At 58.1% G+C, this 115,343-nt stretch carries 98 protein-coding genes and 3 pseudogenes (2 of these 101 running past the window's edge); 58 read left to right on the top strand and 43 right to left on the bottom strand.

What is annotated here, in order from left to right; all coding sequences use genetic code 11:
- The 3 genes from BRAD3257_RS34285 to BRAD3257_RS39540 form a co-directional block, all read left to right on the top strand.
- On the top strand, positions 1–1,537 hold the 3' portion of the coding sequence (locus tag BRAD3257_RS34285; RefSeq protein ID WP_122405489.1) for a cation-translocating P-type ATPase. 662 nt of this gene lie to the left of the window's left edge; 1,537 of the gene's 2,199 nt are visible here — the last part of the coding sequence; its start codon lies beyond the left edge, outside the window; it ends in the stop codon at positions 1,535–1,537.
- Positions 1,528–1,737 carry a cbb3-type cytochrome oxidase assembly protein CcoS gene (gene ccoS / locus BRAD3257_RS34280; protein ID WP_122405488.1) on the top strand — a complete coding sequence of 70 codons (210 nt, stop codon included), beginning with the start codon at positions 1,528–1,530 and terminating at the stop codon, positions 1,735–1,737. The genes BRAD3257_RS34285 and ccoS overlap by 10 nt, the downstream gene beginning before the upstream one ends.
- A 65-nt stretch (positions 1,738–1,802) precedes the next feature.
- Positions 1,803–2,255, top strand: coding sequence for a DUF6455 family protein (locus BRAD3257_RS39540; RefSeq protein ID WP_145987093.1), 453 nt, complete (start codon positions 1,803–1,805; stop codon positions 2,253–2,255).
- Between the two features lie 98 nt (positions 2,256–2,353).
- On the opposite strand, the gene hemN is transcribed toward BRAD3257_RS39540, so the two are convergent.
- Positions 2,354–3,706, bottom strand: a complete 1,353-nt coding sequence (gene hemN, locus BRAD3257_RS34275) for an oxygen-independent coproporphyrinogen III oxidase (RefSeq protein WP_122405487.1) — start codon at positions 3,704–3,706, stop codon at positions 2,354–2,356.
- Between the two features lie 233 nt (positions 3,707–3,939).
- Here hemN and BRAD3257_RS34270 point away from each other — a divergent pair, with 233 nt between their 5' ends.
- The gene (locus BRAD3257_RS34270; protein WP_122405486.1) at positions 3,940–4,212 is read left to right on the top strand and encodes a helix-turn-helix domain-containing protein; all 273 of its coding nucleotides are present in this window, start codon (positions 3,940–3,942) and stop codon (positions 4,210–4,212) included.
- Positions 4,213–4,360: 148 nt separating this feature from the next.
- Here the strand turns inward: BRAD3257_RS34270 and BRAD3257_RS34265 are convergent, their stop codons facing one another.
- On the bottom strand, positions 4,361–4,573 hold the full coding sequence (locus BRAD3257_RS34265) for a hypothetical protein (RefSeq protein WP_122405485.1): 213 nt from the start codon (positions 4,571–4,573) through the stop codon (positions 4,361–4,363).
- A 512-nt stretch (positions 4,574–5,085) separates the two neighbouring features.
- Here BRAD3257_RS34265 and BRAD3257_RS34260 point away from each other — a divergent pair.
- Entirely contained in the window at positions 5,086–5,820 is a 735-nt protein-coding gene (locus BRAD3257_RS34260; RefSeq protein ID WP_122405484.1) for a host specificity protein, read from the top strand.
- A 503-nt stretch (positions 5,821–6,323) separates the two neighbouring features.
- Positions 6,324–6,719 carry a Rieske (2Fe-2S) protein gene (locus BRAD3257_RS34255; protein ID WP_122405483.1) on the top strand — a complete coding sequence of 132 codons (396 nt, stop codon included), beginning with the start codon at positions 6,324–6,326 and terminating at the stop codon, positions 6,717–6,719.
- 9 nt (positions 6,720–6,728) lie between these two features.
- On the opposite strand, the gene BRAD3257_RS34250 is transcribed toward BRAD3257_RS34255, so the two are convergent.
- A complete protein-coding gene (locus tag BRAD3257_RS34250; RefSeq protein ID WP_122405482.1) occupies positions 6,729–7,319 on the bottom strand; it encodes a hypothetical protein in 591 nt (196 codons plus the stop codon).
- Between the two features lie 267 nt (positions 7,320–7,586).
- On the opposite strand from BRAD3257_RS34250, the gene BRAD3257_RS34245 reads away from it, so the two are divergent.
- From BRAD3257_RS34245 to BRAD3257_RS34165, 15 genes are all read left to right on the top strand, one after another.
- Positions 7,587–7,907, top strand: a complete 321-nt coding sequence (locus tag BRAD3257_RS34245; protein WP_122405481.1) for a HesB/IscA family protein — start codon at positions 7,587–7,589, stop codon at positions 7,905–7,907.
- Between the two features lie 79 nt (positions 7,908–7,986).
- Positions 7,987–8,133: a NifU family protein gene (locus tag BRAD3257_RS41600; protein ID WP_244607820.1), complete on the top strand. Its 147-nt coding sequence runs from the start codon at positions 7,987–7,989 to the stop codon at positions 8,131–8,133.
- Positions 8,134–8,245: 112 nt separating this feature from the next.
- Positions 8,246–9,403: a cysteine desulfurase NifS gene (gene nifS / locus BRAD3257_RS34235; protein ID WP_122405480.1), complete on the top strand. Its 1,158-nt coding sequence runs from the start codon at positions 8,246–8,248 to the stop codon at positions 9,401–9,403.
- A 5-nt stretch (positions 9,404–9,408) separates the two neighbouring features.
- Entirely contained in the window at positions 9,409–9,630 is a 222-nt protein-coding gene (nifT, locus tag BRAD3257_RS34230; RefSeq protein ID WP_122405479.1) for a putative nitrogen fixation protein NifT, read from the top strand.
- Positions 9,627–9,830 (top strand): hypothetical protein, encoded by a 204-nt coding sequence (locus BRAD3257_RS34225; protein WP_122405478.1) that lies wholly within the window; start codon positions 9,627–9,629, stop codon positions 9,828–9,830. Before nifT ends, BRAD3257_RS34225 begins: the two co-directional genes overlap by 4 nt.
- Before the next feature lie 604 nt (positions 9,831–10,434).
- The gene (gene nifB / locus BRAD3257_RS34215; protein WP_162500433.1) at positions 10,435–11,982 is read left to right on the top strand and encodes a nitrogenase cofactor biosynthesis protein NifB; all 1,548 of its coding nucleotides are present in this window, start codon (positions 10,435–10,437) and stop codon (positions 11,980–11,982) included.
- Positions 11,983–11,992: 10 nt separating this feature from the next.
- Positions 11,993–12,202, top strand: coding sequence for a 4Fe-4S binding protein (locus BRAD3257_RS34210; protein ID WP_122405477.1), 210 nt, complete (start codon positions 11,993–11,995; stop codon positions 12,200–12,202).
- A gap of 45 nt (positions 12,203–12,247) precedes the next feature.
- On the top strand, positions 12,248–12,484 hold the full coding sequence (locus BRAD3257_RS34205) for a hypothetical protein (protein ID WP_145987092.1): 237 nt from the start codon (positions 12,248–12,250) through the stop codon (positions 12,482–12,484).
- Positions 12,485–12,509: 25 nt separating this feature from the next.
- Positions 12,510–12,824, top strand: coding sequence for a nitrogen fixation protein NifZ (locus tag BRAD3257_RS34200; protein WP_122405475.1), 315 nt, complete (start codon positions 12,510–12,512; stop codon positions 12,822–12,824).
- The gene (locus BRAD3257_RS34195; protein ID WP_122405474.1) at positions 12,821–13,060 is read left to right on the top strand and encodes a nitrogen fixation protein NifZ; all 240 of its coding nucleotides are present in this window, start codon (positions 12,821–12,823) and stop codon (positions 13,058–13,060) included. The genes BRAD3257_RS34200 and BRAD3257_RS34195 overlap by 4 nt, the downstream gene beginning before the upstream one ends.
- A 15-nt stretch (positions 13,061–13,075) precedes the next feature.
- The gene (locus BRAD3257_RS34190) at positions 13,076–13,435 is read left to right on the top strand and encodes a DUF3024 domain-containing protein (RefSeq protein WP_122406911.1); all 360 of its coding nucleotides are present in this window, start codon (positions 13,076–13,078) and stop codon (positions 13,433–13,435) included.
- A gap of 593 nt (positions 13,436–14,028) precedes the next feature.
- On the top strand, positions 14,029–14,250 hold the full coding sequence (locus BRAD3257_RS34180) for a hypothetical protein (RefSeq protein WP_122405473.1): 222 nt from the start codon (positions 14,029–14,031) through the stop codon (positions 14,248–14,250).
- 103 nt (positions 14,251–14,353) lie between these two features.
- On the top strand, positions 14,354–14,560 hold the full coding sequence (locus BRAD3257_RS42450) for a Rieske (2Fe-2S) protein (RefSeq protein ID WP_376707281.1): 207 nt from the start codon (positions 14,354–14,356) through the stop codon (positions 14,558–14,560).
- Between the two features lie 1,035 nt (positions 14,561–15,595).
- On the top strand, positions 15,596–15,754 hold the full coding sequence (locus BRAD3257_RS39955; protein WP_160118922.1) for a hypothetical protein: 159 nt from the start codon (positions 15,596–15,598) through the stop codon (positions 15,752–15,754).
- A 230-nt stretch (positions 15,755–15,984) separates the two neighbouring features.
- Complete coding sequence (locus BRAD3257_RS34165) at positions 15,985–16,332, top strand: (2Fe-2S) ferredoxin domain-containing protein (RefSeq protein WP_122405471.1); 348 nt, start codon at positions 15,985–15,987, stop codon at positions 16,330–16,332.
- 443 nt (positions 16,333–16,775) lie between these two features.
- Here the strand turns inward: BRAD3257_RS34165 and BRAD3257_RS34160 are convergent, their stop codons facing one another.
- Both BRAD3257_RS34160 and BRAD3257_RS34155 read right to left on the bottom strand, forming a co-directional pair.
- Positions 16,776–17,507 (bottom strand): OmpW/AlkL family protein, encoded by a 732-nt coding sequence (locus tag BRAD3257_RS34160; protein WP_430648807.1) that lies wholly within the window; start codon positions 17,505–17,507, stop codon positions 16,776–16,778.
- A 467-nt stretch (positions 17,508–17,974) separates the two neighbouring features.
- Positions 17,975–18,382 carry a thioredoxin domain-containing protein gene (locus tag BRAD3257_RS34155; RefSeq protein WP_122405469.1) on the bottom strand — a complete coding sequence of 136 codons (408 nt, stop codon included), beginning with the start codon at positions 18,380–18,382 and terminating at the stop codon, positions 17,975–17,977.
- 546 nt (positions 18,383–18,928) lie between these two features.
- Here BRAD3257_RS34155 and nifH point away from each other — a divergent pair.
- The 7 genes from nifH to BRAD3257_RS34120 all read left to right on the top strand — a co-directional run bounded on the left by nifH (position 18,929) and on the right by BRAD3257_RS34120 (position 26,649).
- Positions 18,929–19,813 carry a nitrogenase iron protein gene (gene nifH, locus BRAD3257_RS34150; RefSeq protein ID WP_122406910.1) on the top strand — a complete coding sequence of 295 codons (885 nt, stop codon included), beginning with the start codon at positions 18,929–18,931 and terminating at the stop codon, positions 19,811–19,813.
- Positions 19,814–19,958: 145 nt separating this feature from the next.
- Positions 19,959–20,747, top strand: coding sequence for a nitrogen fixation protein NifQ (locus BRAD3257_RS34145; RefSeq protein ID WP_122405468.1), 789 nt, complete (start codon positions 19,959–19,961; stop codon positions 20,745–20,747).
- A gap of 296 nt (positions 20,748–21,043) precedes the next feature.
- Entirely contained in the window at positions 21,044–22,234 is a 1,191-nt protein-coding gene (gene nifV, locus BRAD3257_RS34140; RefSeq protein ID WP_430648806.1) for a homocitrate synthase, read from the top strand.
- Between the two features lie 319 nt (positions 22,235–22,553).
- Positions 22,554–22,895 (top strand): nitrogenase stabilizing/protective protein NifW, encoded by a 342-nt coding sequence (nifW, locus tag BRAD3257_RS34135; RefSeq protein WP_122405467.1) that lies wholly within the window; start codon positions 22,554–22,556, stop codon positions 22,893–22,895.
- Positions 22,896–23,885: 990 nt separating this feature from the next.
- Positions 23,886–24,995: an electron transfer flavoprotein subunit alpha/FixB family protein gene (locus BRAD3257_RS34130; protein WP_122405466.1), complete on the top strand. Its 1,110-nt coding sequence runs from the start codon at positions 23,886–23,888 to the stop codon at positions 24,993–24,995.
- An 11-nt stretch (positions 24,996–25,006) separates the two neighbouring features.
- Positions 25,007–26,314 (top strand): FAD-dependent oxidoreductase, encoded by a 1,308-nt coding sequence (locus BRAD3257_RS34125; protein WP_122406908.1) that lies wholly within the window; start codon positions 25,007–25,009, stop codon positions 26,312–26,314.
- A 38-nt stretch (positions 26,315–26,352) separates the two neighbouring features.
- Positions 26,353–26,649 (top strand): ferredoxin family protein, encoded by a 297-nt coding sequence (locus BRAD3257_RS34120; RefSeq protein WP_122405465.1) that lies wholly within the window; start codon positions 26,353–26,355, stop codon positions 26,647–26,649.
- Positions 26,650–26,845: 196 nt separating this feature from the next.
- Here BRAD3257_RS34120 and ahpD read toward each other — a convergent pair whose 3' ends face one another.
- Together ahpD and BRAD3257_RS34110 are read right to left on the bottom strand one after the other, a co-directional pair.
- Positions 26,846–27,394: an alkylhydroperoxidase, AhpD family gene (gene ahpD / locus BRAD3257_RS34115; protein WP_122405464.1), complete on the bottom strand. Its 549-nt coding sequence runs from the start codon at positions 27,392–27,394 to the stop codon at positions 26,846–26,848.
- A 6-nt stretch (positions 27,395–27,400) separates the two neighbouring features.
- The gene (locus BRAD3257_RS34110; RefSeq protein WP_122405463.1) at positions 27,401–27,955 is read right to left on the bottom strand and encodes a peroxiredoxin; all 555 of its coding nucleotides are present in this window, start codon (positions 27,953–27,955) and stop codon (positions 27,401–27,403) included.
- A 1,120-nt stretch (positions 27,956–29,075) separates the two neighbouring features.
- On the opposite strand from BRAD3257_RS34110, the gene BRAD3257_RS34105 reads away from it, so the two are divergent.
- Complete coding sequence (locus BRAD3257_RS34105) at positions 29,076–32,144, top strand: Ulp1 family isopeptidase (protein WP_244607819.1); 3,069 nt, start codon at positions 29,076–29,078, stop codon at positions 32,142–32,144.
- Positions 32,145–32,249: 105 nt separating this feature from the next.
- Here BRAD3257_RS34105 and BRAD3257_RS34100 read toward each other — a convergent pair whose 3' ends face one another.
- The 9 genes and pseudogenes from BRAD3257_RS34100 to BRAD3257_RS34055 form a co-directional block, all read right to left on the bottom strand.
- Positions 32,250–33,008, bottom strand: coding sequence for a DUF2478 domain-containing protein (locus BRAD3257_RS34100; protein ID WP_347338414.1), 759 nt, complete (start codon positions 33,006–33,008; stop codon positions 32,250–32,252).
- Entirely contained in the window at positions 32,981–34,126 is a 1,146-nt protein-coding gene (gene modC / locus BRAD3257_RS34095; RefSeq protein WP_122405460.1) for a molybdenum ABC transporter ATP-binding protein, read from the bottom strand. The genes BRAD3257_RS34100 and modC overlap by 28 nt, the downstream gene beginning before the upstream one ends.
- A 13-nt stretch (positions 34,127–34,139) precedes the next feature.
- Entirely contained in the window at positions 34,140–34,628 is a 489-nt protein-coding gene (locus BRAD3257_RS39535; protein ID WP_145987091.1) for a hypothetical protein, read from the bottom strand.
- A 564-nt stretch (positions 34,629–35,192) separates the two neighbouring features.
- Positions 35,193–36,247: pseudogene (locus BRAD3257_RS34090) on the bottom strand (cytochrome-c peroxidase).
- 2,142 nt (positions 36,248–38,389) lie between these two features.
- Positions 38,390–39,109 (bottom strand): hypothetical protein, encoded by a 720-nt coding sequence (locus BRAD3257_RS34075; protein WP_122405459.1) that lies wholly within the window; start codon positions 39,107–39,109, stop codon positions 38,390–38,392.
- A 60-nt stretch (positions 39,110–39,169) separates the two neighbouring features.
- Positions 39,170–39,919, bottom strand: coding sequence for a P-loop NTPase family protein (locus BRAD3257_RS34070; RefSeq protein ID WP_122405458.1), 750 nt, complete (start codon positions 39,917–39,919; stop codon positions 39,170–39,172).
- A 1,213-nt stretch (positions 39,920–41,132) separates the two neighbouring features.
- Entirely contained in the window at positions 41,133–42,506 is a 1,374-nt protein-coding gene (locus BRAD3257_RS34065) for a M16 family metallopeptidase (RefSeq protein ID WP_162500640.1), read from the bottom strand.
- Between the two features lie 59 nt (positions 42,507–42,565).
- Positions 42,566–43,918: a M16 family metallopeptidase gene (locus BRAD3257_RS34060; protein WP_122406906.1), complete on the bottom strand. Its 1,353-nt coding sequence runs from the start codon at positions 43,916–43,918 to the stop codon at positions 42,566–42,568.
- Between the two features lie 428 nt (positions 43,919–44,346).
- Entirely contained in the window at positions 44,347–45,057 is a 711-nt protein-coding gene (locus BRAD3257_RS34055; protein WP_244607817.1) for a hypothetical protein, read from the bottom strand.
- Positions 45,058–46,234: 1,177 nt separating this feature from the next.
- Between BRAD3257_RS34055 and BRAD3257_RS41595 the strand changes: the two genes are divergently transcribed.
- Positions 46,235–46,420 carry a hypothetical protein gene (locus BRAD3257_RS41595; protein ID WP_122405457.1) on the top strand — a complete coding sequence of 62 codons (186 nt, stop codon included), beginning with the start codon at positions 46,235–46,237 and terminating at the stop codon, positions 46,418–46,420.
- A 581-nt stretch (positions 46,421–47,001) separates the two neighbouring features.
- Here BRAD3257_RS41595 and BRAD3257_RS41590 read toward each other — a convergent pair.
- The 12 genes and pseudogenes from BRAD3257_RS41590 to BRAD3257_RS34000 form a co-directional block, all read right to left on the bottom strand.
- A complete protein-coding gene (locus BRAD3257_RS41590; protein ID WP_244607816.1) occupies positions 47,002–47,202 on the bottom strand; it encodes a hypothetical protein in 201 nt (66 codons plus the stop codon).
- A gap of 110 nt (positions 47,203–47,312) precedes the next feature.
- Positions 47,313–47,549: pseudogene (locus BRAD3257_RS42495) on the bottom strand (hypothetical protein).
- Complete coding sequence (locus BRAD3257_RS42490) at positions 47,434–47,682, bottom strand: hypothetical protein (protein ID WP_488225964.1); 249 nt, start codon at positions 47,680–47,682, stop codon at positions 47,434–47,436. The pseudogene BRAD3257_RS42495 and the gene BRAD3257_RS42490 overlap by 116 nt, the downstream one beginning before the upstream one ends.
- A 316-nt stretch (positions 47,683–47,998) precedes the next feature.
- A complete protein-coding gene (locus tag BRAD3257_RS34035) occupies positions 47,999–48,427 on the bottom strand; it encodes a tetratricopeptide repeat protein (protein ID WP_244607815.1) in 429 nt (142 codons plus the stop codon).
- Between the two features lie 217 nt (positions 48,428–48,644).
- A complete protein-coding gene (gene sctV, locus BRAD3257_RS34030; protein WP_122405456.1) occupies positions 48,645–50,762 on the bottom strand; it encodes a type III secretion system export apparatus subunit SctV in 2,118 nt (705 codons plus the stop codon).
- Positions 50,763–50,770: 8 nt separating this feature from the next.
- Positions 50,771–51,193: a type III secretion apparatus assembly chaperone SctY gene (gene sctY, locus BRAD3257_RS34025; protein WP_122405455.1), complete on the bottom strand. Its 423-nt coding sequence runs from the start codon at positions 51,191–51,193 to the stop codon at positions 50,771–50,773.
- A gap of 2 nt (positions 51,194–51,195) precedes the next feature.
- Positions 51,196–51,735 (bottom strand): hypothetical protein, encoded by a 540-nt coding sequence (locus BRAD3257_RS34020; RefSeq protein ID WP_122405454.1) that lies wholly within the window; start codon positions 51,733–51,735, stop codon positions 51,196–51,198.
- Positions 51,736–51,768: 33 nt separating this feature from the next.
- The gene (locus BRAD3257_RS34015) at positions 51,769–52,659 is read right to left on the bottom strand and encodes a SctD/MshK family protein (RefSeq protein ID WP_122405453.1); all 891 of its coding nucleotides are present in this window, start codon (positions 52,657–52,659) and stop codon (positions 51,769–51,771) included.
- Positions 52,660–52,774: 115 nt separating this feature from the next.
- The gene (locus BRAD3257_RS34010; protein ID WP_122405452.1) at positions 52,775–53,008 is read right to left on the bottom strand and encodes a nodulation protein NopA; all 234 of its coding nucleotides are present in this window, start codon (positions 53,006–53,008) and stop codon (positions 52,775–52,777) included.
- A 71-nt stretch (positions 53,009–53,079) separates the two neighbouring features.
- A complete protein-coding gene (locus BRAD3257_RS39950) occupies positions 53,080–53,376 on the bottom strand; it encodes a hypothetical protein (RefSeq protein ID WP_160118921.1) in 297 nt (98 codons plus the stop codon).
- Positions 53,377–54,242: 866 nt separating this feature from the next.
- On the bottom strand, positions 54,243–56,042 hold the full coding sequence (locus BRAD3257_RS34005; RefSeq protein WP_283809918.1) for an HrpF/NolX family T3SS translocon protein: 1,800 nt from the start codon (positions 56,040–56,042) through the stop codon (positions 54,243–54,245).
- A 1,525-nt stretch (positions 56,043–57,567) separates the two neighbouring features.
- The gene (locus BRAD3257_RS34000) at positions 57,568–58,269 is read right to left on the bottom strand and encodes a secretin N-terminal domain-containing protein (RefSeq protein ID WP_122405450.1); all 702 of its coding nucleotides are present in this window, start codon (positions 58,267–58,269) and stop codon (positions 57,568–57,570) included.
- A gap of 189 nt (positions 58,270–58,458) precedes the next feature.
- Between BRAD3257_RS34000 and BRAD3257_RS39945 the strand changes: the two genes are divergently transcribed.
- From BRAD3257_RS39945 to BRAD3257_RS33945, 11 genes are all read left to right on the top strand, one after another.
- Complete coding sequence (locus BRAD3257_RS39945) at positions 58,459–58,980, top strand: nodulation protein NolB (RefSeq protein WP_160118920.1); 522 nt, start codon at positions 58,459–58,461, stop codon at positions 58,978–58,980.
- 17 nt (positions 58,981–58,997) lie between these two features.
- On the top strand, positions 58,998–59,852 hold the full coding sequence (sctJ, locus tag BRAD3257_RS33990) for a type III secretion system inner membrane ring lipoprotein SctJ (protein WP_376707282.1): 855 nt from the start codon (positions 58,998–59,000) through the stop codon (positions 59,850–59,852).
- Positions 59,853–59,871: 19 nt separating this feature from the next.
- Complete coding sequence (locus BRAD3257_RS33985) at positions 59,872–60,495, top strand: nodulation protein NolU (protein ID WP_122405449.1); 624 nt, start codon at positions 59,872–59,874, stop codon at positions 60,493–60,495.
- On the top strand, positions 60,492–61,109 hold the full coding sequence (sctL, locus tag BRAD3257_RS33980) for a type III secretion system stator protein SctL (RefSeq protein WP_122405448.1): 618 nt from the start codon (positions 60,492–60,494) through the stop codon (positions 61,107–61,109). Before BRAD3257_RS33985 ends, sctL begins: the two co-directional genes overlap by 4 nt.
- A gap of 8 nt (positions 61,110–61,117) precedes the next feature.
- Positions 61,118–62,467 carry a type III secretion system ATPase SctN gene (gene sctN, locus BRAD3257_RS33975; protein WP_122406901.1) on the top strand — a complete coding sequence of 450 codons (1,350 nt, stop codon included), beginning with the start codon at positions 61,118–61,120 and terminating at the stop codon, positions 62,465–62,467.
- Positions 62,443–62,979: a hypothetical protein gene (locus BRAD3257_RS33970; protein ID WP_122405447.1), complete on the top strand. Its 537-nt coding sequence runs from the start codon at positions 62,443–62,445 to the stop codon at positions 62,977–62,979. Before sctN ends, BRAD3257_RS33970 begins: the two co-directional genes overlap by 25 nt.
- Before the next feature lie 57 nt (positions 62,980–63,036).
- Positions 63,037–64,092, top strand: a complete 1,056-nt coding sequence (gene sctQ, locus BRAD3257_RS33965; RefSeq protein WP_122405446.1) for a type III secretion system cytoplasmic ring protein SctQ — start codon at positions 63,037–63,039, stop codon at positions 64,090–64,092.
- Positions 64,085–64,750 (top strand): type III secretion system export apparatus subunit SctR, encoded by a 666-nt coding sequence (gene sctR / locus BRAD3257_RS33960; protein ID WP_122405445.1) that lies wholly within the window; start codon positions 64,085–64,087, stop codon positions 64,748–64,750. Before sctQ ends, sctR begins: the two co-directional genes overlap by 8 nt.
- 1 nt (position 64,751) lies before the next feature.
- A complete protein-coding gene (locus BRAD3257_RS33955) occupies positions 64,752–65,027 on the top strand; it encodes an EscS/YscS/HrcS family type III secretion system export apparatus protein (protein WP_025038819.1) in 276 nt (91 codons plus the stop codon).
- A gap of 685 nt (positions 65,028–65,712) precedes the next feature.
- The gene (gene sctT / locus BRAD3257_RS33950; protein ID WP_122405444.1) at positions 65,713–66,528 is read left to right on the top strand and encodes a type III secretion system export apparatus subunit SctT; all 816 of its coding nucleotides are present in this window, start codon (positions 65,713–65,715) and stop codon (positions 66,526–66,528) included.
- A complete protein-coding gene (locus BRAD3257_RS33945; protein ID WP_122405443.1) occupies positions 66,525–67,562 on the top strand; it encodes an EscU/YscU/HrcU family type III secretion system export apparatus switch protein in 1,038 nt (345 codons plus the stop codon). The genes sctT and BRAD3257_RS33945 overlap by 4 nt, the downstream gene beginning before the upstream one ends.
- 182 nt (positions 67,563–67,744) lie before the next feature.
- Here the strand turns inward: BRAD3257_RS33945 and BRAD3257_RS33940 are convergent, their stop codons facing one another.
- The 4 genes from BRAD3257_RS33940 to BRAD3257_RS33920 form a co-directional block, all read right to left on the bottom strand.
- A complete protein-coding gene (locus BRAD3257_RS33940) occupies positions 67,745–68,377 on the bottom strand; it encodes a CpaD family pilus assembly lipoprotein (protein ID WP_122405442.1) in 633 nt (210 codons plus the stop codon).
- A 10-nt stretch (positions 68,378–68,387) separates the two neighbouring features.
- The gene (locus BRAD3257_RS33935) at positions 68,388–69,842 is read right to left on the bottom strand and encodes a type II and III secretion system protein family protein (protein ID WP_122405441.1); all 1,455 of its coding nucleotides are present in this window, start codon (positions 69,840–69,842) and stop codon (positions 68,388–68,390) included.
- 26 nt (positions 69,843–69,868) lie between these two features.
- Positions 69,869–70,558, bottom strand: coding sequence for a response regulator (locus tag BRAD3257_RS33930; RefSeq protein ID WP_122405440.1), 690 nt, complete (start codon positions 70,556–70,558; stop codon positions 69,869–69,871).
- A 2,054-nt stretch (positions 70,559–72,612) separates the two neighbouring features.
- Positions 72,613–73,578, bottom strand: coding sequence for a hypothetical protein (locus tag BRAD3257_RS33920; protein WP_174221609.1), 966 nt, complete (start codon positions 73,576–73,578; stop codon positions 72,613–72,615).
- 591 nt (positions 73,579–74,169) lie between these two features.
- Between BRAD3257_RS33920 and BRAD3257_RS33915 the strand changes: the two genes are divergently transcribed.
- Positions 74,170–74,613, top strand: coding sequence for a VirK family protein (locus BRAD3257_RS33915; protein ID WP_122405438.1), 444 nt, complete (start codon positions 74,170–74,172; stop codon positions 74,611–74,613).
- Positions 74,614–75,241: 628 nt separating this feature from the next.
- Here the strand turns inward: BRAD3257_RS33915 and BRAD3257_RS33910 are convergent.
- Positions 75,242–77,497, bottom strand: a complete 2,256-nt coding sequence (locus BRAD3257_RS33910; protein WP_122405437.1) for a hypothetical protein — start codon at positions 77,495–77,497, stop codon at positions 75,242–75,244.
- Between the two features lie 300 nt (positions 77,498–77,797).
- On the bottom strand, positions 77,798–78,709 hold the full coding sequence (locus tag BRAD3257_RS33905; RefSeq protein WP_162500430.1) for a hypothetical protein: 912 nt from the start codon (positions 78,707–78,709) through the stop codon (positions 77,798–77,800).
- A 1,462-nt stretch (positions 78,710–80,171) separates the two neighbouring features.
- Here BRAD3257_RS33905 and BRAD3257_RS33900 point away from each other — a divergent pair.
- The 11 genes from BRAD3257_RS33900 (at position 80,172) to BRAD3257_RS33850 (ending at position 95,549) form a co-directional block, all read left to right on the top strand.
- Positions 80,172–80,489, top strand: a complete 318-nt coding sequence (locus tag BRAD3257_RS33900; protein ID WP_145987090.1) for a hypothetical protein — start codon at positions 80,172–80,174, stop codon at positions 80,487–80,489.
- A gap of 4 nt (positions 80,490–80,493) precedes the next feature.
- The gene (locus BRAD3257_RS33895) at positions 80,494–81,804 is read left to right on the top strand and encodes an NtaA/DmoA family FMN-dependent monooxygenase (RefSeq protein ID WP_244607814.1); all 1,311 of its coding nucleotides are present in this window, start codon (positions 80,494–80,496) and stop codon (positions 81,802–81,804) included.
- A 114-nt stretch (positions 81,805–81,918) separates the two neighbouring features.
- Entirely contained in the window at positions 81,919–83,538 is a 1,620-nt protein-coding gene (locus BRAD3257_RS33890; protein WP_244607813.1) for an ABC transporter substrate-binding protein, read from the top strand.
- On the top strand, positions 83,513–84,499 hold the full coding sequence (locus BRAD3257_RS33885; protein ID WP_122405434.1) for an ABC transporter permease: 987 nt from the start codon (positions 83,513–83,515) through the stop codon (positions 84,497–84,499). The genes BRAD3257_RS33890 and BRAD3257_RS33885 overlap by 26 nt, the downstream gene beginning before the upstream one ends.
- Complete coding sequence (locus tag BRAD3257_RS33880; protein WP_122405433.1) at positions 84,496–85,359, top strand: ABC transporter permease; 864 nt, start codon at positions 84,496–84,498, stop codon at positions 85,357–85,359. Before BRAD3257_RS33885 ends, BRAD3257_RS33880 begins: the two co-directional genes overlap by 4 nt.
- Positions 85,360–87,084 carry a dipeptide ABC transporter ATP-binding protein gene (locus BRAD3257_RS33875; RefSeq protein WP_122405432.1) on the top strand — a complete coding sequence of 575 codons (1,725 nt, stop codon included), beginning with the start codon at positions 85,360–85,362 and terminating at the stop codon, positions 87,082–87,084. It begins immediately after the preceding gene.
- 870 nt (positions 87,085–87,954) lie between these two features.
- Positions 87,955–89,436 (top strand): pentapeptide repeat-containing protein, encoded by a 1,482-nt coding sequence (locus BRAD3257_RS33870; RefSeq protein ID WP_122405431.1) that lies wholly within the window; start codon positions 87,955–87,957, stop codon positions 89,434–89,436.
- Between the two features lie 205 nt (positions 89,437–89,641).
- Positions 89,642–90,544, top strand: coding sequence for a pantoate--beta-alanine ligase (locus BRAD3257_RS33865; protein ID WP_122405430.1), 903 nt, complete (start codon positions 89,642–89,644; stop codon positions 90,542–90,544).
- Positions 90,545–90,851: 307 nt separating this feature from the next.
- The gene (locus BRAD3257_RS33860) at positions 90,852–92,093 is read left to right on the top strand and encodes a cytochrome P450 (protein WP_122406899.1); all 1,242 of its coding nucleotides are present in this window, start codon (positions 90,852–90,854) and stop codon (positions 92,091–92,093) included.
- A gap of 283 nt (positions 92,094–92,376) precedes the next feature.
- Positions 92,377–92,730 (top strand): hypothetical protein, encoded by a 354-nt coding sequence (locus tag BRAD3257_RS33855; protein ID WP_122405429.1) that lies wholly within the window; start codon positions 92,377–92,379, stop codon positions 92,728–92,730.
- A 569-nt stretch (positions 92,731–93,299) separates the two neighbouring features.
- Positions 93,300–95,549, top strand: a complete 2,250-nt coding sequence (locus BRAD3257_RS33850) for a hypothetical protein (RefSeq protein ID WP_122406898.1) — start codon at positions 93,300–93,302, stop codon at positions 95,547–95,549.
- A 726-nt stretch (positions 95,550–96,275) separates the two neighbouring features.
- Here the strand turns inward: BRAD3257_RS33850 and BRAD3257_RS33845 are convergent.
- Positions 96,276–96,476 carry a hypothetical protein gene (locus tag BRAD3257_RS33845; RefSeq protein WP_122405428.1) on the bottom strand — a complete coding sequence of 67 codons (201 nt, stop codon included), beginning with the start codon at positions 96,474–96,476 and terminating at the stop codon, positions 96,276–96,278.
- A gap of 958 nt (positions 96,477–97,434) precedes the next feature.
- Entirely contained in the window at positions 97,435–98,751 is a 1,317-nt protein-coding gene (locus BRAD3257_RS33835; protein ID WP_162500638.1) for an MFS transporter, read from the bottom strand.
- Positions 98,752–100,312: 1,561 nt separating this feature from the next.
- Between BRAD3257_RS33835 and BRAD3257_RS33825 the strand changes: the two genes are divergently transcribed.
- The 3 genes from BRAD3257_RS33825 (at position 100,313) to BRAD3257_RS33810 (ending at position 106,431) form a co-directional block, all read left to right on the top strand.
- Positions 100,313–100,972: a hypothetical protein gene (locus BRAD3257_RS33825; RefSeq protein ID WP_244607811.1), complete on the top strand. Its 660-nt coding sequence runs from the start codon at positions 100,313–100,315 to the stop codon at positions 100,970–100,972.
- Between the two features lie 1,653 nt (positions 100,973–102,625).
- Entirely contained in the window at positions 102,626–104,749 is a 2,124-nt protein-coding gene (locus BRAD3257_RS33815; protein WP_122405425.1) for a prolyl oligopeptidase family serine peptidase, read from the top strand.
- Positions 104,750–105,084: 335 nt separating this feature from the next.
- Positions 105,085–106,431 carry an IS5 family transposase gene (locus tag BRAD3257_RS33810; protein WP_122406895.1) on the top strand — a complete coding sequence of 449 codons (1,347 nt, stop codon included), beginning with the start codon at positions 105,085–105,087 and terminating at the stop codon, positions 106,429–106,431.
- Between the two features lie 567 nt (positions 106,432–106,998).
- On the opposite strand, the gene BRAD3257_RS33805 is transcribed toward BRAD3257_RS33810, so the two are convergent.
- From BRAD3257_RS33805 to BRAD3257_RS33785, 4 genes are all read right to left on the bottom strand, one after another.
- Positions 106,999–107,490, bottom strand: coding sequence for a hypothetical protein (locus BRAD3257_RS33805; RefSeq protein WP_122405424.1), 492 nt, complete (start codon positions 107,488–107,490; stop codon positions 106,999–107,001).
- A 683-nt stretch (positions 107,491–108,173) separates the two neighbouring features.
- Positions 108,174–108,674 (bottom strand): MarR family transcriptional regulator, encoded by a 501-nt coding sequence (locus BRAD3257_RS33800; protein ID WP_244607810.1) that lies wholly within the window; start codon positions 108,672–108,674, stop codon positions 108,174–108,176.
- Positions 108,675–109,247: 573 nt separating this feature from the next.
- A complete protein-coding gene (locus BRAD3257_RS33795) occupies positions 109,248–109,667 on the bottom strand; it encodes an SET domain-containing protein (protein ID WP_122405422.1) in 420 nt (139 codons plus the stop codon).
- A gap of 713 nt (positions 109,668–110,380) precedes the next feature.
- A complete protein-coding gene (locus tag BRAD3257_RS33785) occupies positions 110,381–111,493 on the bottom strand; it encodes a hypothetical protein (protein ID WP_122405420.1) in 1,113 nt (370 codons plus the stop codon).
- Positions 111,494–112,125: 632 nt separating this feature from the next.
- On the opposite strand from BRAD3257_RS33785, the gene BRAD3257_RS41585 reads away from it, so the two are divergent.
- Complete coding sequence (locus BRAD3257_RS41585) at positions 112,126–112,347, top strand: hypothetical protein (RefSeq protein WP_244607809.1); 222 nt, start codon at positions 112,126–112,128, stop codon at positions 112,345–112,347.
- Between the two features lie 34 nt (positions 112,348–112,381).
- Here BRAD3257_RS41585 and BRAD3257_RS41580 read toward each other — a convergent pair whose 3' ends face one another.
- The 3 genes and pseudogenes from BRAD3257_RS41580 to BRAD3257_RS33760 all read right to left on the bottom strand — a co-directional run.
- Positions 112,382–112,552 (bottom strand): Fic family protein, encoded by a 171-nt coding sequence (locus BRAD3257_RS41580; protein ID WP_244608052.1) that lies wholly within the window; start codon positions 112,550–112,552, stop codon positions 112,382–112,384.
- 989 nt (positions 112,553–113,541) lie between these two features.
- Positions 113,542–114,582, bottom strand: a complete 1,041-nt coding sequence (locus BRAD3257_RS33765) for an IS110 family RNA-guided transposase (RefSeq protein WP_122405419.1) — start codon at positions 114,580–114,582, stop codon at positions 113,542–113,544.
- An 89-nt stretch (positions 114,583–114,671) separates the two neighbouring features.
- Positions 114,672–114,941 (bottom strand): annotated as a pseudogene (locus BRAD3257_RS33760) (integrase core domain-containing protein); the annotation flags it as partial.
- A gap of 80 nt (positions 114,942–115,021) precedes the next feature.
- On the opposite strand from BRAD3257_RS33760, the gene BRAD3257_RS33755 reads away from it, so the two are divergent.
- Positions 115,022–115,343, top strand: the beginning of a protein-coding gene (locus BRAD3257_RS33755; RefSeq protein WP_122405418.1) for an IS110 family RNA-guided transposase. Its footprint extends 701 nt past the window's final position; 322 of the gene's 1,023 nt are visible here — the first part of the coding sequence; it begins with the start codon at positions 115,022–115,024; the stop codon falls past the right edge of the window.

The raw sequence follows: 115,343 nt of genomic DNA, 5'->3' as shown, positions 1-115,343 counted from the left end.
CATGCGCCGACGGACCCGCGCGGTTGCGGGCAATCTCGCCGCGCTCAAGGCGGAGACTGCCGCCAAGTTCGTCGGCGCCGACGAGATCTCGCGGGTGCCGGTTGCTGCGATCCGACCCGGCGACATCGTGCTGCTGCGGCCCGGCGAGCGCTGCGCGGTGGATGGGACCGTGATCGAGGGCCGCTCCGAGATCGACCAGAGCCTGATCACCGGCGAGACGCTCTATGTCACGGCCGAGCACGGCACGCCTGTTTATGCTGGCTCCATGAACATCTCTGGCACGTTACGGGTGCAGGTTTCGGCGGCCTCGGAGGCGACGCTGCTCGCCGAGATTACGCGGCTGCTCGACAACGCAATCCAGGCCCGCTCTCGCTACATGCGGCTCGCCGACCGCGCCTCGCGGCTCTATGCGCCGGTGGTGCATGCGACCGCGCTCCTGACCATCCTCGGCTGGGTCGCTTTTGGTGCGAGCTGGCACGACGCCATCGTCACCGGCGTTGCCGTCCTGATCATCACCTGTCCCTGTGCGCTCGGCCTTGCCATTCCGACGGTGCAGACTATGGCCTCGGGTGCGATGTTCAAAGCGGGCGTGCTGCTCAATTCGGGCGATGCCATCGAGCGGCTGGCGGAGGCCGACCACGTCATCTTCGACAAAACAGGGACGCTGACGCTGCCCGATCTCGAAGTGATGAACGCGGCCGAGATTCCCGCAGAGATTTTCGCACTTGCCGGTCGGCTCGCGCTGTCGAGCCATCACCCCGTGGCGGCCGCGATCGCGCAGGCCGCCGGTGCCGTTTCGCCCATCGTCGGTGCCGTGGAAGAGGCGGGACAGGGCGTTAGTGTGACGCTCGACGGCCAGGACCTTCGTCTCGGCCGCCCGTCCTTCTGCGGCACGGATGCGCTCCTCGACAAGGGCACCGTTGATCCCGAAGCCTCCATCGTCGCCTTCGCCAAGGGCGGCGAGAAGTTCATCCTTTTGGTGCGCCAGGGCCTGCGCCCGGACGCGAAGCCCGTCATCGCGGCACTGAAGGCACGCAATATCGGGGTCGAGATCCTCTCCGGCGACCGCGAGCCGGCGGTGCAGGCGGCGGCCGATGCGCTTGGTATCCCGGAATGGCGCGCCGGCATAACGCCGGCCGACAAGATCGCGCGGATCGAGCAGCTGAAGCAACGCGGCGCAAAGGTGCTGATGGTCGGCGACGGCATGAATGATGCGCCCTCGCTCGCCGCGGCCCATGTCTCGATGTCGCCGATCTCGGCCGCACATCTGAGCCAGGCTACGGCCGATCTCGTCTTCCAGGGTCGTCCCTTGGTCCCGGTCGTTGCAGCTATTGATGCCTCGCACAAGGCCCTGCATTTGATGCGGCAAAATCTCTGGCTCGCGATCGGCTACAACGTCCTGGCCGTTCCGGTCGCGATCAGCGGGATTCTCACGCCGTTGATTGCGGCGGCAGCGATGAGCAGCTCATCGATCCTGGTCATGCTGAATTCGCTACGCGGACGCCGTCTGCGACGGGAGAATGAGCTATGGAAGTGATCGTGTTCCTCGTCCCGCTGGCATTGCTGCTTGGCGTGATCGGGCTACTGGCATTCCTATGGTCGTTGAAGAGTGGTCAGTTTGACGATCTCGACGGGGCCGCTTGGCGCGCGATTGCTGAGGACGCTATTGAGTCGCCATCGCTCCAGCCCAAGGTCCGTTCGACAGCAGCTGGCGGTGGTGAACTGCGCCCCATTTGACCTGGCGCAATGCAGGCGCCGCTCCGCGGTAGAATATTGCGTCTATTAAAGTTCGTGAGGTTGCCATGACATCGATCACTAAATCAGCGTCGATCGCGGGCTGGTTGTTGGGAAGGATTGCGGATTGGTTCGAACGATTTCGCGAATCCGCCGACATCCGTGCACTCAGTGCCTCCGAGATCGAGTCCATTGCGCGCGACCTTCGCGTCCAGCGAGCTGAGCTCGAAGCCCTCATTGCTCATGGCCGGCACGGTGCCAAGGAATTGTCACGGCTGCTCGATGTGTTCGGGATTGATGAAAGGTCGATTGCGCGCAAGCAGCCAGGCGTGCTGCATGACTTGACAATGGTGTGCGCACTTTGTGCATCAAAGCGGCGATGCAATCGTGAGACGAGGGCAGGAACGGCGGCTTTGCAATATCCAGAGTACTGCCCGAACGCTTATACGATCGATGCGCTCAGAAAGGAATCTCTAATACCCCAGGCGGTCGACTTTCTTCGCAGGCCTGCCTGCTGCTGATTGCTTTGACGATGGCCTTGGCGGGCGTGAGGGCAGCCGGGAAGAGCCCAGCCTCTTCCATTGTCTCATGGTAGCGAGCCTCGTGAGGAGCCCGGAGGTTAGACTGCACGGCTATGAGTGGCTGCGGGATGCGCAAGGTGGGCGTCGAAGGCCGAAGCCACGCTCCTCACCAAGAATTCTGCCCCGGCGTTCACTGATAGGCCGTCCGTGGTCATTGTCACGGCGCCATGAGCGATGAGACTATCAATCCGAGCGCGATCAACTACGGCGGACTCCTGGTCGCGGCCATGCAGACGCGATACTTGGCGGAGATCAACCGCAAGATCGCACATGATTCGCTCGATAATAGCGGCGCGGAATCGGTCTTCGTCGGTAAGCACGTAGCCTTTCGTCGTGGCGAGGCGTTCCTCGGCAATGCGGGCCAGATAATCGCGTATGGGAACGACGTTCTGCACGAAGCCCTGAGGCATGCGGCCGATGGCGCTGGTGCCAAGACCGATGAGCGTGTCTGCGGTGTCGTCGGTGTAACCCTGGAAATTCCGTCGCAATCTGCCTTTCCGGCCTGCGGCGACAAGGCTGTCGTTGGCAAGAGCGAAGTGATCGAGGCCGATGCGCACGTACCCCGCATCAAGTAAGGCTTGAGCAATGGTCTCTGACTGGAGGTGTCGCTCGAGACTGTCTGGGAGCGAGTCATCGGAGATCGTTCGCTGATGCTTCTTGAATGATGGAACATGGGCGTAGCCGAAGACCGAAAAGCGATCAGGGCGCAGCTCGAGACATTTGCGAACGGTATCCAGGCAGGATTCCACGGTCTGCAGGGGAAGGCCATAGAGAAGGTCAAAGTTGATCCGGCCGATGCTCTGCCGGCGTAACCGCTCGACGGAGGTCGCGGTCTGATCGAAAGTCTGATGCCGGTTGATGGCCTGCTGGACGGCTGGGTCGAAGCTCTGAACACCCAGGCTCGCGCGGTTGACACCGCAGGAGGCAAGGGCCTCCGTCATCGGCTTAGTCAGGGTGCGAGGATCTATCTCGATGGCGATTTCGGCATGGGGAAGGACGAGAAACGAAGACCGCAAGAGATCGACCAGTTCCGCGAACGTCTCCGGTCGCATGACGGTCGGCGTACCGCCGCCAAAGTGGATGTGAGAGACCGGCAGCCTCTGCCCGATCGCCTCAGCGGTAAGCTGCGCCTCGCGGCGCAGACCAGAGGCATAGAGGGCGATTGGCTCATCGTGCTTCGTTACGAAGGTATGGCATCCGCAGTACCAGCACATGGAGCGGCAAAATGGCACATGCAGGTAAAGCGAAGCCGGCTGCTGGAGCGGCACGGATTTGAGCCATTTTCGATAATCGACTTCGCAAATCTCGGGCGAGAAGTGCGGGGCGGTTGGATAGCTCGTATACCGAGGGAGGCTGTCGTTGCCATAGGATTGCACTAAGTCGGGTCGCATGTGCGGTCCTCCATCTCCGGACTAGCTAACGCAGCGGTGCCCAGACGACCTTGCTCTGGCTCAATTCAACTGCCGTATTGGAACTTTATGTTTTCCGGAGAAGATTCGCTTCATTCCGAAGGAGCACCGCAATCAGCTGCGAGAGCTCGATAGCGAGCCGGCTATTTGATCGATGTCAATGAGAGACCTGAAGACCAGCCATAGTCTTAGGTTCGGGAAGAGAGGACAAAAAAATGCTGGAAGAGGTCGTCGAGTTCGCGGGCGAAGCGTTGCCCGGTGGGAATGCTGAGCCGCCATGCTCCGAGACCGAATTCCTGCTCGAACTCGGCGACCGTGTGCGCCGCTCGCGCATGCATTGCCGCATGTCGCGTCGGGAGCTCGCCCGCAGGTCTGGCATTTCGGAGCGATACATCGCTCAGATCGAGAGCGGGAAGGGCAACGTCTCGATTGTCCTCCTTCTGAGGCTTGCTTTGGCTATCCACCGCAGCCAGCGACCTGCGGCCTGACTCCTGCTCGGGGCACTCACCAGCGCGTGGCAAGCTTTGGCCATGCAATTGTGCTGTTTAGGAGGCAAACTGCGCCGGCTCAGCCTGGGAGAGCAGTCGGACCTATCAGATAGCTGAAGAGTATGCCGGCACCTGGCGGGCCATCACCTCATGAGGGGAAAATCGGCAGGCCGACGTCGATCCGGTCCGCGAGCAGCGACCACTCTCGGATCTCCCGGAGCTCGCAGAACTGCCGTTTGGCAAGGGATGCTGCTTCGGTCGCGTTACACGCATTGATGTCAATAACGCGCCGGCAGGCCTCACGGGCTTGTCCCTGATCTCCGGTAAGGGTCTTGAAGAACCGGACGATGTAGTGGGCCATGATGTCTCTTTCGCGCTCTCGGCGCCATTGTTTGGGTTAGTAGATGAAGGCCGGAGATTCGAGGAGACGATCATTCACCATCGCTCGGTTGATTTGACTCTCTGACACATCGTGCAACTTGACGAAGTCCGCGGCACTTTCTGTCTCGCTGGTCAAGAGGCGCAGCCACAAGGTGTGTCGAGCGTTCGGGTCGGGCGATTTGATCCGAGTGGATGCTGTGCAGATCGCGGCTTGTCGCAGCGAGTATCTGTAACTTACGCGCAGAGTGCGTCGGGTAGTCATGCCGAAGCGCGCAGAGTGCTTTGGTCAGGTTGTGGTCAGCTAGGAATTTTATCCTAGTCGTGGCAGAGCTCGCACGGCACGAGCTCAATTGTGTGCAACTTTGCCGATAGGAGAGCGCTCTCATGTATGGCAGAAGCGTTGGCTCATCCAGCCAGTTCACTACCGGTAACCAAACTGACGATTCGTCAGAAGCGGGAGATAGTCCACGGTTTGCGGAAACAGTTGCAGCAATGGAGCGAGGTGGGTCGTCGTCCGAACCAGCGGCGTCATACTCTCTCGTTTCCGAACCGCCCATCAGAGAGATCGACCGAGAGTCCTTCTTGCGCGGAGTTGTGAGATTCTTGCGCAATGATATCAGGCACATCAGCGAGAACCCAGAAGAGTACTCGGACTTCGTCTCCCAGAAGGCTGAGCGCGCAGCGACGGTTGCTGGAAGTTACGCCAACACCTACGATGATCCAAATAAGCCAGCACGATTTTACAGCTACCGGTTGGGCGACGAAATTGTCGGGCTTCTAAGAGCAGGAGGCCCGGCTCGGATTAAAGGAGACCATTTTCAGCAGCAGTTTGGGCGCAACGATATCACATCCGTGGTAGATCTTAGGGTGACTCATCCGCTTGTCGAGAACGCTGGCGATATCTTGCTAGAACATCAACTGCGAGAGGACGGGGACCATCCGCTGATCTTGTCGCGGCCAGCCCTAGCTGGCATGGAACCTCGTCTAGCAGACATGGGTTTTGTTCCCGTGGGTCGTAACCACTGGGTGCTTGATCCTCACCAACGCCCCGATGTGTGGACGAAGAACGAGAACGACGAGTGGCAGCGGGTAGGCAAGCCTACGAAGTATCTTTCCAAAGATGGGGGCAGTGATGTCGGTCCTCAGAGAAGCTACGAAACGGATTCGTCGGACGATGACCCTTCATTTTACTTGGAGCGCGCTCTTAGAGGGATGCACATGGAGTAAATTGGCTGCAATAGCAGCATCGGGCCTGAAATGACGGACATTTGACCGTTCTATCCCGAGCTCAACGGCTTGCTTCAAAGGGGCGCGCGCTTGCTGCGTCGCCCTCGCCGGCTGAAACGTCCGTTCAACAACCTTCTCCGAAGGCGCTTACGAAGCTGCGGTCGGATGCGCGATCCGAGGTGGCGTAACGGGGGCTCCCTACGGAGTGGCCACAACGAGCAGCAACGAGCAGCAACGACCAGCCACCGCGGGCAGCTGTCCGACAAATAGTGCAGAGGGCTTGGACCCGAAAGCTGCAGCTGCACGGCCTGCATGGAAACGGCAGCAAGGCCTAAATTATCGAACTGATTAGTCTGAATGATGCGGCGAAAAATTGGGCGAGCCAGCAAGGGCTGGCTTGCGCGTTGGATTACAACAGACACTATCAGACCGGCACTTGTACGGTTCTTGCAGGTTGATTGCACAGCGACAATGAAAAGCGTCTTGCAATCAATGGGCGATAAGTGAAGCCAAATCCCATCTACGCGATCTGCAGCTTTAACGACATTTCGAGCCGCCAGGCCAAGGGATTCCACCTGATGGTCGTCGACGATCACGGCAATCACCGGCCGTGGTCCATCATTGTGGTGCGCTGGGGCAAAAAGGTGCTTGGCTACGTCAATAAATGCCCGCACAACGACGTCAATTTGGACTGGGAGCGGAACGTATTCCTTGATCCATACGGTATCCGGCTGATGTGCGGCAAGCATGGTTCGACCTTCGAACTCGGCACCGGCCTGTGCGTCGAAGGTCCATGTCAAGGTAGAACGCTCACGCCGATCGCGTTGGCAGTTCTGGACGGTGATATCTGCGTCGTTGGTGTGCATCTTGTCGAAGACGATGCATCGGCCAACAAGTGAAGACGGCGCTCAGACCGGCCGATTCTCGTTGCGGTTTTTCACGGGCTCCATCCTCTTTAGCCCTTCGTCGTACGAGATCTCCTCATAGGACAGGTCGAGATCCTTTGCGGCATCGAGGAGGTAATCAAGCTTGCCGCCCGGATCGAGCTTCTTGATGTCGTCCTTGTTGAGCCCGACCAGGTCCATCATCTCCTTCCAAACCGTGGATTCATCGCACGGTAGGACGTGGAAGCTAATATCACCGAACTTCACTCGGTACTTCGCCAGTAAATCAATGTTGTTGCAGAAGATGAAGTAGCTGCCGGTTGGGCTTAAGGCGCCGTCAAGGACGCTCGCGACGTCAGCAAGATAGGCGAAGGAATGCAGATAGCCGGCCAGCACCGGAATAGTGCGTTCGCCGTCCTGTGCGATCGTCAACACCTGCTCAATCGAATAGTCTGGCGGCCGTTTCTCGTCCGCAACCTGAGTCTGGAATTTTAGTGCCACGTCGCCGCGAAAGCCGAACCGGCCCGGCTTGGTAGTCCCGCCTTTGAGTACGGCATTGAGCAGGCGGCCCTCCTTCTCAAGTCTGCCGAGTGCGGTGTTCTCGATTGCAGTCATTAAATTCTTCCTCGATCTAAACTCTTCCGACGCCTTGGCCGGTGCCAGATGCGATGCAAATTGCTTGCCGTCGCATGCATAGCGGCCTTCGCCGCAGCTTAGAAGAAAACGCGTAAGTGGCTGCTAACACTCAGGGAGCCTGTCGGGAACCCGACACCGGTTTCAACGCCAACAGGCGCAATCCAAAAAAGTGAGCATCATCAAGCGTCTGCGCGCTGGCACGTGGCTTGCCCTTAGCAGCTGGATCGAAGCTGATGAGGGAAAGCCGTGATCAACCTGACGGATAGCGCAGTGAACGCAATCAAGAGCGCGATTTCATCGTCGACCCATCCGACCGGCGGTCTGCGCGTCATGATCGAAGCGGGCGGCTGCAATGGATTCAAATACAAGATGGGTCTGGTCGAAGAACCGAAGCCTGACGACACCGTGATCGACTGCGATGGGCTGAAGGTGTTCGTCGATAACAAGAGCCGTGAGCATCTGATCGGCACGACCATCGATTTCGTGATGGCACTGGAGAGTTCTGGCTTTACGTTTCACAACCCGAACGCCACTGCGAACTGCTCATGCGGAAAATCGTTCAGCTGATGAAACAAATCGTTCAGCTGATGAGGAGGACATAGAAGCATGCCGGCCGAACCGAAACAACTGAGGCAATCGTCGCCCATTGCGACAGACCGAGAGCGTCGCATTCGCGGCGCCATCGAACGAGATTCGACCCAATCTGCGACGCGATGGTGGCGACTGTCACCTGATCGGGATCGATGGCGGCAGGGTCATGGTCAGGCTGTCCACTGCCCGCACGTTGCTGTAAGTTTTCGAACATGAGGAAAGGCATTCAGGCGCGGCTTGTCGAAAACTTGGCGAATTGGTGCGCCTGATCCCCGTCGCGGCTGCAGGCGAGGCAGTGGATTGAGCGAAATCGAATGCTGATTTACCTCGATAATAATGCAACGACTCGAACTGATCCATCCGTCGTGCAAGCCATGTTGCCTTTCTTCACCGAGCAATTCGGCAATGCCTCGTCCACGCATGCCTTTGGCAGCGAGGTCGCAGTCGCTGTGAGGCAGGCCCGGCGTAGCTTGCGTATCCTGCTAGGGAACGCATACGATCATGAAATCGTTTTCACCTCGGGAGGGACCGAGGGCAATAATGCCGCCATCCTCTCTGCGCTTGCGACACAGGAAGATCGCGACGAGATCGTCACCACCTCGGTAGAGCACTCCGCCGTTCTTGCGCTAACCGAGCAATTGGCGAGAACAGGAGTCAAGACGCACATCGTACCCGTAGATTCCCGCGGCCGGCTCGACATCGAGGCGTTTCGCTGCGCACTCGGGCCACGCACAGCGATTGCCTCGGTTATGTGGGCCAACAACGAGACAGGAACGATCTTTCCTGTGGAGCTTCTAGCCGAGTTGACTCGGGAGGCGGGCGCGCTGTTTCACACTGATGCGGTGCAGGCCATCGGTAAGGTGTGCGTGAACCTGAAGGACAGTGCGATCGACATGCTGTCGCTATCCGGGCACAAACTGCACGGCCCCAAGGGGATCGGCGCGCTATATTTGCGCAAAGGGACAGAATTCCGGCCGCTGATCTGCGGCGGATCACAGGAACGAGGGCGCCGAGGCGGGACTGAGAATATTCCCGGCATTGTCGGCCTGGGAAAAGCCGCCGAGCTTGCGGCGGAGCGGCTTGAACCCGAGCGCGATCGCATTGCCGCGTTGCGCGACCGTCTTGAGCAGGGAATCTTGAAGAATGGCGAGTGCGTTGTGCTCGGTGACACCAGCAATCGGTTGGCGAACACGGCCAATATTGCCTTCGACCATCTCGAAGGCGAAGCCATCGCCCACCATCTCGATCGGACGGGCATCGCTGTGTCGCTAGGATCAGCCTGCAGCTCCGGCTCCATGCAGCCATCGCATGTTCTGCGTGCCATGCAGCTGCCGCGGTGGCGGATGCACGGCGCCATTCGCTTTTCTCTGTCGCGTGAAACCTCCTTTGCGGAGGTCGATGAGGTGGTGTGCGCGGTGTCAGACATCGTGGCTCGCATGCGCGCCATCTCCCGCGTCACAGTCAGGGAGTAGATGTCGTGAAAATCATGATCCGCCGGTCTCCGGAGGGCCTGTCGATCTACGTGCCAAAAAAGGATCTCGAAGAGCCAATCGTAGAATCCGAGTACGAGACACTGTGGGGCGGCTGGATCAAAGTGGCTAATGGCTGGGTTCTCGATTTGCCCGAGATGGCGAGCGACACCCCGTTACCGATCACAATCAACGCTAAAAAACGGGGAGAGAACGGGGACGGTTCGTGAAGGCGCCTCCGCAGATCGAGTTCGTCGATAGGGCCGATGCAAAGGCGCTCGTGGACGTCGCTGCCGGCCTGAGGGCTTCGAGCATTGCTTCCAATCTCCGTCCTGGCCGCGCCGAATTGTCCAAGCCCGATTTGCCGACCACACCAGAGGCGTTTGCCGGCTTCTTCGCCAATAAGGTTCGCGTTGCCGCGGCCGGCTAGAGCCAAATGCCTAGGCGTCGGCAGCAAACGTCAACCCGCCGGGACGGCATCGATGACACAGGCCTTTGCTCGGCAGTCGAGCCGACGCTGGGGCGAAGTACAGGGTATCACCCGCGTCGGCATTGGCGAGAATCGCTGGCATCGCTTTTACGATGCGGTTGGCCAAGAGTCGCCGGTGCCATGGCCGGGAGCTGGGCGACGGTGCTGCACAGTCTGACACCGCTTGCGAATGGGCTCCCTTGCGCGCTTGAGATACTGCTCACCATTGGTGGCATTGGAAACCCCCGGATTCCCAGCTCATATCGGCATATTGTGAGAGCCCAACGCGAGAAAACCCGTTCAGATGGAGTTCTGGCGAGCTGCGTGAGAATGAACGCGCAAGCCATGGAGCTCTGCGTGAGAATAATGACGTATCTGTCGCATCGCTAACAAGCGCATCATTGCTGTTCTTCTATGCGCCAGCGACGATCGCTTCCGCTAACTCGTTGGCGCATGGCTGCAATTTCATCGTCTCCGCCATGGCATGCAAGTTGCTACCCAGAGTCTTGAGGCTCGCTCACGGATGGTCCTGGGTGGTCGATGATGCCTGCAGGGAAAAACGAAAATGAACGCGGTCGTCGAACGCGGAAAACATGTCAAAGCTGGAGTGGATAGCGGCACGATTATGCGGTCCGCCGGCTGCCGCGCTTCTGCCAAGACCGGGCAGGCGAGCTGCGGCTCGCAGGCAGGTCAACGCGATCTGCCGTCCGAAATTTGGGAAAAGGTCAAGGACCATCCCTGCTACAGCGAAGAAGCGCATCATCATTACGCCCGCATGCATGTTGCGGTCGCGCCTGCCTGCAACATCCAGTGCAATTACTGCAACCGAAAATACGACTGCGCTAATGAATCGCGTCCGGGCGTGGTGAGCGAGAAGCTCACTCCTGAGCAGGCGGTAAGAAAAGTGCTCGCGGTCGCGACTAGAATTCCGCAGATGACAGTGCTTGGCATCGCTGGTCCCGGCGATCCCCTCGCCAATCCAGTAAAGACGTTCAAGACGTTCGAGCTGGTCGCCAAGGCCGCCCCCGACATCAAACTGTGCCTGTCAACCAACGGATTGGCTCTGCCAGACCATATTGATACCATCGCCAGGTCCAAAATTGACCACGTCACCGTCACCATCAACATGGTCGATCCCGAAATCGGCGCCAAGATCTATCCGTGGATCTTCTTCAACCACAAGCGCTACACCGGCATCGACGCGGCAAAGATACTGACCGATCGCCAGCTGCAGGGCCTCGAGATGCTTAGCGAACGGGGTATCCTGTGCAAGGTCAATTCGGTGATGATTCCAAACATCAACGACGACCACCTCGTCGAGGTCAACAAGGCGGTTAAGTCGCGCGGTGCCTTCCTTCACAATATCATGCCCCTGATCTCCGCGCCCGAGCACGGCACAGTATTTGGCCTCAACGGTCAGCGCGGACCGACGGCGCAGGAGTTGAAGGCGCTGCAAGATGCTTGCGAAGGAGAGATAAAAATGATGCGGCATTGCCGCCAGTGCCGCGCCGATGCGGTTGGGCTACTCGGGGAAGATCGCAGCGCAGAGTTCACCACGGATCAGGTCATGAGAATGGACGTCCAATATGATTTGGAGATGCGCGAGGCATATCAGGGCAGGGTAGAGGATGAGCGTGCCGCCAAAGTAGCGGCCGCTCAAAAGGAGCTTGCGGAATTTGCCGGAGAGATGAGCGCGATTACTCTTCTAGTGGCCGTCGCAACCAAGGGCTCGGGGTTGATCAACGAGCACTTTGGGCATGCAAAGGAATTCCAGGTTTACGAACTTTCCACATCCGGTGCCAAATTCGTCGGGCACCGCCGTGTGGACGTTTATTGCCAGGGCGGTTATGGCGAGGAGGACAGGCTTTCCGCCATCATGCGCGGCATCCATGACTGCCACGCGGTCTTCGTGTCTAAGATCGGCGGCTGCCCGAAAAGCAATCTGATCAAGGCGGGGATCGAGCCGGTCGATCAATACGCCCATGAGTTCATTGAGAAGTCGGCGATCGCCTGGTTCAAATCCTATCTGGACAAGGTGAAGCGCGGGGAGTTCCAGCACGTGCGGCGAGGAGGCGCCGCGCTCCCGCAAGGATCTCTGATCTCTGCAGCGTAAGGGGAAATATGTGCCATTTAAGATCATCGCCTCGCAGTGTACGAGCTGCTCAGCCTGCGAACCCCTATGCCCGAACGTTGCTATCTCGGAAAAGGGAGGAAGCTTTGTCATTGAAGCGGCGAAATGCACTGAATGTGTTGGCCATTTCGACGAGCCGCAATGTGTCGCCGCCTGTCCAGTCGACAATACCTGCGTGGTTGACACATCCGTGCCTCGCTAGCAGGCGCCAGCCTAAAGCGTGAACCCCATCGGCATGCGACCAGTAGTGCTGGAAAGCATTGTAAGCTTCGTGCTGCGCGTTGGCGCCGGCATAGACGACGTTCGGTCCTCCATCACGCACGAGGACCGTGCTGGATTGCCCTCCGGCGTGCTGTTGCTGGTCGGCAGCACGTTCCTGGTGGGCATTTCATTCCGCGCGGCGATCCGAAGGCGCTTCGCGATGACGCAGGAGGATAACGTGATCCAGGATCTCGCCTGGGCGAGGCGGCCCGCGCATCTCTGAAGGAGCGATCCATGAGGCGCGGCACATGAACAGCATCGTTCGCGACAGCGACGTCGTCGAGCTCAGCGATCCGCCTGTCTTCAGCTTTGGCCAAAAGGTGCGAGCCAATCGCACCATCCGCAATGATGGCACCTATCGAGGCAAGGAGATTGGCGACGTGTTAGTGAAGAAGGGAGAGGTGGGTTACGTCGTCTCGATCGGCACATTCCTGCAGCAATTCTACATCTACGGCGTCGAATATCTGGAAAGCGGTTATCGCGTTGGCATGAAACGCAAGGAACTAGAGCCGGCGGACGCCTGCGAGGAGGTCGATGATCTGCCATTGCCGGAGGAGTCATGACGCAGCGCGGCTCTCCGAAATATCGGCGGGGACAGCGGGTCAAGACCGCAGTCGACCTTATCAACGACGACTCATTTCCCGATACGAAGCCCGATGGAGTCTTGCTCGCCGCCGGAGCGATCGGTGAGATCATCAACGTCGCGATCCATACGGAAGCGAACGTGCCGATCTACATTGTCGATTTCGGTGATCAGCTGCTCATCGGCTGTCTTGAAGAAGAAATTACAGTGCTTTGAATGGAGGCTTTCGCCATGAATGCTGCGCTGATGAGAAAGGCAAAGGCCGGGCTGGTGCCTCACCCCAACGAGCTCGATCGCAAGCGGATCGAGCACGGCTTAAGCTCGCGCAAACGCTATCTCTACGTCTCGCCCTACGTGACGCCGGTGAGGGGCGGCTACCTCGTCGAGAGTCCCTGTTGCTCGCGCAACATCGCCAAGGATGGCGCTCTCATCGATGTCGCGCTGCTTCTTTATGATGGCGTGAGCGGGATCTGGAAGCTGTTTCGTAAGAATCATGCGCGAGGAATCTGGGAATTTTACAGCCTTTACCATCGGTTGACCTCTGCAATCGACGAGTTGAATGCGGATCCGGAGCGTCTGTTCTGGCAATGACGAACCGTCTTTGACGAGTCAGAGGAACCACGATCGCGCTTACCGCGGAGGAATTGATCGAAGTCGAGCGGCTGGCAGCTTGCTTGGGCGCGGCTTTATGCCTCGGATTTGGCGAATCCGCCGTTCCGGCAGTATGCGCGTTTTCGACCTTCATCTGGTCGAGTCGATGGATCGGATCGCTGCGTGCGGATTACGGCCAATCCGATACGGGCGATCGAGATCGTGTTGGCCGAAAGGAATTTTGGGCGGTGAGCACTCAGCCAGCAGAGTATCGGCTTGATGTGCGCACACTGTGGAGGAGAATACATTATTCATTCCACTGTCCGATCCCGATATCACCGCCGCCGAGCTCTCGGCGTGGAGACGCTGCTGTGTTCGCAGCAATTCTCCAGCGGGCGGATGCACTCGACTTAACCCCGCAAGAGAAAGCTCCAGGCGAGCGCGAAGAAGGACTGATCGATAGTAGAGGAGGCGCCGGGTCCAGGCCGCGGCTAGAGGCCCACGCGCCAAGGTGCAGGAAACCAAGCACATCACAGTTGAGATTCTCGGTGACCACTCAAGATCATTAGAGTTAGCAAAAATAGGGGATCGCTATGAACTCGCAACAAGTCATCATCCACGTCCGCTTCGCTCCCAACGGGAGGGTGATCCAAATCAGCGAGCGTCCGGCGAAGCTCACGCCGAACCAGTGGTTTGATGTCCTCAACGCCCATGCCAGCTCGGCGTTTCGGCCGCTCGCTCGTGGCCGTGGGATTTTTCAGCTGACCCGGGCTGCGATTGAAGCCTTCAAGCAGCAAACTGGGAGGCCGGGATGAGCGAACCTATACGTGATGAGCGGTCGCACCGAGGTTTTTGTCGTCTGCCAGGGCGATGCCATCGAGCGGAGTGGGGCAATGAGCTTTAGCCTGTCGCAGATTGATGATAGGGGCGAGCGCCGGCCGTTTTATTGTGGTGCGCACCTTCGGCAATGACTATTTTGGTTACGTCAATCGTTGTCCGCATGAGAGTGTCTGGCTGAACATCGGCTGCGGTGCGTGTTTCTCGGCGGACCGTTCCTTTCTCCGCTGCGGCTGGCACGGTGCAAGATTCGAGATCGAAACTGGGGTGTGCATCGACGGCCCCTGAGATGGACAATCGCTTGACCCGGTAGCGCTCGCCGTGATCGAAGGTGATGTTTGCCTGTGCGGCGTCAAGCTGCTCAAGGACGATCGGTTTGCCGACCCCTTCGGAGACAGCGACGAAACCATGGATATCACGATCCACCCGGACTAACGGGCCTAGCGCTTTATTGTGCTCGAGCTGCCTGAGGCGCTTTGCCCTCGAATGAGGCCATTGTGCTCGTGAGCGCTGTTAGATGCGTGTCACAGCCTTTAACCTCCGTAGCACCAAAGAGCTGCTCCTGCGCTGGCTCGCCAAATCGAGCCGGCAGGCGGGACATGCTTGCTACCGCCGCTGATATGTTTGAGCGGGAAATGCCCCCGGCGGCTGGAAGTTCGCCGAGGGCATCGTCTGGGCTTGGAGATGGCGGGACCCAGACTGACAGGATCGTCTGGGGATGAGGAACGACGATCCTGTGTCAGAAGGCCGGCCGGTACAGCTGGCTTTATTGCCTGCGTTGCAACTGGCGTGCCAAACGTCGGTTCGTGGGACGCTCTTAGCGAATGGCGTCACCATCGTCAGTTAGGGCTCGTTAGGAGCAAATGCATTAATGGGCCGTGCTCGTTGTTTCGCACTTTCCACTGCACGCTCGTCTTGACGCGTATCGTGTGAAGCGTGGTCCCAATCGCGGGCCGCTGTGTTGCGGGTCTAGCATTGATTGCGACCGGCTTGGTCTGCTGCCGCAAATGTGGCTCGGCGACTCTCGGGACAGACGGCATCTGTTGAGCAAACGACAGGTAGGCAGCGGCCGAACGCAGCGTCTAGCTTCAGGGCGAAAAAGATGCTGTGACCCGCGCCGGTCAATGCGGTCAGCAATGGCAGAACACGTGATCGATTCACCACACCATCTTCGAGCTTCTCGCTAGACTGCTCGACGGTCATGAAGATCACTGCTCGTTCCAAGATATGATAGCGCAAGAGCTAGATAGAGTAGCCGAGCTTCAAGGTTATTCTGCGCACGGAAGGTTGAAGCGGGAGGTCAAACGCTATGCGAGGTTTGTCGTGTCCGAAACAGAAGCGAACGACATTGTCGCAACCTTCGCAACAATTGTGAGTCGCGCAAAGCAAGGGATCGTTGCAGAAAACGAAAGTTACGCATCTGGTGCGCAACTTGCTTTGGAGAAGTTGGACAGTGATGCCGGAGCGGAAAGACCGGAATGAGGGCAGAAGAGGTTGGAACTGATCAAGGGGGTTCCTCTGGTCGCGAGAATATCTATCACTGATCTAGCGACGACAATCACGATGGCGCCCACCCATTTCGTCTGCTTTCTCAAGCGCGAGTGGAAATGTTAGCATCGATTGGTTGATGCGCTGTTAGAATTGTGGGGGCGATGTGCTCGCAATCCAGGCTCTTTTCAGATGAAGCCCATTGACTCAGGAGAGGCAGGCGCATGAACTCAGAAACCGAATTCGAGATTCCTCAGCTTTATAGGCATCATGTCTTTGCCTGCAACACGCAGCGTCCGCCAACTCATCCGCACGGCAGCTGTGGCGCCTCCGGCGCGCAAGCCCTATGGGATCGGATGGCTAAGGCGATCGAAGCGCAAGGTCTCAACGATATTGGCTTCACGATGGCAGGCTGCCTTGGCTTTTGTAACTCTGGTCCCTTGATGGTCGTCTATCCCGATGGAGTGTGGTACCGCGCGACCACGCCTGAGGATGTTGACGAAATCGTAAACTACCACCTCAAGCAGGGCAAACGTGTCGACCGCCTTGTGATGGTGCTGAAGCGAAGCTAGAGGCGTCGATTAGCTGCCACTTGCCCGGGCTAACAAGCATCGACGGCCTGTCCGACGATGAGCTGGCGGCTCGGAACTCAGATCGTCTGAGGGTTGAGCGTAGCCATCACGCTTCGGATGTGAGAACAGCAAGTCATTCAAGTTGCCGCCGCGTGCCGCCATTCTTCTCCCGCGTAATCTGCAAATGGCGCCTTTGCAACGCGCGACCAGTAAGAATATGAACATATGCTGGGTCGATCTGGTCGTGTACGGTCACTCCATACTGCACGATCCGTAGCTCAGAGAGCAGCGCTGCGAATAGCTCTCCGCATCTCGCGAGATGACGCATTCTTGACGCGTCATCTCGTTCTGCTTGCACTGCGGTAAGGCTAGGGGACGCGCTCGATGAGATCGCCGCGTCTCCCTTCATCAAACGGACTCCCCGTTTTGATCCTGTTCTAGCGCTAGAACTTGTATGTGACGCCGCCGCTGACGAGCCATGGGTCGATGTTGGCACGCCCGGTGACGGCAATCGCATTGTTTACGATCGCGGAGTACTCTGGCCGCAGCCACAGCTTCTTCACGTCAAAGTTGAGGCCCCAGTTACGATCAAGCATGTAATCGAAACCGAATTGGACCGCCGCGCCGAACTGGTTGCTGATGCGCAAATCCGTCACTGCAAGACCGGCGAGAGACGTATTGGCTGCCGATTGATTGAAGAATGCGGTGTAGTTGATGCCCGCGCCGATATAGGGCTTGAGCGCGCCGAAATCGGTGAAGTGATATTGCAGGGTCAGTGTTGGCGGCAACAGCCAGGCTTTGCCGATATCGAGGCCAGTGAGCGCGCCATTGCCGCTGATGTGATGGCTGGTCACGCCGAGAATGAGTTCGGCGGCAACGTTCTTTGTGAAGAAGTAGGTGATGTCGAGCTCGGGTATGGCTTGATCGCTGATTGATAGCCCAGAAGTTGGTGAGGACAGCGAGGGCGCCCCGGCGACGTTGACCGTGCCGCCTGCGGTATCCGGCAAAACGCCAAGCACGCGCAGGCGGATCATCCATGGATTAGAGGGTTCAATCGGAGGCGCTTTATAGTAGATCGGCGCCCGAGCCAGATCCGCAGCCTGTACCGGGATGCTGGCCAACGAGGTCGCTAAGGCGAGCAGCGATGCTATCGTCGTAACTGTCCTTGTTCTCATCGAATTCTCCATTCCAAAGTCCGCGCGAAGAGCCGCGCGAGATCTCTGTCACACAGGGCGGGTGAGGGAGGATTTGACGTCGATCAAAATGGGAGCGGCCATAAGGCAATTATGTCGCTAAGTTGCTTAAGGATCACGCCCGCGAAGGGTGGTGGTCTGTTCTCATTCTTATTCAGTTCAAGAGAGACAGATCTCTTCAAAAAACCACGTCTCTGATCGCTGCTCTGATCCAACCCAGGCCGCGGAGTTCATTCGTGATAAAGGGGCGTAACTGCTGCGGCCTCTCACCCACTGGAACGGTGAGAAGAACGGGATTCGAGCGTAGTATACGGATGCCCGTTACAGAGCAGTCACTCGCGCAGGCCCGTGTCAGCGAAGGCCTCGTCGCCTATTTCCCGCGTAGGTCGGTAGGTGGAAACGTCATCTTTGCCTCGCTTGATGTGCTGGAGGTACGGTCCGCTGTTTTCTCACGTCTGCGGGCAACGCGTGCGGTTTGCGTCGTGTAAGCATCCCTCCAGATCATCTTGCGACGTGCGGCCAAGCAGGGACAGCAAGGGCTCATGTCCAGCACATCGTGCCCCGCCTACATCGATCAGCGGTCGTCGTATCAGGAGCGGATCGCCCACCATCAATGTGAGTGCGCTTGCCGCGTCGATAGTATCTGGATTGACTTCGCCTGACTTAATACGGGGCGCAGCTCGGTTGAACCAGAAGTCGACGGGCATGTTGCCGAAGAAGCCGCGCAAATCCTCCGTATCCCATGGCTGTTTCAAGATGTCTCGGGCGATCACGTCGTGGCCGGCGGACTTCAGCGCTCGAATCTGACGCGCGTTGGTGGCGCAGCCGGGCTTCTGATAAAAGATGATTGTCGCCATGACATACCTATGTAGGTGTGTTGAGCTGAACGATTGGCATGGGGGTGCTACTCTCGAGAGTTGATCCGAGTTTATAGCCGATCATCTCAAATGCGGGCGGGCCAAGCGCCGTACCGTATATGCAACTCTTGCCGCTGGTGCGCCAGGTTTCCAGTCCGAGCGGCATATTCAGTGTCCTCAAGCCGGAGCAAGTTCCGTTCCGCACCTGAAGCCATCGGAACAGGTCACGCTAAATCTGCTTTTCGCGTTGATGGTTGTGGTCGTTGTTAGTTTTCTGACAGCCACGCAGATCGAAAACGCCCAGAGCCTCACTCACCGGCCGCCTGTTTTAGAAACGTAATCAGAAGCTTAGGAAGCACGGGCAAGCGTTGGCACGGCGGTTGCTGATAAGCGGCAGCAACACTGAGCGAGGGCTGAGTGCACGTCGACGCGTAAGACGAGCGATGCGCTCCTTCCCTTGAACCCGTGTGCCCCGTTTCTGAGAGAGAAACAAGTTTGCGTGCAAGAAGCGCGAAACGTTTGGTAAATCGGTTGATGGAGAGCAACATGTCTTCACTGAGACAAATCGCGTTCTACGGAAAGGGCGGCATCGGCAAGTCGACCACTTCGCAGAACACGCTGGCGGCGCTGGCCGAGATGGGTCAGAAAATTCTGATTGTAGGGTGCGACCCAAAAGCGGACTCGACCCGTCTGATTCTGCACGCTAAGGCGCAAGACACGATTTTGAGCCTTGCGGCGAACGCCGGCAGCGTGGAGGACCTCGAGCTCGAGGACGTAATGAAGATCGGCTACAAGGACATTCGCTGCGTGGAGTCCGGCGGTCCTGAGCCGGGTGTCGGCTGCGCCGGCCGCGGCGTCATCACCTCGATCAATTTCCTGGAGGAGAACGGCGCCTACGAAAACATTGACTATGTTTCATACGACGTGCTCGGTGACGTCGTCTGCGGTGGCTTTGCGATGCCAATCCGCGAGAACAAGGCACAGGAAATCTACATCGTGATGTCAGGTGAAATGATGGCGATGTATGCCGCGAACAACATTTCCAAGGGCATCCTGAAATACGCGAACTCTGGCGGCGTTCGGCTGGGCGGTCTGATCTGCAACGAGCGGCAGACCGACAAGGAGCTAGAACTGGCGGAAGCGTTGGCCAAGAAGCTAGGGACTCAGCTGATCTACTTCGTGCCGCGCGACAACGTGGTGCAGCATGCCGAGCTACGCCGCATGACGGTGCTCGAGTATGCACCCGATTCCAAGCAGGCCGATCACTATCGCAATCTTGCGACCAAGGTTCACAACAATGGCGGCAAAGGCATTATCCCGACCCCAATCTCTATGGACGAACTCGAGGACATGCTGATGGAGCATGGCATTATGAAGCCCGTGGACGAATCCATCATCGGCAAGACCGCCGCCGAGCTGGCGGTCTCGTAAAAGTCGCGAGTCGCGGCCTTGTGAAAGCGCGCGACGGATGCCGGTCTCCCCCCGTCGATCCCGGGAGGCCGGCATTCTACCGATCGACCCTGATCAAAAATATGCGGCAGCGCAAATCTGACTACTGTGGAAACCCAAAAAAATCATGTCCGAAGCGCACTTCCTCCCGTTGATGGCTGCTTGCGCCATTGATGCGAGCAGCCAGGTGCATAGGGGAATTGCAACCTACCGCCTGCTCACCGGTGTGCCTCCTGCAGACGCCGACATTGCCCTTGAGAGCAATCTCGATCGCCATGTCCTGGCGTCGATCCTGGCGGCTGCCACAATGGATGGTGGCTTCCTTCCCGAAAAGGCTGGCCTGTCCGGCCTTGAACTGGCGGCCTTGCTGGAGCAGTACTTTCCTGCGCTTGAGATTAAGCTCGCGGAGCAGCTCTCGGCTTTCAAGTGCGAAGAGGACGACGAGATCGCAATGCTGCGCGATCTCTTGCTCAATCAACGCTCGACGGAAGGAAATATCGGGCGCTGGCTGGCTGCGATGATCGCGCGCCGTGCCATTGAACCAGACCACCTGTGGGAAGCTCTCGGCTTGCGCAATCGTGGCGAACTATCTCGTCTGCTGAGCCGCCATTTCGCGCCGCTCGCCGCGCGCAATGTCAACAATATGCGCTGGAAGCGCTTCTTCTACCGCATGCTTTGCGAAAATGAAGGCCTTGTGATGTGCACGACACCCGTGTGCAATCAATGTCAGGACTTCAATCTCTGCTTCGGCGAAGAAAGCGGTGAGAGCCGGATGGCCGAGCGCCGGCGCGACTTTCTGTTGCAGGCCGCTCGGCCGTTCGTTGCCGGCGACTGGCCATCCGAACTGCCACAAGGCTCCGCTATCGCTCCGTCATCCGAGAGAGACTCGCCGGAGGTAAGCCGCGTGCGAGAGTGAGGACGCGGTTGATGCGGTTTCGATGCGAGCGAGTGACCATGTATGCAAGGCGGCGGCGGGCCCCAAGCACTCCGCGACAATTCTCACATCCTGGCGCGCGACAATTGCATTAACGTTTGAATTCGGCGCAGCAACAGGCAAGCCATCCGCTTCACGAGCCTGTCGCATTTGCAACAATCTGTATGCTGAAGAAAGTCGAGGACGGAAGCGGTAGATTTCCCAACGGGTTGCCTGGGACGGCGGGCTGGCATGCTGGTTGCTGAAGCGTCGTAGGTCAAACTATGAGGAGCTCTCGCGTGATTGCCGCCAGCACCGCCGCCAAAACGTCTTGGTCCGACCAAGTGCGCGCCAAGCCCACCGTGCTCAACGACACGACATTGCGCGACGGCGAGCAGGCACCTGGCGTTGCGTTCACCACAGAGGAAAAGCTGGCAATCGCGCAGGCGCTGGCGCGGGCCGGGGTCACGGAGATCGAGGCTGGAACGCCGGCAATGGGAAACGACGAGATCGAGGCCATTCGCGCCATTGTCGAAGCAGATCTTCCGCTGACCACCATAGGCTGGTGCCGAATGCGCGAGTCCGATGTCGACGCGGCGATTGAAGCAAAGGTATCCATGATCAATTTGTCGATCCCGACCTCCGATGTCCAGATCGCGGCCAAGCTAGGTTGTCCTCGCGACCAGGCGCTGGAGCGGGTGAAGCGAGTGGTAGGATGTGCCTGTGAGCGCGGCCTTGAGGTCGCCGTCGGTGGTGAGGATGCCTCCCGCGCCGACATCGATTTTCTGATCAGGCTGATGGCAATTGCAAAAGCCGCGGGCGCGCGTCGCTTTCGTATTGCGGATACGCTAAGCGTGCTCGATCCTGACGCAACCTACGCGCTGGTCAGGAATTTGCGTGCGTCCACCGATCTCGAACTCGAATTTCACGGTCACGATGATCTCGGGCTCGCAACCGCCAACACGCTCTCCGCCATCAAGGCTGGCGCGAGCCACGCCTCAGTGACCGTCATGGGGCTGGGCGAGCGGGCCGGAAATGCACCGCTCGAGGAAATCGCGGTCGCACTCAAGCAGCTCTACGGGGGGGAGACCGGCATCATACTGCCGGAGCTCGAACACGTTGCCGCGGTGGTAGCAGCCGCGGCCGCACGTGCTATTCCTACGAACAAAGCGATTGTCGGAGAGCATGTATTTACGCACGAATCAGGCATTCATGTCGCTGCCCTTTTGAAGGATCAACGCACCTATCAATCGCTCGATCCCGCTTTGCTTGGTCGCTGCAACCGTTTTGTGATCGGCAAGCATTCCGGAGTTGCGGCGATCAGCGCGTTACTCGATGAACTGCAGCTCGACGCCAGCGCGGATCAAGTCAGACAGATCCTGTTGCAAGTCCGCAAATATGCTATCGAGCACAAGCTGCCGGTCGAGCGTGAAACCATCGCGGCGATCTGGCACGACGTGTGCGGATGCCTGGCATCGCGCCCCGCGTGAAAAGCCGTGTCCAGCGTTTGCGTCGACCATTCGCAACCGGCTGCGCCGCAAGGATGGTGTCCGATGTCGCTGATGGGCGAACGGCGTCCAACTGGCGAGCGTCAGCTCCGATCGCGGTTTGGCCATTAATCTCGGAACTTCATCGGGACTGACTATGTCATCGACGGACCTGCCGATCTGGGCCGGGAAGTTGAGGGCATGGCTTTCCGCAGTCACGCTATGGCGATGCGCACCAGCTGTGCAAGGCACGACGGCAGCACTCAACAGGCGCCAGGCCATCTCATTGGCCGTCCAGAGCTAATCCGAAGGAGAATTTTTGATGATAAACTCATCCCCCGCAGCCGGTATCCTGGATCGGCTCAGCAAGGCCTCATCGGCAGAGGATTTCTTTTCGCTGCTTGGCGTCGATTACGACCCTAAAATCGTGAACGTCGCGCGCCTTCACATCTTAAAACGCATGGGACAGTATTTTGCCAAAGAACAATTTACTGGTGCCGCAGAGCCGGAAATCAGAGCTCGGTGCAAGGCGATGCTCGAGCAGGCCTATGCCGATTTCGTGGCATCGACACCGATCGACCAGCGAGTGTTCAAGGTTTTGAAGGATGCCGTCGCAGACCCTAACAAGCCCGCGGCCTTCGTCCCGTTGAGCGAGCTGAAGTGATCTCGCGCTCCACTGCAAGCAAGGTTTGTCCGTCGGGGCGCCGTGGCAGCCCGATGTGGGGCTTTCGTTTCATCTGGGTCAACTCTCTGCGGCCGTGACCCGAGCGGTGCCTGTCGTATTCCCGACCCATGTGTGGACCGGTCGTGTCTACGGTACAGCGGCCATTTCAAGTGTCTGCCAAACCGGTACGTTTGACCGACCTTCAGTGGTTTTTGCAACTGGTACGACACTTGCTGTTGTGCTGCCAATCCGATCATCGATGCCGACAGATGGTAGTCGTCCGAGATGAGATTGAAGAAAGACCAAATGATGCTGCTTTTAGTGCCTGCCGAGCGCTTCACCATCATCTCGTGGCCTACGATCGCTTGGTCGGTTCGAAACGGTGTTTGATGCGACCGAAGCTGTGTGTCGACGGTGAGATGGTGGTCAATGGATAAGTTGCCTCTTCGCGCTACACCTGCAGAGGGTGTGCACAGCATCGTGCGCATCAAATCGATCCCTGATTCCGCTCAGATTCGTATCCATTCTATGGCGGATAGCAACATGCGTCAGGGAGAGGGCCAGCGTCGGCCAATGGGGGTCTTCGATGCTGGAGGCTCGCCATGGATTGGGTGACAGGTGCGTGGCCGGGATTGCCCTCGTTGTCACCGTCAATGCGGAGCCGCTGGGCCGAAAGTGAGGCGCAGGTATTGCGCAGCGAACGGACTTACCAACTCAGGCATGGAAGCGACCGGTCAGAGCCCGCGGCGCCCTGGCCGCTGCGGTGGCGCTTGTCGAACCTGGCGCGCAAGCGCCCAGTTTGGAGGACCTCTCCAAATCCGGCCGGACCGGTACGTCTGTCGCGACGGCGCCTCTTGTTGTGCGGCCGATCGGACCAAGCAGACGGGGCAGAGCAGCCGGCCCCTTGCTGACCAAAAGTGATCCTCAGTCACGAAGCTTAAAAGTAAACCTGTGGCGCTGGCGCGCCTATCTTTGAGGGGAATTTAGAGTATGAGCAATGCCACCAGAACGGCCATGCCTGCGGGGACCGGCCGCGCAGCATCCAAAAAAGAACTGCCGGAGCACTTTAAGGCGTACAAGCACGTCTGGGTCTTTGTCGAGTTGGAGCGCGGCCAGGTGCATCCGGTTTCCTGGGAGCTCATGGGAGCGGGGCGCAAGCTTGCTGACAGGCTAAAGGTAAATCTTGCCGCTGTCGTTATCGGTCCAGAGGGGCAGCACACACGTAACGCCGCGCTTGACGCCTTTTGCTATGGCGCCGATCTGGCTTATATCGTGAGCGACAATGTTTTGTCGGATTACCGCAACGAATCCTATACCAAGGCGCTAACCGAACTCGTCAACACCTACAAGCCCGAGATCCTGCTGTTGGGGGCGACCACGCTCGGTCGTGATCTCGCAGGTTCCGTGGCGACGACTCTGTCGACGGGACTCACTGCCGACTGCACGGCGCTGGACGTCGACGCCGATGGTTCGCTCGCGGCCACGCGTCCGACCTTTGGCGGCTCGCTGCTCTGCACGATCTATACCTTGAACTATCGTCCCCAGATGGCAACCGTCCGCCCGCGAGTCATGCCGATGCCTGAGCGCGTCGTACGCGATGCCGCTCGTATCATCGTCCATCCGCTCGGACTTCTCGAAGATGATATTGTCACAAAAGTATTGTCGTTCCTACCCGACCGCGATGCAGAAACCTCCAATCTGGCCTATGCCGATGTCGTGGTTGCGGGCGGCCTGGGACTGGGATCGCCTGAGAACTTTCAGCTGGTGCGCGAGCTCGCAACTCTGCTTGGCGCTGAATATGGCTGCTCGCGTCCTCTGGTACAAAAAGGGTGGGTTACGTCTGACCGGCAAATCGGCCAGACGGGCAAAACCATCCGGCCAAAGCTCTATATCGCCGCCGGCATTTCCGGCGCGATCCAGCACCGGGTTGGCGTGGAGGGCGCTGATCTGATCGTCGCCGTCAACACTGATAAGAACGCTCCGATCTTCGACTTCGCCCATCTCGCGATCGTCAGTGACGCCATCCAATTGCTACCGGCGCTGACCTCCGCATTTCGCGCCCGGCTTTTGCCGAATTCGCGGGCCCGGATCGCGGTCTAGAGGAGATGAAGATGATTGAAGAGAGATTCGATGCGATCGTGGTCGGAGCGGGTATGGCCGGCAACGCGGCGGCATTGACTATGGCCAAACGCGGCATGAAGGTGCTGCAGCTCGAGCGGGGCGAATATCCAGGATCGAAGAATGTGCAGGGCGCCATCCTTTATGCCGACATGATGGAAAAGCTGATCCCCGAGTTTCGAGAGGAGGCGCCGCTCGAGCGTCATCTGATTGAGCAGCGGTTCTGGATCATGGACGATCGCTCCCATGTCGGCATGCATTACCGTTCAGACGACTTCAATGAGGAACGGCCGAATCGATACACGATTATACGCGCCCAGTTTGACAAATGGTTCTCTTCCAAGGTGCGGGAGGCCGGCGCGACCGTGCTGTGCGAGACGACCGTCACTGACCTCGTACGGGACGAGCGTGAAAGGATCGTCGGCGTTCGTACAGATCGCCGCGACGGCGAAATACATGCCGATGTCGTCGTGCTGGCCGAGGGGGTCAATGGCCTGCTCGGGACGCGCGCGGGCCTGCGCGCGCGGCCGACACCCGATAACGTTGCGCTCGCGGTGAAGGAGATGCACTTCTTGCCTCGCGAGACTATCGAAGCGCGCTTCAATCTCAAGGGCGATGAAGGCGTCGTGATCGAGGCGGCCGGTACCATTTCCCGCGGCATGACGGGTATGGGTTTCATCTATGCCAACAAAGAGTGCATTTCGCTCGGCATCGGTTGTCTCGTCGCCGACTTCCAGCGCACGGGCCAGACACCCTACGGCCTGCTCGATCAATTCAAGAGCCATCCCTCTGTGGCGCCCCTGATAGCAGGGTCCGAAGTCAAGGAGTATTCGGCTCATCTCATTCCTGAAGGCGGGTACAAGTCGATCCCGCAGCTTTATGGGGAAGGCTGGGTGGTGGTGGGCGATGCGGCCCAACTTAACAATGCCATTCATCGTGAGGGCTCCAATCTCGCGATGACTTCCGGGCGCATCGCCGCAGAAGCAATAGGTCTGGTGAAGTCGCGCGGCGAGCCGATGACTGCAACAAATCTGTCGATCTACAAGAAGATGCTAGACGACTCCTTCGTCATCAAAGATCTAAAGAAGTACAAGGATTTGCCGCCCCTAATGCATACACAGTCACAAAACTTTTTTCTCACCTATCCGCAGCTCATCTCCAAGGCGATGCAAAACTTTGTGCGCGTCGATGGTACGCCCAAGGCTGAGAAGGAGAAGGCGACCCTGAAATCCTTTGTCAAGGCGCGGTCATGGACAGGTCTGTTTGGCGATGCTTGTCGTTTTGCTCGGGCCTGGCGTTGACCGCGACAGTATGAAGCTCAACAATGGAAGATCAATGCATGAATGCCGAACCCCCAGTGCGCGTCGAGGACAAGCTGTATTACAACCGCTATCTTGTCGATATCGGTAACCCTCACGTCAAGGTCCGTGCGCACACCACGCCATCGCCGCAGCTACTTGCACTCCTGAAAGCCTGCCCCGCGCGATGCTATGAGCTCAACGACGACGGCCAGGTCGAGATAACAGTTGACGGCTGCATCGAGTGCGGCACCTGCCGCGTGATCGCCGAGCCCACCGGCGACATCCAATGGACCCATCCGCGCGGTGGATATGGAGTGCTGTTCAAGTTTGGATGATGGTGGAATTAAGGGCGGTGGTGCGGCCGGCGTTAGGCGATAGGGTCTCACCGCATCTGTGGCGCCTCCCTTGCACGGCTCCTGGAACTCGAGCAAGCCACTCTTTCGTGGGGACGCTGCGCAAGACATGAATTGCAGAGTGGTTGTGGCGTCACTGAATGGCGCCACAACCAGCGATTGGATGCTAGAGGAAGGATCAACCCCTCGCCTGAGAGGGGTTGGGCCCAGCGGCCTCGATTGCGATCGCCACTGACTGCATGATCGCGGCAAAGCGCACGGCAGTCTGGATCGCTTCGGAATTGACGCCCGCGGCTCTCAGTGTCTTCTCATGGGCATCGAGGCAGGCACCGCAGCCGTTTATGGCGGAGACGGCAAGCGACCACAGCTCAAAGTCGGACTTGTCCACGCCGGGATTGCCGATGACGTTCATACGCAGCCGTGGCGGCATCGTCTTGTATTCCGGGTTGGAAACGAGATGGGCGAAGCGGTAGTAGACGTTGTTCATTGCCATCAGGGAGGCTGCGGATTTCGCTGCGGCAATCGCCGCGGATGTCATCACAGCGGACGCAGCCGATTCCATCGTGGCAATCAGGGCTGCATTGCGGGTGGCAATCGCGCTCGCCAGCAGCAGCCCGTATTTTCGCTGCGGCGGAAGCGTCTCATCGGCCACCAAGGAGGTCAAATTAAGCCTGACATCCTTCGCGAACTCGGGAATCCTGTCGCTTAGTTGTTCGATCGAAGACATGCTGCCTCAAGCAACCTTCAAGGTTTCGCCGCCGATCTCGCGGTTGCAGGGACAGAGCTCATCGGTTTGCAGCGCGTCCAGAACGCGGAGCGTGTCCTTAGGACTGCGCCCGACACTGAGATTGGTCGCATAGACGTGCTGGATCGTATTTTGGGGGTCAACAATAAAGGTGTAACGATAGGCAACCCCTTCGGGTGAACGCACGCCAAGACCATCGACGAGCGTTCCCTTTGTGTCGGCAAACTGCCAGATTGGCAGTTTGTGCAGGTCGACATGTGAACGCCGCCAAGCGAGCTTGCAGAACTCATTGTCAGTCGAACCACCCAGTACAACCGCATCGCGGTCGGCGAATTCCTTGGAAAGCCGGGCAAACTCAGCGATCTCTGTCGGGCAGACGAAGGTAAAATCCTTGGGATAGAAGAAGATGATCTTCCATTTTCCTGGAAAGCTCGCTTCGGTCAACGTTTCGAATGCACTCTGTCCTCCTTCTTCCTGCGCTTGAAAACCGGGCTTCACGCCTGTGATTTCGAACGGCGGCAACTGACTTCCAACTCCGAGCATGCTGTCCTCACAAATTTGCTCTCTGTACATGGTGGCTTCACTGTTGAAGCAAGCTATGTGCCATCCGTTCTCAGGAGTGGAGTCCAGCGGCCTTTGATACAGGCGTGCCCGCGCGCTGGGAGCATCGATCAGAGAAAAATCTGTAGCCAAGCGCTTCCTTGCAAGGCTCATGAAAACAGCCTTGCTTCGCGCGACCGGCTGAGATGTTCCCTGCAAGGGTCTGGTCGAAGCCCATTCTGCGTCCCTCAGAGCAAACTGCCTCATCGCGCCATCAATGTGATGAATGACTTTCGACCTGCCGAGATTTAATGGAAATACTGAACCTGACGAAGCGCGAGGTTCGCAGCATCTGGAGCAAACAAGAGCGGCTGTAACGCCGCGACAACATTTGGCTTGTAAGTCCAGATGCTCGCCGTTGCTGAGCAAGGCGCGAGTAATCATAGGCTACGGCGCTTCGCTCATTGAGGCGCTGAAGCGGTCGGCAGGCTCGAGGATTTTCCGGATCCTGAAATGTTTGAGAGCCAACCAGGCTCCTCGTCGGTGCCGATTGGGGCTTGAACTCTACGTAGCGTCAGGTTGTACAGTCTGGATCATACATGCGGCGATCACTCTGAAGCCTCATCATCACGAGGAGAGAGCTCACTGTCTGAAGATCTTAGGTGTCGGGTAGGTAACTATGCAGGCATGGCCCGGTTTGTTGCGGATGTGAGGGCATTGGCGTGAAGAATTGAGTGAGAGCAAAAAGCTCAGTCGCAAGCATCAAATTCCGGCAGATCTTCCACCGCAATGGATCAGCTCAATTTCGACCCGCCGCAGGCGACCTCGCCCGGGAGTAGTACGCGAGGTCGTTGCTCTTCGTATGAGGCAAGTTGGCCTTCGTCTCTCTCGGACCGTTTTCAGTTATTAGCGAGGCCAATCAGGAGCGGGCGCTCTGCAGCAGCACGCAATGCTGGGCAGGTGTGAGTAATGCGCGAGTTCGGAGAGGCGTGCGCTGGGGGTCTCTTTTGTTCAGGCATCGGTCTCGTCGGCCGGCTTCTTTAAGCTGGAGTATCTGTGGTCGGTGCACCGGAGCGTGACTCCGGGGCGACTATGAAGAGTTATGTCATCTAAGGAGAGTGGTATGGAGCCGGGATATAACGATCCGAACTATTGGATGCGCTGGTACGCCGAGCAACAAGAGCTGCAGCGTGCGCGGCAAGAGGCCGATGCTGAGCCTCCAGATCAAGCTGGCTTCGAGCAGCAGTTGGGTGAGCTGCAACTCCGCTCCGCTGAGGAGAGTTCGTCCGAGCCGAGTTCGCCCGAGGCTCCAGCTCTCCGGTCGCACGAAAATATCGACCGTCCGGATATCGGTGGTTCGATGCGGATGCCGCCCAGGTCCAACCTGCGGGACAGTTCCTTCAGCAGCACGCGTTACAGCGTCGATGTTCCGCACGCTCATCTTGGCTCGGCCGCAAGCGATTACCAATCTGACTTGCGGGACAGGCCATTCAGCAGCATGCGCTACACAGCGTCGTCGGAACTACAACCGGAGGCGCGGACCAAGGAGAGCAAGTCCCGTGGACTGTTCTCGCGGGTCAAATCAGGGCTCGGCAAGGTGTTTGGAGGAAGTCGCCGGGAGAAGTCGTCCGGCGGCTCGTCCTCCGACGCCGTCTATTCAGAGCTCCGCATGGATTTCGCAAAGCGCAGTCGACCGTCCGAGGAGGACCTGGAGCTGATTGAAGAGTTCAAGACGGCATTGGGTAGCGCGAACCGGAAGACCAAGACCATCGAGAACTACGTGACCGCTCTTCGAATGTTCAGCGAGTTCCTCCGACCCAAAGGGATCACGCTGAAGGACTTGCTTGGCAGTGCTGATCGGCTAGCCGCCTATAAAGATGAGTTTATGAAGGTGGCGAGCGCCAATAGCAGGAACTATGTGGGTGGAGCATTGGAGACACTCCGAAATTTCCAGGCTGGAGATCCCATTCCGGCCCCAGCTTTTGTGACCACGCGAGAGCAACCGATGCATCCCCAGGACGAGCGGATGATCCGCCAGTTCGTGGAAAACGTCAAAGACTACAGAATTACTCCCGATGGTACCAGAGGCCGCGGGACTGGAAAGGTCCCGGCTGCTACGCTCAAGTCCAATGTGCAGGCGCTCAACACGTTCGCTCGTTGGCTCCGAGCCCAGAATAAGGGGCCATTGGCTCTTCGGGCGTTCAATGAACCAAGGTCGCTAGCCGCCGACATCGACGAATACGTCGAAGCTGGTGGTGATGATCGTGACCGCCTTAGCGCGGCACTGTCTCACCTGCGCAGGATCGGGGCTGACGGGCTCCAAGCTGTCGGTGCCGGGGCCCGCCTGATGGGGCGCGAAACATTGTCGGCTCATCCGGAGGACATCTCCACGATCGATGACTTCTTGACCGACGCTCTGTCCAAGCTTGGATCTGACGCGACCAAAAAAGAGAAAGCCGCCGTTTCGACGATGGTTTCCCGGCTACGCTCCTTTAGTGATTGGCTTCAAAGGGAGGGCAGGCCGAGCATCATGGACCGAATCGGCGGCAATCCTGCGCAGCAATCGTCATTGAACGCAGATTATGCGGCGTTCAGTAAGGCCACAAAGCGGACGGCCCCACTCGATCCATTTAGAGAGTACCTAGGTCTCGAGCCCCAACAAGGATTTCGCCCTTACGAGGACGACGCCCGCCTCATTGAGGGCCTCGCCAACGAAGAGCTGAGCAAGCTCGACCCGGGTTCCCAGCACAGGAGAAAAACCATTCAAGGTACGGCCTCGGCGCAACGCAAGTTCAGTGACTGGCTCCGCACAGAGGGTAGGGAGAGCATCGCGAGCCGAATCAACGGCAACAATGAGCAGCAACGCTCGCTGGATGCCGACTACCGGGCTTACGCCGATGCCAAAGGGAAATCTGGCGTGACTCTCAAGAAGCTCAGGCAGTATGTGCAAGTCGTCGAGGCAAACAGAGCGCTGGGTGTACCCTCTCCTCAGCAAAGAGCAGGCTCGGACTCAACCTCCATCCCGACCTGGATGCGAGATTTGCCGACGCCGCCGTCCGAAAGTGAGTGGCCGCCGATAGTAGCCCGGTTTGGGCAGGCCGGCTTGCAGGAGCCGGCTGGGTCGAGCTCCACTTGGTCTCCACAACTGCCGACCTATTTCGACTTTCCAACGCCGAACGGTGAGCCAGCTCGGTCCTCAGACATCTATCGGGGTCTCGGTTCTTTGGTTGACCTGCCGTCCACACCGCAGGACATGCGTGACGATGCCCAGTCAGGGCCGGTGCAGAGCCCTGCCGGCAGACCTCCGTTCTTCATCGGGCCATCAGGCGTACCTCAAGAGCTGGAGGATATCGGATATCTCGTCGGCGAGGATTGGCAGCATGGCTCACAGCCGGTGCCGGATTTCCTGCTCGATGTACTGGACAATAAAATGCTGTTACCAAGTTCGCGAATGGCTCCCCAGCCGGTCTCCATCAACGGGGAGACCTACTCCATCACGTTGGGTCCGCGAGGACGCCGCGACGCTCAGCTGATTCATCATGGTGGCCCATCCTCGGCTCCTAAGGCCAGGGTCGGCGGTTCGGCTGCGAGTGCCCCTGCCGGCGACCGCAGCGGGCGGGTGCTCGGAGCCAGGGACTGGCTGGGCGACGAGCATATCCAGCGGGACTACGAACTCCTGGCCCAGGAGTTGTGGGCGAGCAATCCAAATCTTGCCGCCCGGACCCGGTTTGCAGATCCTCTCACCGCCTTTCGGGTGGGCCAGGGTACCAACGCCGCCGCGCTATCCGCATTCCATCAGATTGTCGATGATCCCAATGGTAACGACACAGCCGACTTTCTGTTCTTACCGGTGAATGACGCCAGCACCATGGACCTCGATGACCGCGGGTCGCATTGGTCGTTGCTGCTGGTGGACCGCCGCGATCGCAACAATCCGGTCGCCTACCACTACGACTCCGCCCGGGGACGCAATGACAGACCCGCAGCAATGCTCGCAGCGCGAGTGGGAGCCGGAGACAACCTGCAAAACGCCCCCATACGCCAGCAGAGGAACGGCTACGATTGCGGGGTCTTTGTGCTCGACGGTACGCGGGCGCTGGCCAGGCGCTTAGCGGGAAGACGTCAGCCAGACCTGAACCTAAGCAATCTCGTCGTCGACCGGCAGGCACTGCAGAACCGACTGAGGGGTTGATATCGGCCGAACGGGCAGCTGGTTGAACTCTCGCCATAGAAGGTCCGCAATCGGCACGTTCGCAAGGCATCGCGGTGGCGCAGAGCGTGGGAGCGGACGCAAGAGCTAAGGCTGTTTTCGGAGGCGGCGAAAGAGCCTGATGGGCGATTTCGGAGACGGCGTGGACGACAGTGTCACTGTCGTCATCAAGCGATCCAGTATCATCGTCCCCAAGTGACCGCAGCCGGGGCTGAACGCCCCGCTGCGCGCCAGGCGCGTTGAGATCTCGCGCCACCACTGCTCCAAGGATTGACGATCACAAGGCAGCAGCGTGCCAACGCCCGCGGTGAAGGTTCGCCAGTCGGCAAGGCATTTTTTCGGAACGGCTGTCAGGACTGGTACGCCTCGGGTGATCGCGTCAACGAATTCGGTGCGCAGACCCCGGCCAGCGGCTTCCTGTTTCGCGAATTTGTTGATGACAAGAAGATCGATCTTGTTGCGAAGTGCCCGGGAAACGACAGCTGCGGCCTCGGCAAGCCCATTTGCATCGAGATTACAGGACATAGCTCCGCTGCCAAGTGGTTGGGAAATCGAGATCTCTTGTCCTGTGGTAACGTCGATTGCGAGCATGACATGCGTGCCATTTGCGCACCTCGCGTGTCGCTGCACGATGCCGCCGATGCGTACGCCTTGCTGCGCGATATCCTGAGCGAAATCGGCGAGTAGCCTATCCACATCGTCTTTTGGGCGGTAGAGAATGGCCGCCACACTTTTCGAATCTATATCATCCAGATTAACAATCACGACCGGGTTCCTGTTGATGTGTTTCTCGTGTCGGGCATAGCTGTCGAACGCTCTCATGCGGATCGTGGCAGTGCTTTGCAAGCACTGCTCGGCAGCCCGAGCGGAACGGCGCGCGCGACCTCCGCAAAGACGTCCGCTCCATTGCTGAGCCGCAGCGCATCAAAGGAGCGGCGCGTGATGCGCGCCAAAAGCGGCACGCCAGAACGGCCAGTTTCAAGAGCCAGCACCAAGGTGACCTCCGCCTCTCCGAACGGCAGAGAGGCTTTGATGCGTGCCGGAAATACATTGAGGATCGAGCTTGCACGTCGTGGCTCGCACGCAATGTTGACGTCGCCGGCTGCGATGCGCAGACGCAGCTTCGCGCCCGGTCTAAGCGGCAATCCAGGTACCAGAAGGCGTGCTCCGTCGAGGCGGAGCATGATCAGCCCGTAGCGTCCGTCATAGCCGCCGACCAATGTATCAAGGCAGACTGCCGCTTCGCCGCGCCTGGCAAGCACCGGACCGCTCTGAACAACATTGAGCGGCCCGGCCGCAGTCACGAGGCCATCTTTCATCATGACAAGATGATCGGCAAAACGCTCGATATCAGCGATATCATGGGTGATGTAGATCATCGGCAATGAGAGCTTTTCCCGCATGCGCTCGAGAAATGGCAGGATCTCGCATTTGGCGGAGCGGTCGAGCACAATGAGTGGATCGTCTAGCAAAAGTAGCTGAGGCTGGCCCAACAGCGCGCTGCCAAGGGCAAGTCGCTGTCGTTCGGCCGCGGAAAGATGTGACGGCGAACGCTCGAGCAGCGGCGACAACTCGAGCAAGTCGACCACTCCATCAAAATCGATGAGTGTTGGTGTCGATTTTGACGCCTTGTATAGTAGGGTGCGCCGTACAGACCAATGAGAAAGAGGAATTGGTGGTCGGAATACATATGCGACGGGACGCAGATGAGGCGGTCGAAACGTCGTCTCGTCCTGCCAAATCTCTCCATCGACGGCACAAAATCCAGTCGGCACGTGCTGCACGCCAGCGATGCAGCGCGCGAGTGTGGTCTTGCCGCACCCGGGCGGACCAAAAATTGCTGTGACGCCCTTGGCTGGCAGGCTGAATTGCGCATCTAACGGAATGTTTGCGAGAGAGCCGTTGAACGCAACCTCAATATAGCCCGTTTTTCCTTCTCTCATGAACCTGCGCCTGCGCTGCATGTTCCTATCCGAGTCACGAGCACAATCGCTGCAATAGAGATGATGGCCATGCCTCAGATAATCCAGCCTGTGCCGCTCCAGCACGGCGTCTCTGCTCGCGTGAGGGCATAAGGTGCGGCGGAGGACTGCAGATCTGTGTTACGATCAGCGGCTTCTTGAGCATCTCCGCGCTGCGAAGATCGTGACGGTCGGACGCTGCCCAGTACGCTTGCCAATGAGAGGCAAAGCGCCTGTCCATTAGCGCGAGGTCTTCAGCCTGTTCGGCCCGCGCGGGCGCTTCTGCTGAATGTCCAAATTGCGCGGCTTGAGAGGTTTGGCGCTCAAAATGCCCGCTCAGGCCAGAGCTGAATACTGGCTCGGAGCCGGAAATCGGCATCAAGGATCCCACGGCTTTGCCAGCCGATTTGAAGTGTGCGCCGTGAGCCAGGGTCATGGCTTCTGCATTCCCGGGTGCGAGCAGCATCATAGCCAGATCGATCAAGATGAATCGGATAAACTTCACTGGAACTCCGGCTACGCCGCGACGGCTTCCTTTGCGGCGACTGGCTGATCCACCCAGCAATCCGCGTGCCGTTTCAAGGAATATCTGCGCGTCTTGCAGCAAGGGAGACTTTGTATCGGTCTCCACTCCGCGTCTTCAATCGCCGTATCTTATTGTAGGACTTGGGACGCTCGCGTCACCAAGCGCACATTCAGGAGCTACCAGATGGAGGCTGAGGATGATCCCGCCCCGTGGATTTGGGATGGTGCTTTGGCGAACATGCCGCCGTAAAACTGGTAACTGACGCATAAGTCCATTGGAAAAAGGGGCTGATGTGAGGTGATATGCGATGCTCGCGAGCTAGGCAGAGCGTCTTCCTCGCAGCACCGGTTGCGGGCCATTTCAGGGCGCTGCCCTTCGTTGCATCGCGACGCGGCCCAGGATTGAGCTGCCCAAGATGGATGATTTGATCGAACCCTCACGAACCCTTTCGTCGGCGAGGAACGGGTTGGGGCTCGAGACTTGCAATCGGAGCCTGCTGAATGCTCCAGCGTGGACCGCCTAGCGTGCCACCATCATGAAGGCCTATTTGTCTAAGGAGGGCTTTGGCGTTGCAATGGTGCGCATGGGCAGTATCGAATACTCGATCACTGGCAGCTGCCCGGTGAGCGAATTCAGAAAGGCGACAATCTCGTCAGTTTCTTCATCGCTGAGCTTTGCGCCAAGCTGAACCTCACTCATCACGCCAACCGCTTGTTTAAGACTCCAAACCTGACCAGAATGAAAGTAGGGCGGGCGCAATGCGACGTTACGCAACGGGGCTGAGCGGAAACATACTCATCGCCAAGATCCCTGGTGACGGCAAAACGACCCTTGTCCTCCCTCGGAAGCAGGCTTTCAGCTGGCCTTTTAATCGCGCCGAACGGGAAGAAATCCTGTCCACCGATGTTGATTCCGTTGTGGCAACAGGAACAGCCCTTTTCGATGCATAGCTTTAGCCCGGCTTTCTGCTGATCGCTGAGAGCATATTCGTCGCCTTCGAGGTACTGATCGAAGGGGGCGGCGGGAGTAATCAAAGCCGCCTCGAAAGCCTCGATGGCCTTGGCGAACTTTTCAAGCGTAACTGGCACCGCATCGTTGGGAAAAGCCTTGCCGAACATAACGACATAATCGGTCATTGAATTCAATGTTCTGAGCACGCGATCGGGCGTCGCATTCATTTCGACACTGGCCTGGACAGGGCCTGCGGCTTGCGCCTTAAGATCCGCCGCGTCCATCCCAGAACTGCGCCACGTTGAAGACCGCGTTATAGACTGTTGGCGCACGACGTGACCCCAGCTGCCAGCGATGACCAATCGACGTCGGGCCGGCATCTACCCGCCCACCCCAAGGTTATGACACGTGTTGCAGCTAATAACCCCGCTCGCCGATAGCCTCGGATCGACAAACAAGGATTTGCCAAGTGTGACCTTTTCATGGGTGATAGGATTGTCCTTCACCGCTGGGGCGATTGAGGGAATCGGCTTGAAAATCTGCTTGGCGGCGCTCATCAGATCCTCACTGGCACCTGCTGCTGGGGAAGCCAGAATGGCTGAGGCCACAACACTTAACCTGCCGGCCCTGGTAAGCTCGCCGCTAATTTCCTCATGTGAAGTCTTGCTTTCCTCCTAGATCGGGGGATCGTGAACGCAGCGCTCGGTCCGCGCTCGTCCTCAGAAAGACTGTGCAGTCAACGACGAATAGTCTTTTCCGAATGATGGACTAGGCGGCACCCAGGCTGACGCTCCGGACGTGACAGTTGCGACAACCACCATCCAGCCACGGCATCCTGGCCTGTCGGTCCAAACTTCGTGCTTCTCGGAAATTCAATCGTACTGCACTCTTTGACTCTGCAGGTCGGCTGGTTGAGACCGCGAACAAAGCGAGCTGCGCCGACGCACTTGTCGCTGATCGTCTCGATGTCGGCCCCCAACACTAGGCTGAGCGTCATCCACCAAAATCGGTGGCGTTCCGACCCGCGGGCTGTCGGTCAAGCGTGCAGTGGTCGGGAGTTCGTCCTACTGCTCGCAATGTGGGTCTTAGGACGTATTTACGCATGCCAGACGCTCAAAGTGCTTGAATCGTCCGTAGCGTCAGGTTGTAGGCATTGCGAAGCATAACACCATATTGGGAGCCAGCATCGCCACACCAGCGCTAAACGCCGAATCTCTGTTGTATCTCGGTCTTCGCAATGAGCGTGTTGCGTGGGGCAGGACGACGATCGGAGACCGCCCAATCCGGTAAACAGAATGCGCTCGCGGGCCAAAGAATAACAATGAAGGATATGCGACTTAAGGCAGGTTTGGTGAATCAAGAGCGGCGAATGAGCTGGGTCAGCAAGGCGCCCCGGTGTGCAGCCGCTCTCGCTCCGATCGTGATCGCGATCACAGCCATGTGGTGCGCAGGACAAGCTTGTGCGCGAGATCGGCAGGCCGAGGAAGTCTTGACGTCGTGCCGACCAGACGTGATGCGCTTCTGTGACCGCTTTACAGGGCGTAGCGATGTGGTCGTAGCCATGTTTTGTCTTAGGGACAACTTCAAGAACTTGCGCCGCGAATGCCGCCGCATGATCCCGATTGCGGCGGAGAGAAACGAGGGACCGAGACGGCGTCTCAACAGGATTCCAGTCGTCCTCCCTCGAGAGTGAGGCGTCCGAGCCGTAGCTTTCAGAAATCGGGCGACAATGACGAGCCTTAGGCTGACGGGCGCCGCAGTCTGGTCAGCTGGGCGGCAGAAGCATCATCCTGCTGAGCTGCAGTTCATCTATCAGGGGGACTGAGCTCCGTGAATCGATTGGCCTCGATCAGCGATCGATGTGCGTCCACGCGTGTTACGAGGTCGTAACGCGCTCTGAAGGGCGATTTTGTACTGCAGCAGTTGCGCTCTATTCAGTGCTGCAGCCATTCGCCCACTTCGAGGCCGTCGAGAGATGGCCATCGGCTTGCTGTAATGGTCGGAAGGAGAACCTGCGTAAACTGTGGTGGTTACGGCCGGACATCTGCAGGAATCCGTGCGGCCCATCAAGCCATAGCGTTGTGCTCGGGAACTAGGTATTTTCCGTCAGGTCGCTAACTCGGCTATATCTGCCAAAGATCGCCAGGAATGTTGCTGTTGCAGGTTAGTTCGATCGCGGTCTTCCCCAGATCTCAGCTGGGATGAGCCTGCCCTCGACAGCCGGGCTCAAACTACCGATAGAGCTAGAAAACCTCTTTTGTTAGCCGTCCATCGCGTTCCCGAATGGATGCGCCGTTCTCATGGGCCTTTCAGGGGGCGCTTGGCCCGATTGTGGTGCTCTTGGTCGAATACACTTTGGGGCGCAAGGTCAGAGGAAACGCCGTGGACAAGAGCCGTTCAAAGGCAGAAAGCTGTTCAAGAAGACGCTTCTCAACGGCCATGCGCTCCGCGCCAGGCAGGTCCGTTTTAAGGAATCGCCGGCAGCGCCAGATTTCGTTCCGAAGCGATCTGATCTCAGTTAATGTATCGTCAATTGAGGTCATCAGAGAGGCTTCGTCCCTGGAGTATCAAGCATAGCGATGGTCATGGAGCGGCCATTCCTTGGCTCCGCATTCCTGCCGAATAATTGCATCCGAGGACTTGCGACTTTCCCGTCCGTTCTTTCGGCGAGCAAAGATGCGCGTCCACTGAAGAGTCGTATACCGCAAATCATGCGTTCGCGACCCTTGAGAGCGCCATCGAAGAGCTACTCATGGGCTGAACCAGTAGATGGCGAGCAGATCGAAGTCTCAAGTAGCCCTTGTGCAACGTAGGCTGTCGATATCCGTGCCCCGAGATCGATAGGCCTTTCGCAGCATCACACTCGAATCCAGATCGCGGAACATGCTGTAGTTCCGCCGGATCCATTGATGCAGCTCGGTGGACCAGTCATTCTCGCTACGCAGATATCCAGTGAAGGAAAAGCTAAGCCGGTCTATATATCTCTTGAGAAATAGCGGAAGCGCGGGAATCCGAAGCACCCGCTCGCCATCCATCGCTTCAGGTAGTCCGCCACGCAGCACGAATTCATTGTGGACGGTGATCAGCGACGCCGGCGGAATTCGCCGCCGCAGCATTTCATAACCGCGATAGGAGATGCGGTCAGCGCCGGCGACGAAGAGAATGATGGGAGCGACATAGCAGCGCGCCGTCTCCTTTATGAAGCCGATCTCTTCGCACATCCTGAAGAATTCGTCGAAGGCGTGAAAGCCGAGATCGATTACCTTGGCTACCTGGTCGTGGATAATGAGAGGGTCCATCAGCTGCATCTTGCCATAAGTATCGATTACATCCGCGGTCTCCGTGATGTTGGGGAGGTAGTCGAGTAACGACGGCTCTTTCAAATTGACATCAAACGACAGCACTGTGCCGTTTTTCAGCAGCAAAAACTCGCTCATCGCCCGAGCGATGAGAGTTTTACCGACCTGCGGGCTAGGAGAGCAAATGATGTAGATGGGGGTTGCTAACATAGCCAGCAGATCAATTTACGTTTCGTACGTGGGCCAGACCTGAGCTCGCCGAATATGCGACTACTTTTCGCCGGCCCGGGTGGCGGACTTGGCTCCGGCCAATTCCGTCAAGTTGATGCGATCAAATTCGCTCCAGACATTTGACAGCCAGTGCCGGACATAGCCGCGCAGCACGAAGGAGTTGTTCGCCGGTTCATCGTTCCGCCCCTTGTTTGCGACGAAGTCAATGAATGGCACGGATGCGACTTCCACCTGCTCATAGGCCATCTCGTTAAGCTTCGGTATGACCAATTCAGTCGCATGTTTGATGCGGTGAAAGTAGGAGTTGTAGGTCGCTTGATCCCACTGGAAGAATTGAGTGTCGTTGATGAAGTTCTTGACCAGGTAGTACTTTGCGCCGCTCATGAAGGTCGCGGTCTCCGCGATTTCGTCTAGCGAAGCGATGGATGATCCCAGGATATGGAACACGGCGAATGTTATCTGGCCAGACCGCGCCGACTCCAAAAATCCGATGTCGCGCAAGGAAGCCAGCGCAGAGGACAGTAAGCCTGCCCGGGCATCAATAACGGTGACTGACAGCCCGGAGTTCAGCGTATCGAAGATCTTCATCTGGTCCGCCGTCGCCGTCATGTCAACGATCTCAGTGATCTCGGGATAAAAGCGCTTCAGCGTTCCCCGCGGCGCCTCCGTGTCGAACGCGCGTGTTTGCACGTTGTTGACGCTGAAGTAGTCCAGCAGCGTTCGTGATACGGTCGTTTTGCCGACTCCTCCCTTGTCCGCACCTACCACAATTACAACTGGCTTCACCATGGAAATCTCCTGAGACACGCGCTATTGCCGCGCGCAAATTGCGCAACCGGCGCGTCCCTGCTTTGGGTGTGAACATGGCAGAAAGAAGGGGCAATGAGCCTTTGACGCGAGAGCTCTGCAACCGATGCACATTTTCAACATTATGGTGAGTGGCGTCCTTGGATCGGCAACGACGATGCAGGCAGAGATGGGGAGTAAATCACTTGTACCGGTGATCTACGTGAGGTTTGTAAGCGGCTAGAATGCGCGCCGCCAAGACCAACGATCTGAACTGTGGTGGTCGTTGCGATTGCCAGGTCTATTGCGCCGATATCTAGATTGGCATGAAGCGACCGAATCTTACGTAGCGTCAGATTCCGTGCTCGGGGAAGCGCAATCGAGTCGGGCTACGCTGTCCGCATGGTTTGGCAAATGATCAAAGGTCTGGTGGTTCAGACCGATTTTGTTCGGCAGACAAGTAGTGATATGACCGTGAACGGCCGATGTCTCATTCTGCTGAAGAATATTGAGACATGCCAGTGCTGAAACGGGTTGCTAACGCAAATGGCAAGCATGCATCTGTTCAAGCTGAGGCGAGATTATCGTGTCATTGAGTGGAGATCGAAGGGTGAGCGGGACGAGGCCCGATGGAGCAACATCGGTACAAAGCGACACCGAGGACGCTGCGTCAAAAGAAGCCGGCGTCCCGGGACCGGCATTCTTCTTCGCCGACGGCGCTGCGTGGTACGGCCCAGAGCAGGTAATGAAGGATGGCCTGGCTGCATGCGCTCTCGTCACGTTTTAAAGCGCCCACTGTGGTCAGCCTTTTAATTTGCTGGGCAAGACCGGTTGACATGGAATGCGAGGTGCGCGTCCAGTTCTCGTGTGTTCCGGTCGCTCGCGCTTTAGATAGTTGGTCTGCATATTCGGGCTAGGCGTAAAGCTACGCCATTCTTGTCCTCATGGGCAACCGCCGAAGTGTTGCCAGATCCCCAAAGTTTGCACTGGAGGCGCATCGATCTGCTGGCGCCACGGTACGCCAGCCTGTCGGCTTAACGCAGCTCGAGGACAACGGAACGCGACTACGGCGGCAACGCGATTGAGCAAAACTGCGCTTGAAAGACCGCACGGCAACAGTCCACGAGCGAATATCGCCGCGGGCCAAAGGCGCGTGGCTAGACTTACTTTGCGCGCAATAGCTAAACGCTTCTAAGCGCCTGAGCTGCTCGAAGAGTCAATTCGGTAGCGCCGTCGGGGCGGCGCCTAGCTGCCGGGCGCCTGACGAGGGTGTAGTCGCCGATGGCATGGTGGTCGGCTGCGCTGCGTCCTTTGGGGAGCGGCCGACGATAATTGTGAGCAGACCCGCGCCCCACAGCCGTTGTGCTGCTCTTTTGGCGTCGTCCAAGGTCACAGCATCGACCGCGCCGTTGTGCTTTTCGAAATAGTCCATGGTCAACTTGTCGAGCTGATGCTGCAACAGCGTTCGCGCAAGCTTTGACGATGTGTTGAGTGCCAGCATTTGCGAGCCCTTCAGGTAGGACTTTGCATCATTGAGTTCCTGCTGTGTCGGTCCGTCCTCGGCGATGTGGCGGACCTGCTTCTCGATTTCTTCGACCGTTTGGTGGGCGCGATCGGTGCAGGTGCCACTATTGCCGAGAAGCACCGCTGAATGATCCAACCAGACCAGGTTCTCACGAACCGAATAGGCCAGGCCGCGCTTTTCGCGGACTTCGCGGAACAGGCGCGACGTCAGGCCGGCGCCGCCGAGGATGTGGTTGACGACATAGGCGGCCATGAAATCGGGCTCGCTGCGACGGACGGCTGGACCGCCAAAAGTCACAACTGTCTGTGGCACGTCGAGCGGAATAAAGACTCGCCGCGGCGGCTTTGCTGCGACGACTTCGGGAACCGGCGTCGCTTCCGCCTTGGTCGGCAGACTGCCAAACGTCTTGTCGAGGAGTTTGCAGAGGATCCCTGGATCGATGTCGCCGACCACCGCGATTTTGAGCGTGTCTTTTGCGATCACGCGTCGGACATAGCTCTTGAGATCCGCGGCCGCGATCCTCGGCACGCTTTCCAGCGATCCGCCGGCTGGGCGAGCATAAGCATGATCGCCAAAGGCGACTTCGAGGAACTTGCGACGGGCCAGAGACGAAGGATCGGTTGACTCGCGCCGAAGGCGTGCAAGCACAGCGGCACGGATCCGTTCGACATCGGCCGCGTCGAAACGGGGCGAGGTTAGCGCCATCCGCAAAAGGTCAAAGGCTTCGTCTGCATTGTCCTCCAGGGTGCGCAAGGAGCCGCGGAAGTGATCATGAGTCGAGTGAAAATGCAGATCAATCGCACGATGGTCGAGCCGCTTATGAAAGGTCGTGAAGTCAAGTCCGGCAGATCCTTCCTTGAGCAGGCCAGCAACCAGGTGGCTTACGCCAGGTTTTTGAGCGGGATCCTGAGTCGCGCCGCCGGTGAGGGCAAATTCCATCGCGATCAACGGGACAGTGGAATCCTGCACGAACCAGGCTTCTATACCGCAAGACGAAACCAGGCGCTTGATCCTGGTGCGGGCAAGTGTCCTCGTGGTGGCGAGCGAATTTGCCGAAGCGAGCATCGCGACTGAGAGCGAGGCTCCTCCGAGAAGGATCTCACGTCGTGTGCAAGGATGGATCATTAGAGCGTCTTCCCGTGTTTCGGGGTGGACTCTTTGATGAGATAGCCGGTCACCGACCGTTTCTTGTCGAGCCATTTCCGCGCGGCCTCGTGCACCTGCTGTGCACCGACCGCGCGGATGCGGTCCGGCCAGCCCCGAATATCGTCGACGGATAGTCCCGTTGTCAGGCCGCGGCCATACCAGCGCGCGAGCATTTCATGATTGTCTTGGGTGTAGGTTACCTGCGCGATCAGGCGCGTCTTGACCCTCTCGAGATCTTCGGTGCAAGCGGGATTACCCGCAATGTCGGCTATTACGTCGTCGATGGCGCGCTCGATCTGGCTCAGTTGGACGCCGGGTTTTGGCACGGCGGAAATTGCGAATAGTGAGGGATCGAGCGCGGCAGAATGGTAGCTCGCGCTGGTGGTGACCGCGAGCTGCTGTTCGACCACCAGCGAACGATAGAGATATGAGTTGACGCCGCCGCCCATCAACTGCTCGAGTACGTCAAGTACTGGACCTTCGCCGCCGGCCGCGGCTCGAGCCGGTGCTACAAGATAATAGCGGTGCAGGGCCGGCTGCTCGACGAGGGCGTGGGCGAACGTTACTATGCGCCGCGCTGCCGGCGTCGGCTCCTGCGGCCGCAGGCGTTCAAGGGGAATCGATGTTTGCGTGGGGATGCCACCAAATGTCTCCATCACCATCGAGCGGATTTCTTTGGGGGCGACGTCGCCAGCGACAATCAGGATCGCGTTGTTCGGTGCATAGAAGCGCTTGTAAAAGTTAAGCGCGTCCTCCCGGGTAAGATTGTCGATTTCGTGGCGCCACCCGATAATCGGGCGACCGTAGGGGTGGTTGAGGTAAAGCGCCGCCATCATCTGCTCGGCGAGACGTTCACGTGGATTGTTGGCGACTCTCATGCTGAATTCCTCCAGCACGACGTCGCGCTCGCAAAGCACGTCCTCATTTTTGAGAATGAGACCGGTCATGCGGTCGGCTTCAAATTCCATCATCTTGCCGAGGTGCTCGCGCGGCACGTGCTGGAAGTAGCTGGTGTAGTCGAGCCCGGTGAAGGCGTTCTGATTGCCGCCGGCGCGCAAGACGGCCTTGGAGAATTCATTCGCGGGATGTTTGGAAGTGCCCTTGAACATCAGGTGTTCGAGGAAATGCGCAAGCCCCGATTTGCCAGGCGGCTCGTCGGCGGAACCGACCTTATACCAGATCATCTGAGTCACGACGGGTGTGCGATGATCTGGGATCACGAGCACCTGGAGGCCGTTCTGAAGCGTGAAGCTAGCTGGTCGATCCGATCTGACTCTGTCGTCAAAGACGCTCTCCTCTTCAGGTAGAGATAAGTCGGTGCTATCATCCATTCTGTGCTCGAGCGCCGGCGCGGTGGGCGTCCTCGAACCGGAGGTAATACCGGTGACATCTCCTGCCTCGGCGCCGGCCGAAATCCCGTTCTTCATGGCATCTTCCATACTGATCCACGTTCATGGTGGACAAATCTGACAAAGCGCTTAGCCGCGCGTCGTTCGCCAAACAGCAGAGCAAAGAGCGGACCAAATTGGCGGAGGGGCGTACTCACGGCCGCGCGCACGTCAACCGGACACAAAACAGAACTGGCGCGCACCATCCTGGCAGAAGGTGAGCCGTCGACCTGTCGTGAACACTACATTTACGTATGACGCGCCAGGATGCTTTGGCGCCAACTGGCAGAATGGCAACCTGCAGAAGGGGGGATCGAGGGCGGTATGATGCCGGTGCAACTTTCCGCAAGCGCGTAGTTACAGATCTCGCTCTACACGGTGAGTGGCTTGGCAATATTTCTCATGGTAGCGAGGCGGGAGTCGGCGAGCAGCTCCCTGGAGTACACTGCGCCGAAGTAGTCTAGGACGAAGGTGCCAGAATAGCGTAGAGTATCGGCCGCGCGGATTAGGTTATCAAGAATTGTGCCGACTTGGCCAATGCGATCGCGATAGCGCGAGCGGATAACATTAACGGCGTTCATCGAGTGGACCGCCTCGTCGGCAATTATCTCCCGCAGCCAATGATGGAACGTGTTGTTCCCAAGGGCGTCATAAAACGGCTTTTCTGCTGCATAGGCGCGGCAAGTGCACATTTCATCAAAAGCGATCATAACCATCACGGAAAATTCGTCCTTCAGGTGTTCAACGATCGGCCCAAAATCATGAGATCGAGCCTCCAATCTCTCCCGAAGAGTCCTTTCGGATCCATTGGCGACAAGTTCAATGATCCGGATAAATCCGTCGGTGTGCCGCTCTTCGTCAACCGCCCAGGCGTTAAAGAATGCAGCAGCTTCATCGGAAGCGATAAGATTTCTCGCCACTAATTCTTGTTTTAAGTACCGGGCGTCATATTCGGTGTACAGATCAGGCCACAATTTGTCCCAACGTGCGCGGACAGCCGACGGCTCGGCGGCGAACATCGCTGGCGTAAGAGTATTGAATAATTCTTTTGGACTCCAGTTCCGTCGAAACGGCGTAATCATCCGAGTGCCCCTAAACCCGTAGGATGCGAGCGCGCCGGCCCACAATTGTTGTCATCCGTACGCTCGCAGAGCATATGCTACAAACAAGAGCCCGTCGTCTCCTTGTTTTGGTAGGCTGATGGCCAGAGGCCTTTCGGCTGGCTGAAGCGTCCCCTTGAATGGCGCAGTAGCCTTTTGTGATCCATACGGCGGCAAGACCAGGGACACTTGTCATTGCTAGTTGCGGGTCTAAAACGACCTCCTTGACCTCGCGAGGGGCGCTCTGGCGGGCCGCCATGCTGACAGGCACGATAGTTTCAGCAGATCTACGACGCCGCATATTGAAGGGTAGGACTGCGGCACGTTTTGAAGCACAGTTAGCGGCACACGTGGCATCCGATGGGAAGCCCCGGCATCAATCGAGGTAGACCAATGGTGGTAGTCTGCGTCCCAGTGGATCCCGAACGTTAGCCTCGTTCCCATAGCCCTTTAATTTTCAGCAGTTGCGGCGATACGACTTCCCATGAGTATCGATGAGTATCTCTGGCCTTCTTCGATTCCGCTAAATTCTCGGTGAAACCCCGTGCACTCCGGTCGCGCAAGCGCACCGCTAAGTCAAGTAAACGGAGCTACGGAAGAGACTCGGAACGTTATGCGATAAGCTTACGCTAGATTGCATAGGGTTGCGCGATTGAGAGAATCCGTCGCTAAGCAGCATCTCGGTTGTCGACCAGCGAGGTAAACAACTGCTCAATCTCGCTAGCTTCGATGAGACGGAGGAAGTCACAGTTGCGTGCCGTTTGCTATCAAAGGATGGCGACAAAGCACCGGCTCTCTGTCTTTCAAATCACCAATAAACGGACTGCTCAAACGAGTTAGTGAGGATTCCAAAGACAGGCCAGTTCACAGTCATCCTGATTGAGATTGCAAGCCGAAACGTGCCTCTCTCGCGCTAGCTGTTGCTAACTCCGCTATCCAACTAATAAACTGAGCCAACGGGGTGCAGAAGCGCCCGGATGGAGCACTGCCGAGCCGGGCTTTATGTGGATGTGCTCCTTGTGGAAGACATTCATTATCGGCCTCCGTCATGCCGGCAAGGTTCTGCCAACCATTCACGGCCTCCACTCCGACCGCTAACGGATCGAAAACGGTTTTCGAGCAAGTTCGTGCCCGGGATAGCAGGGGAGGAGATCCACACATGACCGGACCGGCCGTCATGGAAAACGTGCGCCGCTATCGCGCGATAGCTTCGTTGTGCCGTCAGTCCGCCGCATTTCGGCCGATCCAACGGGACTCATTGCTAGCGCAAGCTGCAGAGTGGGAGGAACGCGCGATCGCGGAGATCGAGAGATACTTCAGTTGTTCTGCTGCACGTCCTGCTTGATTGCGCGCTCGACGATGAAAAGAACCCACCGTCTGGCCAATAGGTCGGCCAAACGATCCAGTCGCGCAAGCGGCCGCGCTGGGAATTGATCGGCGGGAGTTTCGAATAGAACGCCCAAACAGCTTCATCATCTCCGCCAGCACATCCCGGGCCCCCGTCCAGCCACCGGATAGCTTAGCTCTATTGCTTCCGCCCTCGCCGACGCTGTGCCAAGGGCGCCGTTCCGTTGCACGGAGAGATGATGCCTTCGCTTTCGGCAAGAAGGAGTCCTTGGTTCGGCACCGTGCGTCGCGGTGCCATGCAAACATTAAGCCCTAAAGCCGACGTAAGAGGGGCATGCCGAGTAAATCTGCTAGCGCCGGGAGCTCAGATGTGTGATCGCCTGATGAATGTCGGCGCGCGCTGGTCAGCCGCAAGATCCGATGTTGCGCCGCGCAAGGAAAACGGAAACTCCGGCTTATCAAAAGCGGGATTCCGCGATCCTTGCGGGTGCAGAAATCATTCAAGAGTTATATGGCGAAGTGCGTGAGATGCGAGGCTGACCTCGCCAAAGTCAATCTGGTCAATGAGGTGGGCTATCTTCATGTAGAGGCTGTACGCTCTACATAATCATTGTCATCATCATACGGATCGTTCGTGGGCTTTGCTGCACTTTCGGTACACTTGGCATCGCCGCTATTGTCTTCAGTTGCGGCAAGATACAAAGGCGGTTTACCCGCTCGTTGCAATTTGCATCCTTTGTTGTTCCATTTGTCCTCGTGCTTGGTCGGATCAAGCACCATGATCGAGTCACTTACCTCAACAAGCCAAACGCTGCTGCGCGGGCTTCCGCTTCCGGATTGAAAGACTGAGAGAGGACGAGCGGTTCGTTGCCATCGATCCGGGGCTGATGTTAAAGCAAGAGATCGCCCGTGTTATCGACAACCGGATGAGTAGCCCGGAAATCTATTATTGAGGTGAGTTCATCTCACCCAGGAAATTGTTCGCGTCAATCATTCTTGCGCTTGAACAGCTCACTGGGGCGACCTCCGGCTTTCGTTCTCAGGAGCCCGGCGCTCTTGTTCGCGAGCTGATAGCTGAAATATCGCGCTTTCTCTGAACCAGATTTCGTGCCGAAGCAAAACGCAATGTCCGCCGTGCGTTGAGCCTTTCGGGACAGCCGAGCTAGAGTATCGCTGCGGAGTCGCAGCAATATGCTCTATGTCTCCGCCATAAAACTCTGCCAGCTTGTTCTCGAATGAAGATCTTGAGATCTCAACCACCGGTCGGCTCGTCAACCAGCGCGTATGGCGGGACTTCAGTCGAAAATGATCAGAGGAGAAACTCGATGGCGCCGAGTTCAGGGAGGAGAGTATATCCGGCGAATCGTTGGCGATGCGCGTAGTACCGGTCGTTAGTCGCGCTCGTTCTCATTTCATTGGCCTCGGAAGCGCATTGTGTATCGGATAAATTGCTGGTGCGCTGAAACATGAAGCCTGCCAGTTGTACCGACGAGGTCGCGGGGGCCCGCCGCCGATTGAGTGTTCCGCGTTGATGGTAAGCCTAGCTGTCGGCATGCTGACAGCTAAGCATCAGACGTCACCATTCCGATCCGCTCCCGCATTGGCTCGTTCGAGATAGCGCCGCGAAGTGCCGGCCGTCCGCCTGCGGTGCAGGGTTGGCGCCGCCAATCTTACCTTCAAGGGCGAGGGACAGTTTGAAGTTATTGCGCAGCATCGGGTTTGCGGGTTCCACCGCGAGAGCTTGGCGATAGAGTTCTTGGGCCTCCCGATGTCGGCCCTCGTGATCGAGAACAACCGCTTTGGCATTCAATGCGCGCAGGTCGCCAGGGGCTGCCAATAAGATCCCATCGAGCACATCAAGCGCATCATTCGGGCATTTGCGTGCCAGCAAAGCCCGCGCAAGAGGAATCGCGGCATCAACATTGTCCGGTCGTTGCTTCAGCGCATCGCGCAAAGCCTTCTCGTCAGCATCCTGGCCGAGAGCGTGAGCGATGCGCTCGCGCATAGCTGGATCGACCTCCTTGGCCCCGACCAACTCTGCCGTAGACGCCGGCTGCTGTGAAAGACCCGACTTGTGCGAGTTAACGCAACCCGCGAGCAGCACAATAGCAAGCATGGGGAGAAAGGCCGAGCACGAATGGCGACGAAAGTTACACCAGCGCCGCAGAACGTTAATCTTACATGAATTCATAAGCGACCTCACGACCCTAAACCCGTGCTCGTCAGCCGGCCGCAGGGAGGAGGTCACGATGGCCGCCTGTAGGAGTGTTGTCCTTGCCGGGCGCAAGTTTGACGGAGCCAATCGGCTGGACGGTGAAATCCGAAGCGAGATCCTGATAGGAGAGAACAGGTAGGTCTATTCCATTCCGGGTGAGAAAGCCGCGGACGAAGCGCCGGATATCCATCGAGCCCAGGATAACTGGCTGGTTCTGACTGCGTGCGATGCTTGAATGGATCTGGCGAAATTGTGAAAGCAGCATCTCGCTTTGCCGATCCTCCAAAACGAGATAGGGACCGACAGCGGTGTCGCGCACCGCACTGCGCACGATATCCTCGGTCTCGCGCTCAACGATAAAAGCCGCCACAACACGATGGGCGTTGGCGTAGCGGTGACAGATCTGCCGCTTCAGAGCGGAGCGCACATATTCCGTGAGCAGTACGGCATTTTGTTCCCGTTCGCTCCATTCTGCAAGCGCTTCCAAAACCAAACGGGTGTTCCGGATCGGGATGCCCTCGTCCAGCAAGCGACGTAGGACATCCGCAATGCGAGGGATCGGTGTCGTGCGCAGCACCTCTTTCACCAGATCGGCATATTCCTGCTCCATCCGGCCAAGCAACTGACGCGTTTCCTGAATGCCCACCAGGCGCTGTGCATAGCGTGTCAACGTTGACTGGACGCGCAAGGCGATGACTTCGCTCGGACGGTGGTGCCCTATTCCGGCAGCTTTGAGAGCAGGCGCATGGGTCTGTTTGATCCAGATCCGATTCGTGTCTGGGTCGTGCCAAAAGGGGATCCCGCTCAAATCAATGTTCGCCACGTCGTCATTAAGTAAGAGTTGTGTAGGGTCAATGGCGCCCTCTTCCACGGGCACTCCTTCGACATCCACCCGGAATTGCGATTGGGCCAGGTGCTTTGCGCTTTGGGCGGGAATGCGTGGAATTGTGATGCCAAGATCAGCTGAAACCAGTGCCGAAACCCGAGCGACGCACTGCTCGAGTTCCCCTACGTCGATTGCTTGCATCAGGCTCGGCGCTAGCAACAGCGTAATTGGAAGTGCCTCCGCGGGCAAGGCTTGCTTCTGACCCTGTGCGGAAGCGGGAGCCGAACCGGTGGGACCGGCGCCGGCTTTGGGAGCGGTCTTGCCCTCTTGCACGCTAACCTTGAGAAAGCTGGCGGCGGAGAAGAGCGCGGCCAGTATGACAAAGGGGGGCAAAGGGAAGCCAGGAACGAGCCCCATCACAAGCAAGACACAGGACGCCAAGCGTAGCGCTTGCGTGCTGGCCGTAAGTTGGTTGACGATATCAGCGCCGAGATTGAGTTTGGAAGGACCGTTGACACGAGTAACAATGGTTGCTGCGGTAATTGACAGCAGCAGGGCCGGAATCTGCGAAATGAGCGCATCACCGATCGTCAGGATGGTGTATTGATGCATCGCCTCCTCGAGGGACATGCCCTTGGAGAGCGATCCGATCGTGATGCCACCCAGCATATTGATGCAGATGACTATGAGTCCGGCTATGGCATCGCCCTTCACGAATTTCATAGCGCCGTCCATCGCGCCGTGCAGTTGGCTCTCTCGCTCCAGCGCGCCGCGCCGGCTGCGGGCTTCGTGCTGATCGATATGGCCGTTGCGCAGCTCCGCATCAATCGCCATCTGCTTTCCCGGCAGCGCATCGAGCGTGAAGCGCGCCGATACCTCCGCCACCCGTTCGGCGCCCTTGGCGAGAACCATGAACTGCACCATGGTCACGATCAGGAATATGACAATGCCGACGGCGATGTTGCCGGATATGACGAAATCGCCGAACGTATGGATGATGCTGCCGGCATCGCCCTCGGCTAGGATCAGTCGCGTCGTTGCAACGGTAAGAGCGAGACGAAAGACGGTGGAGATCAGGATGACGCCCGGTAGGGACGAAAAGTCGAGCGGCGTGTTGAGATACAGGGCTACCATCAAGAGCAATATGGCAAACCCCAGATTGAAGCCGATCAGCATATCGATCACGATGATCGGGATCGGCATGATCATCATTCCGATCGCCAGAAGAAGCATCAACGCGACCATCAAATCCGGGTGAGCCGGCGCGCGCGTGATGAGAGTTCGTAGAAGGTTGGCCATGAGAAGCCTTATTGTTGTTCGATTGCAGCTGTGCTGCCCCGCAACAAAACATAGCGTTTGAAGACGGCTTGCGCTTCGGTCATGCGGCCGGCGTGACGCAGGGCGTGGCTGCGCATCAGCATCAAGGGCAGACACGAAGACGGCTCGTCATCCAGTTTGTCAAGCTTATCCAATACCGACAGTGCTTCGTCACCGCGACGCTCCGAGATGAGAGCGTAGGCCAGGATGCGGAGCAGGCCGATGTCTTGGGACTGTTCGTGAGCGACCAGCCGCAACAGAGCCAGGCTCTTGGCGCTCTGTCCGCACGCAAGGTAGACATAAGAAAGCACGCAGAGCAAATCTCGCTCCGGCCCGGAGATCAGTTCGACAGCGCCGGCTTCGGAAACGCGCTGTGTAGATGTGAAGTGTTGCACTTTGTCTGGCCCGGCCATCGCTAGCCTTTGATCAAGCCGTTGTGACTCTGGCGAAACAGGATTAATCGCTGCAGCTCCAGTTGCAGAAGTGCGGCCCCTTCACGTGACACCAAATCCTCTGGCGCGGCTGATAGCGTATCAGCCAAACGCTCCAGAAGAAGGCCGTGTTGCTCTGGACGCAGAACATGCGAATGGCGTAAGCGCGGCGTCACGAAGGAGAGTAGACCGTGCGCGAGATTGGGCTCATTAAGCCAAGCGAGTTCCGAGCCTGGCTCGACCTGACCGGGCGGGGCGCGCGCCTCGTCGAGATTGACGCGCGAGACTGCATCGATCGAACTGAGCTCGAGCGCGCTCTCGATCGTGGCGTCGACCAACGGATCCAGCACGTCGCTGTGGCGAGAAATTGAGGTGTGGCTCTTGGTATCATTGCCACGGGTCCGATCAATCCCGATGGACTTGGCTCGAGAACTAACCGGCGTGGTGGCAGATGCATGATGATCGACGTTTGGCTCCTGAAAAGAGGTGCCAGGCTTGACGGGATTCGGGGGCAGCCTAGTCATGGCACTTTGCTTCCTTACCTGCGGCCTAAAACGCTAATAGGGTAGGGTGGCAAGCCGACCATCCCGGCTCAGCAAAACACGCCGTTCCTCAATCCCGCAGACGGTCCATCCATTGCTCAAGAGCGCGCCGACGAAATACTTTTGACCAGCAACGACAATATAGGGTTCGCTCCCGCGCCAAACAGCTTGGACCTCAATTGCTGGGGGCGTCTTCTCAACCTTGATGGCGACCGCATTGACGAGCGTATAAGCGCCATTGCTATTTTGATCAAACCGCTGCTGGACGTCTCGCCATGTGGCGAGCGAGGCGGGCGTAACGGTGCCGTCGGCGGTGACAACGCCCGCCCCAGAGGCGACCTTGATGCCGACAAGGCCCGCTCTGTCAACTTCCTCTTGCAGCCGCTCGGCAGCTTCATTGGTGGCCAGAGCATCAGGAGCGCTGAGCGCCAGCGTGGGTGCAATGGGCGTAGCAGGGGACGACCGACTTGACGCCACGGTGGTGTCGGTCTGGACAAAACTGGATGAGACTGCGCCAACCGCGGCAGAGCTGATCAGGACAAAAGTGAGAACGGCGAGCGATATACGCCGGCGGTCGATGGAGCCAGCTTGTTTGTAGTCCTCGATCGTCCAGCGCATGGACATCGCCCCGGCATGCAAAACGACAGGAAGAGGGACAACAATGGGCTCATTCGCTAAAACAGTCTCGTGCCCCTCGATCCTGACGTCCCTCGCAAGGGCCTCGATCTCGATTGAATTGGAATGCGGGGTGATACGGAAATGGTGCGGTTCGAGGCCTTGTTCGACGAAGATTAAGTCTGCATCGAGGCTGCTGCCAATCAGACACGGTCCGATCCCCACTTTACTTGTCAGCCCGGAATAACACCCCGACAGCACTTCGAAATGCAGGCAATTTGGTTCATTCACGGTCGGTTTCCTGAATAGCGAATGGGACCGTACGGCAAAACCGTACGGCCCGTTGCGACTTCACAGACTAAGCAGCCGGGGAAAGTGGTGGGGCGACGTCGCCCCACCTCATCCCTTACTGCACCCGCTCATCGGCCGCTTTTTTGACGGTCGAGAGCTCGGTCGAGACGACGCGAAGTTCCACATCCCTCTCAGCAGCCTTTGTGCTGGTCAAAGTCAGAGCGGCGATTTGCCGTTGGAATGCCGCCTCTCCAGCAGCTTCAGCAGCCGTGGAAGCTGCTGCAGCAGTAGCGGTGCCGGCTGCTCCACCTGCAGCCGAGGTATGAGACGCACCAACATTCTTAGTCATCCTATTTCTCCTGTGTGTTCAATTTCGCCGCCACGTGCGGCTCCTATTTCCTAACGTCGCAACATGCGACGTCAGGAATCCTCCTCTGTCTCGGCCATGACATCGTCGAAATGGCTCATTGCACTATTCACAAATTGGAGAGCAACGGCTCCCAGAGCGACGTTGAACGCTTGCTGCATAGCGGCTTCATGCGAGTTACCGCCCGGAGTGGACGCGCCGCCGTTTACGGGAATGTTTGCATCAGGCGATCGGCCATGATCGTCGCGCTCGCCAGGCTTGTGAGATCCTTTTTTGCCGCCGCTTTTGCCGCCAGCCGCATGGAGGTCAGCATCAACGTGCCCAGCGGCGCTAGAGCTCGTAACGCGCATCGGGTTCTCCTATGTCAATTCGATGTGCCAATCGAGGCAGTTTCCACCCTCCACTCTGCAAGGATTAGCTTTCGACAAGCTGACGAGTCGTAGAAAATACAATGAGCCGATGGTGGATCGTCACTAAACGGTTCACCAGCAGACCGTATTTGAAAGGTAGCCGGCGAAAGCTGGAGATCAGATGGTTAAGACAAACAATCGTTTGTGGAGCTTGATCGGGTGAGCACGTTGCTCATCTTCGAAAGCGTTCAATTGGCGAAATATCAAAGCCACCACTAAGTTTTGGGCTGAACGTGCTGCGATCTCGGGCTCATGTCTCTTGCGATGCCTCCGAGCTCTTTCGACAATTTGCTTGCGGTCAGGCGATGCTGCACGGAGCTTGACGTCGTCGGGAGCGAGGCTGAAAGCCAGAGTGACGGCCGATTCAGCGGCCAGAGCGGTCCATCGGCCCCGGCGGGCCCATGGCAGATCCTTCAATCGCGACCCACTTTCACGGAGACCGAGCAGGAGCCCGCTACTCGAGAAAGAGCCCTTCGGCTCTACCGCTCTGGACCAATGTGCTCTCGATTCTTGCGCAACCGGCAGGCTCCGCGGCTGTGGCCGGTCTGTCGGGTATTGTTAATGCATCGCGATGTTGACAGGCGGCGTATGCAGTCACTGGAACATCACCGCGGCAGCCTGACGATCGTGTCGGCCAACATAGCTTGTGCGCAGCGAAGGGCCGAAATAAGTTCCTCGGATTCGGGGCGGTCTCAAGTATGCTGGTGGAGCTTGCGCGACCTACTGCTCGGCAGAGAGGCCCAACCGCGCGGAGGTCGCGCAAGCTCAGTTTCCAGCGTGATCCTGAGAGGATAGCGTCGCTCCGCCTAGGCGTAGGCGCCTGCAGCTTGCAAGCGCTCGGACTCGATGCGAGCCTTCAGGTTATTCAAATAATCCTCCGCGTAGGACTGGGCCACCGAAACCGGCAGGTTGATGCCGGCCGTCGCGGCTTCTTGAATTGCCTGCTTCACCAAGCCTTCTCGCATTGCTAATTTGACCTCAGGTCCGGCGATGCAGCCCACCGCCTGTGCCGCAAGGCTCAGCCCGGCTTCTTCCAGCGCTTGCTTTATGTTGCCGCCACTGATGGCAGTGTGAAGAAGATTTGCAGCTTGCGCCTCGGCTTCGAGCACCATTGACGCCAGATCGGCCAATTCACCCAAACCTGGAATGAAGCCAAGTACACCGACTGCTGTCGCGGCCCAGTCGAATACCTTAGAGCCAACTTTGAGCACGTCATTAAGTGCGTGCATAAAGGCGCCACCGTTCTTTTTGGGAGACTTGATGTCGGGCTGGTCTGCCACGCCCATCGTCATGTCCGCGACCGCGTCCTGCTCGGCAGGCGTTCGGACGGCATGCGTCTTCACTTGGTGGACGGTGCGGTTCGCACCCGACATGTTGTTGAAGAACTGGTTGAAGTCGCTGTTGCTGATGTTGCCGGAATCGACCGTATGCCCGCCGCCGAAGTCGAAGAACTTATGGTGGGTTTTGTAGCCCGTAATTGCGTTGTTCATCAACCCGAACAACACGGGATCGGAGAGCAGCTGGGAGGCCGCCTTTCGCACCTCGGGCGTGAGGCTCTTATCATCGACCATGCTCGCCAGCTTTTCCCGGGTCAGATCACCGTTCCCGAAGAAAGCGTTTTGGTTCTTGTTGATCGTATTGAGCGTATCGAGCTCGGCTTGCGTGAGATTCATCGATGATGAAGCAATCTGCAGGAAGTCCTCTTTGTGGACCTTGTCTATCGAGCCACCATACAGCTGCTTCCATTCATCCGGGTGATCGAGGAAGTATTGAGCGGCCGCGAGAACCTGCGGCGGGCATTTGCCGGTTTTGGCTTCGCCGTCGACGATCCGCTTGAAATCCGCAAGGCTCAGGTTCTTAGGCAGGTTGTCGGAATACCGATAGAGCTCGCGCAATGCATCGGTCTGGGTCATAACCGATGGCTCGCCATTCCGGGTGCCGTCGGAAGGGATGTAGTTTTGCGTATAGTTCTTTGCCCGCTGCTCCTGGAACGCACCAACCTGAGGGTGGTGATCGGAGAAGCTGGAGAGATCACCTGCTTTAATCTTCCCGCCGCAGCGGCCGTCACCTTGCGAGCCTATCGCATAGAAGAGCTCTGGGTCCTGTTGCAGAGCCTCGATCGCCGCTTTTAGATCCGGTGGTGTGGAGGGATCGTTGGCCAAATCTCCAAGAGATTTCCAATCCAGCGGGCACTTGTCTTTGTGTCGGTTCAGCACCGACACAATCTGCAGCTCGGCATGAGTCAACGTGCCGCTGTTCCACGTGATCCTGGAGCTTTGTACGGGTGCCTCTGCAATCTTTGGTGCGCTCTCAGCGGAGGAGGACTCCGTGGAGGATGGCTCTGGCGCCTGCTGACATGCGTCCAGTGCGGCCTTGATCTCCGGCGGGAGGATGTTCCGCACCTCCTGCGTGAGTTCCTCCGTCAGCTGCTTGGCTGAGTCTGCAGCCGCCGGATCCTGCGGTGCGGAATGGTCATCGACCTTGTCTTTCAACGAGAAACTAGCCAGCATCGCCTCGAAATTTGAAAGATCCCGCGCCGATGAGGGCCCGGGCGCCAGCCCGGACAAAGTGGAGCTGGCGGTTAGCGACAGGTTGTTGACTGACATTATAGGTCCTCTGATTTGAGATGGCACCACAGGCCGGGCATGTGGCGCAGCCCGAGAATCGCGACGAACAACGAGCAATAAATGTTGATAGGATCGATGGCTCCTACCAATTGCTTCCGATTGCTCAGTGCGCCCCAGCGCTCAGTTCCGCTACAATCTATAGGCACATCGCCGTCTAGATATTCACGCCGTATGGTAGGTTCGATTAGCTTTCCAAAAGCTGACGGCATTCAGAGGTTTCATAACGAGGCGCGAAATGACAGTGTGAAAGGCGGTGATGGTTCTTGATATCGGAATCGGCTTGCCTGTTTTGTTTCGATCGCTCGCCTCCACGCTAACTAGGTCGAATCAATGAACCCGAGTCTGCCGCTCTGCGGATGGTCACGTGCGCTGATTCCTGCAACAACGTCGCAGGTCTCCGCAGCATCTGATGGTGAAATCACCCACGCCTAGCGACCTCGCGCCTGCGCCCAACGAGAGTGTTGGCGCCCGCTCTGATGAGCCAGATACAGAATGATCGTATGAGATTGACTGGCGTAGATGCTCGAAAGAGTCCGGCGGTATTGTGCGGACCATGTTGCCCCGAGCGGATGGAGGCTCAGCTGCGCCTGGCATTCTTCATGTCATCATGCTTATCCGCTTGGCGAGTGTTCGCTCGAGCCTACGGGCCAAAGGGCAGAGTTTAGCGATGGTTTGATACGAATTGAACCTTCTTCTCGCCATTCCGCCCTGACAGGCACACCCAGGTTGGTGAACGTGATTGTCTGTGAGCCCTGGTCGGTATGAGATTGCGGCTTCTTAGCATTTCGATCTGAGCAAGCGTAGCGGTTTGGCCAGTGAAGACCCACTCGCCCCTGGCGCGACGGCCGTTCGCCATGGCGAAATCTCCAAGTTCCGGCGGAGCAACCCGTGCGGGCACGCGAGTCCGCTTGAGACGGTCCAGCGTTGAGGTGACCCGGATCTTGCCAAACAAGGTCGTTGCCGAACTCGGAGGCGTCCACGCGGTGCTGAGCGATCGGCTGTTGGGAATTGGTCCGCTCGCCGCCGCTCAATGATGGCTCGACACGCGATGATCCTGCCCCGAGTTCCTGCCAAATTAGGTCCTGGCTGTATTCGGGTATTTTATGCAATGCGACTCTCTCGGACCGGCGGGCGACGAGGACGAGTGGGATGCTGGGCTGTTGTCCGCCGGGCTTAGCGAGTTGAAGTTCATCCTGTTCCTCCCTTTGGACAACTGAGGGGCTTTCATTCTTGCGCGATGAAGCTCATTTGCATGGCAGAGTTCGTAGAGTTGTTCAAAAGCTCGCATGAGGCGCTAAAGCGGCAAAGCACGGTCACCGATGCTGTTGGCCAGGACTCTGGTTCGCGTCCGTGGCTCCGGCCTGGACGTTTATTTGCGCCGCCCTGCGGCATCGACCATCTACATATCCGCGCTTGGACACTGGCAGCAGTAGCTTTCGAAAAGCTGACAGAGGGCATAGACAGACGCATGGCACCTCTTCGTAGGCGATCTGTTGTCATCAGGTCATTTCTTACCTGCATCGGGTAGATGGACCATGCCGTCTTGATGTGGTGCCTCCGGCGAAGGAGCGTCATTCGGTCGTCCTTCGCGAATGACCACGCTGGAGGATCCCCGAAACAGCATCAAAACCGACTCGTGCGGTGGCTTTTCGCCACCGCTCGGGTTTCGCCGTGCCTGTGCCTCCGCCGCAAGTCCTTTGAGTGTTTGCTCCACAAGCGCGACAAAGCGGGGTGGACCAGAGGCGAAGACGAGGCCATCTCCCGGTACGGCTCTCACGATGTAACGCTCGTCGGAGATGTTGAGCGCATCGAGTGCCGCCTTGAGCGCATCAAAGCTGATTGGACTCAAGACCAAAAGGCGGCTTTGCGCCTCATGCGCGTCGGATACATAGAGCACCAGCCCATCGTAGTACCATTGAAGATTGTAGAGATTAATCAACCGTTCGAGGAACTCTCGCGGTGGGAGATCGGGCAGTCGCCCGCGAATCCGCCCCTTCACCCCGGTGCTGACATTGACTCTGATATTTAGGTTGTTGCCGAATTCCTGCAGTGCGGCCGCGAGGTCCTGATCCAGAACTGTGTAACTATAAGGCGTCGATGGCAGCGCCAGGGGAGCGCCGAGCGCCTCGACGACGCCCAAGCAAATGAAAACACCAGCATAGAGAAGTTTCTTCAAGATGTGCCGCCTTGTGGATGGAATGAGCATTCCTGCTTTTTACGCTTGAGAACAAGCACCGGAATTCGTCCCAAAATTTGGAAGCCGCTGCTTCGTCGAAAAATGGAAGCTGACCGTGATCATTGGATGACAGCTGCTCGTCAGTTTTTGGTCAGCTTACTTCTCTAGGGTGCCGGCCCGTTCGTGTGAACTGACGGCTCACCTCACTACGTGACAGAAATGATTTCCTCCATCTTGTTTGGCATTACGTCGACCCCTGTCAACTCCGTCGAGTGTGCCTCCAACGGCTGTTCGCCGGCACACGCCCAGTTTGATCAGAGTCTTGCGCAGGCGGCCTCGAACCAAGGTGTCACCTCTTCTGTGACCGAGCGCACGCCAGCTCCATTGCTGGCGGAAGTGCAGCGCGCAGTCATATCGGCGAGCCCGCTCGGCGATCGCGTCCTTCAGAGCATTTCTGCTATCCATCAGGGCAAACCATTTCCGTCGGGTGCAGTTTCGCCGACGCTCGTCGGTGAGCCTGATCCTACCAAGGGTCTCCAGCTTGGGCCGGCAGCGCAACCAGTCTTGCGTGTTCGGCAAGTCGAGGTACATCCAGCGGGCAAACCGGAAGGTGCGGATCATTTCGACTCGGCGCTGGCGAATCTGCGGGATGTTTACAACGGCGTCATCCAGGTTTCGCTCCTCTCCAAGGGGACAGGCGCTGTCAGTTCATCTCTGAACAAGCTTCTATCGGCGGGCTGAGCGGGCCGTTGGCTGTCTTGACGAAAGACAAGATCGGTAACGGCTGCCCCGCAAGAAAGCGGCTTCATGCTCTCGTCCTGTTGCCGGTTTTGCTGGCCCTCGCCGGTTGCAAAGCTGATCTGTATACCAAAGTTCAAGAGCGCGAAGCCAACGAGATGCTTGGGCTGCTCCTGAGCAAGGGCGTCGATGCCATCCGTGTTGTCGGTAAGGATGGGACCAGCACAATTCAGGTGGAAGAAAAGCAGCTCGCCTACTCGATCGAGCTTCTGAATGACCAGGGCTTGCCGCGCCAACCCTTCAAGAGCCTTGGTGAGGTGTTCAAGGGGGCGGGCCTCGTTGCATCTCCGGTTGAGGAGCGAGCCCGCTACATCTATGCTCTCAGTGAAGAATTGTCGCGTACGATCAACGATATCGATGGTGTTCTCTCCGCCCGTGTTCATGTCGTTCTGCCGAAGAATGATCTTTTGCGACAGGATGCAACCCCGTCTTCGGCGTCGGTGTTCATTCGATACGCCTCGAACGCGAAGCTCTCAGCCTTGCTGCCGCAGATCAAGATGCTCGTCGCCAACAGCATCGAAGGTCTATCATACGACAAGGTGGCGGTCGTGTTCGTGCCGGTTGAGCGGGCTCAGCATGAGGTCTCCGTTGTGCCAGCGGCAGCTTCCGCCGAACCAACCAAGTTCAATGCAACCCACATTGCGATCGGTGCAGGAGGTGGGCTCGCCGCGTTGGGCATTCTATCTTACGTGCTGCTGAGCACACGTGGGCGACAGCTTCGTCAATCCTGGCGCAAAGTGACGAGTCTCGGCAGAGATGCCAGCAACCCAGCGGTCCAGTCCGCCGGCAAAAAGCTCTCCTCCGATCCGAAATAGCGGCAGCAGGTCCGTATCGATGGCATCCACTAACACAAGTTTTTCACTCAACCCGCATTCCGATCGCCTGCGTGAGCTTGCCGCTTTGATCCATCCCAGCCGGTTTGCCGGCCATCTTGATGAGCGCCTGTCGACCGCCACAGTGCTGCAGTTGCAAAAGTCTCCCAGACTGCAGCAAAGACTGGCCGAATTGCTGCTAAGTAGTGAGGAGCTGGTTTCGAACGGAACCGATTGGGGTAGGGACGTTCTGCTCGGGCATGATCCGCGTCGAGCGGCGCTGCTCGCTGGCAGTATCTGGCATGCCCGTTCTGTGCTGAAGTTTGTGTCAAGACATGATGTAGCGATTCTGATCGAAAATATTGGTGCCGAAGCACATGCTTTCGCAATCCGACACTTATCCAACGCCGTCGCAACCACATCGATTGACGATCCGCAGAAGCTGGCGAGCCAGATTGAACATGACGGATGTGCCTGCCTTGGCGCTTGGCTCAAGGACGCATCAGAGCTTGACCGTGTGCGCGTTCTTTTCCGCTTACCTGTGGGGACCACCGCAGAATCCCCAGCAGCCGAACACCACAACTCAGCGGGTCAGTTACTGTCTTTGGTGGTGGCCCACTTGGCCACGGAGGAGCCAGCGGCATGACGGCCAATGAAACAGTCTTGCCAGATAGCCCGCGGATACGGCCGCTTGGTCGGCTCATACCAGCCGCGGAACTTGGCATCTGGTACGATGCGGTGCAGACGCGCGCGCTAGCCGAGCGATACCTGCGGCAGGTTCGCAGTTGGGCAAGGAAGGCCTATCAGCAGGAGCGGGAGCGCGGGCACTGCGAGGGTCTAAGGTCAGGCTCGGACGAAATAGCACGGCTGATTGCCGGAGCTGCTTCCGATGTGGCCCGGCGAAAAGCCGTTCTGCAACAGGAGTTACCACAGCTCGTCATTGAGATATTGACCGATTTGTTGGGCTCCTTTGATCCGGGTGAGATGTTGGTAAGGACCGTTCGTCACGCCGTCGAGAAAAGATATGGCAGCGGAGAAGTATGCCTTCACGTGTCTCCTGTGAACGCTGATGCACTAAGACATGAATTCCTGGCGTTCGATGGAACGAATGGTCGGCCGAAAGTCAGAATTGATCCGGACCCTGCCGTGGGGCCGGACCAGTGCGTTCTGTGGAGTGAGTTCGGCAGTGTCGATTTAGGACTTGCCGCGCAGCTCCGCACATTGCGTCTCGGCCTTAATCCATCTTCTCAGGAAAGCTAACCGTGACGATGCAACGATCAGGCCAAGATCAAGCCGGCGGAGAAGGAGATGTGCATGCGGCGATAGCATCGCTGAGATTCGCAGCAAAGGATGTCGATACGCGTGCCGTGCGGGGACGGATCACGCGTGCGATCGGCACCTTGCTCCATGCCGTGTTGCCAGGGGCCCGTGTTGGAGAACTTTGCCTGCTGCAGGATCACGCTTCCGGATGGTCGCTTGAGGCGGAAGTCATCGGTTTGCTGCCGGACGGGGTGTTGCTGACGCCCATTGGCGATATGGTAGGCTTGTCCCACCGCGCGGAAGTGCTCCCGACCGGGCGCATGCAGGAAGTGTCAGTCGGGCCCGACCTGCTCGGCCGCGTGATCGATAGCTTCGGCCGTCCACTCGATGGCAAGGGGCCGATAAAGACGGTCCACACTTGTCCGCTCCGCGGCAAGGCGCCCAACCCGATGAGGCGGCGTGGCATCGAGGAGCCGTTTCCGCTTGGCGTTCGCGTGCTGGACGGACTTCTGACGTGTGGCGAAGGTCAGCGGATCGGAATCTATGGAGATGCCGGTTGCGGTAAGTCGACGCTGATGTCGCAAATTGTAAAAGGCGCAGCCGCCGATGTCACCGTGGTTGCGCTCATAGGGGAGCGTGGACGCGAGGTGCGTGAATTCATCGAACGTCATATTGGAGATGCTCTCGCTCGCACGATCGTTGTCGTTGAGACATCCGATCGATCGGCAATGGAGCGGGCGCAATGCGCTCATATGGCGACCGCACTCGCCGAGTATTTTCGTGATCAAGGTCTGCGGGTCGTTCTGATGATGGATTCGCTGACGCGATTTAGCCGTGCGATGCGCGAAATCGGCCTTGCCGCCGGCGAACCTCCCACCCGGCGCGGCTTTCCTCCTTCCGTCTTTGCGCTGCTTCCTGGTCTGTTGGAGCGAGCCGGTATGGGCGAGCGGGGCTCGATCACGGCATTCTATACCGTGCTTGTCGAAGGTGACGGCACGGGCGATCCGATTGCCGAAGAGTCGCGCGGAATTCTCGATGGTCACATCATTCTTTCGCGCGCGCTGGCCTCGCGAGAGCATTTTCCCGCCATCGACGTGCTGTCGAGCCGAAGTCGTGTCATGGATGCGGTCGCCTCTGGTCCACATCGCAAGGCGGCATCCACCTTCCGCGATCTGCTCTCGCGCTACAATGAGGCTGAGTTTCTGATCAAGGTCGGTGAATACAAGCCAGGCAGCGATCCACTGACTGATCGGGCAATCGAGTCAATCGAGGAACTGCGCGCATTCTTGCGCCAGGGACAGGACGAGCCGTGTAGCTTTGAGGAGACCGTTTCATGGATGTCGCGTCTGACGGCCTGAATCTCGTACAAGCGTCAAAATTGCGGCTGGTGAAAGACATGAGAGAGCGAAGCGCGCTTCGTGAATTGTCGAACATGGAAGACAGGCGCCAAATTGCGGTCGCAGCGCTGCAGCGAGCGTCTGAGAATCTTAAAGGCGCTGAGAATCGTCGCGCCAAGGCCGAAGCTGAACTTTATCAGGAGCTGGTGTCCCTCGAGATGATGTCCGTGTCCGAGCTCGATCGTCGCTGTCAAGTCGTCCTTGGGCGGCTGGCAGCAGAGATCGAATCGGCACGCCAGGCGCGTGAGCAGGCGCGCATCGCGCATGAGCAGGCCGAGCGGGCAGTGAATGAGGCGCGCACCATATGGGCCAAGCGGTCGGCGGCGAGCCAGAAATGGCAGGAGATTGAGGGCGATGTCCAGCGCACTACCGCTGTCCGTTCGGAGTTTGCAGCCGAAGTCGATGCCGACGATGAGGTTTTGCTCCGATATCAGGGTGGTTCGCGCAGCCAGACGGTCGATGGCTCGAACTAATGGCTGGTTCTCTTACCGCGTCGCGAGCTGCACCCGCGGAACCTGTCGATAAATGCCATGGGTGAACCCGCACTATTTCAGCCAGCGGCAAAGCTGTCGCATGAAGTGGTCTCCTGGCTCAACGAGACCGCCGCACCGCGCACGGTTCTGCAGAGCCGCATTGGCGATAAGCCGCTATCGATCCGTATGAGCCGGCTTGTTTGGCAGGCCGAGCCATATGCCATGTCGGTGCTCGACTGCGTATTTTGCGCCGGAGGCGAGACCGCTGTGTTGTCCTTGCCCCGCCTTCTCGTCGAGGCACTGATTTCAACGGTCCAGTCTGGCCTTACTTTACCTTCCGACCCAACCCGCTCGCTCCTTCTCGAACTTGCACTGGAACCTTGGCTCGCTCCACTCGAGATCGCGCTCGCGCGGAATTTGCAGCTGATCCGCGTCGAAGACGCAACGGCCAAAGACCCCTATTTGGAGTTCGACGTTACTTTCGGGCCGCTGGCGGCCAAGGCTCGCCTGTTCTTGTTCGCGCCTCTTGACGGTCTGGTTCCGTCTGCGTTTCGTGTCTTAGGCGAGCTGATCGGCCAATCACCGCGAGATTTAGGTAAGAGTTCTTCGGAATTGCCGGTCGTAATTGCGAGAGAGATCGGCTCGCTGCGCGCGCCCATCAAGCTTCTTCGCCAAGCACAGCCCGGCGACGCACTGCTGCCCGAAGTCATTCCCTTTGCTCATGGCCAGCTCATCCTCGCTGCGGACAAGTTGTGGGCGCCGGCGCAGGTCGCGGGCGACAGACTTATCCTTCGGGGACCATTCCGCCTGCAGTCCCATCCTCTAAGGTATGCAAATATGACGATACGCCCACAAGCTGAACAAGCAATCCCGCTCTCGGAAGCCGACATCGACAGTATTGAGATCACGCTTGTGTTCGAATGCGGCCGCTGGCCCATCCCGCTGGGTACGTTGAGAAGCATCAACGAGGGGCACGTGTTCGAGCTTGGCCGGCCGGTGGACGGTCCGGTCGATATTGTTGCCAATGGTCAATTGATCGGCCGCGGCGACATCGTACGTGTCGGTGAAGCGTTGGGCATCCGGTTACTTAGCAAGTTGGCGGTCAATGGTTGACATTCAACCGAGCATCCTTGCGCTTGTTGCGGCGACCGCCGGTCTTGGCCTGCTGGCGTTCGCAGTTATCACAACAACGGCGTTCATCAAGGTTTCCGTCGTTCTCTTCCTGATCCGCAACGCGCTCGGCACTCAGTCCATACCACCGAATATCGTTCTGTATGGTGCTGCATTGATCCTTACCGTGTTCATAGGCGCCCCAGTATTCGAGCAAACCTACAACCGCGTGACCAATACGCAACTTCGTTACCAAACCGCCGATGACTGGTTGACCGCCGCCAAGGAGGGGAGCGAGCCGCTGCGCGCCCATCTCAAAAAGTTCACCACTGAGGAGCAGCGCACGTTCTTCCTGTCGTCGACGGAACATATCTGGTCGGAGGAGATGCGCGCCAACGCAACAGCCGACGATTTTGCGATCCTCGTGCCGTCTTTTTTGATCTCGGAGCTTAAGCGTGCGTTTGAAATCGGTTTCCTTCTCTATCTTCCGTTCATCACGATCGACCTTATTGTGACGACAATTCTGATGGCCATGGGCATGTCAATGGTATCACCGACAATGATATCCGTTCCTTTCAAGCTCTTTCTGTTCGTCACAATCGACGGCTGGTCGCGGCTCATGCACGGATTGGTCTTAAGCTACGCATCCCCGGGGGGGTGAGATGGACGAGGCGAGCATCCTCACCCATCTGAGCCGATCATTAGTCCTGTTCATGATCTGGGTTCTACCGCCGCTCCTGGCAGCCCTCGTGGCCGGATTGGGTATTGGCATCGTGCAGGCAGCAACCCAGCTCCAGGATCAAACCTTGCCGCTTACCGTGAAGCTCCTCGTCGTCGTCGCCGTGCTCGTTCTGTTTGCTCCGGTGCTGAGCGCGCCGCTGATCGAGCAAGCGCAGCATATCTTCACTGAGTTCCCCGCGCTCACAGCGAGGTATTAGTGCGCGCGGAACGCAGGCCTGTCTAAGTTTCAGCTATAGCGTCGCGTTTGTTGGCGTTCATTGCGAACCACAAAAGGGCGAGTTCGTCAGCTTATCGAAAGCTCGCCTCACTATTCTGAGACGGATAAACATCCGAACTGTCCTGTTCGGCTCTATGAGCCTGCCGTATTCGGAGGAAGAATGACCCCATTTGGAATTTCTATCCGTTCGATTCAGGTTTGCTTACGATGTGATGGAATTACCTGCTGAGACCTGGTCCTCGATGCACAGCCTGGCGAGTTGTCGACGCAAGTGAACGGGCAAACCGCTTTGATTGCAAGCGGCCCCACGAGTCTGGCATTCTGGTGAATGAGCCTACGAATGAAGGTGCCGCTCGAGACCGATCTCCATAGACTGCGAAATTGATGGAAGCTTTGAGGCCCTCAGATCTTCAAACCGCGCTCGGTGAGAGCGGAAGAAGCGTGGCTTGCAGGCCGCGCGAGATTTCGCCGGTGCTCTCATCGAATGGTCATACCTCTGCGCCGGATGGCTGTAGTCATATGGATAGTTGAAGCCGAAGTCATCTGCGAGGCCTGTCGCTCTGCAACCGCTGGGACACGAGATCTGCAGAGTTCTTGACGTCTCACACCATGACGACGTGAGTGCGACGGTTGCATTGGCTGAAGGAACGACGAGCTGAGCTCAAATGGATGCCTTGTCAGCCACCGAGACGCAAACTCTGATTCAGACTGCTGTCGAGTTCGTCGTTGCGGCCGGTCTTGGCGCGGCCCGGGCCCTCGGGATTATGCTGGTTCTTCCGGTATTCACGCGACCGCACATTGGCGGGATTATCCGCGCAAGCGCGACGGTTGTGATTGGATTGCCTTGTTTGATGCAGATCAGGAACGGCTTGCAGACACTAGATCCGGGCACCCGTATGGTTGCGGTCTCGCTCCTCGGTTTGAAGGAGATATTTATCGGCCTGCTGTTCGGGTTTCTGCTTAGTATACCACTTTGGAGCATCCAGGCCGTTGGTGACATCATTGATACCCAGCGCGGCATCTCCAGCCAGGTGGACGATCCTGCGACACGCAGTCAAACCGCCGCGATGGGGCTCTTTCTCGGGACTGCCGCGGTTACGATCTTCGTTGTATCAGGGGGTCTGCAGACCATGGTCAGATGCCTCTATGGAAGTTATCTGATCTGGCCCGTGTATCGGCTGCTACCGCCCCTGACCCAGCAAGGGGCAATGGAGTTTATCGGGCTCCTCGACCATATCATGCACACGACCCTCGTGGTCGCCGGGCCCGTGCTGGCTCTGCTGCTTCTGATTGACGTATCCCTCATGCTGCTGGGGCGCTTTGCGCCGCAAATCAAGCTGAACGATCTCTCTCCGACCATCAAGAATGCCGCCTTTGGCACCATCATGGTCAGCTACGCCGTCTTCCTGATCGAATATATGGGAGCAGAGATCATTCGGTTCAACGACGTGCTGGAGTGGCTCGAGAAGTTCTTGAAATGAACGACACGAGCGAAGAGAAAAACCTTCCACCAAGTCACAAGAAGCTGAGGGACGCGCGTAAGAAAGGGCAGAGCCCGCGCAGCGCCGACTTTGTGACCGCGGCAAGCCTTTGCGCTGGTTTCGGTTGCCTGTGCTTCAGGGCCAGCTCGATCGAAGACGGATGGCGCGAAGCCGTGCGGCTCATCGACAAGCTGCAGGAACAGCCCTTCAACAGTGCGGCCCGGAAGGCGTTGCTCGGATTGATAGACCTTTCTATAGCAGCCGCGGCCCCCATCCTAGGTGCGGCGGTGGTTGCGGCGATTCTGGCCGGTGTCTTGGCCGGCGGGGGGCTAACGATTTCGGTTGAGCCGCTTAAACCCAGCTTTGAGAAATTGGATCCCGTCAAAGGGCTGAAGCGGATTGTCTCCCAGCGGTCGGCTGTCGAGCTTGGAAAGTCTATCGTCAAAGTTTTGGTTCTTGGCGCTACGTTCGTTTTCACTGTGCTCGCAAGTTGGAGGGCACTGGTATACTTGCCCGTGTGCGATTTGAGCTGCTTTGGTTTTGTCTTTAAAGAGCTCAAAGTGCTGATCGCGATCGCTGCCGGCGCTCTTCTGATTGGCGGCTTGGCTGATCTGCTCATTCAGCGTTGGTTGTTCTTGCGCGACATGCGCATGACGCAGAGCGAAGCCAAGCGCGAGTCCAAGGAACAGGATGGTAATCCGCAGATCAAGGGTGAACACCGCAGGCTCCGCCGGGAGTCGGCGAACGAGTCTCCGCTCGGCGTCCATCGGGCGACATTGATACTGACGGGGCGAGCGACATTGATTGGGCTGCGCTACGTTCGGGGCGAGACCGGCGTTCCGGTACTGGTGTGCCGCGGCGAGGGCGAAACGGCTTCACAGTTGCTGGCGGAGGCGCGCGCCCAACGTCTGAGCATTGTCGAGGATCATGTGTTGGCGCGTCAGCTGATCCGAAAAGGTACGATGGGCAAGGCCGTTCCGATGGAGTGTTTCGAGAGGGTTGCAAAGGCAGTCTTTGCCGCCGGCCTCGTTTAGCGTCGCGCAAACATCGATGCGCTCAAACCACTGGGCAATGACCGAACTGTCCCAGAACCTGATCTGCGAGCTGCACGACCCCCAAAAAAAGACCGAGCAAAGGCTGGAGTCCAGGAGGCTCGTCGGCCGATTCCAAACAGAATGCCAACCGACGTTCATGCTGTTCGGGTTCTACGAGCAGCTTATTGGGTTTCTGGCGCAACCCTGGTATGGGTTTCATCCTCCAAATTGCTCCTGTTGCCCACCGTCGTTGCCCCACGTGCGGTGATGGGAAGCACTGCACGATCACCACTGGTCGGCATGACAGCGTGATTGCCTAACAGGTCGCCAGGATCATTGATCGTGACCGCGAGGTTATTCCGGACTGAGCAGCCAAGGGTCGGGTTGAACGAATTCTCGTTCACCGTAGGACCGACGATGGAGAGCGAGGGGCAGACCGGAGGATGAGCTTCGAAAGTGATCGCTTCGATCCTCACCCCGGAACGAGCCGGCAGATCCACACGAGAAGCGGACAGGAGGATGTTGTAATTGGCAACACCCATGGCGCGAGCCTCGTCGGCGACCTGTGCGATGAGTCTGGGTGAGCCGATGACCCTCACATGGAGGGCATCCCGCCGGCCGCGACTGGTCGCTGCAATAAAGCTTCGCAGCCGATGCCGTTCGGGGCCACGAAGGCTCTGCAGGAACAGCACGCTACTCTTCTGCTCGACCTGGATCTCTTGGTCAGCCGGCGCGGGCTGGATCGAGGCCGTATTTGCGCAGCCACCCATTATTGCCGCAATAAAGATCGGGTAGCACAGATGTCGCAATGTCATTTGACGATCCTCATTCGATAATAAAGCCGGCGTTGCCGGTCAGTCCTGGCGCGCTGGCGCGAGGCGCATCGCGCTCTCGTGGCGGCCGGGCCACCGTGTTCGTCAAAATCCGCCCCGCGTCTGAGGGCGGCGAGATGCGGTCGCTTGGCGCACTCATCTTGTTCGGATTCGATGCGGGCCGCACGATGTAGGGCGTGACAATAATGACCAGTTCGGTTTCACGTTTTTGAAACGATGAGGAGCGAAAAAGTGCGCCCAGGATGGGCACATCACCAAGCCAGGGAAACTCGCCGATGTCAGTGTTGAAGTTGCGCCTGATGAGGCCGCCGATTGCAAAGCTCTGACCGCTGGCGAGCTCGACCACGGTGCTCGCCCGCCGAGTCGAGAGGGCAGGGACCGCCATGCCATTGATTTTGACTTCGCCTTCGCTCGACAGTTCGCTGACTTCGGGCTTCACCCGGACGTTGATCTGATTATTGTTGAGAACCGTCGGAACGAACTCGAGGCTCACGCCGAACTGGCGAAATTGGACCGAAACCTGCCGGTTATCCTGCATCACCGGAATGGGGAATTCGCCGCCGGCGAGGAAGCTTGCCGCTTCGCCGGACATCGCCGTCAGATTCGGCTCAGCCAGGATTGAGGCTAGGTGCTCGCTTGCGAGAGCGTCCAGAACAGCGCTCAAGTTGGTGTTGCCGGCGCTAAACCCAATCCCGATCGTGCCGCCGCCGCCGGCTGCGCCGGACCCTCCCCCTTTGCCGGTGACAAGGAAAGCGCCGTTTGGGCTCGAGGCGGTGAAGTTGATGTTGAGATCCTTGACCGCGCTGCGGGAGACCTCTGCCACCCGGACGCTGAGATTCACCTGTAATGAGCCGGCGACCTGGATCTTGTTGACTACCAGCGCGCCAGCCCCAAGAAACTGCTCAGTGACCTTCCTAGCGGTCTCGACGACCTCGGCATTAGGCGCCGTACCGCTAAGGATCGCACCGCGCGGGGTATAGCTGACCTGAATCGGATAGTCGCCGACCTCGGCCTTCAGCGCGGCCCGCAGATCCTCGATCGGTTGGGTGACGACAACACGCAGCTCGGCGAGAGCCTCTCCATCGTCGTTTAGCGCGAACAGGCTAGTCCGTCCCGACTTTTTGCCAAAGACGAAAATCGTGGTGTTCGAAGGCGCCTGATAATCCGCAATGGCCGGGTCGGCAATAAAAATGCTCGCAGCCGGTCCGGTCAGATGAACTGTCTTTCCCTGTGAGGAGGTAAGGTTGAGCGTGCCGGTGGTGCTGCCAGGCGCAGCACGTGGCGGTTCTCCTTTGCCCTCTCGCTTTGCCTGAGCTGCGGCAGCAAGCGGAAGTAGCAGAGCGACTGCGCACAGGGCGTAGCAGAGGCGGGGAAAAGCGGCAGAGTGCGAGCTGCTGGCGACCACCGACGGCTCATCGGCGGCGGCGTCATTGTTAACGACGTTCAAGGGATTGTTGCCTTCAAGTGAGACTGCTAGGCAGCCGATGCTGCGCCGATGAGTTCAAGGGTGTAGCCGACTCCGCGCGCGGTCTTGATCCTGAGCGTTGCCCCGGCCTGGTTCAAATGCGCTCGTAAGCGGTAAATCCCGACCTCCAGCGCATTGGTCGAGACCTCGTCGTCAAATGCATACAAGCTTTCTTCGAGCGCTGTGCGGGGCACGGTACGGCCCGCGCGGTTGAGCAAATGTTCGAGAATGCACACTTCGCGGCGCGCAATTCTCAGTACTCGCCCACCGACGGAGACCTGTCTCGCGATCGGATCGAAATGCAGATTCCCGAATGTCACCACCGGCGCCGTCATCTGCGTTGATCGTCGCAAAATAGCTCGCATGCGAGCAATGAGTTCGTCGATAGACACTGGCTTTGGCAGAAAATCATCTGCGCCCGCATTGAAAATTGCAATCCGCCGGCTGAGATCATTGAGACTGCTCATCATCATAGCCGGCATTGATCGTCCCTCGCGCCGCAACTGCTTCAGCCAGTCCAATCCGTCTCCATCGGGCAAAACCGATTCGAGCAAGACCATGTGGTAGTTCGCGCAATCGAGCGCGGCCGACGCTTCATCCAGCGTGCGCGTCACGTCGACGACGAACCCATAATTTAAGAGCGTTTCCTTCACGGCGCGGCCAAAGTCCGCATGATCATCAACCAGGAGAATTCGCATTCATCGCCTCTCGTCCATCCTCGCCAGGACTTGAGCGTGTCACGCTTGACCATGAGAGTCGGCGGAACCCTGAGGCTGCCGCTTTGGCGTGAAATCGAAAAGCCGTAAACGACACGCAAGAGCTTGTTGGCAGGCGACCCATGTCTGCGCGTCCATCGTCATGGGATAGGTGGAGGCCTGCGGCGGATAGCTTGCGCGGGCGGCGCGGCTCACAATTTCCCTTACGCCGGCAAGAGCTCTGCAATCTCTGACGAGGCTGAGAGTCCTGGCCGCGCGCTGATGCATCTGTAGGCCGAGCATAGCGGTTCCTGCATGCGCTACGCGAGCGCCTGCAGTAGCGATAGCGCCAAACCGCCCGAGCGAAACGAAAGCGCAGGCGAGAGCGGCTGTATTTGGCGCCGAACAGACTTGCGAAACCGACATGGAAACTCCCTGATTCGTCTTGATCCGCGGTCAGTCCTGCAAGGCTGTTGAGCCCGTAGTGTCGTCACGTCACGACAACGCAAGTGTTCCGCGTTTGAGGACACTTCACCCGCTAAGCATCCGCCAATGGGCTGGAAAAGGCCGAGATGCGCGACGAGAGGATCAACACGCGCCCCATCGGCGGGATACACATCCTCTCGCTAGCCGATGATAGCCAAGCAAGATGTCAACTGCCCCGAAGTTCGGTCGCTCCGGAGACGTTATCCGCCGCAGTCGAGCAAATGCTGCCAACGGAGGACAAATTGAGTCCGGCGTTGCCATCATGCATTGTCTGAGGTGGTTACGCCGGCTCCGTTTCGTCAGACGGGGTGAACGGCGAAAGAATGATCTAATCTCGAGCTTGGAATCGGCCTGTGGTCGGCATAGGCGAAAGAGCGATTGTCCGCGTTGTTCTCGCGCGCTGGATCCTGGTCTGGCTGCGAGGAGGGTGCGGCATCCTGCGCTCACAGAGCAGATGAACGACGCAAGCTTTGAAGGGGAGCAGTCGAGCACTGTGACGAGGCGGATCGGCCGAGCATTGAGGTGTTGAGACGTTCGCAAGTGTTGCTACCTGTCAGGAAGAATTCACGCGAGCGGATTCTGTCGCGAGACTGTCGGAAATCCTACAATCTGACGCTGGGTAAGATTCAAGTGCCCTTAAAGGCTCCTTGTAGCGTGGCCCTCAAATTCGGAATCGTTGCGAGGCAAACGGCGACACAGTTCGGCCATGCCGTCGACCTGCGCGTGACGGTCGGTCTCGCTCTTTCCTACGTCGTGAGCATTTGTCCATCCAATTGAGAGTAGCGCCAGAAACCCCTTTGACCTGCGCGAAGAGCCAGTCGTTGTTATCAGGCTTTGCGCAAACCATGACGCCAGGATCGGGCGATCCGATCCGCCTCATACGTGGCAATTTAGCGGGAAGATCATGGCGAGGCGCGGGATGCGTCCACCCGACGACAGGAGCGTCGTGCGAGCAAAGTTGTGCGGCAAGGGACTGAGGAGAGAATCGATTGCCAGACGTCATCTTGAATGCGGCCTCCATACATTGCGATCGACTATGGGGCGTTTAGGTGTGCTCGGCAAAATCGATTGTTTTGATGGAACGCATCCAGGGGGCGGATCGGCCGTACTGCAACAGCGCCGCTTGCTGCGGACGAGTGAATAACTGATACGATCACGGCCGAAACACCTGTTGGTTGACCGCGCGGTTAATGTCAGGCCGATCTAGCTAAGGCGGGGAGCGTTCAGCGGCTTACCTCATCAAAGCCGCCCGTCAGCCGCGAGGGGCGGCTAACAAATTGATGCCGGGCGGTGTCACAACACATCCAAGATGCAAGGATGCTCCAACGAGAGGGCTGGGGAGAGAGGATGATCCGGCGTCCTCCCGACCGTCGGAGGCGCGTTCTTCGTCGCAGCCCTCAGCCGCTGTACCGGTCGATCGGCGAGTTGATCGTGCCATCGGTCAAGCCGCCATTATGCTCAAGCTGTTATGCGTGAGGCGGAGCTGGTGTGCCGTTTTCTAGTTCCTCCTTGGGCTGTGTTTTGGTGCTTGACGCCTACGAACCCGCCAAACGGCGCAGTCGACAGACCATCTACTCATTACCCTCGCGCTTGTAGGGATTTGCCTCGCTAGCGGTCCGGTAGCCTTCCAAATTGCCGCCCAGGAACAGGCGTTCGGTTTCTCGAGTTGGCGTTCTACCCAGTGAGCACATTAAATCGACGTCCCCATCGATGGTGTCCTGATCTTCGGCATTCATTCCAAGCGCAATGCTCCTCAGCACGTCGTCCGGCGTCCAGATAGTGGACTTCGGTACGGTGTAGGTGTGCAGCGCGTCCGCATTGTTGGCGATCGCTCTCGCCCAAGGATCACGAGAGACGACGAGTTTTGTCGGATCCTCGACCAACGATACGAAGGGTGATGCTGTTGTCTTGCCGCGCATATGCCAGCCAGCTTGGCGCGCTCGGTCCATAGGATACCGCTCCAGAGGATCTCCAACGGAAGAATGATCCCGAGCTGTGTTGCGGACATGCGATATTGCGCTCGTGTTTTCTTCCGTGCGCGGCTTGCAATGATTGTCCTGATTTTGAAAACGCCGCAGCGTGACATATGACGACCCCGCTACGTCGTCGAATACGCGGTCTCGATCAATGTCACCATCGATCGCCGATGACCAACGTGCTGCTTGCTGCTTGGCAAGTGCGATCTCGTGCCGAAGTGCTTCAAGAGTGGCACCTGTCAGTGTTGCGGCAAGCTGAGCGCGCGCACTGACGAATGATGCGGCTGGATAGCGACTGGGTTCCGAGGCCGCCTCGTGTGGCGCAGATGAGGGCGTGGCGCTCGCAGGATCTGCCGCTAAGGAGACCGACTCCGAGGTTGGATAGCGCGAATTCAAGTCGTCTGGAGCCAAGTCATTCAGCTGCCGCTCAAAGCTTGCTTGAGCGTCTGAACTTGTCGGTGCGCTGGTGTAGGCGCTAAGCCCGTCCTGCTGCCCACCGACGTGGTGCGGCTGGTGAACCTCAAAGGAATTGTCTGGGGCATTCCGTGGATCGACATTCATCTCACTCTCCTTCGAAGTGCCGCCTGTCGGCGCGGATTGTTGCAGCTCCAGCTTTCCGGAAGCTGACGGACCATAAACGCCATTTAGCTTAAGCGCTGCCTTGTGGCTTCTGGCACTGCTGATTCGATTAGGTTCAGATCGGGGGCATCGACCGCCGCGAAGCGTTCGCTCCACCACCTCATTGCGGACGCCTCGCCTCGAGTAGACGGTCCTTGAGACTAAGAAGGACAAGCAAGCGGATGCGCCTGATCGAGTTATTCTTTCGTAGGTCGTCTGCTTGTGCAGATGTGACGGCTGCATTTTCTCGCTTAAAGGGCCTGCAGTTGGCGAGCGCGACCGCTCGCCGTTTTGTGTTCCAAACGGCCGACCATCAAACGAATCGTTCTAGTCGACGCCCGCGAGCCGAGGCCCCTAGAAAACCTGACCTACGAGGTTGTGACGTCGGAATAGCCGTCACAACCACTTGCGCCTGATTGCGGCAGGCTGCTTTTGTACAGGTGCGGGCGCGCTTGCTGAATGAAAACCAAACAAGTCGCCAGCACGACATGTTGAAAAACGTAAGCTGTGGTACTTACCGAGGGAGAAGAGCATATGAAGATTACCGGCAAAGGACTGACGATCCTGTTGTCGTCCTTGCTTTCGGTCGCGAGCGCTGGCACTTTGGCGAGAGCCGATGAGCCCTCACCGAAATACACCGAGGTGCTCAATGCGCTGCAGACGGGAAAGAATGTGAAGCTCATACTGGACATGAGCCGCTGTAACCCCGCGGAGGGTGGCAAGCCTGCATCGGCGACGCAGGCCGGTCTGGTTATCAACGCATTCAGGGTGACGGCCCAGAACGGAATCAGCTTCGCCAATGCTCATCAAACCGTCGACAGCTCTGGGCATGCCGTGACCGAGTACATCCGCCATAGTCTTAGCCGCGAAGGCAAGCTGACGGTGCGAGCCTCGAAGCTTGTTGTCGGAACCACCGAACTTGTGAATCAAGGCGAATTCATCTGCGAAGTCCCGGATGGCGCAAAGTTCATCTGGTAACGAAGAGCACAGAGAAGAGGGGCGCTCCGAAGAGTTGCTTCTTTAATTCTGTAGAGACCGTCGCACTATGACTCGGATCCTTTCGATCTCAGGGACGCGGAGGTTTTCTGGCCGTCTTTTCGTCTGCGAAGGAGCGGGTTGCGGCAACTTGCTGCTGTTCGACCAAGGTAAGTCATGAGGGCCGTCGATCTCCCGTCGATCTCAGCGATTGGAGCATCGGCGGTCCGGCTTGTCATCATCTGGGTTGGAGCCAAGGCTTCTCAGTTGAACGCTCTAGATGAGCTGGGCGAGGTACGTCCCCACGCCCTCCGCGGCTGTTGAGGAGTGTATTTACAACCCGATCAAGCGGCGGACTCGCCATGATTTCGCGCGACACGCGGCTGCCCCTGGATGCGCTCGTATCTTTCACCCCGCGTCTTTTGGAAGGCTTTCACTTGAAACTTCCGTGCTGCCCAATGCAGCCGTAAAGTCATTGAACGATCCCGCCTAAGATCATCGCTGTGAACGGGCGGTACAGGTTTGCTCCCGCCCGAATCATTCGTTGAGGCGCTCCTGATTTACCAAAATAAGCGATCCAACGTGGATTCGCGAGCTTGAGCGGCTGCCCGCGGTGTCGACCGCATATTGTTCAGCCAAATTGCGGCCGATGGAAGAGAAGAACGCGGCCACCGGGTAGGCTTTCAGCCGTGTAGGGCTCGCCATGGATCAAAAAGCAGGTCATGGGGGCGTCCTGGCTCGGCAGAAGGCCAAGGTTTTGGAGCATGTCAATCACGCGAGGCGAAGCTTCTCGCGGGCCGTGCCTCCAATCGTTGCCGAAAAATTCTCCGAGTTCAGGCACTTGTGGGAACGAGTGATGGCCCGAGAGGGGCGCGGCGGATGGCATTTGAAGGTTCGCCGCCTGTAATTCTAACCAGGAGGGAAGATCAAACCCAGATGAGAGGCCGTAGGTATGCGGGGGAGCCGCCGGCGTCACGAGCGCAGCGTCACTCCTCGAAGCGAACCTTGGGTGATGGATGAGTTGAACGTCATTGGATCCTCTCGGCCCCAGCACGGCTGTATAGCGTTCGCCGCCAATCTCATAGTTCATGAGCGGATATTCCGCATTAGGCAAGAAGTCCCACTTGCCCAGCTCTGAAAGCATCATGTCTGGAGCCGGCTGGGTGCAATGGAGAAAATCGTTGGGCACTGCGAATGAAACGTCAAATGTATCGCCAACAGCGGGAGAGCGCAGATGGACGAGCTGAAGATCGCCATACCCACGCGGTCCTAACACACCCGAATAGCGTTCACCGTGGATGTCGTAGGTCTTTACCCGCTGTGCTGCATCCGGCATCTGACCCCACCGGCTGAGCTTGGAACGCATCATGTCGGGTGCGGGCTGGGTGCCGTGGGAAAAACCTTCGGTAACGGCCAAGGAGGCGTCAAAGCTCTTGCCGGCGGTCTCCCCATCTTGATTCATCATCCGTGAAAAGTCTTTCTCAGAGGCGGGACCCTGCGGTCGTGAGCTGGGCTGCCAAATCACGGCATCGAAAGGATCCGCTCCGCCGGCGCTATCGGTTGTCGCCTCCATTGCCGGCCATAACTTCGATACCTCCAGATCGAAAGCAGGCGCAAACTGGTCTCGATCCGCAGCATCGAAGAGCTCTTGCTGGACGACACTTTGCACGTGCGGAGGGGTGGCCGAGCCGGCGGTTGGCCAACGGACCGGTGCATCGTTGGATGCCGTCGGCAAGGCCTCGCGATTAGCAGCACCTAGGAGCTGATCGCGGGCGACATCTTGCACGGGCGAGTGGGCGACCGAACTCATGCTCGGCAAATGCACCGGTGCACTGACTGGCGGCAGGCCCTCGCGATCGGCGGCATCGAATAGCACTTCCTGTTCGCAACTCTGCAGGGGCAAGGGGGCGGCGGCACGCATTTGCTGCCAAAGTACCGGCGCATCGAAGCTGACAGGTGGAGGCACATCGTTTTGGCGCACAGCGTCGAAAAGCATATCCTGTGCGACAAGCTGCGCTGGAGAACGAGGAGTTAAACCCATTCCCTCCCAAAACTGCAGAGCATTGAAACCGCCCGCCGGCAATGAGCCCTCCGCGTTCGCTAACGGCTGTTCACGTTCGAAAAGCTGGACGGGTAAATCGGCGGCCGGCTGCATTGACTGGCGCGAGTCGCCCCCGTAACTTGGCGAGTTGTCCCGCCCCGCGATGCGGCGATAGTCATCCAGCCTGTTCAACGCATAGATCAGTTTCTTGTCCTTCGGAAACAAAGCATCGGCATAGCCGAGCAGCGCTTTGTGGCTGAGCTTGGTAATCGACAAGGGGCGCAATGCTGCCGCTAGCTTGCGAAGACCGCTAGCGTAATTTCCGGCGGTTTTTGCGTCCATTGCTCGACCAAAGCCCGCATCAGTCGCCTCTCTGATGAGGTTGGCGTCTTCCTTGGACGGACGATAATGAGTTGTGGGGGGCGGAGCGGTATCGCTGGGCTCCCGGTACCTACTCACCATTGACAGTGCAGGGACGATGACCTTGTCTTCTGGCAGGAGCTGCTTGGAGCGCTCAAGCAACGTATCGTCATCGAGCTCAGCAATTGAGTGACCAGACCGCTTCAGCAGCTCCGCCAATTTGCGAAGCCGACGGTCATAGATTTCAATGGTAATCGCCTTTGGCGGTGGGCCTCGTTCAAGGGCAGCACCAGATGCTGCTTGGATGAGGCGATCGTCTTGTTCGGTGATGTCATAAAGCCCGCTATGGGAATATACCGGGCCAAGCTGTCGCGTCTCTCGCAAGTGTTGCTCGAACACCGCTTGCGGTTCTTTGGGCTGTTCGGCCCTGGTATCTGACGCAGCGGAATCTTTATACGCTGGGTTGATCGCGTCGTATCGATCCATGCTGCAGTCCGCGGGCTTCGTTTCCTCGTTCTCTCGCTATTCACGTTAGCTTTCCAAAACCTGACCCGGCCGGCCGACAAGTTAGAGAATGTTGGTCGGCAAGTGCCTTTTCGAGCCCGACGACAAGTGCGGCGAACGTAAAGACGGTACAGGCTTCGGCTAAAACTCTGGTTTTCCAGGGTGGGGTACGCGGAGACTCCCCCGACGGCCAGCTCGGCCGGAGCATTATAGACGGAGAGAAGGCTGCTTTCGATTTCCGAGCATCGAAAACAGCCGAGTTATCTTGCTAAGCCTCCACCCTCAATCTTCTTTGCCTGACTTTCTGTATGGATTCGATGTGCTCGCGGTCCGATAGTCATCCAGATTCCCGCCCAGAAACAATACCTCGCGCTCCTCAGTTGGGGTATCGCTCACCCAGGCCAGGTCGGGTTCATCATCCTCAGTCCCGTCCTCAAGAATACTGACGATCTCATCGGCCGTCCAAGCGGTGATCCTCGGCACCGTGTACGTGTGCAACTCATTCGCATTTTCCGCGATCACTTTGGCGCCATACTCGTTGTCGTCGTCCGGCGAGAGGAGCAATTGTGAGGCCTCCTCGGACAATGAGACAAAGGGCGAAGAAGTGGTGTCGCCCCTCATGTGTTCTGCCGCTGCGCGACCCAGATCAAGTCGTTGGCCTCCCCAGATATTCCAGGGGGCGGCGTCGAAACGCGCAGCCGCCATAGAACGCAAATGGGCCATCGCGGTTTGATTGGCCAACCCGCGCGGCTTGCAATGGCTGGCGTGGTTTTGGAAGCGCTGCAGCTCCGCGTATGAGGATGCTACCACGTCGTCGTAAACCCGGCTACTATCCACGCCGCCGGCCGACGGTCCAGTCGCTCCTGACCATGGCGTTGATGTCTGCGCAGCGAGTTCGATTTCTCTTCTGAGTTCCGCAACGTTCGCGCAGGTCAGCGTTGCGACGAGTTGAGCGCGCGCTCTTACAAAGTTTGCGGCTGTGCATCGTTCGCTCTTCGGGATAAGGTCCGCTCTCCTATTGCCTTCCGTTGCAGTTCGGGACGATCCACCCCCGGCTGAAGCTGGTGCTGGGAGGACTGGCCGATGCTCTCCAAGCCGCAGCTCAAAGTCTGCTTGCGGCGCAGTCTCTTCCTGGTGCGGCTCGACGTAACTGATGTGAGCCGCGGACGCGTTGACGTTGTCAAATGGGTTCATTCCCTTCTCCCACTGGTTGCCTTGTCAATGTCATCGAGCAAAGTTGGTCCGATAAGGATCAGAGGCTGAGCCGGGCGCAACTCTCGATAAAATTGCGGCGGACGGTATGTTGAGGGCGTACGGAACGGGCTGAGCCAGGATCCAGGTCCTTCTCTTCCAGGTCTTGAGCCATCAAGTGGGCCTGCTAGTCCGAGAGAGATGTTGCTATGCTAAAGGGCTTAGCTGTCGAATAGCTGACCAGGCCCATAGGTTGAAGTAAAGTTCGGGCCCTTGCCGCTTTGCTGGCGGGCCTGTTGTTCATTGCAGAGTTGAGTTGGCGGACCCTTCGCCCCTGTCCAGCTCCACGGCAGCGCGGTGTGAATGGTCTGGGAGAAGCGGTGCGCGAAAGCGCTGCAATCGGTGAGCTTGCGCTGGGTGATAAGTTCATCTGGGCCAGCTTGCATTGTGCGCGAGTCGATGTCGTTGAAAGGTTCGTCCAGGGGCTAGCTCTGATCCGAGTAGTCGATGCCGCAGCCATCGGGCTCGTGATTGCGCCGGTCTGGCGCATTGTGCTTTGTTGGGACTGCTGTTTGGGGCGAGGAGTCGCGCGGGCGCGGCGAAGGCTGGTCGCAAAACACAACCCGCTCGATGCAATTTCAATCCAGGCATCCGCCGCGAGACGTTGAATTGCCAACCAGACGTGACAAGACCACGAACGATCCAGCCCAAGAGGCTACCACTCCCATGTGCCGGTAAGCGACGCGGTCCGATATCCTGCTGGGTGACTTCGTCGACGTTAATGCGCCGCGTTTCTTGATGCTCAAAGGCGCCTGTGTCCAAGCTAGCTGAGTCCCGATGCACATATCGGCGTGCTCGCGGGGCCGTGAAGACGGGCGTTTTTGGCAAATTGGCGGTGCGTCATCACACCCGTAGAGTACGCGAGGACATGCCGGGCGCGAGAGAATTAACGACGCTCCAGCATCCTCGAATCCAGCGCAGCTTCGAAGCGTTGCGCGTAACGCTGCATCTATAATCTAGAATGATTCATCGCATTATTAGATGGTGGGCTTGGCGATGCCTTATTGATCGGATGTCACTTTGCGGCGCAGCAGCAAGCGGTTGACCAATCATGTCGCGCGAAAACTGCCGTGTGCTCTCGAGCGCATCGGGTCTTCTCTTTCGCATCGCGCCGGCGCTCCCAATTGCAGTCGCCGCAATTACGCAGAGCGCGTTCGGTGAGTCTGGTCAGAGAACGCTTGGATTTGAGCGATCGAAAGTAAAACATCGCAATAGAAGAGGATGCCAAGAGACGATAGTAGATTGAAATACTCAACTATTGCGTTTGCACGGTCTGGACCTCTAAAGATCCTCTAGCTTGATCATTGCTAGCCCGGCCCGGAGTCCAAACATTTGGATCGCGAATGCCATCCAAAACCTCTTCCTAAAAAGGGAGCGAGCTTCTGATGAAGTCTGGAGAGGCGATGTGAGTGTACTCGTGTGGAAGCAACCAGTCGCTGGAAACAAGCTGCTACGTGCACGTCAATCGGCAACCCGCGTGGTCGAAGCTCTTCTCGTCCGCGCCTGCTCGGAGAAGATGGCAACACCTAGCAAAAGCTTCTTTGGTGACATTCTTCTCCCATCATCCGACTGTTTGTTGTCTATCGCTCAAATTGATTGCCCGGAGCGCATGAAAGGTGAGCTTGCGCGAAAGCGCAGGGCTGCTGACGAGATCAACTTGTCCACAAAGCCCGCCAAGCAGCTCAGAATCCGCCGCATGAGGGGCTGTGATGTCTTCGGGTAGCTCCATGCTTCATCTTGGCTTAAATCTTCATGGTGCGGGTGGTCATTCCGCCGCGTGGCGCTGGCCGGGCACAAATCCAAGCGCCTTTTTCGACATCGAGCACTACGTCCGCGCTGCGAAGATTGCGGAGCACGGTCTGCTGGATGCTGTGTTCCTCGCCGATACCCCCGCGATAAGTTCCGACATCACGCACCAGCCGCCGCTTAATGGGCTCGAACCGACGCTGGTTCTCGCTGTGATTGCACGTGAAACGGAGCGAATTGGCCTGATTGCGACGGCCTCGACTACCTACAACGAACCATACAATCTTGCTCGGCGCTTCCAATCGCTCGATGTCATCAGCCGCGGGCGCGTTGCGTGGAACGCGGTCACGACGTCGAGTCCGGCGACGGTTGCGAACTTTGGCGGTCGAGAGCTCGGGCGAGCGGATCGCTACAGACGTGCGGAGGACTTCGTTGAAACGGTCCGTGCTCTCTGGCTGAGCTGGAGCGGCGAGATGGTCATCGCCGATCAGGCTGCGGGTGTTTACGCAGATCAGAGCCAGTTCCGCCTGCTCGATCCCGCTAGCAATAGTTTCGGCATCCGAGGACCACTTACGCATCCCGCCTCGCCCCAAGGCCACCCAGTTATCGTTCAGGCGGGCGGTTCGGATCCCGGACTACGGCTTGGCGCCCGCAGTGCAGATGTCGTGTTTGCGGCAGCCGGGGACTTGTCAACGGCTCAGCAGGAGGCAGAGCGCCTGCGCGCGCTTTCTCGGCACTTCGGCCGCCCTGCGGCCCCGCTCATCCTGCCAGGCCTTGTCACCTGTATCGGGGGCACCGAGGAAGAAGCGGCGCGTCGCAAAGAAAGCCTTGATGGACTGCTCGATCTGGATCGCGCCGCCGCCGCTCTTGCACGAAGCATGGGCGTGGCGGTCGAGAAGCTCAGCCTCGAAAGGCCGATCCCGGAGGAGATTTTGCCCACTGCAGATGATGTTCCGTTTTCTGTCGGTCACCATCGCACGATTGAGACTCTGGCGCGCCAAGGTCGGACGGTCCGCGAAATCATCAGCAGCGTTCAAGCGTTTGGCCACCGCTTGCTCGTGGGGGCACCCGAGCAGATCGCGGATTCGATTGAGGCATGGTTCCGCGCTGGCGCAGTTGATGGTTTCAACATCATTCCGGACGTGCTGAAAGATGGCACTTCAGCGTTTGTCGACAATGTGGTGCCCATTCTGCAGAAGCGCGGGCTCTTTCGCAAAGAATATCGCGGGCAGACGCTGCGAGAGCATTTCGGACTTTCCATTCCATCCCAGCCGGGCCCGAGCCACAGCTAGGTCACCGTTATGACGCGTCCTCAACATCAGATGATTTGGAGACTGGATATGCATTTGTCGAATGCGCGGTCAACGAGGCGCTTCACTGGACAGTTGTACTATCCAGCAAGAACCGTGAAGGCGACCCTTCTCGTGCTCTTGGGCCTGTCCCAACTGCCGTCAAGCATTCATGCTCAAGAAGCCTCAGCCGGTAGCGTAAAGCGAGGAGGCGTTATTCGTTACGGGCATTTTCAAGAGCCTTCTTGCCTGTTCGGGGGCTGGGTGCAGCAATGGTATCTGCAACGTCAGTACAGCGATAATCTGGTTGCGCGCAGCGAGGGCGGCAACATTGTGCCATGGCTTGCCGAGTCTTGGACGATCTCCGACGACAAGAAGGTGTACACATTCGCGATAAAGCCAAATGTCAAGTTTACCGACGGGACTGCGCTCGATGCGCAGGCTATCGCAGACAATATCAACGGATGGCTTAGCAACGATCCAGATCTTCGCAATCCGACTGCCGCTCCCTATCTTGGCGATAGCTTCGAATCGGCAACTGCAATTGCTCCTCTGAGATTGCAGGTAAAGTTAAAGGTGCCGTTCCAACCCTTGCTGAAAGTGTTCGCGCAATCCTCGCAAGGCATTCTCTCGCCATCGGCACTCAAACGTGGACTTACGGTCAATTGCGAGAACCCTGTCGGTTCCGGCCCATTCATTGTTGAGAAGTGGCACCATGGGCGAGAAGTCATCTTCCGCCGCAATCCCGACTACAATTCGGCCCCGGCCACCGCAAAACATCAAGGGCCAGCTTACGTTGACGGGATCACCTGGAAGTTTTTGCCAGATCAGACGGTCCGCTACGGCTCGCTGATCACGGGGGAGACCGATGCCATATACGATATCCCGGCTGTTGCATGGAAGGACGCCAACTCCCGCTTTTTCGTATTGCGGCACCTTACTGGCGGCACCCCCCTGCGCTTGGCGTTGTATACGGCCCGGCCCCCATTTGACGACGTGCTCGTCCGCAAGGCCTTTGCCTATTCTACTGACCGAAGGGCCGCGGTTGACACATCGTTCCTTGGCTCTTTGCCGTTCGAGGGCAATGGGGCGCTAAGCCAGAGCTCGCCGGAATACCTGCCTGAGCTCGGCCATTCCTATGGATACGATGTCCGGAAGGCCAATCAGCTGCTTGATCAGGCCGGTTGGACCGAGCGCAATCGGAACGGAGTTCGTGTCAAGCACGGCAATCCGCTCATCGTGCGCGTTTCCTATTCGAACGCTTTTCTGAAGCCGGATGGCGAGCAAGCCTTGCAAGTTATCCAGCAGCAGGCAAGGGAGGCCGGTTTTGACGTTCGTCTTCAACCCACCAATCCGGCTGATTTCTTCGCCGGCAAAAACCTCGGACCTGATGATTATGAGGTCGTTCTCCTCTATTGGGTTGCCCCCGGGGCCGAGATATTCCGAATCTCGTGGAAGCCCGATCAAAATGGCGAGTCCAATCGCTTCAATCCCTCACGCTACCAGGATCTGACGCTTTGGGACCTCATTCAAAAGGCGGAGCAGGAGTCTAATGCGGTTGAACGTACCACCCTCTACCAGCAGGCGGAACGGAAGATCGTGGATGACGCTCCTGTGATTGGCCTCACGGTGCTGGACGTAACTTTGGCGACTAAGCCGAACCTGAAAGACGTTTGGCTGGACCGCGGGTCAGTTGGCGAACCTGTCTTCTATGACGCTCATTTTGACGACAAATGATGCCATGAAGATAGCAGCCCATCATTCTATAGTTTGGTTCGCGCGTCGGATACTGTCAGGCCTAGTCGTGGTGTGGGCTGCCGCAACATTTGCGTTCGTAATTCAGTGTGTTCTGCCTGGCGATCGCGCGCAGATCATCATCAATGTGACAAGCGGCAACGTCGGACTGGCGTCCTCTGCAGAACTTGCAGCGATCAATGCGAAATACGGATTTGATCAACCGCTCGCGATTCAATACGGAAAATATATATCGGGAATCCTACATGGAGACCTTGGCGAGTCGTACCAGCAGCATCGGCCTGTCGCAGGGATCATCGCGGAACAGATCGGCCCTACCATTGTTCTGGCGGTCACCGCGCTGCTGTTCGCATGGATTATCGCAATCCTGACGACCTTGTTCATCGCCGGCAGAGACAACATATGGGCGAAGTTGCTCAATGACACGCAGGTCTTTTTTGCAACCGCGCCGCCTTATTGGTTGGCCACAATTCTGCTGGTTGTTTTTGCGGTAAAGCTGCGCATTTTTCCGGTCATCGGTGGAAGCTCTCCGGTCGGGCTCATTCTGCCGACAGTTGCGTTGGCTCTTGAACTCTCGGGCTTTTTTGGACAAGTCGTTCAGAACGAGTTCACACGCGTGCTCGAACAGCCGTTCGTTACATCGGCGCGGGCGCGAGGTATGAGTGAGTTCGGCGTCAGGCTTCGCCATGTCCTCCGCCACGCCGCATTGCCCGGCATTACTTTATCAGGTTGGGCGCTCGGCAAACTTCTCTCGGGCGCGATTGTGATCGAGGTGGTGTTTGCCCGTCAAGGCCTAGGTGGTGTCCTTGTTGGTGCAACGTCCTCGCGAGACGTTCCGATTGTCTCGGGAGCTGTTTTGATTTCTGCCGGCCTGTTCGTTCTTGTCAGTTTGATTGTCGATCTGACTTACCGGGTCGTCGATCCGAGGATCAATTTGACATGAGCATGTTTGCCGAAGCCACCGTGTCCCGGCCGCTCAAAGAAGTCCTGGCAATCGTCCGCCATTTTCCGTTCCGAGTTGCCGCCTGTCTTATCATCATTGGCCTCTTTGCCCTCGCGGCTGTAGCGCCAAAGGTGCTGCAGACGCACGATCCGCTCGCTATTGATCTCAGATCGTCATTGCAGTCTCCGTCGTTCGACCATTGGTTTGGAACTGATCAATTGGGTCGAGATCTTTACTCTCGAGTAGTCGAGGGGGCAGGCCAATCCCTGGCTATTGGACTAGGCGCGACGGCGCTGAGCATGTCCATTGCGATCGTTTTCGGCGTCGCCGCCGCACTTTCTGGTGGCGTATGCGACAGCATCCTGAGCCGGATTGTCGACGTGCTCTTCGCAATTCCCACGCTCCTGCTCGCCCTAGTAGTCGTGTCTGTTTTTGGGCCGTCGGTATTGACTGAGGTCATAGCCGTCGGAATCGGCACAGCGCCAGGCTATGCGCGCATGATCAGGGGCCAGATGCTTGCCATTAAGGGGACAGGATATGTGGAGGCCGCTAAGGTGCTGGGACATCCATTTCCCCGTATTGTCCGGAGGCATATTCTTCCCAACGCCATGAACCCGCTGACGGCAATGATGACGATCGGCGTAGGTCAGGCGATTATATGGGCCTCTGGGCTTGCTTTCCTAGGACTTGGCGTCGCTCCCCCGGCGGCCGAATGGGGCGCGCTGCTCAATGCCGGGCGCAACTATGTAATCTACGCCTGGTGGCTGGAGATCATACCCGGTCTGGCAGTTACGGCATTTGCCCTGAGCCTCACCATCATCGGCCGCCACCTACAGGACCGTCTGCAAGGAAAAAAGTGAATGTCGCAGGGTCGCCCCCAGCCTGTCCCGCAGCAGCCAGACCTCCTCACGGTCGATTCGCTGCGTGTTTCCTTCGGTCGCGGCATCCACGAGAAAGCGGTTGTGCGGAATATATCGTTCTCCCTCCAACCGGGACGGTGTCTTGCGATTGTCGGTGAATCCGGCTCGGGCAAGAGCGTCACTGCGCGGGCTCTCATAGGCCTCGCTGGTCGCTACGCCAATGTTCATGCACGCCAGCTAAGCTTGGGCGGGACGGACCTGATGGGTCTTAGCGATCGTGCCTGGCGGCGCATCCGCGGTAACGAGATTGGCTTTGTATTACAGGATGCACTGGTTTCGCTTGATCCGCTTCGCCGGGTCGGCAAAGAGATCGGTGAAGGCTTGCTCCTCCACGGTGCGGTATCATCACGCGAGGAGCTCGCGCAGCGCGTCATTGCTCTCCTTAAGCTCGTCGGTGTCCCTGACCCCGAGACCAAGGCCGAGCAGCTGCCCCATCAATTATCCGGCGGCCAGCGTCAACGAGCTCTCATTGCTTCGGCACTTGCGCTCGATCCCCGCATCCTGATCGCGGACGAGCCGACGACTGCTCTCGATGTGACGGCGCAAGCTCATGTGCTGTCGCTCCTCGAGGAGACCAAAGCGAGAGGCAAGGCTCTGATTCTGATCAGTCACGATCTGGCAGTGGTCTCCCGCGCGGCGGATGAGGTCATCGTCATGCAAGGAGGCGAGGTCGTCGAACGCGGTGGCGCCGTCGAGATATTCAAAGATCCGAGGCACCCCTATACTAGGCAGCTGCTAGACGCCGTGCCATCGGGCCGGCCGCGCGGCTCGCGCCTCTCACCATCGACTATTCTGCGCTCGCCTGCCCGGCACACGCAGCCGGCTGCGCAATCGCCGCCGAAATCTCCTCCCATCCTGCTCGAAGCGACAAGTCTGGTGAAGCGCTTCAAGGGCCCGGATGGCGCTTTACGAGCGGCTGTGGATGGTGTCTCCTTCGAACTGCGATCCGGCGAGACTTTGGGCATCGTAGGTGAGTCCGGATCGGGAAAGTCAACGATGGCGCGCATGGTCCTGGCGCTCGAGGATCCCGACGAGGGAGCCGTTCAGTTTGCAGGCCGCCCTTGGACCGCGCTCGCCGAGCGCGAACGGCGACCTCGGCGGCGGTCGCTATCGATCATTTACCAGGATCCTCTTGGCTCGTTTGATCCACGTTGGACGGTCGGACGCATTATATCCGATAGCCTTCCGAGTGACGTTGAGACACCGCGCAAGCGGCAGGAGCGCGTTATCGAGCTGCTCGATCTGGTCGGGCTATCCGAGGCCCTGCTGGACCGACGACCGCTCGAGCTCTCGGGCGGTCAGCGCCAGCGCGTTGCGATCGCACGCGCGATCGCACCAAATCCTGCCGTCATCGTCTGCGATGAGCCGGTTTCGGCGCTCGACGTCTCGATCCAGGCTCAGGTCCTGGACCTGCTCGGCTATCTGAAGGACCACGTCGGCGTAAGCTATCTCTTCATCTCGCATGATCTCAGTGTTGTTCGTCACATCAGCGATCGCGTCATAGTTATGCGCCGGGGGAGAATCGTCGATAGTGGGGCCACTGAAGAGATATTTCGCAATCCACGGTCTGAATATACCAAGAGCCTTATCTCCGCCATGCCGCGTCTTGTGCGCGACCACCAGATAGGTCATCCAGGTACGATCCTCGAAGAAGGCATCGCATGAACGTCTTCGATGTCCTCGAATTCGATCCTTTATCATAATTGTCTATCTCCGATCGCGAGGCATTCGCCTTTGTGCAGCGAGTTGGTCACGATAGCGCGCTCGTTCATCGCTCGACCAAGACGGTCTGTGGCACGGGTTCCCGCTACATGGACTGGTCGGCGCGCGGATCAGGACTATCCGCGTTCGAACACTCGCTATCGGCGAGGTCGGCAACCCGCAAATGTCGGATTGCAACTCATCGATTGCGTGCCCGGAAAAGGACGGCGGCTCTTGTGCTCCCGCGAATGAACTCGCAATCTTCGCTTTCACGATAGCCTTTGCGCTCATGGTGCGGTCCCTGACAACGAGAGCGTGTTTGTCAGGTTCAAAACATTCGGCGGCAACATCGATTTGGTGACGTCTATTCAGCTCTTAGTGGCGACTGATGCGGCTGGCACGGTCATTGCTATCGGACATGGGCGCCGCGTAGGGCGGACGTCAACCCTGTGAAGGATCACTTTTCCGCCCGGACGCCGTGGGTTCATTCTGAAAAACGAGCAAGGCTAAAGCGATTTGGATTTGCCTATAAGGGCCGACGAGACAAACCGCAACTACTGGACATATCGGCCGCGTCGAACGACCCTTGCGTTGTCAGCGTTGGCGGGATGGGTGAACAATCTCAGCGAGCGGCAGTGGAGGACGTATGAGTAAAACTCGCCTGAAGTGCTCAAGCGTGCCGGCTGCGGAGGGCACCGACACAATAGGAGCTTCATCGAGGCATCGTGTCGCCATTTCGCCGACGAGTTGGCCACAGGTCGCATAGCGTACCGCCAAGGCGGAGCAAGAGAGGTCGAGAGCAGGCCCCCCTAATCCGGGTAATACGGAATCGTCATGTCGCAAACGATCGGCCCTGATAGCGAGTGCACCGCGAATGGAGGGGCAGAGCACTGGTCAGATCCGAAACACAATCTTTCATCAGATGGCGACTTTGTTCGGTACTGGAGCCGAGCTGCCGATCGGCTGCGCGCGGTGGCCGCCGTCGGGAGGCGGACCGAAGAGGCGATCAGAAGGACCGGAATTGGCCTGCAGCTATCCTCCGAGAACTTTAACCGTCATGACTTGTCAGATTTCCCGCTGCGACGCTGTACGCTCAATCGTGCGCAGCTCTACGGAGCAAAGTTGGACCGGGCAGATCTTTCTGGGGCGAATCTTATCTGTCCGGGGCTAGAGAGGGCAAGTTTCCGCGGGGCAAAGCTCGATTTTGCGTATATGCATGCGATTGCAGCGCAGGTCTGCAACTTCGATGATGCCAGTCTACGCAATGTAATTGATGCAACAGGCAGCCTGTTTCACGGTTGCAGCATGAAAAGGACACGATTTGACAACGCCATGCTCAGCGGACTTCTCGCCTACCAATGCGACGCGAGTGATGCTGTATTCGATGGCGCGGAGCTACAGGGTTCGACCATCAATGAATGTTTTCTTCCTTCCGCTTCCTTCCGCTTTGCCAAGCTGAGCCAGCTCACGATCACGAAAGCTCACCTGGCGTCTTGCTCGTTCTTCCAGTCAAAGGGGAACTGCTTATCGATTGTGCGTCCCACCTCGGTCGATGGTCTCGTCCTGGAAGGCGCTCATCTTCCCTATCTGAGACTCTCAAAGGTAAGCGGCCGCATTAGAGCGAGAGGCATGAGCGCCCCATTTGCTGACATTCACTTGTCAAATCTTCCAAATGCGGAGCTTGAGCACGCAGACTTGAGCCAGGCGCGGCTTTTGTCCGTAGGCTTGTCTAGCGCAAATCTTGTCGGTGCCGTGCTCAACGGTGCATCCATTCATTCCTGCCAGCTCGACGGCGCGGACCTGTCTCTGGCTTCAGGCGAATGCATTTCGATAACAGAGAGCACAATGCGAGCCGCCAAATTATCGGGCTTTCGGGGTCGCTGTGCCTTTGTGCGCGACTGCGATCTCGAACGCGCAGACCTATCCAATGCTTATCTCTACAGGTCGATGATCACCGGTGATCCCCCAGGATCAATGGCACTGGATGAGGCAAATCTCGAAGGATCGAATCTCGTTCAGGCATATCTCGCGGCAGGAATGACGAGAACCAATCTGGAGGCAACGCGGGCCGCGTATGTTCGCATGAACCAATCGTCCTTGCGCGAGGCGAACCTGAGTGGGATGTCGCCATTCCAAGCCAGCTTCGTAAAGGTAGACTTTTCGGGCGCTAAGATAACCACGTTCGAGCCACCATTCTTTGCAGACCGATGTCCGGGCCTACAGGCCGCTCTGAAGGGGAATGAGCCACGCGAGCCATCAAGCTATCTAACTGAATTCTCATCGTTGATCAGACGGGGTCGAGAAGGGTCCACCTGACGGCTTTGAACACTGCAAAATAGAAGGGAATGTAGTGTCAGTGAGCTTAGGACAGGTCTGGGCGGCCGTCCGAGCTGTGAGCGGGCGCTAAAACGCTATGTGGCTCGTGGCCATTGCCCGCCGATACGATAGGCAGGGCAGACTGTCTGCGCGATCCGACCGATCAGATCGCTCTTTTGGCGTTCAAAGAGACTGGAGTAGGAAAATGCATTGTGCATGTCTTTCCGCTGGTAAAGCGTTCCTCCGGGAGGTGGCGAGAACAGGGCAGACTATCGGGACAGTACATACTCTCGGCGCCCTGCATCTTGGGCATGCAGAACTGATCAGAAGGGCGGCATCGGAGAATGACGTCGCGATCGTCACAGTCTACCCGAACAAGATCCAGCTTAGGCCAGGCGGGAGCTACGATTTCAATTTGGACGAGGATATTGGACTTGCATTGCGTTCGGGAGCAACTGCCGTGATCTCCTCCAACGACACCGAAATGTTCCCGCCTGGGTATCGAACCCTTCTATCGCAAGGCGACTGTCATTTGCGTCTAGGGGGGCCTGAGGCCTATTTGAAGGAAGCCGTTACCGGGGCAGTCCGCTGGATCTGCTATGCGAGGCCAACTCGCAGCTACTTCGGCCTGAAAGATATCGGTCAGGCGATCCTGGTGAAGCGCGCCGTCGCAGACCTCCTTCTGGATTGCGAGATAAGGTTTGTGCCGACCGTGAGATACAAGAACGGAGTGCCCATTTCGTCGCGTTTAAGGCGATTTAGCCGTTCCGAGCTTGATGAGCTGTCGTGCCTTTTTAGGGCACTCGACCATTCGAGGAAAGAGATCGCCCAAGGGGTATCTAGGGTCGAGGATCTGGTCGCGTCGGCCACATCTCAGATCAAGTTCCGAAACTTTCAGCTCGATTTTGTTCGGATCGTCGGTGCTGACAATTTCGAAGACCTGGAGCAAGTCAAGCTCCCTTTCATAATTTTCGGAGCGGCAACGGCTCATGGTCTCAGGATCTTCGACAGTATCTACGTTCCAGATCAGGATACTCTCGTGAAGGGTCCTTCGGATATCTGGATCAATCTGCCTGAACGTCCTAGCCAGACGAGTTTTCATCCATGACCTTGAGAAAGCGATCCGCTCCGACGGTACCAGAGGGCCGCGGGCGACCTTATGAAGGTGCATTCGGCTTGATGTTGCCTCCAGCGCATAACCACATCTAATCGGCGCTGATAGCTCTCATTGATCGCTGAGTAGATCGACTCGGAAAGTCAATGCGATCCTGACTGCCCGACATGGTAGGGCGAGGCGAGCTGCACTGTGAGGTAGCCTGGTCGAGCGGCCCGTCGCAGCCAAGCGCAGCGGCAGCTCGAAACGATGAATGGCGCCACACCGTAAATTCTCGAGAGCAGAATCTGCAGGGATGATCATGACAAGGCGATCGGAAGGTTATGGGGCTGAGGATTCGTGTGTTATCCCGCTGAGCAAGCTGGATGTAAGCGAGGGCAAGCGCTTTCAAGACGACAGCATGTGGGCTTGCTTTGAGCGGCTGCGAAAGCAAGATCCCGTTCACTACTGTCGAGACAGCGCTTATGGTCCATATTGGTCCGTAACGAAATACCGCGATATCGTGGCCGTCGACACAAACCACAAAGCGTTCTCGTCAGAAGAAGGTGTCACTATTGTCGACGTGCCAGGCGAGCACTGGACCCCGAGTTTCATCAAGATGGGGCCTCCCAAGCACGCCGAGCAGCGCAATACCGTGAGCCCGATCGTCGGACCGGAAAGCTTGACGAAGCTCGAAAGCTTGATCCGGTCTCGGGTCAGGGCGATTCTCGCGGGCTTGCCGCGCAATGAGACCTTCAACTGGGTGGACATGGTGTCCATAGAGTTGACGACGCAAATGCTCGCCACGCTGTTTGACTTTCCATTTGAGGATCGGCGACTGCTGACCTATTGGTCAGACGTCGCTGTTACAGCTCCGAAAGCGGGCCATGCGATCGACAGCTGGGACAAGCGAAGCGCAATCTTATCCGAGTGCCTGGACTATTTCACCGGGCTTTGGAACGAGCGCATCAAAGCCGAGCCGCGCCTCGACTTGATTTCCCTGATGGCGCATTCTCCTTTCACACGCCAGATGGAGCCGAACGAGTTTCTCGGAAATCTGATTTTGCTGATCGTTGGGGGCAATGACACCACGCGCAACTCAATTACCGGCGGCCTCCTGTTCATGAATCAGTACCCCTCCGAATTGCGAAAGGTAATTGACAATCCCAAGCTGATGTCGAGCGCCGTGTCGGAGATTATTCGCTACCAGACGCCAATTGCACATATGCGCCGTACAGCCACGATCGACAGCATCGTAGGTGGAAAACAGATCAGGAAAGGCGACAAGGTCGTCATGTGGTATATCTCCGGTAACAGGGACGAGGAGATCATTGAGAACGCCAACAATTTCGTGATCGATCGGAAAAATGTGAGCCAGCATCTCTCTTTTGGGTTCGGCATCCATCGCTGTCTTGGTCGACATCTTGCGCAACTGCAGTTGAGAGTCCTGTGGGAAGAGATTTTGTCTGCGGAATTGTGGTTCGAGGTTGTCGGCGAACCCGAGCGGATTGCGTCTAACTTCGTGCACGGCTATTCCGCTCTTCCCGTGCGGATTGCATCCTAGCCCCTGATTTGCTGTGCTCACGCAGAGGGCAGGCGGCGGAGCGGGCTTGTCCTGAACCATCTTTGGTTTGTGCAAGCAAGGCAGATTGGGTGATCGACGCGAAACAACGCTGCATGTCGAAAGCCAATTACCGGCCCGGCAGACGCTTGGAAGGACCTGCGAGAAGCGATAGGTGAGGCCCGCCTCTCGACTCGCAAGCGTTTAGCATACCGAAAATTGAACTCAACTGCTACTCCGATGCAGGTCTCTCGGGCCACCTCGAGCAGCCGAACCACAGAGGCCGATGACCTTGATGTTGAAAATTGCGGCTATGGCGGCCATTTTCCTTGGAGAAGCGCTTTCGATTTGCGCCGAGTTGATTGCCTCAAGGCAATTCGGAAAGAGCGGTGGCGATCTGACGATACTTTGGCCGATGTTTCTCCTGGTATGCTTGGGTGGCATCCTCCTCGTTTTCGGATATGCGCTGGGCTACATGCATCTGCAGAATATCTGGATCATTGTCGCGATATCGGTCGGAGCTATCCTGATCGTGGAGCCAATGCTCACATTTCTGCTCTTCAGAGATGTGCCGACGGCCGGTTCGCTGATTGGGCTGGTTCTCGGCGGGTTTGGTGTGCTCGCTGCGATATTTCTATGAAGGTGATCTCACCGGGCCCGGATAGGCGCCGCACTTTTGCGAAATGCAGCCTGAGTATCTGCGGAAGGTCGAATCAGCCGGCTCGGACGAGGAGAAATGTCGATGCTGATCGTCCTTCTCGTCATCGTGTACGGCCGCTAGATTGTTAAGCTCTTATGTCAAACTCCCCTTACCGTTAGCAGGACGAGTGTGGCGAGCGTGGGCTGCCAATCCATAAGCTGCTTGACCATAATTCGCCGATTGGTCCCCGACTGTTCTCCCGGCTACCTACCAAATTGTGGGGGCGACTTGACTCAGTCGGCGTGGACGAAGCCACCGGCAGAGGGGCAAGACTCGTACCGGACCGCGTCCGAGGCGAGGGCACCTCAGCCGCGGTTACCTCGCGGCTGCTTACACCGACGGTGTTACCCGCATCGCTCTCTCAGCAACATTAGAGCTCCGAGGAAACGGAACTTCAGGTGATGTCGGCTTTCTTGTGCATCCGCAAGAACGCTTTTGGTCAGCTAGTCGTCAGTCAGGCGGTCTATCCAGACGGGCTGCACATTCGCGATTTTTATCGGAGACGAAGCATGACAGGCATTGGCCGCGCCGGCGCATCGGAAGCTGGGGCCGCAGGAGCCGGCAACGCCACAGACGTGAGCGGTTCGAGCGGAGGGCCCAGCCTCTTCCCGGGAGGACGCAGTCAATCTTTCGATGCCGTCTTGGAGCGGATGCGCTCTGGGCCTCAAGACAGGACCGCGGCGCTGGGCAACCCAACTTCGGATGTGGCAGCGCCAACCCGGGATGAGATCAAGGCAGCAAGGCGAAAATTGGGCGGCCTGCTCGAGGAGCTTGAAGCTAGCCGTCGAGCGGCCACGCACGCCCAGACCTTCCAACAAGCGCAAGAGCTGATCGATCAAGTCGTCAAAGCAGGCTCAACAGTTCTGGAGTATTACGCGGATTTGCCTGCCAATTTGGCGCGTCGCATTCTGCCCGACGATCGGGCTCGCCGGCTCCGCGATGACACGCTGAACGCGGCCGAAGAATGTAACGCAGTGGCGACCCGGATTATTTACGAGCTGGAGGACAAAAGAAAGGAAGCATTAGGCTGGCTCCCGAAGATCAGAGCCAGCGGTACGCCCGCCCAGGTGATCGGCGCGTTTAAAAGCGTGGCGAAGCACTATGCAGCCTGCATGGAATGGTGGGGAAAAAAGGTGTTGCGCTCGGAGCGGACGCAGTCTGTCTGTGCGGCTACTGCCAACTTGCCAAGCAGCACGCCCGAGATGCGCAAGGCCGAAGAGGCCGCACTAAGACTGCATACCGGATGGGCTCTGAATACAAAGTGCATGTATCTGCAAGCGCGGATCGCTCTCGCGGAGCTCTTGATTGACTCCCGAGCGAGCACGATCGACCCAGACGTGCGCGAGGCCCTCTTGGACGAGAGCGGGCGGGTGCGTCTGCTCGGGACCTTCATCGAGGACGTTTTTCCGGCATTCGTCTCGACGAGCCAGGCCGTTCTATACAGCGATGGAGCAGCGCTCGACGCGGAGCATCGCGTCGTTCTGGAAGGAGTCATGGAGCGGCTTTCGGAATTTGCATCCGGGCTGAGCGGCATCGTTGCCAGCCTGAGGCAGGTCGGAACGGGCGCTGAAGTTCCCCTGCAGTTGCTGGACGAGATCGTGGAAGGGGCGTGGGTGACCGCGAACGAGGTCATGCGGCTGCTGGCATTGCAGCCAACTACGCCAGCCACGATTGAAGCGCCGGCTTGGGCTGCGCTGCCGGAAAATACTGCCGGGGTGAGCCAAGGCAATTCAAGTCGCAGAAAAGGAAAAGGAAAAGCAAGAGATAGGCGCGCAGCGGCTGCAGGCGAGGGGAGTTCAACGGCCAGCTCATCCGAGCCGCAACTCGCCAGACCCGATACCGCTACGGCTCCGACGCGCAAGGTTATCGTGCGCTCAGATCTCGGTACCAAGAAGCTGGCGACCACGGAGGAAGCACGCGCCTCATCCGCTGCAACCGAGCATCTGCAGGTGTGGCAGGCGCCGCCGTCCAAAGCAGCCCTGGCGGGATTACTTGAGCGATTGGATAAGCTGCTGCAGTTCGACCTGCGGGCGCAGCAGAGAGCGGTCTCGCAGGCGCGCCAGATGAAGCCTGAGGACGCCGAACACGTCTTGGATCGGGTTATTACGCGCTTGCGGACGCAGGCCGACGAAATTGATGGCTGTGTAACCGCGCTGCAGGAGCCGCGCCGACGTGGCCTGCTCACACCTTCGCAAGTTCCCGAGGTGCACGACAAAATAGTCCGGCTCAACGGGATGTTGTCCGAGCTGCAGGGACAGGCAAGATCATGGAAAGAGCAGAAGGCAGCGATCACGAGCGATTGCATGAAGACCTACCCGTTTCCATCGCAAAACTACCTCGAACAGTTACGCGCGGCGGGGGAACTGGAGTTAGTGGATCCGCCGCGCGCCTTAAAGGGAGAGCCAGGGAAGCTATTCGAGATCAAGCTGCAGCCGAAGGCGCTGCGCAGCGGCGCGATGCCACGGCCGATGTGGGTGCACATCCATACCGAGCAGCCGGTTCGTGCCCGGCAATTGGCAACGCTGAGCGATCGCGAATTCGCTGCATGCCACGTGAAGTCCGACGAACAGCGCGGATACAATCAGCATTGGCAGAACGCTCGAGCCGCCGAGGGCCACGAGAACGTCGTGATCCACCGCGGCAAGCTGACGCCTGCGTTCTGTAGGTCCTTGTTGAGCGCCGCCGCTGGCCAGCCGTGGCAGCCCCTTCCCGACCCCGGGCACGTTTCAGCGCACATCGCTCGACTGGGGATCTCGTGAGTGAGTTGTCTTGGGGGCAGCCGTTCGGTGGCAGCCTTCATGCCTTCGGATCGGCTCGGTGGATTGCCTGAGCAGCGCCGAGCCATCTCGGGCCCATCTTACAAAAAGATGGAGCCTGGGAAAGAATGCAGCTCACGCGAGGGGTAGCGAGTGGGCCATCCCGGAGGATTGACGACGAGCAAGCTGCCATTCCGGGGTGTAGCAAACATCGGCGCTCGGGCGAGAAGCTAGGCCGCTGAGCATTGCAGACCGAAAACATGTACCTGATGCCGGCGGCGACCCGCTCGGATGTAACAGTGCTTTCGCCTGTTTGCCCGCGGCAAGCTGGCGCGCAAACCTTCTGCGGAGTTTCAACGGATCGCGAACGGTTCGGTGGCACGGGAGCTGAGCATCACGGCCGCTTTGACGAATCGGATCGGGCGGTGCACAATAACGTGGCCTGTTTGCTACTCTTGCATAAGGCTACGACGGCCCCAGCATCAAGCCTCCTTGGCCCCCAAGATGCTGGGGCTGTCGTTCTTGCACGAGCGTCTCAAGCCAAGTGGCGTCGGAGCTGCTTCACTTCAACGGCGATGTCGCGCCGAGCCGTCCGACAATCCCAACATGTGGGCGTATGGTCAGTCATGTCGCTGCGTGTTCAGTCGCCGTCACGAGCACACGACGGCGGCATTGCCCCAAGAGCAGCCTCCACCAGCCGATCAGCTTGGCGGAGGCTTAAGACCGAGCTCACGATAGCAACCCGTACATAGGTTTGACCGTCTTTTTTAGCTCGATGCCATGAGCCGTAAGCGCCCGGTGCATCGCCGCGCCTTTGATCTCGCGAGCGAGCTCGTCGACAATTTGAGCCCCGACCGTTCGCTCGGCATTGCCCGTCAGGACTGCTTGGGCGAGCCGTTGATTCAGCCGAGCGTGAAACTCGTCTTCCATCGCCTCGAGAGCCGCTCCTCAATTGCTGCATGATCTTCGGGAACACGTTCGCGGGTCAACGGCTCTCCCCTGCGGCGCCGCATGTGCGGGAGCATGCAAGCCGACTGTCGCCTTGCTCGGACGATCCGTCGGATTCAAGCTTAACTCGAGTGCTCCCAGACGTCATCGACTACTCCGAGGCTCCTCCAGCGTTCGATCAAGCAGATTGCAGGTTCCGCGCGCGCTAACATCGAGCCTTACGGTGATGTCCGGACTTATCCATTCCCTAGATAGATCTGATCAAGAAAATCAATTTTACCGCTTGCAGCGTCCTCATATAGACCCGAGGAGGGTTGGGGCCAACCTAGGGAAGCGATTTCTCGCATGAAAAAGTCTGTGTTAGTGACGGCGAGCGCCCTCGCGCTCGCAACGGCGGCGGTGCCTCCTTTTGCTGCAACAATTTCCGCGCAACCGGTGGCCGCCAGGGTGCATGTAGCCGATACTTCGTATCCTCAGTGCGCGGACGACCCGCTGGATGGTATCTGCGACCTGTTTTTTTGTTTGGCCGATCCCTCGTGCGTGCGACACTGAGAACGGAAAATAACTCAAGCAGAGAATGAGGATCGATCCTCGTGCGGCCGCTTGCTCCAACAGCGGCCGCGCCCTCATGCCGTACAGTTACACTGGCAGATGGTGCAGGCGGCGCCACCTTATTCAAAGCGATTGCTCACTTTCAGCTAGTCGGTAGCTAACGCGCAACCGCCGCATCAGCGAAGGTTGGGTAGACGGGAGAAGCCGTTGAGAGCGCCACGCTGTGTTCCGCTGCGAGCCCCTGCTCGATCCAAAACTGATCAATCATCAGTATCTATTGCTCTTTGCTGCACCGTTATTCCTTCGGTCCGATGATTCGAATTTCGGACGTCATGGATGTCCATTCTTCCCGCTATGCCTAGGGTAGCCGTCGTGGCGTCAGGAAGGATCATTTATGGTTTGGTGTAAAATTGAGTGGCGCCGTCTGCGGCATCATGAGCATGGCAAGGAGCCCGGTCGCGCTCGCGAAAAGCATGTACCATGCGGGCACGAGTGCGCTCCCGGTCAGGTGGATCAGCCAAGTGACGATTGGTTGAGCTGTGCCTCCGAAAATCGCTATCGCTAAAGCGTAAATCGTCGCGAGGGCGCCACCACGAAGGTTCCTGGGCAAACCTTCGGCCATGCTTACGTAGAAGGCGCTATACGGAATCGTTCCGATCAGGGTGAGGGCGCCGAGACCTCCTAGAAGTGCGAACGCACTGCGACTCTCTGCAATCCACAAGAATACCGGATAGGTCATCAGCAATGCAGTAACCTGCGGCCATATCATGGTGCGGCGACGGCCTGCGCGGTCGGCGAGCAGGCCGCCCAGCAGTGCTGCAGCAATTCCCACCGCATTGCTGATGAGCGTAGTACCAAAGGCGAGCGGCGCGGAAACGTGGAGAGTGTTGATCGCGTAGGTGGTCATATATCCCGTAACATAAGTAGTGATCGTGCAGCTGGCCAGGATCACAAATCCCAAGCTCATGATGCGGCGATCGGCACGTGGTTGGCCCCAAGGTTGGGTGACCAGAACGTGCGCCTCTGGCCGGTGCAACGTTTCAGGCAGGGCGCTCCGCAACCAAAGTCCAAACGGCAACGTAGCGGCGCCGAGCAACAACGCGATCCGCCATCCGTACGCATTGAGAGCTTCGCTCGTCATGGTGAGCGACAGTATTTCTCCAACCAAGGCTCCAGCCGTCGCAGCTATCTGTTGGCTCGCGGGCTGAAAGGAGACAGCAAGACCGCGGGCGTCAGCAGGGGCCGCTTCCATCAAGTAGGCGGTCGTCGGCCCCACTTCACCTCCGAGGGCAAAGCCCTGCAGCAAGCGTGCGAAGACGACCAGTGACGGAGCGGCAAGTCCTATTGCCTCGTACGATGGCATCATAGCTAACAATAGGACCGCGGCGCTCATCATGGTAAAGCTAGCGGTCATCGCGGGTCGTCGGCCGACCCGATCCGAATACGAGCCCAGTACGATCGCGCCGATCGGTCTGGTCACGAAACCTGCGCCGAAGGTTGCGAGTGACAGCATGAGGCTGGCGAACGGGTCGGTTGCCGGGAAGAACGCTTGGCCGATCTGTATCGCGAAAAAGCTGTAGGTCCCGAAGTCGTAGAATTCGAGAATATTGCCGATGGTTGCGCCCAACACAGCGCGGCTCGTCAAGCGTTCGTCTGCGGGATCGAGGACCGGCTCCAGCCTCTTTCGAGTAGATTGCCTCGACATCCTCGACCTATTCTGAAGCGCGATCCCTGACCCAAACATTTTGGCCAGGTAGGTCCGCACCGTTGCATTCCACTCGCCGAACTCGTTCCTGACGGCCATTGCGCCAGTCAACTTGTAGGCTGAAGCGGTCATGACGAAGCTCGCCGTAACATTTGCAATAAAAATGCCGGTTTCTGCGCCAACCATTTAGCCCTTGATCCGATCATTCGCCTGGTTGGCAAGGACAAATATGCGAACCTGCTGCTGTTGTCGGGCGCGTCAGACATTGCGCGGCGGTCGCGAGTTTGCGACAAATTGGCGGGCGCCGAACACGATTGACCACGACTTGAGCCATTTCAGCGTCACCTGGTTGCGTCCACACCTTAAGGAGAAGTGGGGCCACGGCCTTCAGCGCCAGGCGCTTGCCCCCACTCAGGGCGCCTGCGCCGGTTTCTCACGCGCCTGCAAGATCGCCATTTATAGATGCTCCACCTACGGCCGCCGCCGGGGCGCCAGCGGCCGATTCAGTCTGCTCAGGGGCCGCTCGCATTTGCCGACAATCAAGACCCGGACCATCTTCGTCCGTGCGTTCGGCGCCGCTCGACGTGTATCTCGGCTATCTCCGGCACGAGGACGTCACCGGGACGGGGGACAAGAGCGGCGTATTCGGCCCGGAGGCCGACGATGCGATCTCAAGTCGTTCGGTCAGCGCTGCCAAAGTGTCAGGGTCGTACATCTTGGTCAGCCGCTCGGGGAGCTGGTAACGCAAATCAGTGACGCGACGCGTAGGAGCTAGCGTTAGTGTGCCCGGACGGGCGAGCACGAATGCGGCCTACATTTTCTCGCCAGCGGAGCGTTGGAATGAGAATTCACTCGTGTCCTGAATAAGGAAAATCGTCGCAATTCGTACACGGGATGCCGAAGTCGCCACTAAAATGTCCGCTCCCTGTAAGCGCACCGTGACACGAGCGCCATCTGCATGACGCTGAGCGACAATAACGTCCGGGACAAAGTTGGCCGTTCGTATTGCCTCACCTGAGGATGTAACATTCCGCTGGACCGATCTAGCTCCGGCGTCAGTCCGAGATTGCATTTTGGCGCGCAGGATCGGAGACACTGGGGACGTCGCGGAGTGCCCATTACCGCAGTGGCATCCGCAGTCCCGGGATCCCAGTTCCCTCCGCGGTTGCCTCACTCTCACGTAGGTCGCGCTCTCGTCTGTTCTCGCTGGCGCGGCTACGGTTAGCGGCCAGAGTATAGGCTCGAAGTGTGAGCCAGGACGACTGGTCGAGAGCAGAGATCGAAATGTAGATGTTCGGTGCAAGACTGTGTCTGGCCGCGGTACACATGGCCTGGCCCTTCTAACCAGCTTTTTACGGCCAGGTGAATGCGATGCGATGGACGACGCAGACCTGCGCCGCCGACCGGCAGATCAGGCGGAATGAGATTTGGCTCGGAGATGATCGTATCCGACGTGGCAGATGCGGTCGCGGGTTTGCCTCCCTTTCTTCGATCTTTGTCAGCTTCTCGAAAGCCAACCTCCTTAACATTCGAACTTGGCCTCTCGATGACGAAGCCGCCCATGTCTGAATTCGTGACGACCTTCAGCTCACTCCCTGGGGAGATCTTCAAGAGGCCTTGTTCTCATAACAGAAAGGAGAGCTTTATGGATCCGAACCGGATCGACCATCCCCGTCCACCAGAATCACCAACGGCGCACGTCTGGACACAGGAAGATCATGATCTGTTCAGTCAGTTCATGAATGAAGCGGGACCATCATCATCTGCCGCACGTGAGGAAGCGGTAGATGTCTCATTCGCCGCTCCCCAGAGATTTTCACACGGTTCGCAAATCGCGCCTGACTTCATGGTCGAGAGGCTGTTCCACCAGGGTCTCTTGCCGGACGCGGACCAGCCGACGATGACCTATGAAATCCGAGGTCACCGCTACACGGCCGGTTTGGATGGGTCCAATCGAGTTCTTCTTGTTCATAACCCTGCGGAAGACCAAGTGGTTGGGGTCGGCCGGGAGGGGGTACCGGACTTCGGAGCATTCTTCACGGAGCACCGGCGCTTCGGAACGCCGCTAGCGCAACAATGGGCCACACCTGCCCTGATGGACAAGCTGCGCGAAGAAGGTTTCATGCCGACCGCTGATAACCCCACAACAATCCAGCTTAACGGACGGGCCTACAAAGCCGAATTAGCCGAAGGAGGGTTCGTCAGGCTTACGCGGGTATGAGACGCAAGGCGGGGAGAAACGGATCGCGCCGGACTGGCACCCTGCGGTCATTTCGGTTGTCCTTACCTGGATAGACAATTCACCGCTTAGCAGTGGGTTGCTCGCGACGCCAGTGGGTACGCATGATCGTACCCGCTGGCAACCCACCAGATGCAAGGTCATCCTGGCCATTTCGGTCTTGGTGGCGCCGGACCCGTCATGCGGGCTGCAATATTACCTCCGTATTGCCTCGCCTGAGGATGTTACTTTCGCTGGACCGATGTAGCTCCGGCTGTCGGCCAGTCCGAGGTTGCACCATAGCACGCAGGATCGGAGGACTGGAGGACATCGCGGAATGCCATTATACGCGGCCAGCGCTCGCACCCCTAGCCGTGCGCGGGATGATCGTCTCGGCTGCTTTGCGTCTGAGGGATCTAACAAGTACTGAGCGCTCGATGTCGACTGGGTTCGCGCAAATTGGGCATCGAAATCGGCGGCCGTGGTGGGCACTCGGAAGCGGCGTAGCCTTTGCCGGTGCGACCCTACATAGCCTTGGCGGAGGTATTCTTAAGGAAGTGGCAGCAAAGGTCGCGTATCCGCAGCCGACCGTCGCAAGTGGCACGGTCTCTGCGTAGCACTGGGACTGCGCGAGCGTATTATCGGACTGTCAATTGGGCCCTACCAGATCTGGGCGTTTTGCAAGCAGTACCTCCACCGTAGGGTCACGGTAGATCGCATGCACATAGGCGTGTGCAGCCAGCTTCGAAACCCGGAAAAGAGCGCATGACGAACATCAATCTTAGCTGCCAATCCATTGCGGATGCATGCTCACAGCGCACCATCGCCGATCAAAACACGAGATGAAGAACGCTTGGCCCGAGACGCCGAGGTTTCCAGATGATACAAAGAACGAAGCCGATGGCGCGGATGGCTGTCGCAATAAGGCGCGCGTTCGCCATGTACGATCTCGATCGGTGCTGCGCAATCTGGTGGCTCTATCGTCTCCATTTCGGAGTCACCCGCGACGTGATGTTGGGGCTCTCCGCGGTCACGATTGCTCAGGAGAGATCCCGCTGCGGAACTAGAAATAGTGGCATCGAGCGCATGCCGGCTCGGCCACCGAACCTGCCGCAGGTTACGCGTTTGGCTGGCGGACAAAAGCGTTACCCCAACGCCAATCGCTTCAAGTCTCTCCGGGCCAACGGACCGCAAATCACATCGAGTACCGGGGGCTGCGCGGTGCACTGATGATGCCGGCCAACGCGATCAGCAGGCCGCGAAGATCGGACTTGTGCTCGCACTTCACACCTAAAGTCGAAACTGTCGACGGATGATGCTGCCCATAGCCGAGTTGTGAGTGGCCGAACGGTGGCGCAAGCGATCGTCGAGGATTTACGTACTGCGACGAAGAGCAAGGCGGGCGCTGCGCAACATGCCGCTCTTGCTAAGAACCGGTTGTCAGGTTTGAGACCGACGTTCAAAAGTCGACACTTGCATGGGGTGGAAACGACTGGAGAACCTCCAATTTTCAAGCGGCACGCTGCTTGCACCATGTAAAGCCAACGGACGCGGTTCCCGCATGCCAGCTCTTTGAAGCGGAGTATGCATCTTCCAAATGCTTCCACTCACCTAGCACGAGGCCCAACTCCGCCTGGCTAACTTCAGGACACTCCCATGAAAAATTCGCTTTTTCTCGCAGCGTCGCTATCCATGAGCTGTTTGATGGCCGCGGGGCTGTCGCATGCGCTAGCGCCTGCGAGCGCGGCTGAGGATCCTTTTCTTTGGCTTGAGGAAATCGAAGGTCCGCGCGCATTGGATTGGGCTCACACCGAGAACGCCAAGACACTCAGTTCGCTGCAATCTGATCCACGTTACCAGCGATTCTACGGGGAAGCGCTCCACGTTCTTCAGGCCAAGGACCGAATTCCGTACGTCTCATTGGGACGGCGCGGCCTCGATAATTTCTGGCAGGACGAGAACCAGGTGCGCGGCGTCTTGCGACGCACGACGCTTGAAAGCTATCGCACCCAGAGCCCTCGATGGGAGACCATCCTCGATGTGGATGCTCTCGCCGACGCGGACAAGAAAAACTGGGTCCTTAAAGGGGTGAGCTGCCTTCCGCCCGAAGAGCGCCTATGCTTGCTCAACCTGTCTGACGGCGGAAAGGACGCTGTGTTCGTCCGGGAGTTCGATGCTGTCGCCAAAACCTTCGTCACGAACGGCTTCGCACTTCCCGAGGGAAAACAGCAGGTCACTTGGGTAAACAGCGACACGGTCCTAATTGCACGAGATTGGGGCGAAGGGACCATGACGCAAGCCGGTTACCCTTTCGTCGTGAAGGAGCTCAAGCGCGGTCAGTCGCTCGCGGAAGCGCGCGAGGTATTCCGTGGCGAGCCGACCGATGTCGTGGCCACTCCATTCGTGCTGCGCGACAGTGAAGGCAGGGTCCATGCGACCGGCGCGGTGCGCGGCATCAGTTCGTTCGAACATGAGTATGTTCTCTTTGGGGCCAAGCCGACTAAGCTCAATCTGCCAAAGAAGGCGACCATCGGGGGCATCGCTAGTGGTCGCCTGCTGGTGAGGCTCAACGAAGACTGGATGCCGCCGTCCGGAGACACCACCTTCTCAGCTGGCTCGATCATCTCGTATGACCTGGCCGAATGGAAGCAGGATCCGCTGCGCGCCAGACCCTCGCTCGTTTTCAAGCCTGGGCCTCGACAAGCGCTCAGCGGATTCACCGCCACAAGAAACCTGTTAATCCTAACGATTCTCGACAATGTTCAGGGTAAGGCGTTCGTCTACAAGTACCATCAGGGCGCCTGGCGGGCCACGCCGATCCCGCTTCCAGAGAATGCGAGTGTCGGTCTGGCTGCAGCATCGCATGAAACGGACGAGGCGATGTTCACCGTCTCCAGCTTTCTTAGCCCGACGATGCTCTGGTACTTCGACGCGGCAACCGAACGCCTTGAGGCACTGAAAGCGACACCTCCGAGGTTCGACGCCTCCAGACTTGTCGTCGAACAGTTCGAGGCAATCTCGCGCGATGGCACCCGCATTCCTTACTTTCTGCTACGAGCCAAGAGCGCAAGATTTGATGGATCAACTCCAACGCTTCTCTATGGCTATGGTGGGTTTCAGATCCCGCTCGTCCCCTCTTACGTGGGCCTCACCGGACGACTCTGGCTCGAGCAGGGCAACGCGTATGTTGTCGCGAACCTGCGCGGCGGGGGTGAGTTCGGGCCCCAATGGCACCAGACTGCCCAAGGAGCAACGAAGCAGCGCACATGGGATGATTTTATCGCCGTCGCGGAGGACTTGATCCGGCGCAAAATCACTTCGCCCCGCCGGCTGGGCGTAGTCGGCGGTAGCCAAGGAGGCCTGCTGGTAGGGACCGCAATCACCCAACGACCCGAGCTCTTCAATGCAGCCATCTTACAGGTTCCGCTGTTCGACATGGTTCGGTTCACCAAGCTGGGCGCCGGAGCCTCTTGGATCGGCGAGTATGGCGACCCCACCATTCCCGAGCAGCGCAAGTGGCTCGAGGCCTACTCGCCCTATCAGAGGTTGGTGCCAGGCAAGGCCTACCCGGCCCCCTTCATTCTCACGTCAACCAAGGACGACCGCGTGCATCCAGCACATGGCCGAAAGGCAGCAGCGAGGCTCGCTACGTTGGGCCAACCGTACCTCTACTATGAGAATACCGACGGGGGGCATAGCGCCGCCGCCAACCTCATTGAACAGGCACGCCGGATCGCTTTAGAATATACCTATGCATCCCGGCGGCTTGTCGATGGGTGATGTCGAGGGCTACGACCTACTTCAATGATGATGAAGCTTGGCGGACGACGTTATCGGCATCGTCGTCAGCAAGCCCGTCTTTGCTCATTCTTCGCAGACTATGCTATCGTCCCTGGGGATGAATCCGGGCCAGAAATGGAAGTACGTGGCCCTCACCTTTTCAGTTGGTCGTCCGTGAAGAGCGGCTAAGCGACTGAGCTGGAATCGCATTTGTGGTTGCGGGGTGTTTTAGGATTGCAGGGTTTTGATGCTTCGGGCATCGGAACCTTGCAATTTCATTTTCAGGATTCCGTCGAATCGCCAGACATGATTCGGTGGCCGCATCGGAGGTGGCGATGCGACCGAAGAAGCACAGGACGACGGGATCGGGCGATCTGTTCCGGGCCAGGCTGGACCAGATCATCAACATGAAGCACGAGCTGGTTCAGCTCGCTGGCAAGGTCGATTGGGACTGGATCGACGGCGAGATCGCGCCGCTCTGCAGCGAGAACGGCCGGCCCGGCATCGCGACCCGCTTCGTGATCGGGCTGCTGCTGCTCAAGCACATTTACGGCCTGTCCGATGAGGGGGTCTGCGAGCGCTGGGTCCACGACCCATATTTCCAGTACTTCACCGGCGAAGAGTTCTTCCAGCACGCCTTCCCGCACGAGCGCTCGGACCTGAGCCACTGGCGCAAGCGGCTCGGCGACAAGCTGGAACTGCTGCTGGCCGAGAGCCTGCGGGTGGCGCACGAGGCCGGCGCGTTACGCGGCCAAGACCTCAAGCGGGTCACAGTCGATACCACGGTGCAGCCAAAGGCCATCGCCTTCCCGACCGATGCCAAGCTGCTGCACGCGGCGATCAAGGGGCTCAACCGTCTGGCGAGGAAGCACGGGATCAGGCTGCGGCAGTCCTATCTTCGCATTGCCAAGACCGCGGCCATGATGGCTTCCCGCTACGCCCATGCCAAGCAATTCAAACGGCATCAGCGGCAGTTGCGCATCCTGCGCAGCCGGTTGGGCCGGATCATCCGCGATATCCGCCGCAAGATCGAAGCTCAGGCCGTGCTCGAGAACGCCTTCGCCCTGCCGCTCAGCCGGGCCGCGCAGATCCGCTCGCAGCAGCAGCGCCAGCGCGGCTGGAAGCTGTATTCCTTCCATGCTCCGGAGGTCGAGTGCATCGGCAAGGGCAAAGCAGCCGCGCCTTACGAGTTCGGTGTCAAAGCCTCCATCGTCACCAACAACCGCCGTGCTCCCGGCGGCCTGTTCGTGCTGCACGCCAGGGCGCTACCCGATAACCCGTACGACGGTCACACCCTGCGGGACGTCATCGACCGCACCGAGACACTCACCGGCTGTCCGATCGAGCGGGCCTATGTCGACAAGGGATACCGCGGCCATGACGCGCAGAACCCGCGCCGTGTCTTCATCTCCGGCCAGAAGCGCGGCGTCTTCGGTATCATCAAGCGCGAGCTGCGCCGCCGCTCCGCCATCGAACCCGTCATCGGACACCTGAAGGCCGATGGTCACCTCGGCCGCTGCTACCTCAAAGGCCGCGCCGGCGATGCCGCCAACGTCATCCTCTCTGCCGTCGGTCACAACTTCCGCCGCATCCTCGCCTGGCTGAGGGTTCTTTGGTGCCTCTTCCTGGCCACCCTCATCGCAGCCATCAGCGACCGCTCACCGCTGCAATCGGCTTCTTAACGGACGACCAGTTGGTGTACCGACTTTCGCCAGAGTACCTGCGAAGCTTGCCGAGATAGCCACCTCGATCGGTCGGAGGCGAGATGTAAAACAGTGCGGGCGCGGCTCGGTGCTAACAGACCCGGGGGCTGAAACCAGGCCAGCTAGTCCCTACCACATCCGCACTGCCGTTGAGGCTAGCGGAAAGATGACTCGGCGCTCATCGATCTGGAGCAATAGCGCTGTCCCTGCCACATCCCGTTAACCCCAAAGCGCTCTGTATCTGTGATAGCTTACTGCAAGCTGACTGGACTTTGCGCATTCGGTCAATGGTACGTGTGGGCTATCAATACCCACTCAATCAGCCACGGAAATTCCTGCAGCCACTCGGACATGCTCTCAGTCTGTCAGCCGTCAGGATCACCCGGACGGTTCTCCAAATGTTGAACGCCGCTACAACTGCGCTATTACGGTCGGTCCTCAGCGGCTTTTCTACTCTCTTTGGAAGTTGCCCTTCTAATCGTCGCGCTGGCTGGTCTCACGAAGTTTCATTCTGAACTGTCACTTTTCCAATGTTCCCGGGTATTGTCAGTCTTGCGTCGGCCCGAAGTCGCTCGCCAGGATTTGCTCGTGGGTCCATTGCTTCAGCGCATCGTTGTTGAGTACCGAGTTGACCAAGGCATTCCAATTCTCACCAGCCTCTCGCCATTTCGTTTTTCGGTCGGGAATGTTCCGCAGCAATCGAAATGCCGTCGTTGCGATCTTGCTTGCCTCTTTCCCTTCAGCAGCCTCGCGGATTACGTCTTTGAACAATTGTTCGGGAAAGGTCCAGCCGGCGCCTGTGAAGCGGTCGGCAAACATGTATTCGAACGAGGCGCGAAACACGACCGCCGCTAACGCGTCCTCATGTTCGGAGCCCGCGCTGCGCAGTTCGAACCATTGCAGCAGTCTACGAACGGCTGCAGCAGGCGAAAACTGGCAGTCCCCGAGCGTCAGAGATACGAACATATACGCGATGTCTGTTTGAAGTTCGTCGTCCAGGGACACGTACCAACGTTTGATTGCTTCAATAGGGGTCATGTGAAATTGCTATGAAAACGTAAGAACAGGATCCACCCGATCCGGCGCGCTTGCTAACGTAGTGCCATGAGTCTCAGCACGCCCGACTGTCCGCAGAGGCCCAGTTGTCTAGGAAACGCTGCTTCTCTGCTGTAATACATCGACGATGGTGCTGCCCCAATTCGATCGCACGTCGTGGTCGCGCGGCAAAACAATGCGTTCTTAACAGAAGAGAAGTATCAAGCAACGGGTGCGGTGCTGCCACCTCCAAAATGAAGGCATCTTGGTCAGTTGTCCTCACATTCGACGGCGAAATCATCCTTACGATCAGTCCAAGCTGCGCAACCGAGAACGATGCGACGAGCTGTCGAGAACAGCCGACAACGCTCTCTGGCGCGCTCGTAGAATACCGCGCCTCCAAGCAAAGCATTGGCCAAATGCAGCAGAGTTATCGCTTATCATCGGCGCAGGCAGAAAGATGCGGAAACGATTGCTAGAGTCGAGGCAAATCGCTGCGTTGAGGCCTCTGAGGGCGCATGACTCCTCCCGCATGCGCGCGCCATAGCTCGGAGGAATTTGATCATTCGGCTCCGGCTCGAGCTGTTGCAGAGCAGCAGAGTAGATCCAAGCTCCCGCTCCAGGATTTGGGTGGCACGCTGTGAGGGTTGCGGCGAGTACGTTCGTGGTCTCAAGTTGTTGACCTGTTAGGCGTTCCGCAGCTGCTGCTCTCTTGAAGGTTCTTGCATCTTCAACGCGGCGTGCAGGCGCGCCTTTTCCAGTCGTTGCCTGACCCCGCTAAGGCAACTAGCCAGCTTTGCAAAGTCCGCAACATCGAGATAACCAGAAACAAACTCATCGAGTTCTTCCTGCTGAGCCGCGATGCTGGCAAGTGCTCTGCGAGCGCTGTCTGTTAGCGACAGGTGGACGATTCGTGCATCGTTCGCGCAGCGTTCGCGTCGCACAAATCTCCTATCCTCGAGCTGTTTCGAGTGCTTTGTAATGAAGGCCGACTCAACCTTCATCAACTTTGCAACCGCGTTGACCGGAACACCGTCGCCCTGTTCCAAGTCGATCAACGCCATCAAGATCATCATTTGTGGTGCAGCAATGCCCAGGGCATGCGCTTGGAAATAGCGAAGGTCGTCCAAACACACATTAATGGCTCTGATCTCCCACGTGAACCGCCTGAGCACATCCTGACTCACGGCAAGGCTCTTCCCGAGCCGTCTTTTCGATCCTGGCAGCTTGGACGGCATCAGATTTCAGGGAGTTCCATTCTCAAACTATTCCAGGCGAGCAGAGCTCAGTTGGCGGGGACTACATATGCGCTTACCTCGAAGCGTCGAATCTCTGGTCAATGAATAATCCCCGCCAAACTGCCTTCCGTGCCAACCTTCTTTACCGGTCACCCGATGGCGAAGCTGCTTAGGTGCAAAGCAGCTTCACACACTCGTCCCGGTGAAACTACTCAAAAACTAAGTTTTGCATGCAGAATTCCGGCGTCACGAACTGCTTGTGACGCAGTTACAGCGTGTAAGGCCCTGAAAGTCGCGAGTCCGCTCCGTCATCGGAAGTACGTTCCGGACCGTGCCACTGCGCGCTGCGTCCAAGCGAAAGTCTGCCGAACAAAGCTGCGTTTGCCCCACCTCAAGCGCGACCAGGCAGCCTGAAGAAGCAGGCCGCTGCGATGGCCACATTAGTTGCCCCAACTCTCCAGGGTGTTATTTCGCCGAGGAAATCGAAGTCCGCGCCAGACTGCATCTCCAATCTATCGCCGCCTAGGCCGCTGCGGCACCAATGTTCGGCAATAGCTCCCTATTCCACGATAAGTCACACCCGGGATCGAAAGACAAATAATCGCAAGTCAGTTCTTCACCAGGGTGTACGTCACGGGCCGTGAAAATTCTGCAGTGATCGTCTTGATATGTGTTTGGATGACTGCTGTGATTCATGAAGCGAGCGTTGTCAGCATTATACTCTACGACACCGTCATTAACCTTGTGGTCTCTCGGATAGGCATGCTTATCAAGAAGAGCTTGAAATGTTGGAGCTAGAGTTTCGTATTGTTCGCGCGTCACCGCAATGTCAACGATCGGGTTGTGAATCCAAACTAACGAGCCTTTAGGCAAACGAGTCGCGGAGAAAAGTCCAATGCCGCCAAACTGGTCTGGCTTCAAAATAGTTTCAATAATCAACATCGAAGAAATCTCCCAAAATCACTAACACCCATCAAACTAACTGACGGCGGCTGCGAAATCTCCTGCACGAATTGGTAGGTCGTCTATCCGCGCCTTCATCACAATTTGGAGTTCCTCGGCATTCGTTTTGGCTGCGATGCTCCGGATCGCCTTCCGCGGCACCGCCATTGTGGTGATGCTGGAAAGGGGCTGCAAGTCGGTGGGATTCCCGGGGAAAGATCCGTGCCGATCAAGGAGGCGAGATCGTGTCGCGCGACCGCGACCTGTGGACTCTCAGAGCGGCGGCGCGCTGGACTTTGTCGCGACCCTGCAAGCCACCGACAAGGTCTTCAAAAGCAGGGGCTGAATGCGTCAATGCCCATTCGTTGCTGTGCCTTGACAGAAAGAAAGTGGAAACATGGGCAGACACTATAGCGATGAGTGGGTCCGTGAGGGGTCGGCAGTCACCTCCGATTGTTCGGCACTATCACCTCGCGGCAACCAGCCCGCGAACGTGATCACGCTCTTCACAAACAAAAAGGCGCCATGGCTGTTCGGCTCAACAAGGAGCCGCTAAGCGATGGCGCCCGCAAGTTCATCGAGGCCGGCAGCGCTTCCGCACCGCCCTGAACCTCATTAAGTTCGCAAGAGTCGCTGAAGCAAGCTATCGTCAGTCCGCCAGCTGAGCTATCTGGACTGGCCCCTCATGTAGCGACTGTCCCTGGTGTCTACATCTATGGATGATGGATGAGCCGAACGTCATTGGGTCCTCCCGGCCCCAAGAGGGCCGTGTAACGCTCGCCGCGAATGTCGTATTGCTTCATCGGCTCCTCTGCGTCCGGCAAGAGGCCCCAGCGGCCGAGCTTTGAGATCATCGAAATTGGGGCGGGTTGGGTCCCGTGCGAAAAGCCCTCAGGAACGGCGAATGATGCGGCGTAAATCTCGCGAGGCGCGGGCGGCGTCGTTTCAGCTCTGGCAGACGCCGCAGCGGCTTGCTCCATCGTCTGTGGAAACAGTGCTGGCGAGGACCGATTCGCCGGCTGTGCGCTCGGCTGCGAAACGCTTTCCGGTCGAGATCCGAAATGAATGGGTGCGCCTGATAGATTGAGTGGAGAGCCGCCCCTCATCGCCGCCGCGGGCACGAACAGCGCAGTGAAGCGGTCATTATGAACTATGAAAGGAGCGGGTGGGCTGTCCTGGCTCGGCGGGACGCTGCTACCCTCATGCGCGCCTGACGTGCGCTGGTCGTCCTGCCGCGAGTTGAAGGAACGAACGGCCGCTCCTGAAGCCACGGCGTGGTCATGACGCTCGGTCGGCTCGAGAGACGACGATGAGCCGGCGTTCTCCAGCATCGCCCACAGCAGCTCCTGAGCGTAGTCTTCCGCAGGAAGGATCAATGGACTGCTGGCCCGAAAGGGTGCGCCGGCGCCTTCAATCAACTCGCGAGCGGCTGAATTGCTAGGTTCGCTTGGCTGGCGCTCAATGGCATCGCCTTCCGTCTGGCTTAGTGTCCTCTGCCTCTTCGCAGGCCTCAACTGGCCGGTGTAGTCCTCGCCCATCAGGGCAGCGGCGTACTCGCCTCCGCTGACTGCGTGTTCGGAATGAGAACCGTCGGCCCAATGGTGCTCAAGTCCCAAGACCTCGGCGAGCCTGAGACCCTCTTCAGACAGGTGAGGATAGTAGGGATTAGCAGAAACCGGATCCTCTGCGACGGCAGAGGTCCCAAGCTGCGGCACTTCATCCAAGTACGGCTCAAACTCCGCTTGCTGCGGTTGCGCTTGCGGCGCCGCGGCGTTGTAAGCAGAGAACTCTGAGTCGAATGGGTTGATGCGGTTAAATGGGTCCATGTCCCCCTCGGTTCGAGTGTGTCGCTCTCTCGTTCTCGCTCTATTAGGATCAGCTGTCGACAAGCTGACGCACTCAGAGATTTCGGTGAGCCAAATGAGCCTGCCCGATTGCCACACTTTGCTCGAGAAACGCGGCAAGATGCCGGATTGCGCTTCAATTGGCACGCCTTGCGGCCTTCGCGGGGGCCTGTGGACGACCTAAACCGTTCAGACCTTTGCCGGCCATGCATGATCAGCCGGTGGCTTCCTTGCGCACGCGGATGACGAGCCGTCTGCCGACGGGTACGGCGATCAGATCGACGTTGAAGCCCTTGCCGTCGTCATGCGGCCAGACCGGGCCGATTTTGGTCCAGAACGCACTCTCGCCTTTGTGATGACGAAGACCTCATGGCTCGGCTTCTTGGCTTTAGGTTCTGCAGGCATTGCATTCTCCAGGTTGGGTTTGCCGCGAGGGCAGGACCGGCCGGGAGACAAAGACGTTCTGGTGCCGGTCGCTACCGGCATGCGGTTGCTCTCAATTAACAGGATACGGCGCGGCAACTATTCCCGAGTGTCACTTCCAAACAGGTTTTCAAATCTATGAGCGAGTAGCTTGTACTCCGGCCGCCAGCAGCGTCCTTCTTGAGGATGCCGTGACCGATGAGTTCGTCGATGTCCCTTGCGGCGGTGGCCTGGGAGACTTCCGTAAGTTTCGCCCATTTCGACGACGTAAGTTTTCCTTCAAATCCATCAAAGAGGCGATTGAACACCAGCCGCTGACCCTCATTAAGTTGCCGTGCTGCGTGAACGGCCCAGAAGTCCGCCTTGCGCAGAATACCACCGAGAATGTCCGCGCCATCGAAGGCGCGATCTAGGCAGTCGAGGAACCACGTTAGCCAGTCGATGATGTCAAGATTCCCCCTTCTGGGTTCTCTCTAGGATGGCGTAATACTCATTCCTCTCACGGCGTATTTGAGCGGACATGCTGTAGAACCTCTGCGCGCTCTGCTCCAATCTGGCGAGACCGAGCGCGCCGATGGCGCGTGCTATACGGCCGTTGCCGTCCTCGAAGGGATGGATCGAAAGAGCCTTTCGCTTCGCGCAACACGTTGAATACTGATTGTTTTTAAAGGTTTCGTGATGGAAGGGGACGTTGATAGGCGCTGTAAGTAGTGTTCACTTGTGATGATCACGTTAGCACTCGAACGCCTCCGCATTCGCCTCACGAACGATCATCAGCGAACTTCAGCTCTCACTTCAACGGCAGACATTCTGGTTCGGCGGGATAGCTCGTACGGACGCTAATTTCTCGAGACGAACTGTGTGACCGAACATCTCAGAAGTTGCTTGGCTGTACATCAGCGTTTCACTCACCCGTTTTGGCCTCGAGTGCGACGACGTTCCTTGGCACTCCCTCCTTTTGTTTGCGAAGATCGAGGAGTTGGGTGGGCGACGAGCCACGGGCGTGCGACAGCGACGGGCCCGCGGCCAAGTCTTTGGATGAGACGATCCAGAGCCGCGGCGGTACCGCCGGCGCGAGTGCTCGGCGCGAATCGACTCAATCCAAACGTACATGGAATTGGTGCTGTTAACCTGTGAGGGTGCGGCGAGAAAATCTCATTATTTTCCAAGCGGAGGCGAGGAAACCTTCTCTTTGCTTGGCTCAGTTCGAGCTCGGGCAAGCGGCTTGAACATGCGATTGCTGAGTCGGTGCTTTGGAAGTGATACGACGTGTAGTTTTCCCAGCAGCCTGTCGTTCACTAGAATTCTCTATGAAGATAATGACCTTGCCCCCATATGTGGAACGGCCCGCGTGGCAAGAGCTTTTTCAGTCGATTTCACACATAGGAACGGTGCGGTCATATGTCCGGCCTTTGCGCGCGGCACATGGCCGCTGGCCTCGATGAGATCCGCGGAAGAGGAGCTAAATCAAGTTTACGCGTTTGAGCGCATTGGGGGCAGTAGCTTCACTCGTTTCGGGATGTCGTCCCATGGGTTCATCGGCTGTTGTTGCACCTTGCCCTCTGCCGGCCTGCGCCGGTCAGATCGCTTTGGCGGTCCTGTGTCTATCAGACGGCGGCCGCGGCAGTCAGCGGGTCGGGACGTCGGTACGTACCGCCCTTGTTCAGAAGCGCCCAGATGATCCGCGCCGTCTTGTTGGCCTGCGCGACCGCGGCAACCTTGAAGGGCCGTCTGGCGAGAAGCGCCTTCAGCCACGGCCGCGCCCGAGCGTCGTTTCGGACAACCCGCAAGACGGCCGTCGCCCCGACAACGAGCAGAGAGCGGAGTTCCGGATTTCCCATCTTCGATATTCCTCCCAGTCGCTCTTTGCCTCCGCTTGAATGAGGCCGCGGCGTCAATCCCAGCCAGGCGGCAAAGTGGCGAGCCGACTTGAACCCGCCGGGATCCGGCACGAGCGCCTTGATGGTCGCCGCCGTGATGGCGCCGACGCCAGGTATCGTGGTCAACCGACGCATGTCCTCGTCGTGCTTGGTCTCCACAACAATCGCGCGCTCGAGTCTCTCGATTTGGTCGGCTGAAGCTTCAATCTCGTCGGCAATAGCCCTCAGCGCGAAGCGCGCTGCTGCGGGCAGGCGAGCATCTGTCTCATCCCGTACGATTGCGACCAGCGCCTCAATCTTTGCCAGGCCAGCGGTGGCGATGATGCCCAATTCGGCCAGATGCGCGCGCAACGCGTTGACCGCCTGCGTTCGCTGCCGCACTAGAAGAGCGCGGGTCTTCAGCACCATCGCGGCAGCCTGTTGCTCGGCCGTCTTGATCGGGACGAAGCGCATGGTCTTGCGGATCACCGCTTCGCTGATGGCCTCTGCGTCCGCCGCATCCGTTTTGCCTCGCTTTACGAAGGGTTTGACATAAGCCGGCGGAATGAGCCGCACCTCATGACCGAGAGCTGCGATCTCGCGCGCCCAATAGTGGGCGCTACCGCAGGCTTCCATCCCCACCAGGCATGGTGGCAGTTTCTCGAAGAAGCGCAGAACCTCGCTGCGCCGCAATTTCCTGTTGAACACGGGCGAGCCCCCCGCATCCGCGCCGTGAACTTGGAAAACGTGCTTGGCCAAATCCAACCCGATGGTGCTAACCTGTTTCACGGAACGGTCCCTCCTTTGTGGCGTTCGAACAACGACCACGTTCTAGCACTTTGATGCTGTTGGAGCGGGCCGTTCCACCACATCAAGTTTTATCCATTCCTGAGTTCGCCCCGGTCGTTGGATTTGCCCATTTGGGCGGCGGTAGCGACGGGAGCTGGCGCGGAGCCCTCAGCATAGCGCAGCGCCAGATCCCGTCGCGGGTTGCAGGTGATGGCGAACTCGGACGGCGTCCTCCATCCGAGCCGTGAGTCTGGTCGTGTGTCGTTGTAATCCGCGCGCCAGCATCCGAGCGCGACGCGGGCCTGGGCCAGCGAGGTGAACAACGTCTCGTTCAACAATTCATCCCGCAGCCGGCCGTTGATGGGGAAGACGGCCCCGCTCCCTCGGCGCCGGCGATATACTGGCGATGGACGAATCCGCTAACAGGAGCAATTGACCAATGGAAGCCGCGACAATTGGGTTGGACATTTCGAAGCACGTATTTCACATCCATGCAGTTGATAGGCAAGGCCAAGTGGCCGGTCGCCAACGTCTCCGGCGAGGCGAGATCGTATCTTTCTTCTCCTCGCTCGCACCTTGCCTGGTCGGCATCGAGGCCTGCGCGACTGCTCACCACTGGGCGCGGGAGATTCGGCAGTTTGGACACGATGTCAGATTGATTCCGCCAGCCTATGTTAAACCCTACCTCCGAAGAGGAGCCAAGAATGACGCCGCTGACGCGGCCGCGATCTGCGAAGCGGTCAGTCGTCCCAATATGCGGT

Origin of the sequence: Bradyrhizobium vignae (assembly GCF_900324035.1) — a bacterium.
GTDB lineage: Bacteria > Pseudomonadota > Alphaproteobacteria > Rhizobiales > Xanthobacteraceae > Bradyrhizobium > Bradyrhizobium vignae.
This window is presented reverse-complemented; position numbering and strand designations above follow the sequence as displayed.

What these genes read in the sequence shown, in the direction of transcription:
- BRAD3257_RS33880 (WP_122405433.1), top strand. Translation starts at nt 84,496, where the DNA reads ATGAGCATGTTTGCCGAAGCCACCGTGTCCCGGCCGCTCAAAGAAGTC.
- BRAD3257_RS34200 (WP_122405475.1), top strand. Translation starts at nt 12,510, where the DNA reads ATGAACAGCATCGTTCGCGACAGCGACGTCGTCGAGCTCAGCGATCCG.
- BRAD3257_RS34180 (WP_122405473.1), top strand. Translation starts at nt 14,029, where the DNA reads ATGAACTCGCAACAAGTCATCATCCACGTCCGCTTCGCTCCCAACGGG.
- BRAD3257_RS41590 (WP_244607816.1), bottom strand. Translation starts at nt 47,202, where the DNA reads ATGGTGCTTGATCCGACCAAGCACGAGGACAAATGGAACAACAAAGGA.
- nifS (WP_122405480.1), top strand. Translation starts at nt 8,246, where the DNA reads ATGCTGATTTACCTCGATAATAATGCAACGACTCGAACTGATCCATCC.
- BRAD3257_RS41595 (WP_122405457.1), top strand. Translation starts at nt 46,235, where the DNA reads ATGACCGGACCGGCCGTCATGGAAAACGTGCGCCGCTATCGCGCGATA.
- BRAD3257_RS34270 (WP_122405486.1), top strand. Translation starts at nt 3,940, where the DNA reads ATGCTGGAAGAGGTCGTCGAGTTCGCGGGCGAAGCGTTGCCCGGTGGG.
- BRAD3257_RS33865 (WP_122405430.1), top strand. Translation starts at nt 89,642, where the DNA reads ATGCATTGTGCATGTCTTTCCGCTGGTAAAGCGTTCCTCCGGGAGGTG.
- BRAD3257_RS33825 (WP_244607811.1), top strand. Translation starts at nt 100,313, where the DNA reads ATGTCTGAATTCGTGACGACCTTCAGCTCACTCCCTGGGGAGATCTTC.
- BRAD3257_RS34130 (WP_122405466.1), top strand. Translation starts at nt 23,886, where the DNA reads ATGAGCAATGCCACCAGAACGGCCATGCCTGCGGGGACCGGCCGCGCA.
- BRAD3257_RS34105 (WP_244607819.1), top strand. Translation starts at nt 29,076, where the DNA reads ATGGAGCCGGGATATAACGATCCGAACTATTGGATGCGCTGGTACGCC.
- BRAD3257_RS33810 (WP_122406895.1), top strand. Translation starts at nt 105,085, where the DNA reads ATGCGACCGAAGAAGCACAGGACGACGGGATCGGGCGATCTGTTCCGG.
- hemN (WP_122405487.1), bottom strand. Translation starts at nt 3,706, where the DNA reads ATGCGACCCGACTTAGTGCAATCCTATGGCAACGACAGCCTCCCTCGG.
- BRAD3257_RS33945 (WP_122405443.1), top strand. Translation starts at nt 66,525, where the DNA reads ATGAACGACACGAGCGAAGAGAAAAACCTTCCACCAAGTCACAAGAAG.
- BRAD3257_RS33785 (WP_122405420.1), bottom strand. Translation starts at nt 111,493, where the DNA reads ATGGACCCATTTAACCGCATCAACCCATTCGACTCAGAGTTCTCTGCT.
- BRAD3257_RS33845 (WP_122405428.1), bottom strand. Translation starts at nt 96,476, where the DNA reads ATGGAAGACGAGTTTCACGCTCGGCTGAATCAACGGCTCGCCCAAGCA.
- ahpD (WP_122405464.1), bottom strand. Translation starts at nt 27,394, where the DNA reads ATGTCTTCGATCGAACAACTAAGCGACAGGATTCCCGAGTTCGCGAAG.
- BRAD3257_RS34195 (WP_122405474.1), top strand. Translation starts at nt 12,821, where the DNA reads ATGACGCAGCGCGGCTCTCCGAAATATCGGCGGGGACAGCGGGTCAAG.
- sctY (WP_122405455.1), bottom strand. Translation starts at nt 51,193, where the DNA reads ATGGCCGGGCCAGACAAAGTGCAACACTTCACATCTACACAGCGCGTT.
- sctN (WP_122406901.1), top strand. Translation starts at nt 61,118, where the DNA reads ATGCAACGATCAGGCCAAGATCAAGCCGGCGGAGAAGGAGATGTGCAT.
- BRAD3257_RS33875 (WP_122405432.1), top strand. Translation starts at nt 85,360, where the DNA reads ATGTCGCAGGGTCGCCCCCAGCCTGTCCCGCAGCAGCCAGACCTCCTC.
- BRAD3257_RS34035 (WP_244607815.1), bottom strand. Translation starts at nt 48,427, where the DNA reads ATGCGCGAGCGCATCGCTCACGCTCTCGGCCAGGATGCTGACGAGAAG.
- BRAD3257_RS33905 (WP_162500430.1), bottom strand. Translation starts at nt 78,709, where the DNA reads ATGAACCCATTTGACAACGTCAACGCGTCCGCGGCTCACATCAGTTAC.
- BRAD3257_RS33915 (WP_122405438.1), top strand. Translation starts at nt 74,170, where the DNA reads ATGAAGATTACCGGCAAAGGACTGACGATCCTGTTGTCGTCCTTGCTT.
- BRAD3257_RS34190 (WP_122406911.1), top strand. Translation starts at nt 13,076, where the DNA reads ATGAATGCTGCGCTGATGAGAAAGGCAAAGGCCGGGCTGGTGCCTCAC.
- sctL (WP_122405448.1), top strand. Translation starts at nt 60,492, where the DNA reads ATGACGGCCAATGAAACAGTCTTGCCAGATAGCCCGCGGATACGGCCG.
- BRAD3257_RS33860 (WP_122406899.1), top strand. Translation starts at nt 90,852, where the DNA reads ATGACAAGGCGATCGGAAGGTTATGGGGCTGAGGATTCGTGTGTTATC.
- BRAD3257_RS34165 (WP_122405471.1), top strand. Translation starts at nt 15,985, where the DNA reads ATGAACTCAGAAACCGAATTCGAGATTCCTCAGCTTTATAGGCATCAT.
- BRAD3257_RS34005 (WP_283809918.1), bottom strand. Translation starts at nt 56,042, where the DNA reads ATGTCAGTCAACAACCTGTCGCTAACCGCCAGCTCCACTTTGTCCGGG.
- BRAD3257_RS34120 (WP_122405465.1), top strand. Translation starts at nt 26,353, where the DNA reads ATGAATGCCGAACCCCCAGTGCGCGTCGAGGACAAGCTGTATTACAAC.
- BRAD3257_RS33835 (WP_162500638.1), bottom strand. Translation starts at nt 98,751, where the DNA reads ATGTCGAGGCAATCTACTCGAAAGAGGCTGGAGCCGGTCCTCGATCCC.
- BRAD3257_RS39950 (WP_160118921.1), bottom strand. Translation starts at nt 53,376, where the DNA reads ATGCGCGTTACGAGCTCTAGCGCCGCTGGGCACGTTGATGCTGACCTC.
- BRAD3257_RS34250 (WP_122405482.1), bottom strand. Translation starts at nt 7,319, where the DNA reads ATGACTGCAATCGAGAACACCGCACTCGGCAGACTTGAGAAGGAGGGC.
- BRAD3257_RS34070 (WP_122405458.1), bottom strand. Translation starts at nt 39,919, where the DNA reads ATGGTGAAGCCAGTTGTAATTGTGGTAGGTGCGGACAAGGGAGGAGTC.
- BRAD3257_RS33920 (WP_174221609.1), bottom strand. Translation starts at nt 73,578, where the DNA reads ATGAATGTCGATCCACGGAATGCCCCAGACAATTCCTTTGAGGTTCAC.
- sctQ (WP_122405446.1), top strand. Translation starts at nt 63,037, where the DNA reads ATGGGTGAACCCGCACTATTTCAGCCAGCGGCAAAGCTGTCGCATGAA.
- BRAD3257_RS33930 (WP_122405440.1), bottom strand. Translation starts at nt 70,558, where the DNA reads ATGCGAATTCTCCTGGTTGATGATCATGCGGACTTTGGCCGCGCCGTG.
- sctV (WP_122405456.1), bottom strand. Translation starts at nt 50,762, where the DNA reads ATGGCCAACCTTCTACGAACTCTCATCACGCGCGCGCCGGCTCACCCG.
- BRAD3257_RS34155 (WP_122405469.1), bottom strand. Translation starts at nt 18,382, where the DNA reads ATGGCGACAATCATCTTTTATCAGAAGCCCGGCTGCGCCACCAACGCG.
- BRAD3257_RS34260 (WP_122405484.1), top strand. Translation starts at nt 5,086, where the DNA reads ATGGAGCGAGGTGGGTCGTCGTCCGAACCAGCGGCGTCATACTCTCTC.
- BRAD3257_RS33955 (WP_025038819.1), top strand. Translation starts at nt 64,752, where the DNA reads ATGGACGAGGCGAGCATCCTCACCCATCTGAGCCGATCATTAGTCCTG.
- BRAD3257_RS33870 (WP_122405431.1), top strand. Translation starts at nt 87,955, where the DNA reads ATGTCGCAAACGATCGGCCCTGATAGCGAGTGCACCGCGAATGGAGGG.
- BRAD3257_RS33850 (WP_122406898.1), top strand. Translation starts at nt 93,300, where the DNA reads ATGACAGGCATTGGCCGCGCCGGCGCATCGGAAGCTGGGGCCGCAGGA.
- BRAD3257_RS34010 (WP_122405452.1), bottom strand. Translation starts at nt 53,008, where the DNA reads ATGACTAAGAATGTTGGTGCGTCTCATACCTCGGCTGCAGGTGGAGCA.
- BRAD3257_RS33895 (WP_244607814.1), top strand. Translation starts at nt 80,494, where the DNA reads ATGCTTCATCTTGGCTTAAATCTTCATGGTGCGGGTGGTCATTCCGCC.
- BRAD3257_RS34145 (WP_122405468.1), top strand. Translation starts at nt 19,959, where the DNA reads ATGTCCGAAGCGCACTTCCTCCCGTTGATGGCTGCTTGCGCCATTGAT.
- BRAD3257_RS33970 (WP_122405447.1), top strand. Translation starts at nt 62,443, where the DNA reads ATGGATGTCGCGTCTGACGGCCTGAATCTCGTACAAGCGTCAAAATTG.
- BRAD3257_RS34160 (WP_430648807.1), bottom strand. Translation starts at nt 17,507, where the DNA reads ATGAGAACAAGGACAGTTACGACGATAGCATCGCTGCTCGCCTTAGCG.
- BRAD3257_RS33805 (WP_122405424.1), bottom strand. Translation starts at nt 107,490, where the DNA reads ATGACCCCTATTGAAGCAATCAAACGTTGGTACGTGTCCCTGGACGAC.
- BRAD3257_RS33855 (WP_122405429.1), top strand. Translation starts at nt 92,377, where the DNA reads ATGACCTTGATGTTGAAAATTGCGGCTATGGCGGCCATTTTCCTTGGA.
- sctR (WP_122405445.1), top strand. Translation starts at nt 64,085, where the DNA reads ATGGTTGACATTCAACCGAGCATCCTTGCGCTTGTTGCGGCGACCGCC.
- BRAD3257_RS42450 (WP_376707281.1), top strand. Translation starts at nt 14,354, where the DNA reads ATGATAGGGGCGAGCGCCGGCCGTTTTATTGTGGTGCGCACCTTCGGC.
- BRAD3257_RS39540 (WP_145987093.1), top strand. Translation starts at nt 1,803, where the DNA reads ATGACATCGATCACTAAATCAGCGTCGATCGCGGGCTGGTTGTTGGGA.
- BRAD3257_RS34000 (WP_122405450.1), bottom strand. Translation starts at nt 58,269, where the DNA reads ATGCTCATTCCATCCACAAGGCGGCACATCTTGAAGAAACTTCTCTAT.
- sctT (WP_122405444.1), top strand. Translation starts at nt 65,713, where the DNA reads ATGGATGCCTTGTCAGCCACCGAGACGCAAACTCTGATTCAGACTGCT.
- modC (WP_122405460.1), bottom strand. Translation starts at nt 34,126, where the DNA reads ATGCAGCGCAGGCGCAGGTTCATGAGAGAAGGAAAAACGGGCTATATT.
- BRAD3257_RS33985 (WP_122405449.1), top strand. Translation starts at nt 59,872, where the DNA reads ATGGCATCCACTAACACAAGTTTTTCACTCAACCCGCATTCCGATCGC.
- BRAD3257_RS39945 (WP_160118920.1), top strand. Translation starts at nt 58,459, where the DNA reads ATGATTTCCTCCATCTTGTTTGGCATTACGTCGACCCCTGTCAACTCC.
- nifB (WP_162500433.1), top strand. Translation starts at nt 10,435, where the DNA reads ATGAACGCGGTCGTCGAACGCGGAAAACATGTCAAAGCTGGAGTGGAT.
- BRAD3257_RS34020 (WP_122405454.1), bottom strand. Translation starts at nt 51,735, where the DNA reads ATGACTAGGCTGCCCCCGAATCCCGTCAAGCCTGGCACCTCTTTTCAG.
- BRAD3257_RS34125 (WP_122406908.1), top strand. Translation starts at nt 25,007, where the DNA reads ATGATTGAAGAGAGATTCGATGCGATCGTGGTCGGAGCGGGTATGGCC.
- ccoS (WP_122405488.1), top strand. Translation starts at nt 1,528, where the DNA reads ATGGAAGTGATCGTGTTCCTCGTCCCGCTGGCATTGCTGCTTGGCGTG.
- BRAD3257_RS34055 (WP_244607817.1), bottom strand. Translation starts at nt 45,057, where the DNA reads ATGATTACGCCGTTTCGACGGAACTGGAGTCCAAAAGAATTATTCAAT.
- BRAD3257_RS34075 (WP_122405459.1), bottom strand. Translation starts at nt 39,109, where the DNA reads ATGTTAGCAACCCCCATCTACATCATTTGCTCTCCTAGCCCGCAGGTC.
- BRAD3257_RS34065 (WP_162500640.1), bottom strand. Translation starts at nt 42,506, where the DNA reads ATGCTCGCTTCGGCAAATTCGCTCGCCACCACGAGGACACTTGCCCGC.
- BRAD3257_RS33815 (WP_122405425.1), top strand. Translation starts at nt 102,626, where the DNA reads ATGAAAAATTCGCTTTTTCTCGCAGCGTCGCTATCCATGAGCTGTTTG.
- nifH (WP_122406910.1), top strand. Translation starts at nt 18,929, where the DNA reads ATGTCTTCACTGAGACAAATCGCGTTCTACGGAAAGGGCGGCATCGGC.
- BRAD3257_RS34110 (WP_122405463.1), bottom strand. Translation starts at nt 27,955, where the DNA reads ATGCTCGGAGTTGGAAGTCAGTTGCCGCCGTTCGAAATCACAGGCGTG.
- BRAD3257_RS33940 (WP_122405442.1), bottom strand. Translation starts at nt 68,377, where the DNA reads ATGACATTGCGACATCTGTGCTACCCGATCTTTATTGCGGCAATAATG.
- BRAD3257_RS34265 (WP_122405485.1), bottom strand. Translation starts at nt 4,573, where the DNA reads ATGGCCCACTACATCGTCCGGTTCTTCAAGACCCTTACCGGAGATCAG.
- nifW (WP_122405467.1), top strand. Translation starts at nt 22,554, where the DNA reads ATGATAAACTCATCCCCCGCAGCCGGTATCCTGGATCGGCTCAGCAAG.
- BRAD3257_RS33885 (WP_122405434.1), top strand. Translation starts at nt 83,513, where the DNA reads ATGACGCTCATTTTGACGACAAATGATGCCATGAAGATAGCAGCCCAT.
- BRAD3257_RS34060 (WP_122406906.1), bottom strand. Translation starts at nt 43,918, where the DNA reads ATGGATGATAGCACCGACTTATCTCTACCTGAAGAGGAGAGCGTCTTT.
- BRAD3257_RS33910 (WP_122405437.1), bottom strand. Translation starts at nt 77,497, where the DNA reads ATGGATCGATACGACGCGATCAACCCAGCGTATAAAGATTCCGCTGCG.
- BRAD3257_RS33795 (WP_122405422.1), bottom strand. Translation starts at nt 109,667, where the DNA reads ATGTTGATTATTGAAACTATTTTGAAGCCAGACCAGTTTGGCGGCATT.